The organism is Sulfurovum sp. TSL1, assembly GCF_019972135.1.
Lineage (GTDB): Bacteria > Campylobacterota > Campylobacteria > Campylobacterales > Sulfurovaceae > Sulfurovum.
In genome coordinates this window covers 1-115,343 of record NZ_BPFI01000002.1, presented here as the reverse complement: position 1 = coordinate 115,343, position 115,343 = coordinate 1, and the positions used below count along the sequence as shown (strand labels likewise).

General features: G+C 41.9%; 122 protein-coding genes and 1 pseudogene (1 of these 123 running past the window's edge). 35 read left to right on the top strand and 88 right to left on the bottom strand.

The window, feature by feature from the left end; translation table 11 throughout:
- Together secD and yajC are read right to left on the bottom strand one after the other, a co-directional pair.
- Window positions 1-907, bottom strand: partial view of a protein translocase subunit SecD gene (gene secD, locus LDM98_RS09465; protein WP_223899193.1) — the 5' portion only. 674 nt of this gene lie to the left of the window's left edge; the window shows 907 of its 1,581 coding nt (coding positions 1-907); it begins with the start codon at window positions 905-907; its stop codon lies off the left edge, out of view.
- Window positions 894-1,181 (bottom strand): preprotein translocase subunit YajC, encoded by a 288-nt coding sequence (gene yajC / locus LDM98_RS09460; RefSeq protein WP_223899192.1) that lies wholly within the window; start codon window positions 1,179-1,181, stop codon window positions 894-896. Before yajC ends, secD begins: the two co-directional genes overlap by 14 nt.
- A 10-nt stretch (window positions 1,182-1,191) precedes the next feature.
- Between yajC and LDM98_RS09455 the strand changes: the two genes are divergently transcribed.
- Window positions 1,192-2,460, top strand: coding sequence for an apolipoprotein N-acyltransferase (locus tag LDM98_RS09455; RefSeq protein WP_223899191.1), 1,269 nt, complete (start codon window positions 1,192-1,194; stop codon window positions 2,458-2,460).
- Between the two features lie 139 nt (window positions 2,461-2,599).
- Window positions 2,600-3,463: a hypothetical protein gene (locus LDM98_RS09450; RefSeq protein WP_223899190.1), complete on the top strand. Its 864-nt coding sequence runs from the start codon at window positions 2,600-2,602 to the stop codon at window positions 3,461-3,463.
- A gap of 273 nt (window positions 3,464-3,736) precedes the next feature.
- Here the strand turns inward: LDM98_RS09450 and LDM98_RS09445 are convergent, their stop codons facing one another.
- Window positions 3,737-4,657: an alpha/beta fold hydrolase gene (locus LDM98_RS09445; RefSeq protein WP_223899189.1), complete on the bottom strand. Its 921-nt coding sequence runs from the start codon at window positions 4,655-4,657 to the stop codon at window positions 3,737-3,739.
- Between the two features lie 244 nt (window positions 4,658-4,901).
- Complete coding sequence (locus LDM98_RS09440; RefSeq protein WP_223899188.1) at window positions 4,902-6,269, bottom strand: hypothetical protein; 1,368 nt, start codon at window positions 6,267-6,269, stop codon at window positions 4,902-4,904.
- Window positions 6,270-6,331: 62 nt separating this feature from the next.
- On the opposite strand from LDM98_RS09440, the gene yidD reads away from it, so the two are divergent.
- The 5 genes from yidD (at window position 6,332) to LDM98_RS09415 (ending at window position 9,810) form a co-directional block, all read left to right on the top strand.
- On the top strand, window positions 6,332-6,694 hold the full coding sequence (gene yidD / locus LDM98_RS09435) for a membrane protein insertion efficiency factor YidD (RefSeq protein ID WP_223899187.1): 363 nt from the start codon (window positions 6,332-6,334) through the stop codon (window positions 6,692-6,694).
- Entirely contained in the window at window positions 6,672-7,676 is a 1,005-nt protein-coding gene (pyrC, locus tag LDM98_RS09430; RefSeq protein WP_223899186.1) for a dihydroorotase, read from the top strand. Before yidD ends, pyrC begins: the two co-directional genes overlap by 23 nt.
- A gap of 137 nt (window positions 7,677-7,813) precedes the next feature.
- Window positions 7,814-8,734, top strand: a complete 921-nt coding sequence (gene cysK, locus LDM98_RS09425) for a cysteine synthase A (RefSeq protein WP_223899185.1) — start codon at window positions 7,814-7,816, stop codon at window positions 8,732-8,734.
- Window positions 8,734-9,336: an aminotransferase class IV family protein gene (locus tag LDM98_RS09420; RefSeq protein ID WP_223899184.1), complete on the top strand. Its 603-nt coding sequence runs from the start codon at window positions 8,734-8,736 to the stop codon at window positions 9,334-9,336. The genes cysK and LDM98_RS09420 overlap by 1 nt, the downstream gene beginning before the upstream one ends.
- 12 nt (window positions 9,337-9,348) lie before the next feature.
- Complete coding sequence (locus LDM98_RS09415; protein WP_223899183.1) at window positions 9,349-9,810, top strand: hypothetical protein; 462 nt, start codon at window positions 9,349-9,351, stop codon at window positions 9,808-9,810.
- Between the two features lie 8 nt (window positions 9,811-9,818).
- Here LDM98_RS09415 and LDM98_RS09410 read toward each other — a convergent pair whose 3' ends face one another.
- Entirely contained in the window at window positions 9,819-10,721 is a 903-nt protein-coding gene (locus LDM98_RS09410) for a LysR family transcriptional regulator (protein WP_223899182.1), read from the bottom strand.
- A gap of 200 nt (window positions 10,722-10,921) precedes the next feature.
- Between LDM98_RS09410 and LDM98_RS09405 the strand changes: the two genes are divergently transcribed.
- The 3 genes from LDM98_RS09405 (at window position 10,922) to LDM98_RS09395 (ending at window position 14,991) form a co-directional block, all read left to right on the top strand.
- Window positions 10,922-12,988: an ATP-dependent helicase gene (locus LDM98_RS09405; RefSeq protein WP_223899181.1), complete on the top strand. Its 2,067-nt coding sequence runs from the start codon at window positions 10,922-10,924 to the stop codon at window positions 12,986-12,988.
- Between the two features lie 198 nt (window positions 12,989-13,186).
- A complete protein-coding gene (gene truB / locus LDM98_RS09400) occupies window positions 13,187-14,017 on the top strand; it encodes a tRNA pseudouridine(55) synthase TruB (protein WP_223899180.1) in 831 nt (276 codons plus the stop codon).
- A gap of 74 nt (window positions 14,018-14,091) precedes the next feature.
- Window positions 14,092-14,991 (top strand): 4-(cytidine 5'-diphospho)-2-C-methyl-D-erythritol kinase, encoded by a 900-nt coding sequence (locus tag LDM98_RS09395; protein WP_223899179.1) that lies wholly within the window; start codon window positions 14,092-14,094, stop codon window positions 14,989-14,991.
- Between the two features lie 14 nt (window positions 14,992-15,005).
- Here LDM98_RS09395 and LDM98_RS09390 read toward each other — a convergent pair whose 3' ends face one another.
- The 5 genes from LDM98_RS09390 to truC all read right to left on the bottom strand — a co-directional run bounded on the left by LDM98_RS09390 (window position 15,006) and on the right by truC (window position 19,210).
- On the bottom strand, window positions 15,006-15,242 hold the full coding sequence (locus tag LDM98_RS09390) for a VF530 family DNA-binding protein (protein ID WP_223899178.1): 237 nt from the start codon (window positions 15,240-15,242) through the stop codon (window positions 15,006-15,008).
- Window positions 15,243-15,257: 15 nt separating this feature from the next.
- Complete coding sequence (locus LDM98_RS09385; RefSeq protein WP_223899177.1) at window positions 15,258-16,232, bottom strand: alpha-L-glutamate ligase-like protein; 975 nt, start codon at window positions 16,230-16,232, stop codon at window positions 15,258-15,260.
- 3 nt (window positions 16,233-16,235) lie between these two features.
- The gene (locus tag LDM98_RS09380) at window positions 16,236-17,765 is read right to left on the bottom strand and encodes an inactive transglutaminase family protein (RefSeq protein ID WP_223899176.1); all 1,530 of its coding nucleotides are present in this window, start codon (window positions 17,763-17,765) and stop codon (window positions 16,236-16,238) included.
- 14 nt (window positions 17,766-17,779) lie between these two features.
- Complete coding sequence (locus LDM98_RS09375; protein ID WP_223899175.1) at window positions 17,780-18,343, bottom strand: RimK/LysX family protein; 564 nt, start codon at window positions 18,341-18,343, stop codon at window positions 17,780-17,782.
- A gap of 120 nt (window positions 18,344-18,463) precedes the next feature.
- A complete protein-coding gene (truC, locus tag LDM98_RS09370) occupies window positions 18,464-19,210 on the bottom strand; it encodes a tRNA pseudouridine(65) synthase TruC (RefSeq protein WP_223899174.1) in 747 nt (248 codons plus the stop codon).
- Window positions 19,211-19,271: 61 nt separating this feature from the next.
- Between truC and smpB the strand changes: the two genes are divergently transcribed.
- Together smpB and LDM98_RS09360 are read left to right on the top strand one after the other, a co-directional pair.
- On the top strand, window positions 19,272-19,733 hold the full coding sequence (gene smpB, locus LDM98_RS09365; protein ID WP_223899173.1) for an SsrA-binding protein SmpB: 462 nt from the start codon (window positions 19,272-19,274) through the stop codon (window positions 19,731-19,733).
- 6 nt (window positions 19,734-19,739) lie between these two features.
- Window positions 19,740-20,222, top strand: a complete 483-nt coding sequence (locus tag LDM98_RS09360) for a HugZ family protein (protein ID WP_223899172.1) — start codon at window positions 19,740-19,742, stop codon at window positions 20,220-20,222.
- 30 nt (window positions 20,223-20,252) lie between these two features.
- Here the strand turns inward: LDM98_RS09360 and LDM98_RS09355 are convergent, their stop codons facing one another.
- The 17 genes from LDM98_RS09355 to LDM98_RS09275 form a co-directional block, all read right to left on the bottom strand.
- On the bottom strand, window positions 20,253-20,816 hold the full coding sequence (locus LDM98_RS09355) for a hypothetical protein (RefSeq protein ID WP_223899171.1): 564 nt from the start codon (window positions 20,814-20,816) through the stop codon (window positions 20,253-20,255).
- Between the two features lie 182 nt (window positions 20,817-20,998).
- The gene (gene rplS, locus LDM98_RS09350; protein ID WP_223899170.1) at window positions 20,999-21,358 is read right to left on the bottom strand and encodes a 50S ribosomal protein L19; all 360 of its coding nucleotides are present in this window, start codon (window positions 21,356-21,358) and stop codon (window positions 20,999-21,001) included.
- On the bottom strand, window positions 21,348-22,043 hold the full coding sequence (gene trmD, locus LDM98_RS09345) for a tRNA (guanosine(37)-N1)-methyltransferase TrmD (RefSeq protein ID WP_223899169.1): 696 nt from the start codon (window positions 22,041-22,043) through the stop codon (window positions 21,348-21,350). Before trmD ends, rplS begins: the two co-directional genes overlap by 11 nt.
- Before the next feature lie 4 nt (window positions 22,044-22,047).
- Window positions 22,048-22,575 carry a ribosome maturation factor RimM gene (gene rimM, locus LDM98_RS09340; protein WP_223899168.1) on the bottom strand — a complete coding sequence of 176 codons (528 nt, stop codon included), beginning with the start codon at window positions 22,573-22,575 and terminating at the stop codon, window positions 22,048-22,050.
- 7 nt (window positions 22,576-22,582) lie between these two features.
- Window positions 22,583-22,825, bottom strand: coding sequence for a KH domain-containing protein (locus LDM98_RS09335; RefSeq protein WP_223899167.1), 243 nt, complete (start codon window positions 22,823-22,825; stop codon window positions 22,583-22,585).
- A 5-nt stretch (window positions 22,826-22,830) separates the two neighbouring features.
- Window positions 22,831-23,061 (bottom strand): 30S ribosomal protein S16, encoded by a 231-nt coding sequence (rpsP, locus tag LDM98_RS09330; RefSeq protein ID WP_223892288.1) that lies wholly within the window; start codon window positions 23,059-23,061, stop codon window positions 22,831-22,833.
- Window positions 23,062-23,296: 235 nt separating this feature from the next.
- Entirely contained in the window at window positions 23,297-24,652 is a 1,356-nt protein-coding gene (ffh, locus tag LDM98_RS09325; RefSeq protein ID WP_223899166.1) for a signal recognition particle protein, read from the bottom strand.
- Window positions 24,653-24,709: 57 nt separating this feature from the next.
- Window positions 24,710-25,447 carry an RluA family pseudouridine synthase gene (locus LDM98_RS09320; protein WP_223899165.1) on the bottom strand — a complete coding sequence of 246 codons (738 nt, stop codon included), beginning with the start codon at window positions 25,445-25,447 and terminating at the stop codon, window positions 24,710-24,712.
- Window positions 25,434-25,727 carry a DUF167 domain-containing protein gene (locus LDM98_RS09315; protein WP_223899164.1) on the bottom strand — a complete coding sequence of 98 codons (294 nt, stop codon included), beginning with the start codon at window positions 25,725-25,727 and terminating at the stop codon, window positions 25,434-25,436. Before LDM98_RS09315 ends, LDM98_RS09320 begins: the two co-directional genes overlap by 14 nt.
- Window positions 25,717-26,886: a lipid IV(A) 3-deoxy-D-manno-octulosonic acid transferase gene (waaA, locus tag LDM98_RS09310; protein WP_223899163.1), complete on the bottom strand. Its 1,170-nt coding sequence runs from the start codon at window positions 26,884-26,886 to the stop codon at window positions 25,717-25,719. Before waaA ends, LDM98_RS09315 begins: the two co-directional genes overlap by 11 nt.
- A gap of 10 nt (window positions 26,887-26,896) precedes the next feature.
- The gene (locus LDM98_RS09305) at window positions 26,897-27,616 is read right to left on the bottom strand and encodes a zinc ribbon domain-containing protein (protein ID WP_223899162.1); all 720 of its coding nucleotides are present in this window, start codon (window positions 27,614-27,616) and stop codon (window positions 26,897-26,899) included.
- A gap of 61 nt (window positions 27,617-27,677) precedes the next feature.
- A complete protein-coding gene (locus tag LDM98_RS09300) occupies window positions 27,678-28,406 on the bottom strand; it encodes a Nif3-like dinuclear metal center hexameric protein (RefSeq protein ID WP_223899161.1) in 729 nt (242 codons plus the stop codon).
- 1 nt (window position 28,407) lies between these two features.
- Window positions 28,408-28,908: a 5-(carboxyamino)imidazole ribonucleotide mutase gene (gene purE / locus LDM98_RS09295; protein ID WP_223899160.1), complete on the bottom strand. Its 501-nt coding sequence runs from the start codon at window positions 28,906-28,908 to the stop codon at window positions 28,408-28,410.
- A complete protein-coding gene (locus tag LDM98_RS09290) occupies window positions 28,896-30,056 on the bottom strand; it encodes a 5-(carboxyamino)imidazole ribonucleotide synthase (protein WP_223899159.1) in 1,161 nt (386 codons plus the stop codon). Before LDM98_RS09290 ends, purE (LDM98_RS09295) begins: the two co-directional genes overlap by 13 nt.
- Window positions 30,057-30,086: 30 nt before the next feature.
- Window positions 30,087-30,980: a glycine--tRNA ligase subunit alpha gene (gene glyQ, locus LDM98_RS09285; protein ID WP_223899158.1), complete on the bottom strand. Its 894-nt coding sequence runs from the start codon at window positions 30,978-30,980 to the stop codon at window positions 30,087-30,089.
- A gap of 24 nt (window positions 30,981-31,004) precedes the next feature.
- Window positions 31,005-31,499, bottom strand: coding sequence for a 5-(carboxyamino)imidazole ribonucleotide mutase (gene purE / locus LDM98_RS09280; RefSeq protein ID WP_223899157.1), 495 nt, complete (start codon window positions 31,497-31,499; stop codon window positions 31,005-31,007).
- Window positions 31,496-32,857, bottom strand: coding sequence for a peptidase U32 family protein (locus LDM98_RS09275; RefSeq protein WP_223899156.1), 1,362 nt, complete (start codon window positions 32,855-32,857; stop codon window positions 31,496-31,498). Before LDM98_RS09275 ends, purE (LDM98_RS09280) begins: the two co-directional genes overlap by 4 nt.
- Window positions 32,858-32,936: 79 nt before the next feature.
- Here LDM98_RS09275 and LDM98_RS09270 point away from each other — a divergent pair, with 79 nt between their 5' ends.
- The 5 genes from LDM98_RS09270 (at window position 32,937) to LDM98_RS09250 (ending at window position 36,513) form a co-directional block, all read left to right on the top strand.
- Window positions 32,937-33,716, top strand: a complete 780-nt coding sequence (locus LDM98_RS09270) for a histidinol-phosphatase (RefSeq protein WP_223899155.1) — start codon at window positions 32,937-32,939, stop codon at window positions 33,714-33,716.
- A 70-nt stretch (window positions 33,717-33,786) separates the two neighbouring features.
- Window positions 33,787-35,214: a type I glutamate--ammonia ligase gene (glnA, locus tag LDM98_RS09265; RefSeq protein WP_223899154.1), complete on the top strand. Its 1,428-nt coding sequence runs from the start codon at window positions 33,787-33,789 to the stop codon at window positions 35,212-35,214.
- A gap of 253 nt (window positions 35,215-35,467) precedes the next feature.
- Window positions 35,468-35,905 (top strand): sodium-dependent bicarbonate transport family permease, encoded by a 438-nt coding sequence (locus LDM98_RS09260; protein WP_308443047.1) that lies wholly within the window; start codon window positions 35,468-35,470, stop codon window positions 35,903-35,905.
- Complete coding sequence (locus LDM98_RS09255; protein WP_223899153.1) at window positions 35,812-36,195, top strand: sodium-dependent bicarbonate transport family permease; 384 nt, start codon at window positions 35,812-35,814, stop codon at window positions 36,193-36,195. The genes LDM98_RS09260 and LDM98_RS09255 overlap by 94 nt, the downstream gene beginning before the upstream one ends.
- 3 nt (window positions 36,196-36,198) lie before the next feature.
- Complete coding sequence (locus LDM98_RS09250) at window positions 36,199-36,513, top strand: DUF190 domain-containing protein (protein ID WP_223899152.1); 315 nt, start codon at window positions 36,199-36,201, stop codon at window positions 36,511-36,513.
- A 15-nt stretch (window positions 36,514-36,528) separates the two neighbouring features.
- Here LDM98_RS09250 and LDM98_RS09245 read toward each other — a convergent pair whose 3' ends face one another.
- Window positions 36,529-37,407 (bottom strand): GyrI-like domain-containing protein, encoded by an 879-nt coding sequence (locus LDM98_RS09245; RefSeq protein ID WP_223899151.1) that lies wholly within the window; start codon window positions 37,405-37,407, stop codon window positions 36,529-36,531.
- A gap of 245 nt (window positions 37,408-37,652) precedes the next feature.
- Here LDM98_RS09245 and LDM98_RS09240 point away from each other — a divergent pair, with 245 nt between their 5' ends.
- Both LDM98_RS09240 and LDM98_RS09235 read left to right on the top strand, forming a co-directional pair.
- A complete protein-coding gene (locus tag LDM98_RS09240; RefSeq protein WP_223899150.1) occupies window positions 37,653-39,113 on the top strand; it encodes an NADP-dependent isocitrate dehydrogenase in 1,461 nt (486 codons plus the stop codon).
- 337 nt (window positions 39,114-39,450) lie between these two features.
- Window positions 39,451-40,848, top strand: coding sequence for an OprD family outer membrane porin (locus tag LDM98_RS09235; protein WP_223899149.1), 1,398 nt, complete (start codon window positions 39,451-39,453; stop codon window positions 40,846-40,848).
- A gap of 7 nt (window positions 40,849-40,855) precedes the next feature.
- On the opposite strand, the gene LDM98_RS09230 is transcribed toward LDM98_RS09235, so the two are convergent.
- The 4 genes from LDM98_RS09230 to LDM98_RS09215 form a co-directional block, all read right to left on the bottom strand.
- Window positions 40,856-41,035 carry a hypothetical protein gene (locus LDM98_RS09230; protein ID WP_223899148.1) on the bottom strand — a complete coding sequence of 60 codons (180 nt, stop codon included), beginning with the start codon at window positions 41,033-41,035 and terminating at the stop codon, window positions 40,856-40,858.
- A gap of 97 nt (window positions 41,036-41,132) precedes the next feature.
- Complete coding sequence (gene bioA, locus LDM98_RS09225) at window positions 41,133-42,446, bottom strand: adenosylmethionine--8-amino-7-oxononanoate transaminase (RefSeq protein ID WP_223899147.1); 1,314 nt, start codon at window positions 42,444-42,446, stop codon at window positions 41,133-41,135.
- Window positions 42,424-42,561, bottom strand: a complete 138-nt coding sequence (locus LDM98_RS09220) for a hypothetical protein (protein ID WP_223899146.1) — start codon at window positions 42,559-42,561, stop codon at window positions 42,424-42,426. Before LDM98_RS09220 ends, bioA begins: the two co-directional genes overlap by 23 nt.
- Window positions 42,562-42,668: 107 nt before the next feature.
- Entirely contained in the window at window positions 42,669-44,123 is a 1,455-nt protein-coding gene (locus LDM98_RS09215; protein ID WP_223899145.1) for an acetyl/propionyl/methylcrotonyl-CoA carboxylase subunit alpha, read from the bottom strand.
- A gap of 331 nt (window positions 44,124-44,454) precedes the next feature.
- On the opposite strand from LDM98_RS09215, the gene LDM98_RS11795 reads away from it, so the two are divergent.
- Window positions 44,455-44,586, top strand: coding sequence for a hypothetical protein (locus LDM98_RS11795; RefSeq protein WP_255593443.1), 132 nt, complete (start codon window positions 44,455-44,457; stop codon window positions 44,584-44,586).
- Between the two features lie 182 nt (window positions 44,587-44,768).
- Here the strand turns inward: LDM98_RS11795 and LDM98_RS09210 are convergent, their stop codons facing one another.
- The 10 genes from LDM98_RS09210 to LDM98_RS09165 form a co-directional block, all read right to left on the bottom strand.
- Window positions 44,769-46,076 (bottom strand): sodium:proton antiporter, encoded by a 1,308-nt coding sequence (locus tag LDM98_RS09210; protein WP_223899144.1) that lies wholly within the window; start codon window positions 46,074-46,076, stop codon window positions 44,769-44,771.
- A complete protein-coding gene (locus LDM98_RS09205; protein ID WP_223899143.1) occupies window positions 46,069-46,689 on the bottom strand; it encodes a DsbA family protein in 621 nt (206 codons plus the stop codon). Before LDM98_RS09205 ends, LDM98_RS09210 begins: the two co-directional genes overlap by 8 nt.
- Before the next feature lies 1 nt (window position 46,690).
- Complete coding sequence (locus tag LDM98_RS09200) at window positions 46,691-48,832, bottom strand: transglycosylase domain-containing protein (protein WP_223899142.1); 2,142 nt, start codon at window positions 48,830-48,832, stop codon at window positions 46,691-46,693.
- A 40-nt stretch (window positions 48,833-48,872) separates the two neighbouring features.
- Window positions 48,873-49,967: a pyridoxal phosphate-dependent aminotransferase family protein gene (locus LDM98_RS09195; protein ID WP_223899141.1), complete on the bottom strand. Its 1,095-nt coding sequence runs from the start codon at window positions 49,965-49,967 to the stop codon at window positions 48,873-48,875.
- 1 nt (window position 49,968) lies between these two features.
- Window positions 49,969-50,526 (bottom strand): septum formation inhibitor Maf, encoded by a 558-nt coding sequence (gene maf / locus LDM98_RS09190; RefSeq protein WP_223899140.1) that lies wholly within the window; start codon window positions 50,524-50,526, stop codon window positions 49,969-49,971.
- On the bottom strand, window positions 50,526-51,053 hold the full coding sequence (locus LDM98_RS09185; protein WP_223899139.1) for a hypothetical protein: 528 nt from the start codon (window positions 51,051-51,053) through the stop codon (window positions 50,526-50,528). Before LDM98_RS09185 ends, maf begins: the two co-directional genes overlap by 1 nt.
- A 1-nt stretch (window position 51,054) precedes the next feature.
- A complete protein-coding gene (alaS, locus tag LDM98_RS09180; RefSeq protein ID WP_223899138.1) occupies window positions 51,055-53,613 on the bottom strand; it encodes an alanine--tRNA ligase in 2,559 nt (852 codons plus the stop codon).
- Between the two features lie 153 nt (window positions 53,614-53,766).
- Window positions 53,767-54,210, bottom strand: a complete 444-nt coding sequence (locus tag LDM98_RS09175) for a hypothetical protein (protein WP_223899137.1) — start codon at window positions 54,208-54,210, stop codon at window positions 53,767-53,769.
- A gap of 47 nt (window positions 54,211-54,257) precedes the next feature.
- On the bottom strand, window positions 54,258-55,265 hold the full coding sequence (murG, locus tag LDM98_RS09170; RefSeq protein WP_223899136.1) for an undecaprenyldiphospho-muramoylpentapeptide beta-N-acetylglucosaminyltransferase: 1,008 nt from the start codon (window positions 55,263-55,265) through the stop codon (window positions 54,258-54,260).
- Complete coding sequence (locus LDM98_RS09165) at window positions 55,262-56,443, bottom strand: FtsW/RodA/SpoVE family cell cycle protein (RefSeq protein ID WP_223899135.1); 1,182 nt, start codon at window positions 56,441-56,443, stop codon at window positions 55,262-55,264. Before LDM98_RS09165 ends, murG begins: the two co-directional genes overlap by 4 nt.
- 167 nt (window positions 56,444-56,610) lie before the next feature.
- Here LDM98_RS09165 and LDM98_RS09160 point away from each other — a divergent pair, with 167 nt between their 5' ends.
- Window positions 56,611-58,569, top strand: a complete 1,959-nt coding sequence (locus tag LDM98_RS09160) for a penicillin-binding protein 2 (RefSeq protein WP_223899134.1) — start codon at window positions 56,611-56,613, stop codon at window positions 58,567-58,569.
- Here the strand turns inward: LDM98_RS09160 and panC are convergent.
- A complete protein-coding gene (panC, locus tag LDM98_RS09155) occupies window positions 58,566-59,390 on the bottom strand; it encodes a pantoate--beta-alanine ligase (protein WP_223899348.1) in 825 nt (274 codons plus the stop codon). The genes LDM98_RS09160 and panC overlap by 4 nt on opposite strands.
- Before the next feature lie 63 nt (window positions 59,391-59,453).
- Here panC and prfB point away from each other — a divergent pair, with 63 nt between their 5' ends.
- Window positions 59,454-60,548 carry a peptide chain release factor 2 gene (prfB, locus tag LDM98_RS09150; RefSeq protein WP_223899133.1) on the top strand — a complete coding sequence of 365 codons (1,095 nt, stop codon included), beginning with the start codon at window positions 59,454-59,456 and terminating at the stop codon, window positions 60,546-60,548.
- A gap of 15 nt (window positions 60,549-60,563) precedes the next feature.
- Here the strand turns inward: prfB and LDM98_RS11790 are convergent, their stop codons facing one another.
- From LDM98_RS11790 to bcp, 5 genes and pseudogenes are all read right to left on the bottom strand, one after another.
- A complete protein-coding gene (locus tag LDM98_RS11790) occupies window positions 60,564-60,689 on the bottom strand; it encodes a hypothetical protein (protein ID WP_255593440.1) in 126 nt (41 codons plus the stop codon).
- The gene (locus LDM98_RS09145) at window positions 60,686-61,342 is read right to left on the bottom strand and encodes an ABC transporter ATP-binding protein (RefSeq protein ID WP_223899132.1); all 657 of its coding nucleotides are present in this window, start codon (window positions 61,340-61,342) and stop codon (window positions 60,686-60,688) included. The genes LDM98_RS11790 and LDM98_RS09145 overlap by 4 nt, the downstream gene beginning before the upstream one ends.
- A gap of 157 nt (window positions 61,343-61,499) precedes the next feature.
- Complete coding sequence (gene tsf / locus LDM98_RS09140; RefSeq protein WP_223899131.1) at window positions 61,500-62,561, bottom strand: translation elongation factor Ts; 1,062 nt, start codon at window positions 62,559-62,561, stop codon at window positions 61,500-61,502.
- A 164-nt stretch (window positions 62,562-62,725) separates the two neighbouring features.
- Window positions 62,726-63,511: pseudogene (gene rpsB / locus LDM98_RS09135) on the bottom strand (30S ribosomal protein S2); the annotation flags it as partial.
- A gap of 354 nt (window positions 63,512-63,865) precedes the next feature.
- Window positions 63,866-64,336 (bottom strand): thioredoxin-dependent thiol peroxidase, encoded by a 471-nt coding sequence (bcp, locus tag LDM98_RS09130; RefSeq protein ID WP_223899130.1) that lies wholly within the window; start codon window positions 64,334-64,336, stop codon window positions 63,866-63,868.
- A 167-nt stretch (window positions 64,337-64,503) separates the two neighbouring features.
- On the opposite strand from bcp, the gene LDM98_RS09125 reads away from it, so the two are divergent.
- On the top strand, window positions 64,504-64,713 hold the full coding sequence (locus tag LDM98_RS09125; protein WP_223899129.1) for a hypothetical protein: 210 nt from the start codon (window positions 64,504-64,506) through the stop codon (window positions 64,711-64,713).
- Here the strand turns inward: LDM98_RS09125 and LDM98_RS09120 are convergent, their stop codons facing one another.
- The 4 genes from LDM98_RS09120 to LDM98_RS09105 form a co-directional block, all read right to left on the bottom strand.
- Entirely contained in the window at window positions 64,714-66,162 is a 1,449-nt protein-coding gene (locus LDM98_RS09120; protein ID WP_223899128.1) for a S1C family serine protease, read from the bottom strand. It abuts the gene before it with no gap.
- 33 nt (window positions 66,163-66,195) lie between these two features.
- Entirely contained in the window at window positions 66,196-66,639 is a 444-nt protein-coding gene (locus tag LDM98_RS09115; protein ID WP_223899127.1) for a DUF523 domain-containing protein, read from the bottom strand.
- 2 nt (window positions 66,640-66,641) lie between these two features.
- Window positions 66,642-67,121: a DUF420 domain-containing protein gene (locus LDM98_RS09110; RefSeq protein WP_223899126.1), complete on the bottom strand. Its 480-nt coding sequence runs from the start codon at window positions 67,119-67,121 to the stop codon at window positions 66,642-66,644.
- Between the two features lie 91 nt (window positions 67,122-67,212).
- Window positions 67,213-68,640: an aldehyde dehydrogenase family protein gene (locus tag LDM98_RS09105; protein WP_223899125.1), complete on the bottom strand. Its 1,428-nt coding sequence runs from the start codon at window positions 68,638-68,640 to the stop codon at window positions 67,213-67,215.
- 67 nt (window positions 68,641-68,707) lie between these two features.
- Here LDM98_RS09105 and LDM98_RS09100 point away from each other — a divergent pair, with 67 nt between their 5' ends.
- Window positions 68,708-68,887: a hypothetical protein gene (locus LDM98_RS09100; protein ID WP_223899124.1), complete on the top strand. Its 180-nt coding sequence runs from the start codon at window positions 68,708-68,710 to the stop codon at window positions 68,885-68,887.
- Here the strand turns inward: LDM98_RS09100 and LDM98_RS09095 are convergent.
- Entirely contained in the window at window positions 68,873-69,721 is an 849-nt protein-coding gene (locus LDM98_RS09095; protein WP_223899123.1) for a hypothetical protein, read from the bottom strand. The two genes, LDM98_RS09100 and LDM98_RS09095, sit on opposite strands and share 15 nt — an antisense overlap.
- 272 nt (window positions 69,722-69,993) lie before the next feature.
- Between LDM98_RS09095 and LDM98_RS09090 the strand changes: the two genes are divergently transcribed.
- Together LDM98_RS09090 and LDM98_RS09085 are read left to right on the top strand one after the other, a co-directional pair.
- Complete coding sequence (locus LDM98_RS09090; RefSeq protein ID WP_223899122.1) at window positions 69,994-70,914, top strand: branched-chain amino acid transaminase; 921 nt, start codon at window positions 69,994-69,996, stop codon at window positions 70,912-70,914.
- Window positions 70,915-70,926: 12 nt separating this feature from the next.
- Window positions 70,927-72,024, top strand: coding sequence for a prohibitin family protein (locus LDM98_RS09085; RefSeq protein WP_223899121.1), 1,098 nt, complete (start codon window positions 70,927-70,929; stop codon window positions 72,022-72,024).
- Window positions 72,025-72,102: 78 nt separating this feature from the next.
- Here LDM98_RS09085 and LDM98_RS09080 read toward each other — a convergent pair whose 3' ends face one another.
- Window positions 72,103-72,825: a 2OG-Fe(II) oxygenase gene (locus tag LDM98_RS09080; protein WP_223899120.1), complete on the bottom strand. Its 723-nt coding sequence runs from the start codon at window positions 72,823-72,825 to the stop codon at window positions 72,103-72,105.
- Between the two features lie 222 nt (window positions 72,826-73,047).
- Here LDM98_RS09080 and hisIE point away from each other — a divergent pair, with 222 nt between their 5' ends.
- Window positions 73,048-73,713: a bifunctional phosphoribosyl-AMP cyclohydrolase/phosphoribosyl-ATP diphosphatase HisIE gene (gene hisIE, locus LDM98_RS09075; RefSeq protein ID WP_223899119.1), complete on the top strand. Its 666-nt coding sequence runs from the start codon at window positions 73,048-73,050 to the stop codon at window positions 73,711-73,713.
- 38 nt (window positions 73,714-73,751) lie between these two features.
- Here hisIE and purF read toward each other — a convergent pair whose 3' ends face one another.
- The 7 genes from purF to LDM98_RS09040 all read right to left on the bottom strand — a co-directional run bounded on the left by purF (window position 73,752) and on the right by LDM98_RS09040 (window position 78,837).
- Window positions 73,752-75,122 (bottom strand): amidophosphoribosyltransferase, encoded by a 1,371-nt coding sequence (purF, locus tag LDM98_RS09070; protein WP_223899118.1) that lies wholly within the window; start codon window positions 75,120-75,122, stop codon window positions 73,752-73,754.
- 1 nt (window position 75,123) lies between these two features.
- Window positions 75,124-75,891 (bottom strand): 4-hydroxy-tetrahydrodipicolinate reductase, encoded by a 768-nt coding sequence (dapB, locus tag LDM98_RS09065; protein WP_223899117.1) that lies wholly within the window; start codon window positions 75,889-75,891, stop codon window positions 75,124-75,126.
- Window positions 75,892-76,830, bottom strand: a complete 939-nt coding sequence (trxB, locus tag LDM98_RS09060) for a thioredoxin-disulfide reductase (protein ID WP_223899116.1) — start codon at window positions 76,828-76,830, stop codon at window positions 75,892-75,894.
- 147 nt (window positions 76,831-76,977) lie between these two features.
- Window positions 76,978-77,295, bottom strand: coding sequence for a thioredoxin (gene trxA / locus LDM98_RS09055; RefSeq protein WP_223899115.1), 318 nt, complete (start codon window positions 77,293-77,295; stop codon window positions 76,978-76,980).
- 128 nt (window positions 77,296-77,423) lie between these two features.
- A complete protein-coding gene (locus tag LDM98_RS09050; protein WP_223899114.1) occupies window positions 77,424-78,215 on the bottom strand; it encodes a phytanoyl-CoA dioxygenase family protein in 792 nt (263 codons plus the stop codon).
- A gap of 30 nt (window positions 78,216-78,245) precedes the next feature.
- Window positions 78,246-78,590, bottom strand: coding sequence for a YraN family protein (locus LDM98_RS09045; RefSeq protein WP_223899113.1), 345 nt, complete (start codon window positions 78,588-78,590; stop codon window positions 78,246-78,248).
- A gap of 13 nt (window positions 78,591-78,603) precedes the next feature.
- Window positions 78,604-78,837, bottom strand: coding sequence for an ORF6N domain-containing protein (locus LDM98_RS09040; RefSeq protein WP_223899112.1), 234 nt, complete (start codon window positions 78,835-78,837; stop codon window positions 78,604-78,606).
- Window positions 78,838-79,379: 542 nt separating this feature from the next.
- Here LDM98_RS09040 and metE point away from each other — a divergent pair.
- Window positions 79,380-81,653, top strand: coding sequence for a 5-methyltetrahydropteroyltriglutamate--homocysteine S-methyltransferase (gene metE / locus LDM98_RS09035; protein WP_223899111.1), 2,274 nt, complete (start codon window positions 79,380-79,382; stop codon window positions 81,651-81,653).
- A gap of 156 nt (window positions 81,654-81,809) precedes the next feature.
- Here the strand turns inward: metE and LDM98_RS09030 are convergent, their stop codons facing one another.
- Entirely contained in the window at window positions 81,810-83,903 is a 2,094-nt protein-coding gene (locus tag LDM98_RS09030) for a molybdopterin oxidoreductase family protein (RefSeq protein ID WP_223899110.1), read from the bottom strand.
- A 189-nt stretch (window positions 83,904-84,092) separates the two neighbouring features.
- Between LDM98_RS09030 and LDM98_RS09025 the strand changes: the two genes are divergently transcribed.
- Together LDM98_RS09025 and LDM98_RS09020 are read left to right on the top strand one after the other, a co-directional pair.
- The gene (locus tag LDM98_RS09025) at window positions 84,093-85,343 is read left to right on the top strand and encodes an OFA family MFS transporter (protein WP_223899109.1); all 1,251 of its coding nucleotides are present in this window, start codon (window positions 84,093-84,095) and stop codon (window positions 85,341-85,343) included.
- Window positions 85,344-85,468: 125 nt separating this feature from the next.
- A complete protein-coding gene (locus LDM98_RS09020) occupies window positions 85,469-85,717 on the top strand; it encodes a hypothetical protein (protein WP_223899108.1) in 249 nt (82 codons plus the stop codon).
- A gap of 186 nt (window positions 85,718-85,903) precedes the next feature.
- Here the strand turns inward: LDM98_RS09020 and LDM98_RS09015 are convergent, their stop codons facing one another.
- The 10 genes from LDM98_RS09015 to LDM98_RS08970 all read right to left on the bottom strand — a co-directional run bounded on the left by LDM98_RS09015 (window position 85,904) and on the right by LDM98_RS08970 (window position 93,598).
- On the bottom strand, window positions 85,904-86,401 hold the full coding sequence (locus tag LDM98_RS09015; protein WP_223899107.1) for a YajQ family cyclic di-GMP-binding protein: 498 nt from the start codon (window positions 86,399-86,401) through the stop codon (window positions 85,904-85,906).
- Window positions 86,402-86,411: 10 nt separating this feature from the next.
- A complete protein-coding gene (locus LDM98_RS09010; RefSeq protein ID WP_223899106.1) occupies window positions 86,412-87,674 on the bottom strand; it encodes a homoserine dehydrogenase in 1,263 nt (420 codons plus the stop codon).
- Entirely contained in the window at window positions 87,667-88,899 is a 1,233-nt protein-coding gene (locus tag LDM98_RS09005) for an LL-diaminopimelate aminotransferase (RefSeq protein WP_223899105.1), read from the bottom strand. Before LDM98_RS09005 ends, LDM98_RS09010 begins: the two co-directional genes overlap by 8 nt.
- Before the next feature lie 56 nt (window positions 88,900-88,955).
- The gene (locus LDM98_RS09000; RefSeq protein WP_223899104.1) at window positions 88,956-89,558 is read right to left on the bottom strand and encodes a hypothetical protein; all 603 of its coding nucleotides are present in this window, start codon (window positions 89,556-89,558) and stop codon (window positions 88,956-88,958) included.
- Entirely contained in the window at window positions 89,545-90,231 is a 687-nt protein-coding gene (gene rlmB, locus LDM98_RS08995; protein ID WP_223899103.1) for a 23S rRNA (guanosine(2251)-2'-O)-methyltransferase RlmB, read from the bottom strand. Before rlmB ends, LDM98_RS09000 begins: the two co-directional genes overlap by 14 nt.
- A gap of 67 nt (window positions 90,232-90,298) precedes the next feature.
- Entirely contained in the window at window positions 90,299-91,114 is an 816-nt protein-coding gene (rsmI, locus tag LDM98_RS08990; protein WP_223899102.1) for a 16S rRNA (cytidine(1402)-2'-O)-methyltransferase, read from the bottom strand.
- Window positions 91,115-91,217: 103 nt separating this feature from the next.
- On the bottom strand, window positions 91,218-91,418 hold the full coding sequence (rpmE, locus tag LDM98_RS08985; protein ID WP_008245603.1) for a 50S ribosomal protein L31: 201 nt from the start codon (window positions 91,416-91,418) through the stop codon (window positions 91,218-91,220).
- A 176-nt stretch (window positions 91,419-91,594) separates the two neighbouring features.
- Window positions 91,595-92,338: a DUF4395 domain-containing protein gene (locus tag LDM98_RS08980; RefSeq protein ID WP_223899101.1), complete on the bottom strand. Its 744-nt coding sequence runs from the start codon at window positions 92,336-92,338 to the stop codon at window positions 91,595-91,597.
- Window positions 92,339-92,501: 163 nt separating this feature from the next.
- A complete protein-coding gene (locus LDM98_RS08975) occupies window positions 92,502-93,170 on the bottom strand; it encodes a 16S rRNA (uracil(1498)-N(3))-methyltransferase (protein ID WP_223899100.1) in 669 nt (222 codons plus the stop codon).
- A gap of 2 nt (window positions 93,171-93,172) precedes the next feature.
- Window positions 93,173-93,598 carry a hypothetical protein gene (locus LDM98_RS08970; RefSeq protein WP_223899099.1) on the bottom strand — a complete coding sequence of 142 codons (426 nt, stop codon included), beginning with the start codon at window positions 93,596-93,598 and terminating at the stop codon, window positions 93,173-93,175.
- An 87-nt stretch (window positions 93,599-93,685) separates the two neighbouring features.
- Here LDM98_RS08970 and glp point away from each other — a divergent pair, with 87 nt between their 5' ends.
- Window positions 93,686-94,903: a gephyrin-like molybdotransferase Glp gene (gene glp / locus LDM98_RS08965; RefSeq protein WP_223899098.1), complete on the top strand. Its 1,218-nt coding sequence runs from the start codon at window positions 93,686-93,688 to the stop codon at window positions 94,901-94,903.
- Window positions 94,904-94,933: 30 nt separating this feature from the next.
- On the opposite strand, the gene LDM98_RS08960 is transcribed toward glp, so the two are convergent.
- From LDM98_RS08960 to mnmG, 9 genes are all read right to left on the bottom strand, one after another.
- Window positions 94,934-95,518 (bottom strand): c-type cytochrome, encoded by a 585-nt coding sequence (locus LDM98_RS08960; RefSeq protein ID WP_223899097.1) that lies wholly within the window; start codon window positions 95,516-95,518, stop codon window positions 94,934-94,936.
- Window positions 95,519-95,568: 50 nt separating this feature from the next.
- On the bottom strand, window positions 95,569-96,150 hold the full coding sequence (locus LDM98_RS08955) for a 6-carboxytetrahydropterin synthase (RefSeq protein WP_223899096.1): 582 nt from the start codon (window positions 96,148-96,150) through the stop codon (window positions 95,569-95,571).
- 60 nt (window positions 96,151-96,210) lie between these two features.
- Entirely contained in the window at window positions 96,211-96,969 is a 759-nt protein-coding gene (locus LDM98_RS08950) for a 7-carboxy-7-deazaguanine synthase QueE (RefSeq protein ID WP_223899095.1), read from the bottom strand.
- Window positions 96,969-97,946, bottom strand: a complete 978-nt coding sequence (gene moaA, locus LDM98_RS08945; RefSeq protein WP_223899094.1) for a GTP 3',8-cyclase MoaA — start codon at window positions 97,944-97,946, stop codon at window positions 96,969-96,971. Before moaA ends, LDM98_RS08950 begins: the two co-directional genes overlap by 1 nt.
- 129 nt (window positions 97,947-98,075) lie before the next feature.
- Window positions 98,076-99,062 carry a c-type cytochrome gene (locus LDM98_RS08940; RefSeq protein ID WP_223899093.1) on the bottom strand — a complete coding sequence of 329 codons (987 nt, stop codon included), beginning with the start codon at window positions 99,060-99,062 and terminating at the stop codon, window positions 98,076-98,078.
- Between the two features lies 1 nt (window position 99,063).
- The gene (locus LDM98_RS08935) at window positions 99,064-100,293 is read right to left on the bottom strand and encodes a cytochrome bc complex cytochrome b subunit (protein ID WP_223899092.1); all 1,230 of its coding nucleotides are present in this window, start codon (window positions 100,291-100,293) and stop codon (window positions 99,064-99,066) included.
- A gap of 12 nt (window positions 100,294-100,305) precedes the next feature.
- Entirely contained in the window at window positions 100,306-100,818 is a 513-nt protein-coding gene (locus tag LDM98_RS08930) for a Rieske 2Fe-2S domain-containing protein (protein WP_223899091.1), read from the bottom strand.
- Between the two features lie 315 nt (window positions 100,819-101,133).
- Window positions 101,134-102,018, bottom strand: a complete 885-nt coding sequence (locus LDM98_RS08925) for a sulfurtransferase (RefSeq protein WP_223899090.1) — start codon at window positions 102,016-102,018, stop codon at window positions 101,134-101,136.
- A 107-nt stretch (window positions 102,019-102,125) separates the two neighbouring features.
- Entirely contained in the window at window positions 102,126-104,006 is a 1,881-nt protein-coding gene (gene mnmG / locus LDM98_RS08920; protein ID WP_223899089.1) for a tRNA uridine-5-carboxymethylaminomethyl(34) synthesis enzyme MnmG, read from the bottom strand.
- A 241-nt stretch (window positions 104,007-104,247) separates the two neighbouring features.
- Here mnmG and LDM98_RS08915 point away from each other — a divergent pair, with 241 nt between their 5' ends.
- Both LDM98_RS08915 and LDM98_RS08910 read left to right on the top strand, forming a co-directional pair.
- Window positions 104,248-104,865 (top strand): riboflavin synthase, encoded by a 618-nt coding sequence (locus LDM98_RS08915; protein WP_223899088.1) that lies wholly within the window; start codon window positions 104,248-104,250, stop codon window positions 104,863-104,865.
- Window positions 104,865-105,158: a cupin domain-containing protein gene (locus LDM98_RS08910; protein ID WP_223899087.1), complete on the top strand. Its 294-nt coding sequence runs from the start codon at window positions 104,865-104,867 to the stop codon at window positions 105,156-105,158. Before LDM98_RS08915 ends, LDM98_RS08910 begins: the two co-directional genes overlap by 1 nt.
- Here LDM98_RS08910 and LDM98_RS08905 read toward each other — a convergent pair.
- Genes LDM98_RS08905 through LDM98_RS08875 form a run of 7 tightly spaced genes read right to left on the bottom strand, consistent with a single transcriptional unit; the run spans window position 105,138 to window position 113,247 of the window.
- The gene (locus LDM98_RS08905; protein ID WP_223899086.1) at window positions 105,138-105,920 is read right to left on the bottom strand and encodes a tRNA (5-methylaminomethyl-2-thiouridine)(34)-methyltransferase MnmD; all 783 of its coding nucleotides are present in this window, start codon (window positions 105,918-105,920) and stop codon (window positions 105,138-105,140) included. The genes LDM98_RS08910 and LDM98_RS08905 overlap by 21 nt on opposite strands.
- Window positions 105,921-105,950: 30 nt before the next feature.
- On the bottom strand, window positions 105,951-106,466 hold the full coding sequence (gene luxS / locus LDM98_RS08900) for an S-ribosylhomocysteine lyase (protein WP_223899085.1): 516 nt from the start codon (window positions 106,464-106,466) through the stop codon (window positions 105,951-105,953).
- A gap of 60 nt (window positions 106,467-106,526) precedes the next feature.
- Window positions 106,527-107,159, bottom strand: coding sequence for an HAD family hydrolase (locus LDM98_RS08895; protein WP_223899084.1), 633 nt, complete (start codon window positions 107,157-107,159; stop codon window positions 106,527-106,529).
- Window positions 107,143-108,765, bottom strand: coding sequence for an ABC transporter ATP-binding protein (locus LDM98_RS08890; RefSeq protein ID WP_223899083.1), 1,623 nt, complete (start codon window positions 108,763-108,765; stop codon window positions 107,143-107,145). The genes LDM98_RS08895 and LDM98_RS08890 overlap by 17 nt, the downstream gene beginning before the upstream one ends.
- The gene (locus LDM98_RS08885) at window positions 108,762-110,132 is read right to left on the bottom strand and encodes an ABC transporter permease (protein WP_223899082.1); all 1,371 of its coding nucleotides are present in this window, start codon (window positions 110,130-110,132) and stop codon (window positions 108,762-108,764) included. Before LDM98_RS08885 ends, LDM98_RS08890 begins: the two co-directional genes overlap by 4 nt.
- A complete protein-coding gene (locus LDM98_RS08880) occupies window positions 110,129-111,106 on the bottom strand; it encodes an ABC transporter permease (protein WP_223899081.1) in 978 nt (325 codons plus the stop codon). The genes LDM98_RS08885 and LDM98_RS08880 overlap by 4 nt, the downstream gene beginning before the upstream one ends.
- Window positions 111,100-113,247: an ABC transporter substrate-binding protein gene (locus LDM98_RS08875; protein WP_223899080.1), complete on the bottom strand. Its 2,148-nt coding sequence runs from the start codon at window positions 113,245-113,247 to the stop codon at window positions 111,100-111,102. The genes LDM98_RS08880 and LDM98_RS08875 overlap by 7 nt, the downstream gene beginning before the upstream one ends.
- A gap of 277 nt (window positions 113,248-113,524) precedes the next feature.
- Between LDM98_RS08875 and LDM98_RS08870 the strand changes: the two genes are divergently transcribed.
- Together LDM98_RS08870 and LDM98_RS08865 are read left to right on the top strand one after the other, a co-directional pair.
- On the top strand, window positions 113,525-114,997 hold the full coding sequence (locus tag LDM98_RS08870; protein ID WP_223899079.1) for an NAD(P)/FAD-dependent oxidoreductase: 1,473 nt from the start codon (window positions 113,525-113,527) through the stop codon (window positions 114,995-114,997).
- Window positions 114,998-115,044: 47 nt separating this feature from the next.
- Window positions 115,045-115,203, top strand: a complete 159-nt coding sequence (locus LDM98_RS08865; protein WP_223899078.1) for a hypothetical protein — start codon at window positions 115,045-115,047, stop codon at window positions 115,201-115,203.
- The last annotated feature ends 140 nt before the right edge of the window (window positions 115,204-115,343 follow it).

Below are 115,343 nucleotides of genomic sequence, written 5' to 3'. Positions count from 1 at the left end.
TACGTTCATTGATGACCGGTGCAGAGTAGACCTTATTGTCCAAAACAACCGCCATACGTTTCCCTACACTCACACCTGTAAAATCACCAAAGATCTTGGCACCCTGTCCGTTGAGTGTAAAGTTGATGACAGGCTGGTTGTTCTCATCAAAACCAACTTTTGCATCTGTCAGCATAGAACCGTCAAGTACCGGAATCGCACGAAGCAAATATTTTTCACCTGTATTGACATCGGGGAGTATCACATCGCCGTAACTTTTTGCTTCAGCCATGCTCATCGTGTTGACTCTTATGTTTCTGTCTTCATCCACAGCCATTAGCTGCAAATGTGCTGCACGGGCGATAAGTTCACGTATACGCTGTTCATCTTCCTGTGTTTTGATACCCGGTACCTCTACAAGGATCTTGTCTTCACCCTGTTTAGCCACCGTGGGTTCTGCAAGCCCGAACTCATTGAGCCTGTTCCTGATCGTATCGACTGCCTGTTGAATGGCATTTTGTTTCGTACGCTCTACTTCAGCTTCGGTCATAGCCACTGAGAACTTCAGGCCATTGTTGATCACCACTGTACCTTCAAGCTCTTTTTCAAGCAATGCTTTGGCTTTGGCTACTTCATCCGCATCAAGAAGTTCAAAAGTGATCTGTTCGCCATCGACCATACGAAGTGCATCAAAAATGATCTCTTCATCATCAAAAATATACTTGACCGATGCCGCCATCGACTTGATACGTGATTCAATGGCTATTTCACTTTTGATACCAAGCAGCATATGTAGACCACCCTGAAGGTCAAGACCCAAAGTGATCTTCTTCCCGCTTTCACTCTGTGTCAAAGAGGGGATGGAAAAAACGACACCGAAGATCAGTGCAAAAGCAAAAAGGATGACCCTGAAATTAAGCGTCTTCACCAGACTCAACCTTTTTGGCTACATAGGCTCTATCAAGTTTGACGATCGTGTCGTCATTTAATTTGATTTTGATAAAATCTTCTTCAGTTTTAACGATCACCGCTATAAGACCGCCAGTCGTAATGATGTTGTCACCTTTTGTAAGACTGTCAAGCATTGCTTTATGCGCTTTTTGGTGTTTTTGCTGCGGTCTGATAATTAAAAAATAAAAAATCGCAAATAAAATGATGAGGGGTAAAAATGAACCGATCATACTGCCTTGTTCTGCTCCCATAGGAATCCTTTTGTATAAAATTAGCCAATATTCTAGCACCTTTGAACTAACAAAAGGCTTTTTCATAGCACTTTTAAGTTCGTGCTTTATCTACCTTAATCACTGGGGATTTTCCCATCCTCTGCTGAACACTATTTTGGGTATTTCGACACTCTATCTACTCTTGCAGGAAGAGAAAAAAGTGTGGTTCTTTTCCGGTGCTTTTATCGGACTGTTCTGGTTCTGGTGGATCGCCTTAAGCCTTCAGCATTATGGTATGGTTTGGGCGGTACCTATAGTGATATCCATCATCATGCTAAGCTACGGAGTACTCTTTTGGCTTCTTGCATGGAGCAGCCAGAAGATCCCTTCACTGCTGCAGACCTCCGGTATTTTACTCCCTCTGCTCCTCAAGGCTTCAGCGCTTTTTATTTTAAGCTATATCCACCCTTTCTCTTTTGATTGGTTCAAACCCGAACTGATGTTCGTAGAGAGTTATCTGGGCATTGAAAAATGGCAGTATGCCATCATTTTAGGGGCCATTGTTTTGAGTATCTGGAAACGACAGCTCCTTTACCTTTTACTGATGCTGTTTGCCTATCAGTCAATCCCTTCGGCACCTTTCATATCAGAAGATCATATCAGACTCGTTACGACCCACACTGCTGTTAATGACAAATGGAACGAAACACTTCATGCCGCACAGTTTGAAAATCTATTCAAACAGATAGACCAGGCCATCGAAGAGAATAAAACGCTTGTCATCCTCCCCGAATCTGTCTTTCCCCTTTTTCTCAATCGTTCAAAACTGCTGGATAGATTGAAAGAAAAAGCCAAACATATCTCTATCGTCACCGGTGGACTCTACTGGGATGGAAGAACACCACGGAACTCAACCTATATCTTTACAGATAACAAGGTCTCTGTAGCCAATAAAGTCGTACTGGTTCCCTTTGGAGAGAGCAACCCTCTGCCGGATTTTTTAAGCGACTGGATCAACAAAATATTCTATGATGGTGCCGTGGATTACGTGGCCAGCCCCAATGTCGTAGACTATCAAATAGACGGGAAGATCTATAGAAATGCCATCTGTTTTGAAGCGACCAGTGAAAGGCTCTACGAGGGTGAGCCAAAAAATATGATCGTACTGAGCAACAACGGGTGGTTCATCCCCTCCATAGAACCTACCTTACAAAAACTTCTCTTGCAGTACTACAGCAAGAAGTATGGAACGACCATCTATCACTCGGTAAATATGTCGGAGTCTTATGTGGTGAAAAACGGAGAAATTGACCAATAGAAGACCTTATAGAAATATATATTTTATAAGGTTTTTAAATGAGATATAGATCTCCTCTGAAATTTTATATTTCCAATAGTGTTAGTTAATTAAAACTTATGTTGGTACAATGGTAGATATTGTTTTGGGGAGGCAATCAATGGATTTGAATGAAGAGACGATAGAAGATACGTTTAATATTAACACCGTGTTGGAAACGCTATTTTCTTCTCTAAAAAGTTTTGCGGCTGAAAAGCGTATTGAACTTATCTATGAAATGGATTCGACCATACCAAGAAGGTTACGGGGAGATTCTGATACCCTGTTACTCGTACTTAGCAAAGTACTCACCTTTGTTTTTCAAAAAAGTGATAGAAGCGAAATTGTATTATCTCTTTCTTCGGTGGAAGACTTTTTGTATGAAGAGTTTATCTCTTTTAGGATCCAAAATACCAACATAGAGAAAGAAAAACTCCTATCATTTTTAAAAATCCATATGAACACAGAAATAGAACTGCTTGGTGGTCACATTGTTGATGATCTTGAAAATATTTCAGACCTGCACTTAAGCATACCTTTTAAAAATTTTGAATTAGGTTTCAGACGTCATTATAGACTTCCGGATAAAAACATAGTCGGCAAAAAGATATTACTGCTCTGTTCCAATGATAAAATTGCACAGAGTCTTAAAACGATGTTCCGATATTTTCATTATGATGTTCATATAGGTATGGATGAATTCAAGAAGCATGGAAATGATCTGGCTCTCTATGATATCTTGATCGTCAGTGAAAAAATGGTGACTGAAAAAACCATAGAAACGATTGACAAAGTCCAAGGACGTGCACCGCTTAAATATGTACAGCTTAGAGATCCCGATGATTTAGATGATGCCATTAAAACAGACTCTGAAAATTTTGTGAAACCTATTACACAAGAAAAGATCTTTGACCTGATCATTTCACTTTATGATACGCAAGCCAGTACAGGCAAGAGTGATACAACCCTGATGGAAAATGCATGATCTGAAAATAACACCTTTTTAAAATCCCTGAAAAGCTTATTGTATGCTCTCTTTAATGTTATATATTGAGCCACTTGCAGATTCAACATCACAAAGTGGCTCTTAGATATAATCTTTTCAATATCTATTCTATCAAATCTTTATGTGAGTGCCTAAAATCTTGCCTTTTTGATAATTAAATGAATTAAAATATATGAAAATAATTATACTAGAAAACGTATTGTCCAGATAATGTTTATTTCCATCCCAAAGGACATCTCTCTATTAAATATATCATTTGCTTATATCATTTAGGAATGTTTTTATCTCCTCAACCACATGTTTATGTCGTTCATGTAAAATCCAGTGGGATGTATCTTCAAAATATACTTTTTTAAATATTCCAGAGAAAAATTCTTCCATATTTTTCGTCAACTCAATATCAAGAGGAAGATCATTTTTCCCCCATAATAATAGTGAGGGTACAGAAATTTTTTCAAATATTTTTTTACCCATGGATGCTTTGATAACACCCAGACCAAAATCACCAAATGTATTGGCTCTATAATAGTTGATTGCTGAAGTTAATGCATATGGCTCACGCAATGCTTTTTTATATACTTCAATCTCTTCATTAGAAAAAGCATCTTTTGTTCTCGCCCATGAACAGAAATTATGTTTAAGCCATTTGAAATCACAACATTTCATTGCAAACTCAGGGAGAAAGGGGAGTTGAAAAAGGTAGATATACCAAGAACGGAAAGTTTGTCTTAGATTCAAAAGTGGATTTCTTCTAATATTGGCAGCATAAGCTCCTCGATGGGGAGAATTAAGAACAATTGCGGCACTTACAAAATCTGCATAATGTTCTGCTAATTCCCATACAACCGAACCACCCCAGTCATGCCCTACGATAACAGCTTTATCGTATCCACAATGTTTTATCAATTCTAAAACATCATTCATTATATTTTTTATTTCATAGGCTGATTTTTCTTTTGGTTTGCTTGACTTATTGTATCCACGTAAGTCTGGTGCAACCACATGATAACCCATTTGAGTAAATTCTGTTAAATAAGAAGACCACACATACGAATTTTGAGGAAATCCGTGTATTAAAACCATAAGTCTATCTGAATCATTTGGTTTTTCTTCAATATAATGAATATGAATTTTACTATTATTATATTTTATGTCTACAAATGACTCTTGCATAGTACATCTCCCAGTTTATAATGAATCTCATTAGATGTTATACTAAGACTCTACATAATTGATCTCATAATCCAATAGATATTGTAAATTTTATCACAGATTAAGCCAATCGTCTAATCCACTTTCGAAAAATATATTTATATTTACAGTCTCACTTCAATAATTATAACCTTATAAAATGTTCCATATAAGAGATTTTATAAGATAAAGCATATTTTGGTACTTCATCAGTGATCGCGTACGATCACACATAAAACTTGGAAGATCTTAACAGCTTCAATGCATGCTCAATTTTATCTTTCAAAACCTTTTCATGCTCGCATAGAAGAGGATTGATATCTAATGTTTTGGTTTCAGACTTCTCTTTAATCGTGTTCAGTATAGCTTCACGCTCTTTACAGTTTCTGTACTCACGCAGAGGCTTGAACAGAATGTTAAATTCCTCAACGAGCATTCGACACTTTTTTTCTCCGATGATATGGAAAAAATCTTCTATGAGAGTCTGAAGTGCGTCCATAAAGATATAGAGTGCTTCAAGCATCTCATCATCATACCCCTCTTTTGTTTCTCCTAAAAGCATCTCAAATCTCTCTAAACGCTCTTTAAGCACCTGTGTCACCGCTTGCTCTAAAGAGATATATTTTTGGTTTTCCTGAACCCCTATCTCTCTTGTAAGTATCGTTAACATTTGTCTAAAAGGCTTGGAGACGAGCATGTGTGTCACCGCTTCTTCTTCCCGGGTGATGAGACTTTTTAACTCACTGTAGAGCGTTAACTTCACATTTTCACGTGTGGCACTCAATTCATTTAAAAAGTACAGGTACCGCAACAGCGTTGTCTCTTCATAGTAACGTTGAAACAACTCAATAGAAAAATGCTGTACATTGGGGCTGAACAGGTCCGGGAAGATCTCCATCAGAGTAGCTGTCCGACGCAAAAGCACACGTAAACGGTGCAGTGTTGCACTGAAATGTTTCTTCTGGAAATTCATTTTATAGTAGTTTATCAGGCGAATGTTCCGGTACAGTACCAAAGAGACACCGTCACGTACATACACACGCTGCGGCACTTGCCAGAAAAAAAGATTGGGAGATTCAAACGCATCGATCTTTTCGAAAAACTTTTGTACATTGTACTCCATAGGTTTTTCATACAGAGCCAGGGAACGATCACTGTATTTCTCATCCAGGTCGATCTCTTTAAGCACAAAAGGTTGCAGTTGCTGGATGGTCTCCGAGTTTCTCAGTACTTTTTCATCTTGAAAATAAGCGGTCACGATATAGATCCCGTCAAGCTTTTTTAAGTACCTTTCAACAACAAACCTACCCTCATCAAACGTGACCTTGTAGGATTGTTTAACGATGATCCTGCCCAAGTGGTTTTTACGCTGAGATGCATACTCTTCTGCGCTGACAGAGGAGAAAGTTTCATTTCCATCCCTATCGACGGTTACTTTTGTATAGGTATCTGGATACGCTTTACGATAGTAACATGCCTCCTGAGCATTTGAAACCGTGTAGAACTGTTCTGTTTTCTCAGTTTTTGGCAGTTGTGTTTTAAGCCAACGCCGAATGTCTGCTGATACTAAAAACTTGCGTTGTATATGATTCATGTCAGGGATTATAGCACAAAAACAAAAATTGACTCACTACGCCGTTTTAACTATAATACGCCATGAAAAACTTCTTTTTGGCACCGATCAAAGGCTATCAATACATCTCCAAAATGTTACCTGCCTCTTGCCGCTATTATCCTTCCTGTTCCGAATATGCCAAATGGCAGTTTGAGTTCAATGCCCCCCATAAAGCATTCACCGCAAGCTCTTTACGTATTTTGCGCTGTAATCAACTGTTTAAGGGTGGTATTGACTACCCTTTGGTGCACTTCAAACCTCCAAAGCCTGCAGCTTTACTCAAACTTAATGCATTTTGTGGCAAAATTGATGTCATCTATTGGTTGGTACCCAGAAGTACGGCCCCAGACAATACACACTACTATGTGATAAAGGATTTTGATGCAATTAACCGCACCACTTGACATGCATTTACATCTCAGAGACGGAGAGATGTTAGAAAAGATCGCTAAAAGCTCAGCGAGCACTTTTTCAGGTGCGATCATCATGCCTAACCTCGTACCCCCGGTAAGCAGTAAAGAGGAAGTGATCGCCTACAAACAGCGTATCATGGATGCCGTAGGTGATGAAAAATTTACACCTTATATGACACTTTTTTTCAAACCCTCTTATGACAAAGCCTTTTTAGAATCGGTCAAAGAAGTGATCACAGCGATCAAACTCTACCCTGCGGGTATCACCACGAACTCCGAAGGCGGCGTCAGCGGGTTTGATGTAGAGGAATTGCGTCCTGCACTTGAAGCGATGAGTGAACTGAATATCCCGCTGTGTGTGCATGGAGAGACCAATGGTTTTGTGATGGACAGAGAGGCAGAGTTCGTCAGTATCTATGAAAAGCTGGCCGCTGCCTTTCCGAAACTCAAGATCATTATGGAGCATATCACCACCAAAGAGAGTGTCGAAGCATTAGATAAATTTGACAATCTGTATGCGACCATTACCCTGCACCATCTGATCATCACTCTCGATGATGTCGCCGGAGGTATGCTTAAACCCCACCTCTTCTGTAAACCCATAGCCAAACGTCCGGAAGACAGAAACGCTCTCCTCAAAGTTGCATTGGAAGCACACCCTAAAGTGATGTTCGGTTCAGACTCTGCGCCACATCCAAAACATGCCAAGGAGTCTTGTGGCTGTGCAGCAGGTGTCTTTACTGCTCCTATTGCCCTACAGGTCCTGGCTGAACTTTTTGAAAAGGAAAATGCACCACTGGAAAATCTCCAGGCTTTTATTTCTGGGAATGCCCAGAAGATCTACGGTGTGACACCTGTACATAAGACTGTTATCCTTGAGAAAAAAGCGTTTACCGTACCTTCGGATTACAATGGTGTGGTCCCTATGTATGCAGATGAAACTTTGGCCTACAGCATCAAAGAAGTAAGATAGATGGCATAACTCTTGCCTCATGAATGCTATGAGATACGAAATGGTTACATAGGTCCCTATAACGATAAAAATGATGCGTTTAAAGGACGTACTCAAAAATAACCTGCTAACATAAAACAAATGAACAAGGATGGTAAATGATTGCAAACAATATTGAAGAACTGATAGGGAATACGCCTTTGGTCAAAATCAATACACTTTCAGAAGAGACCGGCACGACTATCTTAGGTAAATGTGAATTTATGAATCCTACCTCTTCTGTAAAAGACAGGATTGCCTTTAACATGATCAATGCAGCGTTCAAATCAGGTGAGATCGATCAGAACACTACCATCATTGAACCGACAAGCGGGAACACAGGTATCGGTCTTGCTGCCATTTGTGCATCCAAGGGCCTTAAACTCATTTTGACCATGCCTGAATCTATGAGTATAGAACGCCGTAAACTTCTTATGCACTTGGGTGCAGAGCTTGTGCTTACACCGGCCTCAGAAGGTATGAGCGGGGCTATTGCAAAAGCCTCTGCATTGGAAAAGGAATTGGACAATGCAAAAGTGCTTCAACAATTTAACAATCCGAACAATCCGGATATTCACCGAAAAACCACTGCCTTTGAGATCCTGAATGACACGGCAGGCGATCTGGATATCTTTGTGGCTGCTGTAGGTACGGGCGGAACACTTACCGGTACAGGAGAGATACTCAGAACAAAGATACCTTCACTTGAGATCATCGCAGTGGAACCTTCGGATTCTCCGGTCCTGGAAGGGGGACAGCCCGGACCGCATAAAATCCAGGGTATCGGTGCAGGGTTCGTACCGGAGATCCTCAATACGGAGATTTATGATGACATCATTGCCGTGAGCAATGAAGCCGCTTTTGCCATGGCACAAAAAATTGCCAGAAAAGAGGGACTGCTTATCGGTATCTCTGCAGGAGCAAACCTGCATGCGGCCTACATCATGGCAAGCAGACCGGAAAACAAAGGAAAAACCATCGTCACAATACTATGTGATACGGCTGAACGTTACCTCTCTACAGAACTCTTTGACACTTAATGTCACAAGAACGATCACATACACCCCTTCTACTTGAGACGATCAAGATAGAAGATGGAGTCATCCATAACCTTAGCTACCATCAGCTTCGATGTAACAAAAGCCGTCAAATACTTTTTGACTCTCATGATGTACTCGATCTCTCTTCCTGTATAGAGGCACCCAAAACGGGCTTATACCGTTGTCGTATCCTCTACGCAGAACACTTACATACTATAGAGTATATACCCTACACGCCAAAAGAGATACAGCGGCTGAAGATCGTCTCCTCCGATATTGAATACAGTTTAAAATATGCCGACAGAGATGCATTAAATGCCTTGCTGGAATCCCACAAAGATGTGGATGAAGTGATCATAGAAAAAAAGGGCTATCTGACCGATACTACCATATCCAATATCGCCTTTTATGATGGGAAACAGTGGGTGACACCGGCAGAACCTCTGCTTGAAGGCACGATGAGGGCCAAACTGATCGATGAGGGATTTCTCCATCCCAAAGAGATCAAAAAAGAAAGGCTCCAAAACTACTCACATGTAGCTTTAATGAATGCTATGATAGGATTTAAAATTCTAAATATCAAACCACACAAACTATTATAAGGGGGTGCAATCATGACCATTAACCTTTTACAAACGCCTGAATATCGTGCACTCATGCAGTCTCATATCTATGAAACCATTCAATACTTATTTAACAAAAATCAGGAATTTGCATTGGCGTGTGAAGTGAAATATATTACATTTACACCCGAACTCCCTGCGGATATCAAAGAGTCGTTTGACGACACTGTGCTCTTTATATTGAGTGGCTTTACGTTTGAAAGTGCCCAGTTAAACGAAGGGTATTTCTCTTTTGAAGCAGGATTTGGAAGTGATAATTTCGGTTCAACGGTCTCCTTGCCTCTACTGGCCATTAAACAACTCTTTGTAGGGGACAATCCTATCGTCATCAATTTTGCACAGCCGGTGATAGAGAGTGAAAAGAAAAAAGAAGAAAGTGCCTCCAAAAAATCTTCAATGGAAGCGCTTTTAAAGAATCCTGAGAATAAAAAGCTTCTCAAGAATAAAAAATAGATCTGATCTTAGCAGCGGCCTGCTAAGATATAATTCACTACATTGTCCACATAGGCATTGTGTTTATTCTCTTTCGAATACACAATAAAGAATTTACGTGTCATGGTATAACCTCTGAGTCTTGCTTCAAAAAGCTCTCCATTCGCCACTTCATCCATAATTGCATATTTCGATATGATAGAGACCACTGGTTTATCTGGGTTTTTGTCACTTTTCTTGATCGTTTGAAGTACGGTAGCACTATTATTTACTTCGCTTAGTACGTTAAAACTTTTACATGAAACACCCAACTCTTCAAACACTTCAGAAACAACACGTCTTGTATGTGAACCCTCATCACGACAGATCCAATCAAACTCATAGAGCTCTTCCGTTTTCAATGTTTTGTTGATAGGCACATTGCTCACTACGACAAGTTCATCTTCCAGCCACTCTCTGTAGATAAGATCGTTATCCATAATAGGCGATTCGATCAGACCCACATCTAATTTTCTGTCTTTGAGTTTTTCGATGATGTTATCACTTTGGTCTATATCTAAACTTACACTGTTGTTGATCGCTTCACCGATCGTGTTAAGACATTGACCAGGGATGATATATGCCCCTATCGTATAGGACGCACCCAGTCTGAAAGTGATCTCTTTGTTGATGATCTTCAGTACATCCTGTTCTGCAGAGAGTATCTCTTTTTCAAGTCTTGTGGCTATCTTGTAGAGCTCTTCACCCTCATGGGTGAGTTTGATACCGTTCTTTTTACGTTCGATCACTTTACAGCCAAGATATTTTTCAATAAATTTGATCTGCTGTGTCACAGCCGGCTGTGAAATCCCTAACTTAGCAGAAGCCTTAGAAAAACTTCTTTCACGCGATACAGTTAAAAATGTTTCTAACTTTACAAAATCTTTTAACATTCAGTTATTTCCTTCATTCTAAATTAAATTTTTAAATAAATATATTAATAAAGTTATTATATCTTATTATACTTAATTACACATAAGTTGTTCTTATTAGAATGATTTTATTTTGTATCAAAAGTCTAAACCTCTCCTTTATGGCACTTCTAATCAATTAAAAGGTATAATTAATACTATATAGGAGCATAATAATTTTCATGGAAACAATTTTAAATGCATTAAACCCATCACAGCGTGAGGCCGTGGAGCATATTGACGGTCCCATGCTTATCCTTGCAGGTGCAGGCAGCGGGAAGACCAAAACACTGACGACCAGACTTGCTTACCTTGTAGGTGAAGTGGGGATTGACCCTGCAAACACTTTAACCCTTACATTCACCAATAAAGCCGCTGCGGAAATGCGTGAGCGTGCCCTTAAATTGATGCCGGAAAAAGTCTCTTACCCTCCGCTTTTATGTACCTTTCACAAATTCGGTTTGCTCTTTTTAAAATTCCATATCGAAAAACTGGGGAGAAGCAATGCCTTCGTGATCATAGACAGTGACGATAAAAAACGGCTTTTGCGCTCCATAGCCAAAGAGTTGAAGGTAGATCTCAATATCTCATTTATCGCTTCTGAGATCTCAAAATATAAAAACTCGCTTCTCTCCCCTGAACTGGTCCTGGAAAAGGCCGAGCTTCCTGACTACAAAAAAATCGCCAATATCTATGTCAAATACCAGGCGAACATCGAAGAGAACAACCTTGTGGACTTTGATGACCTCCTCATGCTCACCTATAAGATACTCAGGGAAAATGATACGCTCAGGAAAGAGACAAGCCAGCGATACCAGTACATCATGGTGGATGAGTACCAGGATACCAATGAACTGCAGTTCCAACTTCTTGAACTGCTCTCTTCTGAGCATACCAATCTCTGTGTGGTGGGAGATGATGATCAGAGTATTTACGGATGGAGAGGTGCGAACATCCGTAATATCCTGGAATTCGCCAATAATTTTGAGACATGCAAAACGGTCAAACTTGAAACGAATTACCGTTCCACCGAACCTATCCTCAATGCTGCCAATACCCTTATAGAACACAACTCCACGCGTTTGGGTAAAAAACTCACTTCCCATAAAGGAACAGGTCAAGAGGTCAAACTCCTTCACTCACTGGATGAATCGATGGAAGCCAAAGCCATCGCACACGAAGTACAGAAACTTCTCGATGAAGGTGTGGATCCGAACGAAATAGCCGTACTCTACCGTATCAATGCACTCTCCCGTTCACTCGAAGAGGGGTTTACAAAAGCCGGTTTAGGTTTCAAACTCATCGGAGGTATGCGTTTTTATGAACGTGCAGAGATCAAAGACCTCATCTCCTACTTAAGGGTGCTTTCCAATCCGCATGATGATTTTTCTCTCATACGTATTATCAATAAACCTAAAAGAGGTATCGGTAAAGCCTCCATCGAAAAGTTACAGAAAGCTGCATTTGATGCCAAAATGTCACTTTTTGAATATATGAAAAAATCTGTACACGGAGAACTCCCTGCTGTTGTCAGTAAAAAGATCACCACAGCGTTGGAGAAACTTGTCGAAGATATCACGCTCTTGCAGGAAGCTTTGGAAAATGAACTGGGTAACTTCATTACTCTCTTTGAAGAGCGTATCAAGCTTAAAGACCATTATGCCGGTATGGTGGATGGTTTTGACCGCATCTTGAACATCGATGAGTTTTACGGATACTTCAGGGATGCTGTAATGAAAAACCCTGACCTTACACTGGATGAGTTCCTCAACGACATTTCACTGCAGAGTGACCAGGACCAGGTTGAAGAGGACACCATTACCATTATGAGTATCCATGCAGCCAAGGGACTGGAGTTTGAACATCTTTTTGTCATAGGACTGGAAGAGGAGTTCTTCCCTCTACTTGGGGAAGGTTCCAACATGGAAGAGGAGCGTCGTCTGGGCTATGTGGCGATCACCAGAGCAAAGTCGGATCTTACTCTGTGCTATGTTGACAGCCGTTTTTACAAAGGCCGGCGTAAAATGATAGACAAAAGCCGTTTCCTGGGTGAAGCGGGACTGATCCAGGAAACCAGCCTCAAGATCACTAAAAGTTCCGCTTTCAAAAAAGGGGACCTGGTCAAACATAAGATCTTTGGGATCGGGCGTGTACAGGCTGCGAACAAATCCGGTAAAGAGTACAAACTGCTTATCAACTTTGGCGGGAACAAAAAAGAAATACTCAGTTCATTTGTTCAATCGATATAAAGTGTTTAACTCTAGTATGCAACAAAAATTTACTCATATTTTAAGTTTTTCTATCTACTTTTTTACAAAAGTAGGCAAAAATCGTCACGGCTCTCGAATCGCTAGATTTTCTGGCACTAAATGCCGATACCTCCCGTCGCTAAAGCGAAAGTGGGGTGCAAGGGCGTTCGCCGTGACATTATTTAATGAGAAGTTGACATGAATCGATTATTTGTTGTCAATAAACCTATTTTTCGTTCTTCGAATGGATATATGGGGTATGTCAAACGTAAATACGGGACAAAGAAAGTGGGGTTTTCGGGTACGCTTGACCCCTTTGCGACAGGGTGTCTCATCGTCGCTACAGGACAATACACCAAACTCTTCCAATACCTCAACAAAACACCTAAAAGCTACAAAGCTACACTGTGGCTAGGAGCAAACTCTCCAAGTCTTGATATAGAGAAGATAGACAGCATTAAAGAGGTATCTCCTTGTACCCGACAGCAAATAGAAGATGCTTTACTTTCACTCAAAGGCGAACTCACCTACTACCCTCCAAAGTTCTGTGCCAAAAAGATCAACGGGAAACGTGCCTATGAACTTGCACGTGAAGGTGAGGAAGTCGCACTGAAGACCATCACCTCCACGATCTACGACATCAAACTGCTGAACTACAACCATCCTTTTGTACACTTCGAAGCCACAGTCAGTGAAGGGACCTACATTCGCAGTCTCGGTGCCCTTGTGGCAGATAAACTCGGGGTAGACGGTACCCTCTCAAGTCTGCATCGTATCCATGAAGGCGCATTCTACTTTGAGGATGAAAAAGCCCTGAACCCGTTTACGCATTTGTCCATTCCTTCCAATACCTATACGGGTGACGAAACGTACCTTGAACTGGGCAAAAAACTCTCTTTGGACTATTTTGAAACCAAAGAGAATGGGGTCTATCTTATCGAGACTTCACACTTTTTTTCCATTATCGAGATCAAAGGTGAAGAGATCAAGTATAGATTCAACCGTATACCGAAATTCGAAGCGTGCTGATCAGTGAGCTTTTACTACCAATCTTTTTTATAGTATAATGCCCCCTCCAATTTCTATAAAAAGGGTTTCGTGCTATGGGTGGTTTTGAAGGTGGTGATGAAGGTGGATACTGGGATATCGATACGCTTCCCGCATCGACGGATAACGGAAATGAGCCTAAGAACCCCACTAAAAGACAATCGACGATAGAAAAAACGGATGCAGGATACAGTATCAGGGCCCATGCCAAAGTCAATATCTTTTTAAAGATCACTGGCCACAAAGAGGGCTACCATACCCTGCTCTCCCGTTTCATGTATGTAGAAGATCTCTATGACACCATTAGCTTTGAACCCTGCGAATGTGACACCTTTACCATAGAAGGGTGTGAGGGTATACCACTTGAATCCAATACCATCTACAAAGCCTACAAAGCACTCAATGACCACACCGGTGACCTTGAGATACTTGATTTCTTCTACAAACATAAGGTCGTTGTCACCAAACGCATTCCAAGTCAGGCGGGCTTAGGCGGAGGCAGTTCGGACGCAGCTGCATTTATGCGTTTGGTCAAAGAGGTGTGTAATCTTCTGATCAGTACTGAGGAGTTGGCGAAGCTGGGAAGTACCATAGGTGCAGACCTCCCCTTTTTCATCTATAACTATACTTCGGCAAACGTCAGCGGTTTTGGTGAGATCGTTGAACCCTTTGAAGAAGAACCGCTCTCTTTGGAACTCTATACTCCACAGATAGGCTGCGATACAGCACTGGTCTATAAAACCTTTAAAGCACAGCTTCTCGATGGCATTTCACTGGCTTCTTTCATAGGATGGGAAAAACTTGACTCAAAAACATTGCTCGAACGCATTGCAGACCCGATCCTACTGAATGATCTTTACAAAGCTGCACTCATTGCCTATCCTGAACTCAAAAAAGAAGCGAAAGAAGGATGGTTCTTTTCAGGAAGCGGAAGTACATTTTTCCGTCTGCGTTGAAACTATAGAAGTTTCTAATTTTCTTTTGCTTTCTTCTTTCGCATAAGCAGATACAACGCTTCGACTTTGTCTCTTGCCCAGGGTGTTTTTCTCAAGAATTTCAAAGAGGAGTTGATGCTGGGATCATACTTGAAACATCGAATGTTCACAAACTCTCCCAGCAGTTCCCACCCGTACTCTTCTTGCAACTCTTCTATGATCTGCTTGAGTTTGATACCGTGCAAAGGATTGTTTTTATCTGCATCACTCATACTTCTTTTTATCCTTTACTTTTCTCTCATGATGATTTGATCTTCACCTTCTTGCATATTAAAATGCTCCATGGAGAATTTGACTCTCTGCGTCACATCCAGATTGGCTTGTTGTGTATCGATCACGTCATAGCGTTTGACTGCCCCTGTTCTGTTGGCAATTTGTATGGCCAGTCCGGGACGGGCATTGAGTTCCAGGATCAAAGGACCTAAGTGCTTGTCCAGCACGATATCTACACCCAGGTATCCCAAATGGGTCACCTCATAGCATGATGCGGCCAAGGAGAGTATCTTCTCCCAATGCGGTATTTCAAGCTCAGAGAAATCATAGCCTGTATCAGGATGGTGTGTCACGGGTCTACCATGCTGTACAGCAAAGAGTGCCTTGCCTGTTGCGATGTCCAGTCCTACACCCACCGCACCCTGATGTAAATTTGCCTTGCCGTCACTCTCCCGTGTGGAACATCGCAACATTGCCATGGCAGGGTATCCTCTATAGGTGATCACCCTGATATCCGGAACCCCTTCATAACTGTAACGGTCAAAAATAGGGTCAAATTCCACCAGTGTCTCAAGCATGGCAACATCGGGTTTTCCCCCAAGTGAATAGAGACCGCTGAGAATATTTGAGATATCCCGTTGGATATCCCTCAATGCAAGTCTCTGCCCGTTGGCTTTAATGAACTCATCACCTTCACGTTTGACGATGACCAAAATACCCTTTCCTCCGCTTCCCTGGGAAGGCTTAAGTACAAATCCGTCGATCCCCTCCAGCATCTCTTTTAAATGTCGAAGCTGGGACTGACGTTCGATGGTTTTGATCAGCTTAGGCACTGCAATACCGGCATTCTGTGCAACGATCTTGGTTTTCAGCTTATTATCCACCAAAGGATAATATTTACGATCGTTATGTGCTCCGATATAATGTATATTTCGTTTGTTCATGCCCAATATACCCAACTTTTTAAGCTTAAAAGGATTGGCAAACATCGATCACTCCACCATGGATCTGAAACGCATGAGTTCACTCAAACGATATCCACTGTAACGTCCGATCATAATGATTACGGCCAATACCACCAAAAGCAGTTCCGGGAAATTAAAAGCTATATGTGAAACAAAGGGATCACTCATGACAAAGTAAGCGAACACAGCAACGATGAGTGAACCTCCACCTTGAATGAAGACCTCTCTTGCCCCCTCTTCTTCCCATAATATGGACATTCTTTCAATCGTCCAGGCCAAAATGATCATAGGGAAGAATGTGACAGTAAGCACTTCTTTGATCCCCAGTTTAAAACTTAAAATACTCATAAAGGACATAATAAGGATCACGACGATCATCACTGCGGAGATCCTTGCGACCAGTAACAGGTTCAGACTGCTTAAATACGAACGAATGATCAGACCCATTCCTACGATCATGATAAACATGATCAGCCCGGCAGAAAGTGTCGTCTCCATAAAGGCCAATGCTATCAACACGGGCATAAAGGTTCCAGACGTTCTCAATCCCACCATGATCCTTAACAATACCACCACCAATGCGCCAAAGGGTACCAGCAAGATATGCCTATAGGTATTCTGCTCGGATATAGGCAAGGTAAAGAGTGAAAAGTCCAATATCGCTGCCTTTTTGACAAGCTCTTTTTTGTCAAGAAGATATTGTACGGGAACCTGACGTTCATTCAATGAAAAACTGATGTTGGATTTTTTTGCTCCGGTGACCTCTATCAAAGCATTATCGCCCTGCTGCCAAACAAAAAAGTTCTTATCACGGACCACTTTACCTTTGTTCAGATCATACAGTTGCCAATCTTTTCCGTCATAGACATCCAGCATAGGTGTCAATGCGATATTACGCCGTGCACTTTCCAGATAAAGCCCATGGATCTTGCGTACTGTTATCTTTCTGTATCTTAGCAGACGGTAGAGCAGATCAATTTTGCTTTCTCCTGACTGTGCAAGCAGTATTTTCACTGCCTGCGAAGGCTCTTTGGCACTAAAATCCTTGATCAGCTGTGCTGTAAATGAATGTGTATCTGCCGATCTGGAACGTATATCATGTAAAAGATTTTTTGCAGTATCCTGCAGCATATTTGGAAGATCACTAAGCGTCTCAGTTTCTTGTTCAGACGGGACAATAGGCGGTTTAGGCTTATGCTCTCCCGGTTCTATCAAGACTTCAAGAGAGTAGTAAAGCATCTGCGGCCCTACCACATTACGCTTACTCCATTCAGCCCTTTTTCCGTTTACAGTTTCTCCCTCGGCATAGCCAAAACCGGATGATGCAACATCTTCAGAGAGTATCTGTATCCCCTCCTGAGGTTCTGGCAGTGCCATAGAGACCAATACCGATTTCTTCTGCCCTACAAATGAGATCTCCGCTCCAACCGTATAGACAGAACGCTTTTCATGGGGTAAAAAAGGTATGCCAAGTACACCGACCTTATACCAGACGATAAAAAATCCTGTAAATGCCAAAGCGAACGTGATCAATCGTACTTGAAATCTTCTAGACATGCATTTTTCCCTTCTTATTTAGGTAAAGACATAGGTTTGAATTGATATTTTTTTGCCACATCAACCATAAAAAAATCGCGTAAGAAATTACGTCCTATAAGGACAGGGTATTTGTATTCATCCCTATCATTCAGGTTCACAGAGATAAGCTGGGATACATTACCGAGAATGATACGCATCTCTACCACATAACGGTCCTGTGACTCTGTTCCATGACGCTTGATCTGTACTGTTCTGACCACTTTTCGCTCGATCGTATACTCTTTTTCTCCGGACACACAGACAAACCGCACCCACTGTTTACCGTCACGTTCAAAAGGAGTGATATCACGTGCATCGATGGATGTCGTTTTTGCACCTGTGTCAATACGCGCTTTGAGTACCACATTAGGAGGTACAAGTCGAACATACTCCAGCGCTCCGATAATGATCTTAGAGTCTGGTTTTTCTGTATTTAGATTCACATAAGTATTTTTTTGTTCCGTTGCGAGTGCTGTATCTTCTTGTGCTTCAACAAAAGATGCACTGAACAAAAACAAAAATATTAAGGGGTAATACCACCCTCTTGATAAAGTCATTCTATAGCTCCACATAATTAATATTCCTATAATTATACCATAGAAGAGGATACAATAGAGATATTTTACTATATGTGAACGTGCGTATAATTATCTTCTTAATTGTAGGTATAGCTGAACCTAGTAAATAAACTGTTCCCATCCAAATTCTTTGAAGATTCTCTGCCATGTATCATCCAGTGCGGCATCTATCACTAATGTTTCTCGACGGATGGGATGCATAAAAGAGATCCTGTTTGAATGTAACAGAAGCCTATGGCATGCATATTTTTCACGGAACAGTGTATTATGCTCACCTCTTCCGTGTTTTGTATCTCCTATGATGGGATGAAAGATATGCTTCATATGACGTCTAAGCTGATGTTTTCTTCCCGTTCTTGGAAAAAGTTTTACCAAAGAGTAACGCGCGACAGGGTAACGGCTTACAGGGTAAGGTAGTTCTACAGTAGCCAAACGCTGATACTGTGTTTGTGCCTCTTGGGTCTCTTTAGTGATTCCCTTTTGCTTCTGCTCTTTGGTATCTAACATCTGCTTAAGCGGATAGTCTATCAGTGACGCATCTTCAGTAAACCCGCGTACGACAGCCATGTACTCTTTATGGACCTGTGATCCACGAAACATAAGGGACATCCTCTGGGCCGTTTGGGCATCCAATGCAAAAAGCAATACCCCTGAGGTCGGTTTATCTAAACGATGGATGGGATAGACATACTGTCCTATCTGATCACGTACCATTTGCAGTGCGAACTCTGTTTCATGTTTATCGATAGGAGACTTATGTACAAGCAGACCTGATGGTTTATTGATCGCCACAAGGTATGCATCCTGATAAAGAATTTCCAAGGGGTTTGTTTCCGTTTTATCCATGGTGAATTATATGATATAATTCTACAAAATATAGACAGAAGACTCTACATAAAGGACCAATTTGGCGATCAATATCGTAGCGCAGAATAAAAAAGCCAGACATGATTATGAGATCATTGAAAAATTTGAAGCGGGGATTGTATTGACGGGTGCAGAAGTTAAAGCACTTCGTGCCAAACGTGCCAACCTCGCTGATGCTTTTTGCCGTTTTATCAAGGGTGAGCTACATATTATGAATGCACATATCTCTCATCTAGAGACAACAAATAAATACTTTGTCCCCGATACAAGAGCACCTAGAAAACTGCTCTTACATAAAAAAGAGTTGGCAAAACTCTATGTGAAAGTACACAAAGAGGGGCTGACTATCGTGCCTCTTATGATCTATTTTAATGAACGTAACATTGCCAAAGTGAGCATTGCACTGGCCAAAGGTAAAAAACTGCATGACAAACGTGCCGACATGAAAGAAAAAACACTCAAACGTGAAGCCCAGCAGGCGATGAAGAACAAGAGTGTCTAACATCGCATGCCTACACTGACAGAACTATTGGCCGAATATCAGAGTGTTGTTCTGGGGACACAGGGCAGTAATGGCTATCCTTTCTCCTCTTATGCACCTTTTTACTATGATGGGGAACAGGTCTATATCTTTATATCAGACATGGCTACACATGCACAGAATATACAAACCACACCCCGGGCTTCCGCATTTTTTATTGAAGATGAGAGCAGGAGTGAAAATATCTTTGCAAGAAAACGTATCTCACTACAGTGCGATGTCACATCACTCTCCAGGGAGAGTGAGAGATTTGACACGGTGATGAAACATTTTCAGTATAAGTTTGATGCCACTATGGTCACGATGCTCATGGGCATGAAGGACTTTAACCTGTATGCACTCAAGCCTATTTACGGTGAAGCAACATTTGGCTTTGGGAAAGCCTATCACATCGGTGGAGAAAAAATGAATGCACTTGTCGCAAGAACCGGAGAGAGTGGCCACAAATAAATCGTTTTCCCTCAATCAATCTATCATAGATTATTTTCTCAATGATACTTTCACTCTCTTGTAAAGCTGTTTCATTCTCCCAATAAATGGACTTTCCCCTGCAAAGTATTTTTCTTTCCATGCTTTGATGTCTCTCTTCATCTCTACCAAACGTTCCATCGTTTTGCGATGTATCTCAGTAGCCTTGATCCAGGCGATCGCTCGCATGATCCACTCATACAACCATTTAAACCATCCAAACTGCATCAACTTCTCTTCTGTCACTCTAAAAAGCCAAAAAGTAAATGCCGCGATTGGGATCTTGGCGATATAGAGCACCAGCCCCAAGATCATCTGTCCGCTGACAAACAACATTCCCGCATAAAGACCGAATGCTTCCACTATGACAAATAAGAGTATAAAAATAACAAGAATCATAGAGGGATTCAAGTTCTCCAACTTTGCTTCTAAACGCTGAAGTATTTTAAGTGCATGGATCGCTTCATAGATAGGTTTTGCAATTCCTTCCCAGATCAACTCTTCAAAGAGGATATAGGTCATAACAAGTAGGAGTTGTACAAGTGTGATAAGTTTATGTTTTATGGCTGATAACATAATGGGAGATCCCTCAATAGATTTTGAACTATTATAGCGATTAAAAATAATTTTTGTATTTATATAAGAAAGTTGAGATTTCTTTTTGATTAATTGTAGATTTGTAGGTTGTGGTGAGGGAGCTTACGTCAGTAAGTGACTGAACCAGCTCCTGTAAAGATGCGATGAAGCAGAAAGAAAGATTACTTTCTTCTGAGTTCTTTGATTCTTGCTGCTTTACCTTTAAGCTCTCTAAGATAGAACAATTTAGCTCTTCTTACTCTACCTCTTCTAAGTACTTCGATACTCTCGATAGAGTCTGAGTAAATTGGGAAGATTCTCTCAACACCCACAGAGTTGGCACCCATTTTTCTTACGTTGAATGTTCTACCAGTTCCCTGACCTCTGATCGCGATACAAAGACCTTCATAGTTCTGAACTCTTGTCTTTTCACCTTCCTTAATTCTAACAGCTACTCTTACTGTATCACCTGCTCTGAACTCTGGAATATTTCTGTTTTCTACTTGTGCTTGCTCGAAGCTTTCAATGTATTTATTTCTCATGTGTTATACCTTTTTTGTATAAGTCTGGCCTAAAATACTTTGTTTTACACAAAGCAAGCCCTCTTTTTAAGTCCGTGATTTTACTATGATTACCCTTTAGGAATTCTGAAACTACTTCATTGTTTTCATAATTCTTGGGTTTCGTAAAAGAAGGCGCTTCCAAAAGTGATGCTTCAAAGCTCTCTATACTTAAAGAGTCACTGTTGCCTAATACCCCTTCGACATTACGACTGATCGCATCACAAACCACCATACTTGCCAACTCTCCGCCGGTCAAGATAAAATCTCCTATGGAAAAAAGTTCATCTGCCTGCGCTTCGATGACCCTTTCATCTATGCCTTCATAACGTCCGCTCACAAGCACCACATGCTCTTTTTTCGCTAAACGCCTTGCATCGTTTTGCGTGAATGGTTTTGCCACAGGGGAAACAAACACCACATGAGCCTTTGGAGAAGTCTCTCTTACTTTACGAAGCGTATCCATCAAAGGCTGCGGTGTCATGAGCATACCTGCCCCTCCGCCTATCATCGGTGCATCCACGCGGTTGTGTTTATCTGTGGTAAAATCACGTGGATTGTAAAAATCGATAGAGATTTTTTCATCTTCAATCGCACGTTTCAAGATACTCTCGGAAAAATACCCTTTGATAAGCTCCGGAAACAGTGTAACAAAAGAGAAATACATAGCTTTAGCTAGCCTCTAAAATGTCTTTAGCATCTTTCGTATGGACTATTTTTTCATCTGTATCGATTTTGATGATGTAACGTTCTATGTAAGGGAGTAGGAATTGTTTAGACAAACCTGCTGCAACTAAACTGGCATCTGTTTTCACGGCAAGGTAGTCTGTATCTGCCATACGTTGTATATCCTCTACCACACCTAAAACTTCATCATCCTGTTTGACTACACAACCGATCACATCAAACCAAAAATGTTGCCCTTCGCCCAGTTCGCAATTCTCTTTTGTTTGTGCTTCATTGGCATAAAGTTTTGCATTGGTCAGTTTTTTTGCAGCATCAATACTTTCATACCCTCTGAAACGAATGATTCCGCGTGTAAAATTGATATCTGATATAGTCAGGTCACCACGGTTGCTTTTATAGGTCTGGCCTACTTTAAACTGTTCTGGGAAATCTGTATGGAGATGAAATTTGAGGTCACCCCAAAGTCCAATGGTCCGCCCTATTTGAGCGATAAAAAAGTTGTCTTTTGACATAAGAGTGTTACTTTGAAGCTTTTACATTAACGCGGTAGTTTTTACCGCCTTTTGCTTTACAGCCGGAGATGACTGTTTTGATAGAATTGATCATTTTTCCTTCTTTACCGATAAGTTTACCTATGTCTTCACTGTTTGCGAAGATGGTGATCTCATCGAAACTCTCATCAACCTCTGTGATCTCTATAGAGATATCTTCAGGGTTGTGTACCAAAAGTTTGGTATAGGAGAGCAGGAAATCTTTAACCATTCAGACTATTTTTTACCTGCTAGTCTTTTTACTGTCGGGCTCATTTGTGCACCAACACTTAACCAGTAGTTCAATCTCTCTTCATCAAGCGTAAGATCTTTGTTTACACTTACCGGGTTATAGTGACCGATTGCTTCGATCCAACCACCGTCTCTTCTTTTTCTGCTGTCTGTTACTACGATTCTGTAAAATGGTTTTTTCTTTCTACCCATTCTTGTCATTCTGATCATTGTCATATTGTGTCCTTTGTTCTTTTCATTTTTTTTAATGCCTATCTCGAGGAAAAGTTATGTATTCTCGTAACAAGTACTGACAACTGTTTTTTAATGACTAAAACACTCATCAACACTTCGTAAATTCTTTTTGGAACGCGATTCTACCATAAAAATTATAAAGATTTTATTAAATGCCATGGTCTTTTCGCGTGCAAGGGTAGGAGCTGTAGTTGCTTCATACGGAAGCCGTCAGTTCTTAGCGAGGTCCGCCCGGGAAACCGCCGCCCTGCATTTTTGCCATCATATCCTGCATCTGTTTCATACCGCCTTTCCCTGATAGCTTTTTCGCCATCTTGGCAGCGTTCTTGAACTGCTTAAGTACACGGTTCACCTGTACCTGATCCAGTCCGGCGCCTGCTGCCAAACGTCTCTTACGCGTGTTGCTAAGAAGATCCGGGTCTTCTCTCTCTTTGGGTGTCATGGAAGAGACCATCGCCTTGATCATTTTGATCTCATCGGAATTCTCCAGGTCCAGATCACCTAGCTGTTTTGCCATGTTCCCCATACCAGGTATCATACCCATGATGGACTTCATGCTTCCGAGTTTCTTCATCTGTTCCATCTGTGCCAGGAAATCATTGAAATTGAACTGACCTTTTTTGATCTTCTGTGTCATTTTTTTTGCTTCTTTAGGGTCTATCGCCGCTGCAGCTTTTTCTGCCAATGACTCAACATCCCCTGCACCCATCAAACGGCTTACGATCCTGTCTGAAATGAACTGCTCAAGATCCGGCATCTTTTCACCTGCACCGATGAAACGAAGCGGTACCCCTACCTGCTCTGTAAGCCCAAGTGCCACACCGCCTTTGGAGTCACCATCAAATTTGGAAAGTACCACACCGGTGATACCTATCTTCTCTTTAAAGGTTTGTGCTGTTCTGACGGCATCCTGACCTGTCATGGCATCTGCCACATAGAAAAGTTCATCAGGTTCTGCTACCTTCTTCACCTCTGCAAGCTCATTCATCAGCTCTTCATCTATGGCCAAACGTCCCGCGGTATCTATAAGTACGACATCATAAAGCTCTTTCTCTGCCCTTGCAAGCCCCTGCTTGACGATCTCTACAGGTGTGGCATTCTCGTCAGCGACAAGCTCCACTTCAATCTGTGAAGTGATCTGTCTGAGCTGTTCTACCGCTGCGAGTCTCTGAAGGTCGGCTGCGATCACCATGACCTTTTTCTTTTTTTGTTCTTTGAGGAAATAGGCCAATTTACCCGTGGTGGTCGTTTTACCCGACCCCTGTAGTCCTATCATCAGAACAACCGTTGGTGGTTTGGATGCGAAAGTGAAACCTTTAGGCGCACCTTCTATCGTTAAAATATCCGTAAGTTTCGTTTGCAGTGCTTTGAGGAAGTTCTCTTTACCTACACCGTTTTGCTTGGTCTCGATCTCTACGCTCGAAATGAGCTCTTTCACTACTTTGTGGTGTACATCTGCTTTTAACAGTGATTTTTTCAGTTCAGCAGTTGCTTTTTTGAGTGCCTTTTCATCATCATGAAAGCGGATTTTGCCTATGGCATTTTTAAAACTGTCGGTTAAAGTATCAAACATTTCTTACCTTATTTCTTCTCTTTTTTCTCTATATAATGTTGCGATTTTATCGAAGATTTACTTATATCTCGCGATGTCTTTGGGCTCTGCCGCATTGAACTCGTAGTCCAGTAATTTCATTTTGGCAGAGTGCAAAAGGATACGTTTTGACTGCGTACGGCTTCCATACTGTTCATCCCCTACGATAGGATGCCCTATATGTGCAAGATGTACACGGATCTGGTGCGTTCTTCCCGTCGTGATCTCTATATGGACTTTGGATTTTTTACCCTGTATCTCTTCGGGTTTGACCACGGTATGTGCTTTTTTACCGCGTACCGGGTCTATCATAGAGAAGGCTTTACCTTTTTTCACTGTAAAGATCGGTTCGTCTATCTCCACTTTTTCATATAAAACACCCTCTATCCATGCCACATAATGTTTTTCTACTTTACGGTTCTTGAACTCTTTGATGGCACGCTCTATAAATTCCCTGTTCTTTCCTAACAACAGTACACCGGAGGTATCTCTGTCAAGTCTGTGAAGAAGTTCCGCACCTGCTATGGAATCCTGGATCTCATAGCTGTCCACCTGGGCAGGTTTGTTCACGGCAATGATATCTTCATCTTCATAGAGTATCTCTATATCTTCAGGATACTCTATACGGAAGACCGTATCTGTGCGTATCTCCGCTCTGGCGATCTTTACTTTTTTATCTTCCACATAGACCAGTCCTCTGTCTATCAGTTCTTTTGCTTTGTTGTTTGAAATGCCCTTTGCCATTGCAAGGACTTTATATGCTTTATCTGTAGCCATTTTCTTCTATCCAATCTTTAAATTTATCATTCAGTGGGAACACCACTATTTTGATCTTGCTATGTTGCCCTGTTTTAAACAGTATATCACTTTTTGAAACTTTAAAACTTTTTGCAAGAAACTTTACCAACTCTTTGTTTGCCGCACCTTCGACTGCCGGTGCTTTGATACGTATCTTGATGGCATCATTATCATATACTTCACAAAATTCGTTTTTACTGGCATTGGGTTGTGCCTTGATCCGTAAACTGACAGTGTCATCTTCTATGTTATAAAACACGCTCTAAGCTCTCAGTGATACGTGTGATGTCACTCTTGTTTTTTATCCTGGTGGGTTTAAGCAATCCATGCTGCAGCAATCTTCTTGTAAGATTGGATGCCTCTACGACTGCGATACCCTCAATGGCATCAAAAATATCTTTTTGGTTGAAGTAGTGTTCTCCTGAGATGATCTTGCATCCGAACTGTGCTGCCTCTGCCGCGTTATGCCCGCCTATAGGTTCAAATGCCCCGCCAAGTATCACAATGTCACTGACGGCATATAGATTGACCAGTTCACCCAGGACATCGACTAAGATCATATCAGAGCCCAGCACTTCATTTTGGGAATAACGCTGTGCCGTGAACTGATATCTGTCAGCATACGCCTCCATCATTTTTGCCACTTTTTCAAAACGTTCAGGATGACGCGGTACCAAAAGCAGAACGGCTTCGGGATGTTCCTTTTTCAATGCGACAAAGGCATCCAGGATCAGTGCCTCTTCCCCCTCATGTGTACTCGCTCCACAGACAACCAGACGGGAAGGTTTTTGGATCTCTTTGGTGACAGCAGGCAAATGTGCCAGCTTGATATTACCCGTAACCACAACATTTTTAGCACCCAGAGACTCCAAACGCTCTTTGTCTTTGGCTGTTTGTGCGTACACTTCATCGATGTGCTTAAAGATCTCTCTGTAGAGCCATCCTATCTTTTTGTACCTGGGGAAAGATCTGTCGCTCATACGTGCATTGATCAGTAGGGTTTTAGCCCCTCTGCTCTGTGCCAATGTAAAAAGAAGATACCAAAACTCAGCTTCCATCACCACCAGTGCCTTTTGCGGTTTCAGCCAGCCGAACAGCAAAGGTTCAAAAGGCAGATATCTGCTCTCTTGCGTGTACTCTTCTATCACTTTAAAACCTGTGTGCGTGGTGGTACTCATACGCAGACTCCCTTGCGGCAGTCTATCCACTAAAGATCTGATGGCTTTTGCTTCTCCGAAACTGCAAGAGTGAAACCAGATACCATCAGGTTTTAAAGGCTTGTTGTTCCATAAGAAAAATCTTGCGGGCAGCGAATCTTTATACTTGGTTTTAAAAGAGAATAATGCTAAAAGAGGAAGGGCCAGTAGATAAAGGAAAAAAGAGAGAACACTATAGAGAAAAAAGAAAAGTTTCTCCATAGTACATCACTTATGCTTCTTCCGTAACACTCTCAATATAGAGAATTCTACCACAGTGTGGACAATTACAGATCTCATCTGCTTTGATCACTTCAGAATACGTTTTGTCATTGAGCTTCATATAACATCCGTAACATGCTTGTTTCTTCACGGGGACCACTGCTGTATTGCCTGCCCAAATACGGATCTTCTCATAAAATGCAAGTACTTTTTGTTCAAGATCTCTACTGAGTTTTTCTCTTTCAACAAAAAGTTCACCCTTGTTTTTTTCGATCTCTGCTTTTTCTGCAGATACCACTTCATTGACCGATTCTGCTTCTGCAGCCAATGCTTCTACTTTTGCCTTCGCTTCTTCTACAAGCAATGTAGTCGTTTCATTGATCTTCTGAAGTCTTTCGATCTCTTCATTGGCAAATGTCATCTTTTCTTTAGCGATATCTTCTTCCAAAGAGAGTGCTTTCATCTCTTTTTCAGTAGTGATATCTTTAGACTTTTTAGCATTTGAAGCCAATTGCTCATTCAGCATTGTAAGCTGCTCTTCAAATGTCTTTACTTTTGCATCATTTTCAACGATACTTGCATTTAATGTATCAAGTTCTTCCTGTGCAGCATTGATCTTCTTTTCTACTTTTGCAACTTTTTTATTTGCTGCTTCAAGCTGCGGAGTATAACTGTCTATAGCCTTGTCAATTTTTGAAAGCTCGATGAGCTCTTTTAGATGTTTGTTCAATCTCTGTCCTTTTGGCGTTTAAGGGTTCTCAATGGTTATTTTGAGAGGTTTGTCCCATACTTTATATTGTTTCAATATGAAATGGGTTTTTTGAATTTGAAATTATAGCTAAAAGAGGTAAAACTTTCAACTCATCCAAAATGATCTCTGCAAAAAACTTTTCACTCTCATAGTGTCCGATGTCTACCATCATCAAATCTTCGCTCATTGCTTTCATCGCATCATGATATTTTATATCTCCGGTCAGAAAACAGTCAGCCTCAACTTCATCCATCAGTGATGCCCCTGCACCTGTGGTTAAAGCGATAGATCTGATCTTCTCTTTTTTGCCTATGACCTTGAGTGTCGGCAAGTTCAGCCTCTCTTTTAAAAGGGTCAAAAGCTCTTTATAGTGCCACTCTCCTTTGGCCGTACATATAAAAGGATCTTGTGACACAGTTTGGAACCCTAAGATCTTTTCAAACACATACCTGTTCAAATGTGTCTGGTCAAAATTGGTATGCAAAGCGATAAGAGAGTGCTTTTTCAATATCATCTTTTCGATAAGGTTCGCAGGGTACTTGGCAAAATCGAGTTGCGTCATGTTTCCAAAGATAAGGGGATGGTGTACAACAAACAGTGTATCTATCTCTGCAGCCTCTATCATCTCTTCATCAATGTCCAGTGCCACTACGACCTGTGATACTTCTCTGGACAACTCACCTACGATCAGTCCGGAGTTGTCCCACTTTTCCTGAAGTTCAAAGGGGCTTATTTGATCTAAATGATCATATATCTCTTGCAGCTTCATACTAAACTCTCTGAGATCTCACTCTTTTTGACTTCTCCATCACTTGGTCCGCAAGACCCTGTTTATAGGCGATGATCTCATCTCTGGTCTCTTCACAGGCAGTGGAGACGATCTGCGCTGCAAGTATACCGGCATTCTTGGCACCGTTGAGCGCCACTGTAGCCACCGGTACACCTCCAGGCATCTGCAGTATGGAGAGCACCGAATCCCACCCGTCAATAGAGTTGCTTGATTTCACTGGCACACCTATGACCGGCAACGGGGACAGGGAAGCGATCATGCCCGGAAGATGCGCAGCACCCCCTGCTCCTGCGATGATGACTTGAATGCCGCGCTTATGCGCATTGGCGGAAAACTCAAAAAGTTTTTCCGGTGTTCTATGTGCCGAGACGATATCCAGCTCATATCCGACATTGAACTGCTCCAACATCTTGGCAGCCTCCTGCATTACAGGAAGATCAGAATCTGATCCCATCACAATACTCACCACTACATTTTCCATGATTTCACCTTTAGTATATTTTTCACTTTGTCTGCTTTTTTGAATGCATTTTCAACCGTATCTGCCAAGACTGTGACATGTCCCATCTTTCTTGAAGGTCTTGTGCTTTTTTTACCATAAAGATGGACCTTGACCCCCTCTATGGCAAGAGACTCACTAAACCCCTCATAATAGACCGGCCCTTCATACCCCGGTTCCCCCAATAGGTTCAGCATCACTGAAGCACTGGTCAGCTTCGTACTTCCCAAAGGCAGGTCCAGTATTGCTCGGAGCAACTGTTCCAATTGGGAGGTCACAACACTGTCTATGGTATGGTGCCCGCTGTTATGCGGTCGTGGAGCCACTTCATTGATAAGTATCTGGCCTTGTTTGTCTATAAAGAACTCGATAGCCAAAAGTCCGACCATATCCAACTTTTCAATGATATCTATCGCCAATGCTTCTGCTGTTTGTACCTGTTCCTGTGTAATATCCGCAGGACAGAAGATCTCTTCTACCAGGTTTGTCTCATCATTGAAGGTCATCTCCACCGCAGGGAAACAACGTACTTCCCCTGCACTGTTTCTTGCAGCGATCACAGCGATCTCTTTATCGATATCCACTTTTTCCTCTAGAACAGAAGTACCCTCTAAAAGTGTTTTGTCACTGTTATGGATCAGTGATACACCACGTCCGTCATATCCGCCTTTTCGCAACTTTTGCACAAAGGGGTAGGCAAGTTTTCCTGTTTGAAGGGCTTCTCTGATCTCTTCTTCCTTTTCACAGCATATAAACGAAGAAGTCGGCAGTGCGTGCTTTGCATAGAACTCTTTTTGGAGCCCTTTGTCCTGAATGAGTGCCAATATATCAGGGTCCGGAACGATCCTGAGTCCCTCGGATTTCAGCTTTTGCAAGGCTTCGATATTGACATTTTCAAGTTCAAAGGTCAAAATATCCACACGCTTTCCGAATTCATAGACCGTATCGAAGTCGTTAAAATCCCCTATCACATGCACAGAAGCCACATTGTGTGCAGAACATCCTTCATCCGGGTCAAGTATGTAGGTGGAAATATCCCATTTACTAGCCTCTTGAATCAGCATCTTGCCAAGCTGACCGCCGGCAATGACCCCCATTTTTAAACTTGAAGTTACCAGTTTTTCGATCATGAGTCTACCCTTTCTATGCAGAAACTAACGCTATCCTCTAACACGTTCATTACGCTCTTGCTCTTGCGCTTTATAAAGTTTTGCACACCCTATAGAGAGTTCTCTTACTTTTAAAATATAGTTCTGTCTCTGTGCCTGGGAGATCGCTTTTCTTGCATCGAGTACATTAAAAGCATGTGAGGCGATCATACACTGGTCATAGGCCGGTAAAGGCAGACCTGCCTCCAGACAGACTTCACATTCTCTGGAGGCATCTTCGAAATGCTGGAACAGGTTCTCTACATTGGCGACTTCAAAATGATACTTGGAGAACTCATACTCTGTCTCTTTATGTACATCTCCATACGTTGTTATAGTGTCACCCATACGGTTCCAAACCAGATCGTACACGGAATCTACCCCTTGCAGATACATCGCAAGTCTCTCTGTACCATACGTGATCTCCACCGCTACAGGGTCACAGGCGATACCGCCGACCTGCTGAAAGTAGGTAAACTGTGTCACTTCCATACCATCAAGCCATACTTCCCAGCCAAGCCCCCAGGCACCCAAGGTAGGAGACTCCCAGTTGTCTTCTACAAAACGGATGTCATGCTCTTGCAGGTTTAACCCCAGGTACTCCAAAGACTTCAAATAAAGCTCTTGAATGTTGTCAGGACTGGGCTTGATCAGTGCTTGAAACTGATAGTAGGCACCAAGACGGTTAGGGTTTTCCCCATAACGTCCATCTGTCGGACGGCGAGAAGGGGCCACATACGCAGCTGACCATGGCTGAGAGTCCAGGCTTCTCAGCAATGTAGCAGGGTGGAATGTCCCTGCACCCGAAGGGATATCATAGGGTTGCACGATATTGCACCCATGTTCTGCCCAAAATTGTTGTAATTTGAGGAGTAGTTCACTAAATGTGATGGCGTTTTTGTTCATCTATATTTCTACCTAGTGTTAATTTTACAGTATCGTTTCAATCTCTGAAGAATCAAGTTCTACTTTTTTTGCTTTGCTTATGCGGTCTTCTTGGAGTTTGACTTTAAGTTCATCATCCTGCAGTGCCATGATCTGTATAGCCAAATACGCAGCATTGACCGCACCTGATTTGCCAATGGCAAGTGTACCTACGGGCATACCTGCTGTCATCATGACGGTAGATAGCAGCGCATCTTCACCTTTCAGTGCCCCACTCTCCATAGGTACACCGAGTACGGGTTTACTCGTAGCTGCTGCCAAAGCGCCTGCAAGGTGTGCCGCCATACCCGAAGCAGCAATGTAGACCTGTGCCCCTTTGGCTTCAGACTCCTTGACGTACTGCATCGTTCTCTCAAGGCTTCTGTGTGCTGAAGAGATGACAAGCTCAAACGGTACACCGAATTTTTTCAGTGTTTCTGAACACTCGGACATCACACTGTAGTCACTTTTACTTTCCATTACGATCGATACAAACTTCATTTCATATCCTTACTTGTTGGTTTACTTTCTGGCTCTTGCTTCATCGGCGTTGAACTCTCTGTCAATCCCTTATTCTCCAATGCTTCTGCGATCTCACGTCTTAATATAGTATACCCCGGAAGTTTCGCAGGTAAAAGTATATTGTTCAGGTCACCCGAGTGAATACACTCAAACTCCTTGCCTGATTCGGAAAGCATTTTTTTAAATGTCAGCCAATACTTCCCGTCTAACTCTTCTATCTTACCTATATCATTGTCTACCAGTTCAACCGTTGCATCTAAGGGCAGAACGATCTCTACACTGTCCCCCACACACGTCTTGTCCTTACATTTCCATGTCAGACCGTCTTCCAGGACAAGTCCGGCCACCTGATGGGTACCGTACTGTATCGAGAAATCGTTCGATTCTGTCTCACTTCTATCAAAAGGCCGCGAGAGCAGATAGGCATCTGTAAAGCCGCGGTTCTGCGTGGTGTTGAGTTCTGCCTGATAGCGTGCAGCATCAAAATCATTGGCATAGAAATCATCGATCGCATGGCGATAGGCTTTGGTCACCACAGCCGCGTAGTAAGGTGACTTGGTACGTCCCTCTATCTTCAGAGAGTCTATGACACCTGATTTGAGTATCTCGTCGATATGTGATGCCATATTCATATCTTTGGCATTCATGATATAGGTACCGATCCCCTCTTCTTCATCCAGCCGGAATGTGGTTCCTGACTCCGGGTTATGTGCGTAGACCTCATACGGGAAACGGCAGTCATTGGCACAGGATCCACGGTTAGGTACACGCCCCGTTTGCAGTGAAGAGATGAGACAGCGTCCCGAGTAGGCAAAACACATCGAGCCATGCACAAATATCTCCAGTTCAAGGTCAGGCAGATGATGTTTGATGGCTTCACAGTCTTTCAAACTTATTTCACGCGCAACGATAATACGCTTGACCCCGAGGTCATAATAGACCTCTGCATCCATGGCATTCATGACGTTGGCCTGCGTAGAGAGGTGGATAGGAATGTCCGGTGCAATACGATTGGCTATCTTTACCACACCCGGGCTCGAGACGATCAGCGCATCGGGTTTAAGCTCGGCTATCTTGGCAATGTGGTTTTCATAGAGTTTCATTTGTGAATTAAATGGAAATGAATTCACGGTAGAGTAAACTTTCTTTCCCCGTGCATGGGCATACGCTATTCCCTCGGCATAAGATTCCATATCGAACTCTTTACCTGAACGAATACGTAGTGAAAAGGTACTTGTACCCCCATAGACGGCATCTGCCCCATAGTTCAGAGCGATTTTCATCTTCTCCAGGTTACCTGCCGGTGCTAAAAGTTCTACTTTATTTTGATCTGTCATCTTTTGCCTAATAGAATTTATTTGGTTCTTATTTTATCCTATTAGTGGTAAAAAACAGTTTTTATGCTAAAATCAGCCTATGAGAATAGATATACATAATCACACAACACGTTGTAACCATGCTGAAGGTACGGTGGATGAATACATCCAAAAAGCCATAGAACTGGGTATCGATATTTATGGGTTTTCCGAACATGCACCCATGGATTTTGATCCGCACTACCGTCTTGCATTTGAAGAGATGCAGGCCTATACCGATGATATTTTGGGTGCCAAAGAACGGTACAAAAACGATATCAAGATACTGTTCGGTTATGAAGTGGATTACCTTCCGGGACACATGGACGATCGCGTTTTAGATGCAGAAGTAGACTACCTGATAGGCTCCGTACACTTCATAGACAAGTGGAGTTTTGACAACCCTGAATTCATCGCCGGATGGAAGAACAAAGATATAGATGAGATCTGGCAAGCCTATTTTGAAGCCACTGAGGCGATGGCAAGATCCGGGAAGTTCGACATCGTTGGACACCTTGACTTGATCAAAGTATTTAAATTCATGCCCAAAAAAGATGTAAGACTCCTGGCAAAAGATGCACTTCATGCCATCAAGAGATCAAACATGGTCTTAGAAGTCAATACAGCCGGTCTTCGCAAGCCTGTTGGTGAACTCTACCCTTCAAGAGAATTACTGGAAGAAGCGTATGCGCTTGATATCCCTATTACTTTCTCTTCAGATGCACATGCTGTCGAGCAGGTAGGATTCGGATATGACGTTGCAACCGCACTTGTAAAAGATGTCGGATATACAAAAGCTGCTACTTTCGAAGGGCGAGATCGACAATTGGTTATTTTTTAAGCACAAATACTGATATAACTAATTGATTTATGGATACAATATGGAAAATTTTTAATTTAGGAGTAATTACATGGGTAAATTTGTTAACAACATAGATGAGTTTTACAAATATTGCAAAGAAAATGAAGTAGAGTTTGTAGACTTTAGGTTTACGGACATTAAAGGTGCATGGCACCATATCAGTTACAGAATGAGTGCTGTAACACCTGAGATGCTGGATGCAGGTCTACCATTTGATGGCTCTTCTATCGATGCATGGCAGCCGATCAACCAATCAGACATGATCCTTAAACCGGATGTTCCTACTGCATTCCTTGATCCTTTCACCGCGGACAGTACTATTATCGTGATCTGTGACGTATATGACATTTACAAAGGTCAAATGTATGAAAAATGTCCAAGATCGATCGCTAAAAAATCACTTGAATATCTTGAAGAGATGAATATCGGTGATGTTGCATATTTTGGTCCTGAAAATGAATTTTTCATCTTCGATGATGTGAAGTTCAGAGATGATGTGAACAGTGCATACTTTAGAGTAGATACGGAAGAAGGTCAATGGAGCAGTGATACTGCCTATGAAAATGGAAACATGGGACACAGACCTGGTACAAAAGGCGGATACTTCCCTGTAATGCCTACAGACTCAATGGTTGACCTTAGAGCTGAAATGATGCTCATCATGGAGGAAGTTGGTCTTGAAGTAATGCTTGGTCACCATGAGGTAGCTCAGGGACAAGGCGAGATCGGTATCAAGTTCGGTACGATGATCGAAGCTGCAGATAATGTGCAAAAGTACAAATATGTAGTGAAAATGGTAGCACATCTCAACGGTAAAACCGCAACATTCATGCCAAAACCTCTTCTTGGAGACAATGGTAATGGAATGCATGTACACCAATCTATCTGGAAAGACGGCAAGAACCTTTTCTATAAACAAGGCGAATACGCAAACCTTAGTGATATGGCCATCCACTATCTTGGCGGTATTTTCAAGCATGCCAAAGCTGTAGCGGCTATCACAAACCCAAGTACAAACTCTTACAAAAGACTTGTCCCGGGATTTGAAGCACCATCTATCCTAACTTACTCCAGTCAAAACAGATCAGCTGCCTGCCGTATTCCTTACGGTGCAGGTGAAATGGCTACCAGAATTGAGACTCGTTTCCCTGATTCAACTGCATGTCCTTACCTTGCATTTGCCGCATTGATGATGGCTGGACTTGATGGTATCAGAAACAAATATGTTCCGGTAGGTCCAATGAATGAAGACCTTTTTGAACTTAGCCTTGATGAGATCAGAGAGAAGAATATCCCTCAAATGCCTCATACACTCAGAGAAGCGATGGAAGGTTTGATCGCGGATAATGAGTTCTTGAGACCTGTATTTTCACAAGATTTTATCGACACATACCAACACTATATGTTTGAGAGACAGATCTGGCCTGATGAAGCTAGACCAACCGCATTCGAATTTATGTCAACTTACTCTTGCTAATTTTTCCTTTCGGGCTTCTGCCCGAAAGTACTTCTTTTTTCTTCAAAATCTATCTATTTAACATGAAATGTATATTGTTGATACAGTTAATTCAAATAGGATAAATTTTATCTTAATTGTCAAATCTTATTTTTAAAAATCACGTTACTCTTATTCACTTATTTAAACATGCAATCATTGACGCTATCTAAGTAAAGCTATCGAGTATTGCACCATATCGGTGCAGTACCCGGCACCAAAATGATTTTAGGAGATTCATTATGAATGTCGATTTAATACTTCAAAATATTTTAAATCCACCGATACTATTCTTTTTGCTCGGCATGTTAGCTGTTTTTTCAAATCAAAATTGTCGATTCCGCAGCCTTTACCCAAACTTTTTTCATTGTATCTGTTGATAGCCATTGGGCTTCATGGAGGATATGAACTTTCTCATAGTGGTTTAAATACCTACATCTTTACTGCACTTTCCTTGGCAATCCTCATGGCGATCATTGTACCGATCTATAGCTATTTTATTTTACGTATGAAATTGGATAACTATAATGCTATCGCTATCGCTGCGACCTATGGATCGATCAGTAAGGTTGGAATTCTATGGAGCCGTTGTTTGGAACGCTGTTTAAAGGAATGCTTGCATTTTTCCTTCTTGATATGGGATTGGTTGCAGCAAAAAGAATTTATGAGTTAAAAAAAGTCGGACTGTTTTTAATTATGTTTGCAATCGCTATGCCTATCTTTAATGCATCCGTTGCTATTCTATTAGGGTACTTCTTTGAACTATCACAAGGAGATACCTTATTGCTGTCATTACTTGCGGGAAGTGCTTCTTATATTGCAGTGCCTGCGGCTATGAGGTTGTCTGTACCTGAAGCCAATCCTGGGCTTTATCTGCCATTAAGTCTAGCGGTCACTTTCCCTTTTAACATCTCTTTAGGGATACCGCTATACTACTACTTTATTACTATTTTATGGGGGTGAATTATGGAAAAAATGAAAAAAGTCGAAGTGATCATTGAGTCTATTTATACAAATAGAGTATTAGAGATATTTAAAGAAGCTGATGTAACAGGGTATACGATTATCAGAGATATTGAGGGGTATGGAAGTCATGGACTAAAAACTGCCGATGAAGCGAATGACCTTCTTAGCAATAATTATATCTTTACCGTATGCCGAGAGGAAAAATTTGAAAGAATGATAGAGAAGATTAGAGCGTTCATAGATAGATATGGCGGGAAATGCATTATTAGTGACTCCCTTGTTTTATTGCATTCAAAAGATTCACAACAAGTATGAGTCACTCTTTGTAAATTAAAATTTTATTGATAAATAAAAACTGATCGCAAATTCCTCATCTTGATTAAGATAATGGTTTTTGTGATAGACCGCATAAGGCGGTTTTGTTGTGGTCTGATACTCACTTTTTGGCAACCATTCATGATAGACCCAGTGGATCAACTTCAATAGATCTCCTCTTTTCCCTTCAAAATCAAACTTGGCATAAACACCCCCAGAGATATTAAAACTTGGAAGACGTTGATCTTTCAACTCCTTTTCATCATTCGGAACCACACATGCCACATAATGACACTCATCTAAGGGGGTGATGGTCGGATTGTCATGAAAAAGGGATATCTCTGTATAGTCTTTTAATTCATTCTGGTAGATCCAAGTTTGAATTTTTTGCCATGTGAGTTTTGATTTTTCGTATCCATAGCCTCTGTGGCGAATATAATATGCACTTTGCTGGGGCATTTTCACGATTTGAGGCTCTATTTGTTCAAAACTTGCTGTAGAAGCTTGTGCTTTTGGTGACTGTAAGAGAATTTTATGCGAATAGTCTTTATATCCACCCTTTCTCCACTTGTTGGGTGTCATGGAAAAACGTTCTTTAAATGCACGAATGAATGAGGTTTGAGAGCTGTAGCCACACTCATTGGCTACCTCTGAAATAGTCGAATATTTATTGGTTAACAAAAGATTAGAAGCTTTTTGAAGACGAATATATTTAATACTTTCATAGATATTTCGCCCGAACACTTCTTTAAAGATCTTATGCATATAAAATTTATTGATCTTGAAATGATCTGCAAGCTCATCAATGTTGATATCTGTCTCTATATGCGTATAGAAGTAAAACATTAAGTCATTTGAGATTTTTATTTTTTTATCTAAAGTTTCTTGTTTCATAAGAAAATAATACCAATTTTGGATAAAAATAATATTAAATATAGATAGCTTATAAAGTAAAAAAAGATAATAAAAGAGACAATACTGGTGAAGAAATCAGTCCATAAAATTAATTATAATGCTTGAAATTTTTCTGATGGGAAAAATTGGTTCAAGATAATCTAGAAAAATGAGATTGAGGTGGAAGCTACTCAATGATGTAGTTTCTAAGAGAATTTATTTTAATTAATTATAAAAGGAAAAAAATGGCAAAGCAAACAATTACAGTTGCAAGAGGTGACGGAATCGGTCCTGAGATCATGGATGCAAGTATTAGAGTACTTGATGCAGCGGGTGCTGATGTAGAATGGGAGCATATTGATGTGGGTGAACAAGTTTATCTTTCTGGTAATACATCTGGTATCGGTCAAGAAGCTTGGGACTCTATCAAGAAAAACAAAGTACTTTTTAAGGCACCTATCACAACACCTCAAGGTGGTGGATACAAAAGTTTGAACGTTACTATCCGTAAGACTTTAGGTCTTTACGCAAACGTTCGTCCTGCTATCGCTTATGACCCGTTTGTACCTTCAAAATTCCCAGGTATGAATGTTGTTACGATTCGTGAAAATGAGGAAGATCTCTATGCAGGAATCGAGCATCAGCAAACTCCGGAAGTAACGCAGTGTCTGAAAATCATTACAAGACCTGGTTGTGAAAAAATATGTCAATATGCATTTGAGTATGCAAAAGCATATGGTAGAAAAAGAATCACTTGTATGATCAAAGACAACATCATGAAGATCACAGATGGTCTTTTTGTAAAAGTATTCTACGAAACAGCAAAAAAATACCCTGAAATTCAAGCGGATGATTGGATCATCGATATCGGTATGGCCAAACTCGTAGATGCTCCTGAAGAGTTCGATATGGTTCTTATGCCTAACCTTTATGGTGATGTTGCAACGGATGTTCTTGGACTTATGACCGGTTCAGTAGGTATTGCACCGGGTGCTAACGTTGGTGATGATATTGCCATGTATGAAGCGATCCACGGTTCTGCTCCAAGACATGCCGGTCAAAACAAAGCGAACCCGTCAGGACTTCTTCTTTCAGGTGTCATGATGATGGTTCAAGTGGGTCAACCGGAAGTGGCAGAAAAAGTGCACAATGCTTGGCTTAAAACGATTGAAGACGGTATCGTAACCTATGACCTTGCCAGAAAACTTAAAGCAGCAGGTAGAGACTATACAGAAGTGGGGACTCAAGAGTTTGCTGATGCAGTCATCGAAAGACTTGGTCAAAAGCCATCCACACTGGAAGCGGTTAAATATGACAAAGCGATCAAGATCAAAAAACCTGAACTTACAAATGTAAGAGACACAAAAATGAATCTTATCGGTTGTGATATCTTTACCAGAGATGATTGTGATGCAAATACAATCGGTGATAAGCTGGTTGAGCTTACTGAAGGAACTAACATAGCACTTAAAATGATCTCTAACCGTGGTCAAAAAGTCTATCCAAGTGGTCACCCGGAAACTTTCCTTACAGATCACTGGAGATGTCGTTTCTACGCGAAAAACCAAGGTGACGTGATCACAAATGGTGACATCACAGATATGATGAACAGAATTGATGGTGCAGGTATTGAAGTGATTAAAACTGAAAACCTTTATGCATTCGAAGATGGTGAGCGTGCTTACTCTCTAGGACAGGGTGAGTAACCAAAAGCCTAAAATGGATTTAAGTTGAAACCCTCTACTTGCTTGAAGGCGAAAGAGCGAACAGCTTAGGTCAAGGTCAATAGCCGATATCTCCTCTCTAGTAAAAGAGGGGGGGGTATCTCTATACTTTTTTGTTTGCCCCCTCAAAACATGTCAAAAGGGGGCAAACAAAAAAGTATGTATGGCAGAAAATGTATAAAGATAATAATACAACCACAACTTAGGTCAAGATCAAAAGCAATATTTTCTTATTGAGTTAGTGGAATGACACTTGCACATCAGACTAGGTTGTAATTATTTTTATTACAAAATGAAAACGTCAAACAAAGGAGATACAATGAGAAAATATGTAGCATTATCTGTCATAGCATCAACACTGCTTATGGCGGGAGGAGATATTGCACCCGTTGAACCGGCTGTAGCTGTGGAAGCAGCAGAAGTAGATTACGGTGAGCTGTTTGGACAATTCAGAACATTTTATGTTGACAGAACATATTCTGGTTCAACCAATAACAATCGTAATGCCCTTGCAACGGGTGGTTACATAGGATATAAAACACCAGATTTCAATGGTTTGACAGCTGCTGTCGCAGTTTATGGTACTTATGGATTTGAAATTCATGATCTGTCAATTGAAGATGACTTGGCAAATAATTGGGCTTCTTATGATCCTACACATACAGGTCGTGACGGTGAAAATTATGCATTTTTGGGTCAATCATATCTTAACTATGCAGCTGGAAATACCAATATTCAAGTAGGTCGCCAAAGACTTGATACCCCGCTCATTGGAGCTGATGATGCAAGAATGCTTCCGAACCTTTTTGAAGCAGCGGTACTGACAAACACTGATATAGAAGATACTACTTTGATCTTAGCACATGTCACTAGAGAGACTACAGGTACATTCAGTAATATTTATGACGATAGTTATAGCTTAGGTTTCGCAAGCGGTTACGGTGCGGGTACAACACTTGCGCAGAGTGGTGATTTTGTAAATATGGGGACTGTGGCATTAGGGACTATAGATTTCAGAGATCCTACTACTCCTGACGCTGTTGACAATAGTACAGACGGTGTAACTGCAGCAGCTGCTATCCATAAAGGGTTTGATGGTCTTACTTTGCAGGCATGGGATTATTATGCACATGATATTTTTAATGCAATCTATCTTCAAGGTGATTATGGATGGCCATGTCGTTTCAATGAAAAGGTGACGATGAATGCTTCAGCACAATATATTGGTCAAAGTGATGTAGGAGGTTCACTGGCAGGTAATGTTGACAGTGATTACTGGGGTGTAAAACTAGGTGCAAGTTCAGGTGCATTCAGTACCTATGTAGCATATTCTCAAACGGGTGAGAGTGATGGTACAACATCTGGTGGAATTATTACGCCTTGGGGTGGTATGCCGGCATTTACACAGGGTATGGTAACAAGACACCAGTTCTTCTCTGATACCGATGCGTGGAAAGTAGCCGGAACCTATAGTTTGAATGAACTGCTCGGTGCGGATGTAAAAGCTTCTGTCTTTTATACAGAATTTGATATCGGTGCAACCAACAGCTACGATTACGGTACAGCATGGACAGCCTCAGAATCTGGTTGGGATATTCAATATAATGTGACTTCGGTTGAGGGACTTAACCTAAGAGCAAGAGCAAATTACCCAAGAGATTTCAAAAATGGCTTAGACTGGGATGAATATAGACTGATTGTAAATTATAGTTTTTAATTTGAATTTAATCGATAGAGCGTGCGTAGTTTTCTACTTGCAGTTTAAAATATGGAGGAGTTACAATGATAGGTGAAACTGTACCGATCCAAACACCCAGCCACAGCAGAGCATCGGAGTCGACTCCTGATGCCGGATTCGAGATGAGGAGACCATAACGTGGTGGCTGATGGACACATGATTCCACGTGTTTCTGCCTTGAGGACATTCCTAAAAATGAAAGTTCTGCTATTGTTCGAGAAATGTAAAAATGCAAAAAGGATATGGCAAAAAGCTAGAGACCCCTAGACTTTTTTCTCATTTGCTTTGTAACATTCATACGCTTTGACGACAGTAAAAATGGCTGAAGTCAAGTGAGTCAACTCCTCTTTAGTTATCACAAACGGAGGCATAATATAGACGAGATTCAAAAAGGGCCTTACCCAGACCCCTTCTTTAATAAATGCCGGAGTCATAAAATCCAAGTCAACTTCTTCGTGTAACTCTACAACACCAATCGCCCCTAGAGTACGGACCGCTTTTACTATTGTAAGCGCTTCACATTTTGTCAACTCTTCATTTAACTGTGTTTGAATGTTTTGTATTTTTTCTTTCCATGGAGAATTGAGCAGTAGCTCCAAAGAAGCATTTGCAACTGCACAAGCTAAAGGGTTTGCCATAAAAGTTGGTCCATGCATAAGTACATTTCCATTTGCTTCAACACCCTGCATCACTTTTTTACTTGTGAGTGTAGCTGCAAGAGACATGTATCCGCCCGTTAGCGCTTTACCGACACATAAAATATCTGGGGAAATATTGGCATACTCATACGCAAATAATTTTCCTGTTCTACCAAACCCTGTAGCTATTTCATCAAGGATCAACAAAACATCATACTTATTGCATAAAGCCCTTACGGATTTTAAGAATGAGGGTGAGTAGATGTTCATACCACCTGCACCTTGAACTATAGGCTCAATAATGACTGCAGCTATCTCCTTGTGGTTTTGCTCCAACTTCGATGCAAAATCGGAAATGTATTTCTCATCCCACTTTGCACCGTAAGGACATCCCGGAGAGTCTGCAAATATATTTTTATGCAGAATACCTTCAAATGCTGAGTGCATTCCGGTAATAGGATCACACACACTCATGGCACCAAACGTATCACCATGATACCCTTTGGAGAATGCAAGGATCTTATTTTTTTGGCTGTTTCCCTGTGAATTCCAGTATTGAAATGCCATTTTCAAAGCAACTTCAACAGCCACCGAACCAGAATCACTAAAAAAAACCCTCTCTAAATGCTTATCTGTGATCTCAATAAGTTTTTGTGCCAGCTTTATAGCCGGTTCATGCGTAATGCCTCCAAACATAACATGAGACATTTTTGTAAGCTGCTCTACAGCAGCAGTATTTAACGACTCTACATTATAACCATGAATGACTGACCACCATGATGACATTGCATCTATTATCTTCTGTCCATTTTCCAGCTCAAGATATACTCCCTTAGCTGATTTTACAAATGTCATATTTGATGGTGGATTTGAGGGTGCATAAGGATGAAGAATATGCTCTCTATCGTACTCTAACCTATAAAGTTCTGGACTGACCAAAAATTTCTCCCCCCTCTTTCTTTGCTTCTGACGCTACTGGATCAACTGGTACGATATCTCCGCCAGACATGATCATCGTTGATATTATAAAGGATGGTAACATTGCTTTTTTCATTTTTTCCTTCATCATATAATGGGTGGCTTAGAGATGCTTTTCTGAAGATTTTTAACAGTCATCTGTATAAATCTTCACTTCTGTTATTGAACCTAAACTCACACGCATTAATGTCTCACCGGTATATTATGCTTTTTAATGGATTCGATTAGATCACTCAATACTTTTATCTTCTCTTCTTCTTTCTGGCGGGCATTGATCACTTCCAAATTGAAACCTGAAAGATTTTTATCGAAATAGCCTGTATCGAATTTTGCATTTTTAAAGTCAAGGTCTTTTGCTATCTGTTGATGCAGCGTAATGTTTGTGGGAACACCTTCAATGATGTATTCAGACAAAGCTCTTTGTGCTTTTTTAACCACACCTTCCCAACTTTTCGCATATACAATGAGTTTACCCACCATAGAATCGTAACAATTTGGAATGGTATACCCTTTGTATGCAATGGTATCCAAACGTACCCCCGGACCACCGGGTGAAAGATATTCTGTTATGGTTCCCGGATGTGGGGCAAAGTCTCTTGAAGCATCTTCTGCATTAATTCTGAATTCTATGGAATAGCCATGAAAAAGAATATCTTCCTGTTTGTAATGAAGTCTGTCTCCATCTGCAATCTCTATCATCCTTTGAACAAGGTCAAACCCTGTGATCATCTCTGTTACAGGGTGTTCCACCTGTAATCTGGTATTCATCTCCATAAAAAAGAAGTTATCTTCTCTGTCCACAAGATACTCAACCGTTCCTACACTTTCATAACCCAGTTTTTTCATGGCTTCTATGGAAACTTGAAACAACTTTTGTCTTGTTTTCTCTTTGAGGTTTGGTGCAGGCGCTATTTCAACTACTTTTTGATTCCGTCTTTGTATTGAACAGTCCCTTTCACCCAAATGCACTACATTTCCAAAAGAATCAGCAATGATCTGCACTTCAATATGCCGTGGATTTTCCAGATAACGTTCAATAAACACTTCATCTCTGCCAAAGAACTTGCGTGATTCACTTTGCGCATCATTAAAAGACTTTTCAAAATCTTTTTCTTTATACACAATGCGCATACCACGGCCACCACCACCAAAAGCAGCTTTTATAATGACAGGGTACCCTATGTTTTTGGCAGCACGCTCACCCTCTTCAAAACTGCTAAGGGGTCTGTCGGTACCGGGAAGCACAGGAACACCCACCTCTTCCATAGCATTTTTAGAGGCAATTTTATCTCCAAAGAGTGCAATATGCTCAGGACTTGGACCTATAAATATGATGCCTTCTTCTTGACATGCACGTGCAAAGTCAGCATTTTCAGACAAAAATCCATATCCTGGATGCACTGCATCACAACCAGATTTTTTGGCCAAAGAGATAATACGTTCATAATTAAGATATGCCTCGATCGGATTACCCATAATGGGATATGCTTCATCTGCTTTTCTAAGCCAAGACCCGTTCACATCTACTTCAGAGAAGATACATACACTGACTATATCCAACTCTTTACATGCTCTTATGATACGTAGTGCAATTTCACCACGATTGGCTATTAAAATTTTTGATATTTTTTGACTCACAGGAGTTCCTTCTATTTTTTATATATATTATAAAGATTTTTAAACTTTATTTCTACACTATTATTGTTCTATAAATTATCTATTTTAAATATTATTATTATCAAAAATTGGTATTAGAAGAGATACATCAGAAGATATATTAAAAAGATGGGAAGCAGAATGTCGATCTAGATTACCAGAAGTTTCAGAGAATAAAGTTGTTTTTTCGTTTGGTGTCAATGATGCAGTGATTGAAAATGGACAAAAAAGAGTTTCATTGGCAAATAGCATTGAAAACGCTAAAACTATATGAGTGAGTGCCTTAAAAAAATATGATCTCATAATGATAGGCATGCCTCCAATTGATGACGAAAAACAAAATAAGACGATTAGAGAGTTAGATATTCAATATCAAGCTTTATGTAATGCATTAGAAATCCCATACCTTTCAATATTTGAAAAATTAGCCAATGATCAAATATAGAAAAATGAAGTTTTATCCAATGATGGGGCACACCCTAAAGATAAAGGTTATGAGATATTGGCAAACCATATCAAAAACTGGAGTGGATGGTGGTTTAAAACATAGCAAATGAATCAATCCCTTATTGCATATAACTTTATAAGGGTTTCCACATTGTTCTTTATCTAGAAAAGTATATAGAACTAGTGCGTAAACAGCTTCTTCTCTTCCTTTTTCCTAAAAAAAGTAAAATATGCCCAAAGTGTCGTACCGTAGACAAAGATAGAGAGCATCACCACTCCTGTAGTCACCACTTCAAAAAGTTCTTTGTATTCAAATGATGCAGGGATCATATGTACAAGGATGATGGAAAGTGCCCCTTTCATTCCTGAGAAGGTCAGTATGAACCACCCTTCAAAGCCAACCGGCTTGATCTGTTCCAGCTTACTGCCCCAAAAAGCGAATTTTGCCATAGAAACTGCACGGATCAATGTAGTAATGATGAACATGGCAAATATCTCTACTTTATACTCCCAGAACTTCTCCAGACTTACCATCTCTGCGAGAACAAAGAAGATCATGACTGCTGCGATATACCCAAACTCTTTGGCCATATCATAGATATACTCCATCCGCTCAGAGGTTGTTGAATCAATCCCATCCAGACGAAGCTTCTCTAAAAATGTTTTGCTCTTTTTGGCTTCCTCGTCATCTAACCTCTTCATATCCATATCGATCAAAGCCTTGGTGGCGATGATCGCCGTGATCAAGGTCAGGATACCACTGACATGAAAATGCTCAGCCACCACATAGGCAAGATAGGCTTCAATGATAAAAACAAAAAGCTCTCCTCGCTTATCCTCGATCAGTTTCATCATCATATAGAAGAGATATCCAAACCCGATCCCGATCCCTATGCTCACTGCAAACACACGGAGTGCATCCATGGTCGCTTCTCCTGCATCTATCGTACCGCTCATCATCCATGGTAATCCTATGAAGAAAAAGGCGATGACCGCAGTGGCATCATTCCCCAGAGATTCACCCTCGATCAAGACTTTTATATCATGCCCGATCCCTTTAAAACGGGAAAGTACCGACTGTACACTCACTGCATCGGTAGCCATATTGATCGCAAAGAGTGAAACATACGCACCAAGCGTAAGCCCTTCAAAAACCCCGAAGTAGTACATACTCGCACCTGTAGCGATAGAGAGAGCCACCGCGACCACTGCGAGATAGAAAATACTCCAGCTGTGTTTTTTGATATCAGAAAAATGCAGATGTAATGCATCACCCATAAAGATCAGAGGGATACAGAACAGAATGATCGTATCAAAATAGTGTGGAAGGTCTATCGGTACGGCCACAGGCATATAGGTGTAGATCGTATAGGAACCAATCAGCAGTAAAAATACTGAGGGTATTTTCAATCTGTTAGCCAGTGCATCTGACAAGACGACCAGTCCCAGTATAGTGATGAGTATGATCCCCGGTGCGAAACTATGCATATGAATCCTCCAATAACTTTTTCATCTCTTGTAAATTTCTATAGCCTTTTTGGCATACCATATGTCCCTCCTCATCAATTAAAACGACCGAAGGAAAGGCATTGGCACCCATAGAACGTGCTTTTGCAAAATCATGTTCCATCAGAAGTTGCGCTCTGTCACTTTCAAAGAATGTCCTAAATGCGTTTTTATCTGGCCCTGGTCTCTCTAGTAAACTGATTAAAATGTCCGGGTTTGTAATGTCTTCATTTCTGGTATAAAATGCCTCTTGTATCGTATGCAGATAGTCAAAAGCACTTTCCATCCCGAAAAGTTCTCTGACCGTTATCACTGCTTTGCATGCAGGATAGGTATCGTAGTCAAAAAAAGATTTTTCAAATAAACGCTCTGAAAACGTTTGTCCTGTTCTCTGGGCGACCTGTTCCCAATGCCCTTTTAGATACGCTTTTGAACTCTCATCCCAAGGCATTTCACCTTTGGTACGTAAACCGCCCAAAACCAGTGAGAACGCATACTTGTCATGTAAAACAGTACGCAGCTCTTCGATCACAGGTGCAAACCCCCAACACCATGAACACATGGGGTCAAGTACAAAGATCAACTCTTTTTGCATGCTAGAACAAGGTACCACTGTCGTTGGAAACAGGGGTCAAAGGCACTTTTCGTTTAGGGTGCAAAGGATCCTCTTCTTCAACCATTTCTTCTTGAGAAACCGGGTCTTCATCGATATTGATCATAGGTGCAAGACCTATCTCTCCCTCATCGGGATTCAGATCTTCTTTGATTTCTATCTCTTCTTCCAACAATTGATCATATCCATCATAATTCTGTACCCTTCTTTTATGACTATCAGGCAGTGGAGAATTTTGTGTGTAAAGTTCTGGCTTGCCCTGATACTCACCTCTGTATACACCCTGCGGGATATCAAAGGTTCGTTTCGTCTCCGGATACAACTCTAATAATTTTTTATAGTAAAAAGCAAATGCAGGCGCCGCCAGTGCCCCTCCTGTCGCTCCGCGTCCTATGCGTGAATTGTCATCTCTACCGAACCAGACAATGGCTTCAATGGTTGGCGAGTATCCGCAGAACCACGCATCGATATTGTCGTTGGTTGTTCCCGTTTTCCCTGCAAGTTCTATGCCGTCTACTCTTGCATTTCTACCTGTACCTCTCTTCACCACATCCATCAGGACATCTGTCATCAGGTAAGCCTGTTCAGGCGTGGTAAAATCTTCTATCTCTTTAGGGCGTGTTTCATAGATCACGGCACCCTCTTTGGAGATGATCTTGCTGACAAGTCTAGGCTCGATCATATGGCCTTCATTGGCAAAGACTGAAAAGATCTGCGCCATTTTCAGTGGACTTAAGCCAAGGTTTCCCAGAGCTATGGACATATCTCTAGGAATATGCGGTACATCTAAAAATGCCAATCTTTTACGGATCGTACTCACCCCCAGGTCCGCCACCAGGTTAATGGTCGCAAGGTTACGTGAGTGTACCAGGGCTTCTCTAAAAGGGATAAACCCTTTAAAGTCATGTTCATAGTTTTTAGGTGCCCAGATCTTGGGTTTTCCCTGATAGTAGTACTGAAAGGTTCTTGCCAGGTCTGTCAATGGACTTGCAGGATTGTACCCCATATCCAAGGCTGTTTGGTAGATAAACGGTTTAAATGCTGAACCGGGCTGGCGCTTTGACTGTGTCACACGGTTGTAGGCGGACTTTTCATAGTCTGCCCCGCCTACCATCGCTAAAATATCACCTGTTTTACTCTCTACCGCTACGAATGCCGTATTCAGTGTAGAAGTTTCTGCTTTTTCATTATATTTTTTGAGTGCTTTCTTATAGGCAAAATCTACCGCCTCTTTGGCGATGGCCTGCTGCTTCATATCTATGGTCGTATAGATCTCATACCCGCCGGTACGTATATCACCCAGCCTCCCTTTGAAGCGTCTCAGTACTTCATCTACGATACCCGGTGCGATATTTTGGGTTAAAGAGGTCTTGTAGACTTTAGGAGACTCTTTCACTGCTTTAAGATAATCACTTTTCGTGATCCACCCTATGCTTTTCATACGATAGAGTACATTATTGGCACGGTCCAGAGCACGTTTGTAATGTTTGAGCGGATTATAAAAACTCGGTGCATTCGGCAACCCTACCAGGATGGCCGCCTCTTTGAGTGTCAACTCATGAAGCTCTTTATGGAAGTACCCGTTTGCAGCGGTTTTGACCCCAAAGTAGTTATTTCCATAGGATATCTCATTGAGGTATCGTTCAATGATATCTTCTTTGCTTAACTCATGTTCGATCTTCAGTGCCAAAATCGCCTCTTTGATCTTACGGGCAAGTTTCTTTTCATTTGAGAGTATTTTATTCTTGATGAGCTGTTGGGTCAGCGTACTTCCACCCTCAACAAAAGCACCTGCCTGTATATCTTTGACTATCGCTCTGAGGATCGCATCCGGGTTCACCCCATTGTGTTCAAAGAACTGCGTATCCTCCATTGCCACAAGTCCTTCGACAAGCATCCCCGGGATTTCGTCATAATTCGCATAAAGACGGTGCTGGTCTTTAAAAACATAGGCAAGTTTCTCACCGTTTCTGTCATAAATGATAGAAGAGGTTTCCGGCTTATAATTGATGAGTTTATCCGCATCCAGAGAGATCTCTTCATAGGCATAAATAAACGCTGCAGTCAATGCCACACCAAATAGCATGGCTAAGATAATAGAACCTTTAACTAAACTGTTGAACACACAGACCCTTTATAATATATACATTTTTTATTTTGAATGCTTATTGTACCGTGTTATGACTAATGAGTGCTAACGCATGTCTGATCTTCTGCACAGGGACACCCAGGTTCAATATCACTCTGATGATAGGTTTTTCCACTGTAGGCTGACGGATTGCACCTACCAGATACCCTTGGGCCATCAACCCTTTCTGCACGAACAATGCATGTTCATTACTCGGCATCTCTATTGGCACAATGAGACTCTGACACTCGATACCCAGCTGTTTTCTTACCGCTATCTGTCGTGCGAGTATCTTCGTTGTATATTTTTCTGCTTTTTTACGTATAAGTTCGACATTGACCAATGCCAATGCCGTATCGAACACAGAGGGTGCTGTAGAGTAGATGATAGGCTTTGCTCTGTTCTCCAGGAAACTGATCACGTTTTTGGAAGCCAGGATATAGGCACCATAAGACCCATAGGCTTTACCCAGTGTCCCCATCTTGATATGCCTCTCGTTGATCGTAATACCGTAATACTCAAAAATACCCAAGAGATTGGCTCCAAGTACACCTGCACTGTGTGCTTCATCGACAATAAGCAATGCTTTGGCTTCATCGGCAAGGTCAAAGATCTCCTTTTTACAGAGATCACCACCCATAGAGTAGATACCTTCCACTGCAATGATCTGTCTTTTAGCCGGATGTGCCGCTAACTTTTCTCTCAGATCCTCCACATCATTATGCTCAAATGTGACCACCCTGTCTCCCAAAAGCTGAGAAGCCATCACACCAGAGGCATGGTACTCTTCATCCATGAAAAGCATATCTCCTTTGCGAACCAACGCTTCTATGAGTGCCATGTTCGCCAGAAAACCCGAACCTACCACAAGTCCCTCTTCAAAACCGTTATACTCTGCCATGGTCATTTCAAAGAGCCTGTGTATAGGATGATAGCCGTTCACCAGCATGCTGGCCTTGGAACTGACGGTTTCATATTCATTGACCAGCTTCACTGCTTTTTTAAACTGTTTTTTATTGAGTGACAGACCCAGATAATCATTGGAAGCCAGATCATCCAGTCTGTCATCATACAATTTACGCTCTCTAAATCGTCCCGCTTTTTTGAGGGCTTTTAATTCATTTTCATACATCTTAATTTTTCACCTTTATCCATGGCAAGAGTGTTTCCACCTGTAAACCCATCGCCGTGCTTTCATAGCCATCTACAGACTGAATGTATTTTTTACAAAAACCTTCGACCATGCATCCTCCTGCTTTACCCTGCCACAATCCGCTCTCAAGATAGCTTTCCAGATCTGCTTCTTCAAACTTTGAAAAATGATAATGTGTTGCAGAGATATCTGAAAAAGCCAGGCGTTTTGACCTGTAGTGGGCAGAGGAGATGATAGAGATGGTCGAACCGCTTTGTATGTTCAAAATGCGTCTTGCATCTTCTTTGTTTTTGGGTTTTCGCAAGATCGTTCCGTCAGCGGCCGCAATGACCGTATCTGCACAGAGCAGTGGTACCCCCAACCCAAACTGACGCATGGCTGCATCAAGTTTGCCTTTACTTGCAGTATAGACAAAATCTTTTGCAATAGGTGTGGTGATCTGCTCTTCATCATACGCTACTGACTTTTGCATAAAGTCGATGCCAAAGTTTTGCAGAAGCAACGCCCTGCTTTCAGAAGAGGAACACAAATAGATCATTACAGCCCTCTAAGAGAGACACCTAACCCTAATGCTACGATCCCTAACACAATATTGATCGGTAGAAGTAAATTGGGAATGAGACTCATCTGTGCTTTAGCCAGTGCAACATCACCCTGTGAAAACAGCTTCCATGCCTTGGCACGTTTGAGATACATATAGGTGTAATTGACTGCCATGATCGTCCAAATGATCTCTTTGGAAAGAAAAAGCGATTTGAGATCACCATGGTGTCCGCCTGTTGCTATCGCCATGATCAGACCTGTGACAAACAAGAGCACGATAAAAAGCATGACCAGATTAAAGAGTCTGCCTGTGATCTGAAGGGTGATGCCCAATCTCTGTTTGGGGACCAGCATAGAAGCCTTGACATCATTTTGCAGCATCTCTGCTGCAGTCACGCCGCCACGCTGAATGACAGGATGTACCGCTACACGGATCGCGATCATACCCCCTACCCAGATAAAAGCAGAAAGCACATGTAAAAAAACGATCAAATACCCATAGTTGTTAAATAATTCCGTCATCTTAGTTTCCGCCTTCCAACACTTCGCTCAAATAGACTTTTGCCTCTTCCAAGGCTGTAGTGATCTTACTCGGATCTTTTCCGCCTGCCTGTGCAAAGTCAGGACGTCCACCGCCACCGCCGCCAACGATCGGTGCGATCGACTTGATCCAGTCACCCGCTTTGATCGGTGTATTTTTAGAACCCGCAGCAAGCATCACTTTGTCACCTTTTTTCATAAAGAGCATCACCGCAATGTTCTCATATTTGTTTTTGAGCTCATCGATCATCGTTTTAATGTCACCGTTTTCCACTTCTTCTACGATGACATTCACGCCATTGACCTCAACTGCACTCAACTCTTTTTGAGAGCTGCTCATCGCTGAAGCCAATTCGCCTTTGAGTGTTTTCACCTGCTCTTTGAGTTTGGCGATACCTGCTAGCGGATTTTGGTTCTTGAGCTCTGATTTGATCTCATTGAGTTCATCTCTGAGTCCATTGACCACTTCTCTGGCAGCATTTCCACATACAGCTTCTATACGTCTTACACCGGCACTTACACCGCTCTCTTTCGTGATCATGAAAAGACCTATCTGCGCAGCATTCGCTACGTGTGTACCACCGCATAACTCTATGGAGTCTCCGGCAAAACTGACGACACGTACTTCATCACCGTACTTTTCACCAAAGAGTGCCATAGCGCCTGAATCCTTCGCTTCATCGATGCTCATCACTTCGGTTCTACCCGGGATGGCTCTGGAGATTTTGTCGTTCACCCATGCTTCCACTTTGGCTATCTCTTCTGCCGTCATCGCTTGTGGATGGGAGAAGTCAAAACGCAGTCTTTTGTCGTCATTGAGTGAACCCGCCTGAGCGATGTGATCTCCCAAAATTGCTCTAAGCGCTGCATGAAGCAAGTGTGTTGCAGAGTGGTGTTTCTCTATCTCGGCACGGCTGTTATCTACCGCCGCCTCAACCTCATCACCCACACGTAACTTACCTTTGATCTCAGAAAGGTTCATCTCCAAAAACTTTCTCGTATCCAGTACTTTGACATCGTTATTGAGTGTTCCAGTGTCACCTGTCTGTCCGCCCGATTCTGCATAGAAAGGTGTTTTGTCAAGAAGCACCCAGCCTTTACCGTCAATACTCTCTACCTGATTAAAGTCTTCATCCAGCAGGGCCAATACTTTTGCGCTTGCAGTCGTACTCTCATAGCCTACGAACTCGTTGACATCAAATGCTTCTTTCAGTGCCTTGAAGTCACCTGTCTCTGCTGCATCACCTGTACCTTTCCAGTTGGCTTTTGATTGTGCTTTCTGCGCTTCCATCTTTGCATCAAATGCCTCAATATCAAGCTTGATATTTTTTTCACGAAGCATGTCTTCCGTAAGATCCAGCGGGAAACCATAGGTATCATAGAGTTTAAATGCGACTTCCCCGTTAAAGATATCCGAAGTGTTTTTCAACTCTTCATTGAAGAGTTTGATCCCTGCTTCGATGGTATCAAAGAAACGCTCTTCTTCCATCTTCATGGATGTTTTGATCGCTTCCGCTCTAACCGGAAGATAATCATACTGTTCACCCATCTTATCGACCAGTGTATCTACCAGTTTATACATGAACGGTTCACGCAACCCAAGCAGGTACCCGTGGCGGATGGCACGACGCATGATACGTCGAAGTACATACCCGCGTCCCTCTTTGTCAAAATTTACTCCCTGAGCAAGCAGGAATGAACATGAACGTAAGTGGTCTGCGATCACACGATAAGAAGCAGAGTTAGCTGCTTCGAACTCATAAGGTGCCCCTACAAGTTCACCGATCTTTTCAAGGAAAGGCATAAAGAGTGAAGAGTGGTAGTTATTGAATTTACCCTCTTTAATGGCAACCACTCTCTCCAGTCCCATACCTGTATCGATACTAGGTTTAGGAAGCGGGGTCAGTGTACCGGTTTCATCACGGTAATACTGCATGAATACCAGGTTCCAGATCTCTAAGAATCTATCACCCTCTCCACCCATTTTGTCTTCCGGACCATTAAAGTTCTCTTCCCCCTGGTCATAGAAGATCTCAGAAGAAGGACCGCAAGGACCGGTATCACCCATCTGCCAGAAGTTATCGGCATCACCAAAACGCAAGATACGGTCTGCTGCTATATGTTCCTTCCACAGCTCTTCCGCTTCATCATCACTATCATGCACGGTCACCCAAATCTTTTCTACAGGAAGGTTCAAATACTTCTCGTTTGTAACGAACTCCCAGGCATAAGCAATGGCTTCTTTTTTGAAATAATCCGCAAAGGAGAAGTTCCCCAGCATTTCAAAAAGTGTATGGTGACGTGCCGTGTAACCGACATTGTCAAGGTCATTGTGTTTTCCACCCGCTCTTAAACAGGTTTGTGAAGAGGTTGCACGAGGTATCTCAGGGATAGGTGCTTCACCCGTAAAGATGTTCTTGAACTGTACCATACCCGCATTGGTGAACATAAGTGTCGCGTCGTCCGGTACGAGTGGTGAAGATGGTATGAGCTGATGCCCTTTACTTTGAAAAAAGTCTAGAAATTCTTTTCTGATATCCATGATAAAATGATCCTAAAATTGTGTTGTGTAAATTGAGGGTATTTTATCTAAAATGTGGTTATTGGTAGGTAAAGAGGATATTTTGTTTTATTTTATTATTCTTCTACGTTTATAGACGTGGAAGAATAATACTATCTATCGGTAGTTATCATCTTAATAGATATCAAACAGTGTACAACCATCATGTTGGCTTCCATCTGTAATGAAACCATTAAAATCCAATAGCGGATCATAACTTGTAGTACCTGATTCAGTAAGGATACCATTTTCAACGCATTCATAATAAATACCATTTATACCTGCATCCGTAAATGGGTCATTATCATATTCAATAAACAGATCATCTACAATACCGTTGGTGACTAAATCAAAATTACAATTATCTCCAACAATGTCAAAGGTAAATGCACCTTCAAAATTAGTGACACCACTGAAACCACTGTCACAATGATAAATGATATCACTTACACCATTACCAAAACCATCTGTAATAAAATATGTTTCGGGTACCGGTCCATCATCACCTCCACCACCGCCACAGCCACTCAATGCCATAACGGACACTGCAGAGAGTATCAACACCATAAACTTTTTCATCATGGGTCCTTTTCTTTTAATGTAACCCATCATACCTTATAATCGTGTTAAATTTGTGTCAATAATGCAGCGATCTTCTCACTGCCGTTTTTTTCAACGATCTCCATAAGCCCCCTGCTTTTTTCAGCCAGGTTTTCATCCAGCAGTGCCAGGACCTTATCCGTATCGATCTCATCTTCTCTCATGATCCATGCAAGATCTTTTTCGACCAGGAACTGTGCATTATGAAACTGGTGGTCACTCGCAGCATGCGGGTAGGGAATGTAGAGTGTAGGAAGAGCCGTGGCAGAGAGCTCCCAGAGTGTGGAAGCACCCGAGCGTGCTATGGCAAGATCCGCCTCCTTCATATACTCTGCCAGTTTGGTCGTAAAACCGAACACTTCAGCCTCGATCCCCAGCTCATCATAGGCTTTTTGTACCTCATCGATATTATTCTGGCCGGCCTGATGGATGATCCTGATCCCTCTTGCTTTCAGCTCCGGTGCTATCCCTAAAGCCAGTCTGTTGATCGCCTTTGCCCCTTGGGACCCGCCGAGAAAGATGATCGTCCCGACTTTGTCCCGTATGCGGGCATTCTCAAAAAAAATCTGTTTGATCGGGTATGCTTTGATGGGACTCTCTTCGAGATACGAAGAGATGAATGCTTCGGCATGGGATTTGAGCAGTTTGTTGAGCGAACCCAGGGCAGCATTCTGTTCATGGATGACCAGTGGTATACGCAGGATCCTGGCTGCAAATGCCGTGGCCGCTGCTGAGAAACCACCTACTGAAAAGACCACTTTGGCCTTGTGCTCTCTTAAAAGTCTGATGGCTTGCATCGTTGCTTTGAACATCATAAAGAGGGATTTGACCTTGCCTAAAGCACCCTGGTTCACCACTCCGCGTGTTTCAAAAAAGTATTTGTATGCAAAGTCGTCATCCTCTTCGAACCACTGCCTGTCTTGTCCTTTGGTTGAACCGATATAGATCAGTTCTTCCTCTTTAAGATACTCTTTAACCGCCTTAATGATGGCCAAATGTCCGCCTGTGCCACCGCCTGTCATCACAATACTCATCGCATTTTTCCTTGAGCGTCTCTTGGTACTTTTTTAGAAACCATCAAAACCATACCTATGGCTATACACGAAGCCCATATATGCGACCCGCCATAACTTAAGAACGGTACGGCGATCCCTTTGATAGGTGTGATCCCGGAGATACCATAAGAGTTAAGGATAAATGCCAATGCGATCAGCAAACCTACCCCTATGGAAAAAAGATAATACATAGGATTTTTCACTTTTGAAGCGATCTTGAAAATACGGAATACAATGAACAAGATGGTTACTGTCACCAAAAAAAGTCCTAAAAATCCTAATTCTTCCGTGATACCTGCCAAAATAAAGTCTGTATGCACTTCACTTAGATACCCCAGTTTAAACTGACCATTACCCAGGCCTTGCCCCCCAAAGCCGCCATTATATATGGCATTAAGAGAATTCGATATCTGATAAGGTTCTTTTCCTGCTTCAATACGAAGGTTTTGCACCGATTCAAAAGGAAAAAGAGAGAGTATGCTGTCTTGTACCGTTCCCCACCAGCTTTTGATCCGTGCCATACGGTGAGGTGCAAGGAAAATGAGTCCTACAAAGGCCAACAAACCAACAGAAAGCAGACTTAGAAAGAACTTCCAGGAGCTCCCGATGAACAAAAACAAGACCATCAGTGTCCCTCCCAATACTACCACTTGACCAAGATCTTTCTGAAATACAGCGATGATCACAACTGCTACCATGAACACAAAAAGATACGGTGTAAACGTACGTACCTCTTCCCAAAACTGCATTTTTGTTTTGTTCAGAAGTTTACGGGAAAAACTCCATGCCAAAAAGAAAACGAATCCTACTTTAAAGAATTCAACAGGCGCAATGGACATGGGACCTACATGTATCCATCGTTTGGCCCCTCCTACCGCCGTGACAAGTGAAGAAGGCAAAAACTGCATGGCTATCATCAAAATAAAAAAGAGGATAAAAAGTGACAACCCTATGCGCGAGAACCATTTGTCCGGGTCCATTCTGCTTAGAAGCACCATCGTTCCGAACCCTATGAAAACAGCCATGCTTTGCCGTATAAAAAAATGGAGATCTGCATAATTAAAATGCAGTACGGTATAGGTAGAAAGAGAATAGCTCATCACCAATGAAAGTGTCAAAAGTGTCATAACTGCTGCAAGAAGGGGTTTATCTATCATAGCGTATTCTCTTTTATTATATTAATTAGTATTTTATCAGATTTAACAGATAACTTTGATAAAATGACACTCTATAAGAGGGAAATATGAATAAAGACATACAAAACAAAGCAATACATCAAAGAAAAACCAAAATTTCTTTCCTTTTTTTACTCTTATTGTTTGCAATGGGGATGTTCTTATTTTCTGTGCTGAAAACCATCTCTTCAGACAGACGTATTCCCAGCAATACTACTACGATCTATGACCGTGCATTTCGCGGATCCATCATCTCTGAAGATGGTTATACGCTTAGCAGTTCAGAAAAAACCTATCAGGCAGTGGTACGAGGCGCCAGTATAGATCCTGACAAAAAAGCATTGTTTGTCAAACTTTTCAGTATCTATAGCGGTATCCCTGAAAAAGAGATCCTTAAAAGGTTTAAAAATCGTAAAGGTAAAGAGATCAAAGGCAATATCATCCTCTCTAAAACCATTAATGCACGTTCAGCGATGCAGCTTAAATCCCTTGCATACAAATTACGAAAACTGGATGTCTTTCAGTCTATCAAGATCCACAATGGCATAGAAGTGCTCTATGGTCTGGATATCATAGAAAACGGTGAGAGCAGACGTTTCCCTCTTGGTGATGTTTTAAGCCCGATATTAGGCTATGTAGGCGATGAAAGTGATGGACGTTACACACGTCCTTCAGGGAGAAAAGGTCTTGAACGTGCCTATGAAAAACACATCACCTCCAAGAAAAATGGGTATTTCCAGGGTAAACGTGATGTGGTCGGTGCTGCCATCCATGACAAGAACAGCATTAAGATGCAGCGTGTGGACGGGCTGGATCTGCATCTCAACATTCCTCTTGCACTGCAAAGACGTGTCGAACTGATGATAGACCAAATGAAACTCAGCATCGATGCCGATGAGATCCTGGTCGGTGTGATGGAGAGTGAGACAGGTAAAATACTGAGCATGGCAAGTTCTGAACGCTACGATCCGGCACATATCACGCAGAAAGACATCCCTGCATTGGTGCCGAAATTTACAGAGTACCCTTATGAAGCAGGTTCAGTACTGAAACCGATCACGATCGCAATGGCACTTGATACAAAGAGGATCACCCCTGACACATGGTTCAAAACAGGCTATAAAAGATTTGACATTACCGGGGGACAGCATGTGAGTGATGATGATTATTTTGAGTCTCTCCCTGTAACAGATATCGTGGTACACTCTTCCAACATCGGTACTTCTCAAATCTCTTGGCTCCTGACGGGTAAAGAGTTCAGAGAAGGTCTGCTCAAGTTTGGTCTCGCCCAAAAAACAGGGATAGACCTCTCACGTGATCTGCCGGGTTCACTCAAATCGCTTAGATTACTCGACCATAAAATGCACAGGGCGAACTCTTCATTTGGCTATGGTATGATGGTGACGTTCACCCAGTTGCTCAAAGCCTACTCTGCTTTTAACAATGATGGGTTAGCCGTTACTCCCCGTTTAGTCGATTATCTACAGGATGCAAAAGGCCAGCACTATACCCTTCCTCCTGAAGTGGGCAATATGCAAGCCGTCAGTAAAAAAGCTGCCAACCAGATCCATGATATCCTTATAGAAGTGGTCAAACGCGGTACCGGTGTCAAAGCACAGTACCCAGGCCTGGAAGTGGGAGGGAAAACAGGCACAGCGCATATCGCTAAACATGGTCGCTATGTGAGAGAGTACCACAGCAGCTTTTATGGTTTTGCCAACGACAAAGAGGGACATAAATATACGATCGGCGCATTGGTGATACGTGCCAAAAAACCCTATAAATATTTTGCATCACAATCTGCGGTACCTGCCTTTAGAAGAACCTTGGACATACTTGTAGAGCTGGATTATCTGAAACCTGAAGGCGGGTTGGAAGTGACCAGTCCGGAGATCAAAGTAGAACCAAAAACACCGCCTGAAGTCATACAGGAACCTTCAGTACCGCAAAAAGAAAAAAAGAAAAAAGTGACTGCAGAGCCGGAGGTCAAACCCAAACCATCCGTCAAAGCACTTTTTAAACTTGAACCAAAGCCTGAACCTAAACCGGTCAGCATAAAGCCAGCAAAAGAGAAATCGACCAAAGAACTTTTTGAAGATCTGTTTTAGATCCACATATTATCGATCAGTCTGGGTTTGCCCACCCATGCAGCAACGAGAATGATCGTATTCCCTATCTCTATGGTGTCAAGTGCATTAAATGCTCTGTCGACGATCGCAACATATTCCACCTTGTCCGTCTCTTCGAGTACGATCAACATCTCTTTTTTGATCACTTCAGCATTGAGTTCGCCTGCCATGATCATCTTTGTTGCACGTTTGAGTGAACGGGCAAGCGACAGTGCACGTGTTCTTTCTTCCCCCTGCAGGTAGACATTACGACTGCTTAAAGCCAATCCGTTCTCATCTCGTACGATATTGCAAGGAATGATGTTGACGTCCATAAAATAATTTTTGACCATCTGCATAATAAGGGCTAACTGCTGTGCATCTTTTTTCCCAAAGTAGGCATTCGTTGCACCGCTGAGATTAAGCAGCTTCATGACCACTTGAAGCATACCGTCAAAATGACCCGGACGCTTTTCTCCTTCCAAAATGTATCCACGGATCGCGGGTGCACCGATACTCAGTTCATCCTTTTCATACATCGCATCGATCGTTGGCATAAACAATATATCTACACCTGCGAGTTTGCATATCTTTATGTCCGCTTCCTCTTTACGGGGATACGCATCCAGGTCTTCCCCTTCCAAAAACTGTGTCGGATTGACAAAAATAGAAACGATGAGATGATCATTCTCCTGTTTTGCCTGCTGTATGAGGGAAAGATGTCCTTTGTGCAGTGCTCCCATGGTAGGAACAAAACCTATAGAACCCGCTAATGTCTTTTTTGCTTCCTGCAAAGCCTCTATTGTTTGAACGATAACCATTTCTAACCTCATATTTCACTATATTTTGATAAAATCATATCAAAATTACACTAGGTTTTTACTATGGATGCATACGAATACAGCGAATTACTCAAATCACTTACCATTAAAATGGACAACATTAAAAATATTGTCAAACCCGATCTCTTGAAAGAGAGACTTAAAGAGATAGAAGAGATGCAGCAAGATCCAAATTTTTGGAACGATGCGGCCAATGCAGGAAAGATCTCCCAGGAAAAAACCAAAACTGAGCGTATATTGGCTACCTACAACAATGCCTATGATGCAGTCCATGATGCCAGTGAATATTTTGAACTTTCTAAAGCAGAGAATGATGAAGAGACCCTGGAGATGCTCTATGAAGATGCGGAAAGTTTACAGGAGAGTACCAATGCACTGGAAGTGCAGATGATGCTGAGTGGTGAACATGACGGTGCCAATGCCATCATCTCCATACATCCTGGTGCCGGTGGAACAGAATCACAGGACTGGGCAAGTATACTCTACCGTATGTATCTGCGTTGGGCAGAGAGACATGATTTCAAAATAGAGGTCCTTGACTATCAGGCTGGAGAAGAAGCAGGTATCAAAGATGTCTCTTTTATCATCAAGGGTGAAAATGCCTATGGTTACCTCAAAGTAGAGAACGGAATCCACAGGCTTGTACGTATCTCTCCGTTTGATTCCAATGCCAAACGCCACACCTCATTCTCTTCTGTGATGGTTTCCCCCGAAATAGATGATGATATAGACATTACCATTGAAGACAAAGACTTGCGTGTAGACACCTATCGTGCCTCAGGGGCAGGTGGACAACATGTCAACAAAACAGAATCAGCCATCCGTCTTACACATATACCGACAAATATCATTGTCCAGTGTCAAAATGACAGAAGCCAGCATAAGAACAAAGCGGCAGCCATGAAAATGCTCAAATCCCGTCTTTATGAGTATGAGATGGCTAAAAAACAGGCGGCTCTGGACGGTGTGGAAAAATCAGATATAGGGTGGGGACATCAGATACGCTCTTATGTGATGCAACCCTATCAGCAGGTCAAAGACACCAGGTCCAATCAGGCCTTTACCAATGTAGATGCCATACTTGATGGAGATATAGACAAAATGTTGGAAGGTGTACTTATCACACAGGCAAGATAGATAGACAACTTCTTGCTATTTTTTCTCCCTATCCTTTTTTTGCGTATATTTAGAGATCGTCTTGGTGATCACCAAGGCTGCAACAAAAGCCAAAAGCACCATAGAGGTGCTATAGAGGACATGCATTAAATCTATTTTCATACTTTCTCCTTCTCCTTGAGTATTTTGTCTTCGATCTTATACGCCACGTCACAACGCGCTTCCATACTGTCATCATGGGTGACCAGTAAAAGCGCCGCACCTGTCTCTTTAATGTAATCCAACAATACATCCATCACAAGTTCGGCGGTCTCTTTATCCAGATTCCCTGTTGGTTCATCGGCAAAAATGATACGAGGCTTTTTGCTCAATACCCTTGCAACAGAGACACGCTGCTGCTGTCCTCCTGAGAGTTCACCGATCTTTTGTTTCATCAATTCTTTGATCTCCAGTTTTTCAAGAATGGTCTCATCGATATTCTCAGCACTTAACATGCTGGCAACTTCGATGTTTTCCAGTGCACTCATCCCTTTAAAGAGGTAATGGAACTGAAAGATGATCCCTATATCATAGCGACGCAATGCTTCGATCGCCTTATCATCAAGCGTGTAAAGATCTTTCCCTAACAGTGCTACACTGCCTTTATCCGGTTTGATAAATGTTGAGAAGATATGTAGAAGTGTAGACTTTCCACAACCGCTTCGGCCAATGATCGCCGCGCTTTGTGATGGCTTTAAAGAAAAATTTACATCGTGAAATAAAAGGGTATCGAAACCGTGAGAAATATTTTTTGCTTCCAATAAAAATTGGGACATCTGCTGCCTTTAAACTGTTTTGAACGTGTGGATCTCGTTCCACTTCATGGCATATTCTAACATAAAAATGTGATGGGTTGATTGAGAGAAAAAGGAAAATAGATAAGATACTGTCCAAGCGATCAGCCTGAACAGAAAAAAGGGTAAGGGGAGACCCTTATCCCATTTGTGCAGCAACTTCAGCAGCAAAATCTTCTTCTGCTACTTCGATTCCTTCACCCACTTCTAGTCTTACAAAATGTACGATATCAGCAGAACCACCAGCTGCTTTTGCTTTGTCTTGAACATACTCAAGCACTGTTTTGCTGTCATCCATTACAAATTTCTGATCAAGAAGACATAGTTCTTGGTCAAGTGTTGTGTTGTCTGAGATAAATCTTTCGATCTTACCTGGAAGAATTCTGTCCCAGATCTTTTCAGGTTTACCTTCTGCTTTAAGCTCTTCTTTGAGAAGTGCTTCAGCTGCAGCCATCACTTCATCAGTCAATTGGCTCATAGAGATATACTGAGGAATGTTCTTCAATGTCTTACCAAGTCTAGCAAGTTCCTCATTCTCTTTTTCAATCGCAATGATTCTACCTTGAGTCTCTTCTGCTACGAATGTAGGATCGAAATCTTTAAAAGAAAGTGTTTTCGGTGACATTGCTGCTGCGTGCATTGCTACTTCTTTAAGTACCGGAGTCATTGCTTCCGCTGTCTTAGCAGAGTCACATTTTGCTTCGATGATTACACCGTTTTGACCGTTAGAGTGAACATAACCGTTTACCGCAGTTGTTTCATCTCCCTCGATAAGTGCTGCTCTTCTTACATCAAGCTTTTCACCGATCACAGCAATTTGCTGAGAAAGATAATCAGTGAACGGTTCACCGTTGATCGTAGAAGCGTTGATAGCCTCTGCATCTTTAAGATTATTATCAAATGCATGATTGATAACGGTATTCATAAGTGCTTTAAATTTATCATTCTGTGCCACAAAGTCAGTTTGAGAGTTGATCTCAACGATCACTGCTTTTTTACCTTCGACTTTCACACCGATCGCACCTTCAGCAGCAACTTTACCTGCTTTTTTAGCAGCAGCACCCATACCTTGATCTCTAAGCCATGCAACTGCTTTGTCCATATCTCCATCAGCTTCAGTCAATGCTTTTTTACAGTCCATCATTCCTGCATCAGTCATCTCTCTGAGTTTTTTGATATCTTTAGGTCCAAAGTTTGCCATGATTACGCTCCCGCCAATTCTTTTGCTTCAGCGATCGCTTCAGCTTTCACTTTAAAATCAGCAGCTTCTTCTTCACTTAGGTTAGCAATTTGTGCATAAGTAGTGATACCTGCTTCGATCAACTTTTCATTACCCACTTTACCGATACCTGTAAGTTTTGTGAAATCATCTGCTTCAGATACTTCAACTTCCTCAGATGCTGCCTCAGCCATCACTTCTGCTACTTCTTCACTTGTTGCTACTTCTTCAACCGCTTGGCCAGTCGCTTCAGCATATGCCGCTTTACCTTCGATGATCGCTTCAGCCATCTCTTGACAGAAAAGGTTGATAGAACGGATAGCATCATCATTTCCAGGAATTGGATAATCAACCATATCCGGATCACAGTTCGTATCAAGTGGTGCAACAACTTTCATACCAAGTCTTCTTGCTTCTTTCACAGCAATGTGTTCTTTCACAGAATCGATAACGAACATCATGTCCGGAAGTTTTTTCATGTGTCTGAAACCTTCGAGGTAAGAGCTTAACTTCTCTTTTTTTCTCTTAAGCATCAATGCTTCTTTTTTAGTCAAAAGATTGATCTGTCCAGTCTCTTCCATTTGCTCGATGATCTCAAGTTTTCTGATCGATTTTTTCATTGTTGGGTAGTTTGTCAACATTCCACCTAACCATCTAGTTGAAACGTAAGGCATACCACATCTTTCAGCATGCTCTTTGATCGCTTGTCTAGCTTGTTTTTTAGTACCTACGAAAAGTACTGTTTGTCCTTCAGCTGCTGCATCTCTTACAATGTTGTAAGTATATTTGAAGTATCTAAGTGTTTTTTGAAGGTCGATGATGTAGATGTTCTTTCTTGCACCGAAAATGAATTTCTTCATTTTTGGATTCCATCTTCTTGTTTGGTGCCCGAAGTGTACACCACATTCGAGTAAGTCTTTCATTGTTACCATAAGTTTCTCCTTGGTATATAATCATAATAGAACTTTTTTATCATAAGACGCTTTTTGAGCAAAGCTCGAAAAACTACGTTGTCACTAAGACTACTTCAGCAGTAGGCTCATACGACTGATCGTATTTATATGTAAAAGCTCAGTTAAAAGCATATGCTTCATCACTAGGTTTGATCCGCTGTAGTCCTCAATGTCAATTCTAAATTCAGAATCACACAACCGTGCAAGGAATAACTACATGTGTATTTCCATTATCCTCTCGAATAAGGAACGCGATTATACCGAAATGATCTTTAAGATTTTCTAAAAAGGAGAGGAAAGATAAGAACAAGGTCTACCCTTGTTCAAGCAGTGTTATACGTTTTGAAGCTCTTGGAGTTTAGCCTTTACCGCATCCACATGTTCTTTGACTTTTACTTTTGTCCAAGTTGCCGCTACTTTTCCGTCAGGGTCTATTATGAAAGTGGAACGTACCACACCCATATACTCTTTGCCCATGAACTTTTTCAACTGCCAGACACCAAAAAGATTACAGAGTTCTTTCTCTTCATCTGCCAAGAGTGTGATCTTTAAGTCTTTCTTTTCTATGAAGTTTCTGTGTTTTTTGGGAGAATCAGGACTTACCCCTAAAACAATAGCATCCAAATCCGTAAAATCCGGAAGTGCCGCTGTGAAATCACAGGCTTCTGTTGTACATCCGGGTGTGTTGTCCTTTGGATAAAAATAAAGTACGATCCACTTTCCTTTAATGTCTCTCAAACAGATCTCTTCTTCATCCTGGTTGGGTAAACAAAAATCCGGTACTTGTGCTCCTACTTCTAACATATTCTATCCTTTATTATTTCTTTTTGGGTAGTATAACAAATAAATGTAAAAAACTCTTGCCAAAGGCAAAGCTTCTACGAGAAATCATTTAGTGATTTCCTGCATAAGTCTTTAGCCAAAAGTGAGAGGAATTTTGAAGTAGCTTTGCTTCTTCAAAAGGAGAAATTATGGTAGATAAACACACCAAAGAAGAATTACTGGCAGATATCGAAACACTGATCGCATATGGCAGAGAAGAGACAACCATCAACCCTGCCCTTTTAGCTTATCTTGAGATAGACGATCTTATTGCTACCAAGAAAAAACTTCTCGAAAGAGTCGGAACACTCAGTGAAGAAGACAAAGAGTGGCTGCAGCAGTTTAAAAAGTATGAATAACTACTCTCTTAGATCTATCGACCTGTCGAACTCTATATTATATTTATTCAGTATGGTATCCTGTTTCACCTGGGCTTCTTTTCGGTCAATGATCACTTTAACCCCGTCTGTATCTTCCAACACAATATAGTCACTTTTTGCAGTTTTCATCTTTTCATAAAACTCTTTAAAGTCTTTAAAGCTCTCTCCATTCACCTTATCTATGGGCCACATTGCAAAATCATTGTCTCCCCTGCTCATATCTGAAGCCAATACTTTCAGCAGGACCACCACTTCGCTTTTATCTTCTTCCTGCCATTTCCCTGCCAAATAGCTCAGTGTTAAACGGTTTCGGTTTGTCGATACAATGAGGTTTCTGGTCAACGGAGAAAAGACATATCCGCCGTACACAAAATACCTTGGCATCGTATCATAACGTGTCGTCTTGACAAGATACATATCATCTGCAACGTACTTTAAAGGTGCCTCAACCTGTATATGTTTCTTATCACGGATGATATCAAATTTCACTTTCTCACCCATTTGATACGCATCTACAAAATGCTGATAGTGGGTAAATTCATGTTTTCTGAACTCTACCGTACCGTCATTTTCAACATTATGCCCGTCTACTGCCGTTAAGATATCACCCTCTTTCAGTAATCCCGCAAGTGGTGAATGATAGACCACTTTTGCGATCAGTATGCCGCTGATATGATCATCAAGCCCATAATAGCGTCTTATGGCAGGATTTTCCAGTTTTTGTGTACCCAAGCCCAGGTCTGCAAAACCGTCATATTTTCCGTCTTTCATGTCTTTTATGAAGTGTTTCACGATATTCACAGGGACCAGGTAGCCGATATTCTGAGACTTGCTGATCATTTGCATCACGACACCGACGATCTTTCTGTTAGAGAGTGCCGGACCGCCGGAATTCCCGGGATTCACGGCAGCATCGACCTGCACGGCTAAAAAAGACTCCCCGCTGTGCGCATAGGTATGATGTTCTACCCGTGAAACCACTCCGATCGTCGCAGAAAGCGTACTTCCTCCCATAGGATATCCATACACAACAATTTTCTGTTCCACTTTTGGAAGCGAACCGAACGTCAGTGGTTTGACCCCTTCAAAAAATGCTTCTTCCTCTACTTTCAAGAGTGCTAGGTCAGCCTGATGGGACACCGCATGTACTTTGGCAATATAGCGTTTTCGCTGTCCGTAACGCTGTACCTCTATAAAAGCCTGGTTGGCTACGACATGCGCATTCGTCAGAATGTACCCACCCTCTATGATGGCACCGGAACCTGTACTGCTGCGCATTGAACTGCTCCATGGCTCTTGGTAGTTAGGTACTTTTGCCGCAGTGTAGATCTTAACGATGGCTTCTTTGGTGCCATTCCCCTGTTGTGTATTTGCCGCTAAAAAAAGTGTACTGAACAGTACTATCCATAATATTCTACGATTCGGCATTTAGTGCCTCACTGCAGTGAATTTTAATTCTTCTCATACTAATCCCCTAAAATCTTCAGCATCGATACAGCGTATCTTTCGTTTGATGGCTTCTTTTGCCATAAGACCTGATGCCTTTGCGGTGAGCAAGTTTTTCTCTTCATCATACACTCTTGCAGAACATACACCACAGCTTGGGCTTCTGTCCTTCCCTATAAAGAGATCCAAATCTCGATGACTCTCAAAAAACGCTGTAGCATACTCAACGACAGGCGCAGAAAGGTCCTCTCCATTTACATTGGAGAATGCTCTGTCACCCTCTTCTGTTCTGATAAGGTCCATGGTAGGACGAGGTGTCCCAAAAGCAGCATCTTCAGGACAAAAAGGGATAAGCTGCATGCCCTGAAGCTTTTTTAAAAGAGCTTCATCTTTATTGTCCGTAGCATCATATCGACATTTTTCACCTAAAAGACAAGCAGAAATTGCGACCTTTTTCATCATTAAAATACAAAAAGCAATGCATACACCCATCCACCTGTCAACATGGTGAGTATAATCCCTACAAAGGTCCGTTGTCCATCTTGTTTGTGTGCTTTTGAGTAAAGTCCCGGAAGTGTAGCTTGTTTTTTATAACGATTTCCGCGATAGAGCGTGATGATCCATAAAATCAATGTTACGACTGAGATAATGATATGAAAAATAAGCACATACAGAAGATAATCATGTGATACAGAACTGCCTTCCATCAGGTTTTTATACCCACCCTCCATACGGACACCATACTCAAAAAACCCTACTACGAGTACAGAAACGATAAAAAGAAGTTTCTGTACCTTTTCATGTGCAGTGTAATTCTTTTTCTTTGCGAGCATGATCGCGCCATATATGAGGAAAGGCAACAATGCCACAATGACGGATACGATATCCATAAACAGTGGTGCTCTCGTGCCTAAAAAACCTGGTTGAAACATAACATCCATAGAGATCCTTTTTAACTATTCTTCTTCTTTAAATTGTACATAACGATATCACAATCGAGCTAAATTTCTTCAGGTAAAAATAGGGTGATACCTAACAAATAACAACGGATTTGATTTCTGTAAACTCTTCAAGTGCCCACTTCGGACCTTCTCTTCCTACACCCGAAAGTTTAGCACCCCCATAAGGCTGTACATCAAAACGAAGCGTTGGGATGTCATTGACCACTACACCGCCGCACTCTGCATCTTCTATAAATCGCTGTGTGATTTTGAGATCATTGGTGAAAATAGAGAACTGCAGGCCGTACGGTGAATCATTCATTTTCTCCACGGCTGTTTCATAGTCAGGTACGGCTACCAAACTGACGATAGGAGCAAAAACCTCCTCACAGATGATCTTCATCTCATCTGTGACATCCGCCATGACCGTTGGAGGGAAGATACCATCGATCTCTTCACCCCCCGCAATCACTTTTGCACCTTCCTCTTTCGCTGATGCGACCCATGACTTCGCCCTCTCTCGGGACTCATCATCTATCAGTGGTCCCATAAAGGTATCTTCCTCGTAAGGCGAGCCCACTTTCAGTTTTTTTGTCTCTTTCGCGAGCAGCTCTGCAAACGCATCATACACCTCTTCATTCACATAGATACGCTGCAGAGAAATACAGACTTGTCCGGAGTTGTAAAAAGCACCAAACGCACAACGTGCTGCAGCAAGCGCCAGATCAGCACTTTTATCGACGTAGGTTGCAGCATTGCCACCCAGTTCGAGGCTTACCTTCTTAATCCCCGCCTGTTTGGTAATGATGTTTCCTACAGGTACTGAACCTGTAAAACTGATCACTCTTGGAATATCACTTTGGACCAGTGCCGAACCTACCTCAGCATCACCATAGACCACGCTCAGCGCATCTTGAATCGCATAGGGGGAATCGACAAAAAGCCTTGCGAACATATAGGCTGTCATAGGTGCTTCAGGTGTAGGTTTCAATACTACTGCATTGCCTGCTCCCAATGCCGGTGCTATCTTATGTGCCACAAGATTCAGAGGAAAATTAAACGGTGTGATGCATGCAACGACCCCTACAGGTTCCCGTTTAAAATAGGCCAATGTTTTCTTGCCGCTGGGCATAATGTCCGTAGGCAGTGTTTCCCCTGAAAGATTTGCAAGTTCCATGGCTGTGATCTTGATCGTTTCCACACACCGTTCTACCTCAATACGTGAAAATGCGATGGGTTTGGCTACCTCTTTAGCCAGCATCAAAGCAAAAGCTTCTTTCTCTTCCATAAGCCTTTTAGCCACATCCTCCAACCATAAGATACGCTGGGACAATGGCGATCTTGCTGCTGCTTTACTTGCAGCTTTGGCGATCTTAAGTGCCTTAAACGTATCTTCTGCATCACAAACCGGTGCAGCACTGACAACCGTACCATCAAAAGGACTCTTACGTTCCTGTTGTACTTCTTTGTTCTCTTCGGCGGAACCAAAAAAGATTTTTGCTTGAGCTATGTTAGACATGAGATCTACCTTCTTTCTGAAATTGTTTGATTATAGCAAATTGGGGATAAAAGGTAATGGAGTTTTGATGTATTTTATCTTGTGTCATGGAGAGAAAAGCATCACAGTAACGTTTGATGCATACTATGAAGGAAGCCCCGTATATGACCTTTCTTCATACGGTTCCTCCTGTTTTGAATTCGGCTGGATCACAAAACGCTATGTTAAAGTTTCAGATCTCTCACCATCCAGTTTATTTTTTGGATAAAAAACTATAGACCCCCAGAGATATAATGATCAGAGCAATACCCAGTATAAGATAAAGGGCATGCACCATCTGTGAATAATCGTGTAATGCAATCTTAAAGACTACCATCAATGCTTCAATGGAAAGTGCAATAATGATGGCGATAGAAAACTTTGTCAGGACATTTGCATCTTCAGCTACTTTGCTGTAATTTTTGAAAAAGACCTCTCTTTCCAATATGGTCTTGGCCAGGTCAAAGATGGCAAGCCCCAAAGTGAGTGCAACGATAGGTTTAAAGAGTGAATCAAGCGAGAAGTTTCCTTCCAGAAAGATACTTGAGGCATAGCCTATCAATGCATACATAATGGCAAAAAAAGCAAAGGCCATGAGTGAAAAACCCACGGCTTTATAAAAGAACTGTGTAAAACTGTTGAACGCCGGATTGAGTTCTACCAGACCGAGTCGTCCAAGTAGTCCTGAGAGTGTAAAATCAATAAAAATATACTGATCCTCTTCTTTTTTCATCACAGTAATACACGTATGCCCCGTTGCAGAACTGATGTAGGGAGTACTGATGGAAAACTCTTCATCTCTTTGCATCACTTTTGTACTCATATAGGCTCTGTTCTTGCCCGCTTCCGATACATCTGTTTTATATCTGGAAATATTTGGAGAAGTTTGATTGAAGTCCTTATCCGTGATATAGAGTAGTTCCATTGATGGAAATGTTTGAAACGTCTTTTTATAATTCTTTGATTTCTCTGCTAGGATCGATCCGTTGTTTTTTAACGTTGTCATGATAAACTTTTCAATATCTTCCTTATTTTCTTGATATACTTCAATAAATTCTTTCATTCATCCTTACCTTTATGTTTAGTGTACATTCATGCTACAAGTATAGCATGCAAGTCATCATATGAGATAGAGCTTCTGTATAGTTTTTGCTCAATCTTATCTATAACGACTTGTGACTTCAGAAAAAAATCATACCTCTCTATAGACTAAATATGCATGATGCACAACCATCGCAAATACCTAAGGAACAGATAACCCACTATTAACAACAATTTGGTTAAAATAATTCATTAATTTTGACTACCCTAAAGTAGTTCTTGGAGCAAATAACAATGAACAAATCAAAATACATCTGGATGGATGGCAAATTCGTACCTTGGGATGATGCCAAGGTTCACGTACTTACACATACACTGCATTACGGAAATGGTGCTATAGAGGGAACTAAAGCCTACAAAACAGTCGATGGAAGATGTGCAATCTTTAAACTCAAAGAACACACCAAAAGACTTCTTAACTCATCAAAAATGACACTGATGAATGTACCATATACAGCAGAGGAACTCAACGCTGCACAAGTAGAACTTTTACAGAAAAATGAACTCTTTAACGGTGCCTATATCAGACCACTGGTTTATCTTGGATATGGTGTCATGGGGCTTTACCATAAGGACTGTCCTGTCAATGTATCTATCTCTGCATGGGAATGGGGTGCCTATCTTGGAGAAGAGGGGCTCAAAAAAGGTGTGCGTATCAAGATCACTTCTGTTACAAGAACACCGAATACCTCGGGAATGGGTAAAGCCAAAGCAGTAGCAAACTACCTTAACTCCCAAATGGCGAAATTTGAAGCGGTTGAAGCAGGATACGATGAAGCATTGCTGAGAGATGACCATGGGTATATCGCTGAAGCATCGGGTGCAGCTTTCTTCATGGTAAGAGATGGTGTACTTATCTCTCCTCCTAGTGACAACTCACTGGAGTCCATTACGCAGCAAACGATCATAGACTTGGCACATGACATGGGTATCAGAGTGGAAAGACGCCGCATTACGCGTGAAGAGGTCTACATCGCGGATGAAGCATTTTTAACAGGAACGGCTGCAGAGGTCACACCGATCCGTGAAGTAGATGCCCGTATCATCGGTATAGGTTCAAGAGGGCCTATCACTGAAAAATTACAAACAGCCTACTTTGATGTAGTGGCAGGTAAGAACCCTGACTATATTAAATATTTGACCTATATCAACTAAATAAGGATAAACATGCCAGCAGATATGAACGACTATTTTAAAAAGAAAAGACCGAGTAACAGCTCAACGAACGATGACAATAACCGTGGCGGGGGAAGCAATTTCAATAACCCGTTCAACAATATCGGGAAAGGTGCACCTTGGATGTTCATTATCATTGCTATCGGATTTGCACTTTTTGTACTTAAACCATTTACGATCATCAACTCCGGTGAAGTGGGTATTAAGATCAATACGGGTAAATTTGAAGAAAAACCTCTTGAGGCAGGACTGCACTTTTTTATCCCTGTGCTTCAAAAGATCATTCCGGTCAACACACGTATCCGAATGATCACATACTCTGATGTAAGAACAGGTGAGCTGGGTGATGCCTACAGAAACCTTGAAGGAGGGCTCAAAAGAAACCCGGCGATCACCGTACTTGACAAAAGGGGACTGACGGTCAATATAGATATTGCGGTACAGTACAGACTTAAAGCAGAAAGTGCACCGGCAACGATTGAAAAATGGGGTACGAGCTGGGAAGAGAAGATCATCAACTCTAAAGTGCGTGAAGTGGTACGTGACGTAGTCGGACGCTATACTGCTGAACAACTTCCTGAAATGCGTAATGAAATAGCAAAAGCTATTGAAACAAAAGTCAAAGAGAGTGTGGATTCGCTTGAAAACAAACCGGTTATACTCTCTTCTGTTGAACTTAGAACGATCAACCTTCCTCCAAAGATCAAAGATCAAATAGAAAGAGTACAGATCGCGAAACAAGATGTGACCATTGCAGAACAAGAGAAAGAAAAAGCAAAACAACAAGCACAAAGAGCTGCAGAAGTAGCGCGAGGTGAAGCAGAAAGAAACCGTATCGAAGCGCAAGGTGAGGCGGATAAGATACGTATTGAAGCAGAGGAGCAGGCCAAAGCCAATAAATTGATCTCCAACTCATTGACAGCTGAGCTTCTGCAACTAGAGCAGATCAAAACGCAAAGTAAATTCAATGAAGCGCTGAAGGTCAATAGAGATGCACAGATCTTCCTGACACCTGGCGGTGCTGTACCGAATATCTGGGTAGATGCAAAAGGTAAAGACCAGCAACGCCTGATGGGACAACAGCAATAATCTCTAACGTATGGTGGAGCTTTCCGCCATACATCCCCTTACTTCATTCCCTCTTCATTTTAGATCACAGCGATCATCCTACATCGCATCATGCCACTGCACTAAAGTCAGTCTATACCCCTCTTCAACAGGCAATACTTCATGCGAAAAATAGGGATTGCTTGGAAAAATGATCATGTCTCCCGCCTCTGGTTGGATCTTGACAGGTTCTCCGCCTTTATCATAGAGATAATTGAACATCAATTCCCCGCCAGAAAAACTTAGACCCTTTTCATCCGCCTTACTTGCGTGGCTTGTGGCGAACAGTACGGTTGAGAGTTTTCGCTGCGGTGCTACCACTTTAAATCCTACGGTCTGTTCATCTTTATCAATGATCTCACTGGAATCATCCGCATGCTTCACATAGAAAAATCCTTTTTTGTATTCGAGTACCTGTACATCGGTTGAGAGCGTCAAGGCAATAGTAAAATACGCTTCTATCATGGGTTTATATTTACTGAATTGCGCATCATAGTACTTCTGGTAAAAAGGATCCAATTTATAAATATTGGTCTTTCTGTACGCTTCTACAATATCCGCTTGGACAATACCGGTGATCACCTCTTTTTTTACTTTTGCTTTTCTCTTGGTCTCCTCATCCTCCTGTACCAAAGAAGCCAGTTCCTCACAAGCCTCTTGTGAAAAAAAGTTTTTAATGATGAGATAGGGATACGCTTTATATTGACTGGGTAAAAGTCTATTTTCTATTTCTATATTCTCGAATAAAGGATCACAATAGATATGGGTACTGATCTGTATCATCGTGTGTACACAGTAAGGTGAAATGGGTTAAAACAATGGTACATAAAAAGCTCCTTGGCCCTTCAAATCTAGCGTGACATTATAATTCAAAAATCAGACATTTATCCTAAAAGATTTCTTAATTTGATGGTCTCTGTCTGTTGGCCCAACAGATAAAAAAGCTCTCCCAATGTATACTATAGTTATAATACGAACAAATATTTTCCTGATGGAGATTCTCTTATGCAAATAGATTGGAATAAAAACCCCCTCATCCCTGCGATCGCTCAAGATCATGAGAACAATGAAGTGCTCATGCTCGCATACATGAATGAAGAAGCGTACAACCTTACACTCTCTACAGGATATGCCCACTACTTCAGCCGAAGCAAACAACGTATATGGAAAAAAGGTGAAAGTTCCAACCATACCCAAGAGGTCAAAGATGTGCTTCTTGACTGCGATGCAGATACTGTGATACTCAAGATAAAACAAAACGGCGTCGCCTGTCATACGGGACGTAAAAGCTGTTTCTTCACTTCTGTGATGCAAGACAAAGTGGTCTTGGAGCAAGAGGTAGATACGGACGCTATCTATGGTGTGGTCGATACACTCTACCACACCATATTAGAACGTAAACATGCCCCTGCGGAAGCAAAGTCATGGACGAAAAAACTTTTAGATGATAAAGCACTCATGCTCTCCAAGATCCGTGAAGAGGCAGATGAAGTATGTGTTGCGATCAATGAAGAGAGTGATGAACAGGTCATCTACGAATCTGCCGACCTTCTCTATCATACACTCGTAGGGCTGGGATATAGAGATATCTCTCCGGACAGGGTCAAACAGGAACTTGCAAGACGATTTGGATTAAGTGGCATAGAAGAGAAAGAGGGACGAAAAAAGTAGAGTGCAAATCATTCATTTACACTCTTTCTAAAATAGATCTAGCAGCCTCCGGCACACCCTGGACTATCTGCATTACCGCCGGCAAAATAGTTTCCGTCAAAGCTCACCAAAGAGTAGTTTCTTTCCGTTCCAAGTGACTCTTTCAGCCCTTCAATAGAAAGGAAACCTAGTGAATCCGCGTCAATTTTTTCTGCGATCTCTTCCGGTGTGAACTTTGTAGAGATCAACTCCATTTTGGTTGGTGTATCAATACCATAACGGCATGGATATTTGATCTCAGGCGCAGCAATACGCATATGTACCTCTTTGGCACCTGCTTCTTTAAGCATACGTACGATCTGTTTAGAGGTCGTACCGCGTACCAATGAGTCATCAATGATAGCTACTCTTTTTCCTTCTATCAAGTGTTTGACAGGAGAGAGTTTCAGTTTGACCTTAAGGTCACGTATCTCCTGCGTCGGCTCGATAAATGTACGTCCCACATAGTGATTACGTACAATACCCATCTCAAATGGGATACCCAGACCATCCGCGTAACCTTTGGCAGCAGCCACACCGGAATCTGGTACAGGAAGTACAAGATCCACATCCGCAGGTACCTCTCTGGCAAGTCTTTTCCCCATCTCTAAACGCATTTCATAGACATTTTTTCCGTCGATAATAGAATCCGGTCTGGCAAAGTAGATATATTCAAAAGCACAAGGGTGGAAATCCGCTTCGAAGACTTGTTCCGAAACAGGTTCTTTCCCCTCTTCAAAGATAAGCATCTCTCCAGGTTCTACATCACGTATGAACTCCGCACCTACCAGATCAAATGCACAGGTTTCAGAAGCGACAATATATCCACCGTCGCTTAGTTTACCCAGACTGAGAGGGCGAATACCAAAACGATCACGGATCACAAACATTTTAGAGCGGCTTTGGATCGCCAAACAGTATGCCCCTTCTATCTTTGTCAGCATGTCCTTGATACGATCCACCAAAGAATCTTTTTGAGATTTTGCTATGAGGTGAATAATGTTTTCCGTATCCATATCTGTCTGAAAAATGGCACCTCTGTCTATCAGTTCATTTCTTACTTCATGTTTATTGATAAGATTGCCATTGTGTACGACCGATATCTCTCCAAGTTTGTACTTGGCAAATACAGGCTGTGCGTCTCCGGCAGATTCACTTCCTGCTGTAGAGTAACGATTGTGCCCTACAGCACATCCACCATCTAACTTATCAAGTGTTGCTTGTGAAAAAACATCTGATACCATACCGCGTTTTTTATACAACATGATACGTTGACCGTTGGCTGCAGAAATACCTGTAGCTTCCTGTCCACGATGTTGCATTGAGAAGAGCGAATAATACGCTACTGTAGAAGCTTTTTTTGCACCGAATACACCGACTATTGCACACATATTAAATTCCTAAACAATCATTTATTGAGTAAAGACCACTCTTTTGATCTACAAGCCATGCTGCCGCACGGATCGCACCTTTTGAAAAAGTCTCTCTACTGGTAGCTGTATGGTTGAGTTCCAGGAACTCCCCATCATTATAAAAACCAACCGTATGTCGACCTACAATATCACCGCCACGAAGCGCCATCACGGCGATCTCGTCTTTGGATCTTGCTCCGATCTGGCCATCTCTTCCGGAAATACGTACATCATCAAGATCCAGACCTCTGCCTTTTGCTGCGAATTCACCCAACGTTAAGGCCGTACCGCTTGGCGCATCCACTTTATGTCTATGGTGCTGTTCCACGATCTCGATATCAAAATCTACCAGTGTAGCTGCCACCTGCTCTACCAACTGTTTTAAAAGTGCGATACCTGCTGACATATTTGATGCATAAAGTACCGGCATTTCTTTTGAAGCTTCTGTAAGAAGATTTTGCTGATGTTGCGTAAATCCTGTGGTTGCGATCACCAGTGGTGTAGGGTTCTTTAATGCTTCTTCGCAAAGTTCCTGTGTGGCTGCAGGTGCTGAAAAATCTATCACGACATCACAGTTTTCAAGCACTGTTTTCATACTGTTGGTCACCAATACATCAGAAGGCACATCCGTTTTTAATTCACCAAATACATGTAAAACACTCAGTTCCAATACCTCATGCTCCAGAACATTCTTGATCAGGTGTGCACCCATTCTACCTGTACTACCTACTATACCGACTTTTGCCATCTACTGTTGCTCCTGTATATATGAAATTACCTGAAGTGCGGCTACTGAACCGTCACCTGCCGCTGAAACCACTTGTTTGGGTGCTTCTATGCGTATATCTCCTGCCGCAAAAAGACCTTCCAGTGATGTTCTCATCCTTAGATCCACGATCACCTGTCCACAGTCATTCATCTCACAGATGAAATCACCGTTCTCATCTTTCAGTACCGCGTTGTTGACATTATGTCCCACAAAAACGAACAATCCTGTATTGTCCATATGTGTCATGGTCCCGTCATTATGCTTGATGTTGACCCCTGTGACACCCGTAGCATCTCCAAGCACTTCGTCGATGACAGCATTGGTGATCAGATGTATATTCTCTTTTCTTTTCACTCTGTCTAAAGTCGAAGGTGCTGTTCTAAATTCATCTCTCCGGTGTACCACGTAGACATCTGAGCAGATATTGGAGAGATAAAATGCCTCTTCAAGTGCGGTATCACCTCCGCCAAGTACGGTCACAGGCTTGTCTTTGTAAAAAAAGCCGTCACAGGTGGCACAGGTGCTCACACCTTTTCCAAAGTATTTATCTTCGCCTTTGACACCGGCCTTTTTAGGTGTGGAACCTGTACAAACGATGACGGTCATCGCTTCAACCTTTTCATCGCCTTCCAGTGTAACGGTAAAGTACTCACCTGTTTTTGCCACACGTTCTACTTTTTTCATCTCATGTTTAAGACCGAAGTGAAAACACTGCTTTTGCCACGTGTCCATAAAATCCATACCTGTTTTATCATGTTCAAAGAATCCGGGGTAGTTCTCTATCTCAGAACTCTGTGTGATCTGCCCGCCAGGCATACCCGTCTCAAACAGTGTAACATTTTTAAGCCCGCCTCTTGTGGTGTAGAGTCCGGCTGTAAGTCCGGCCGGTCCTCCACCGATGATTGCACAGTCTAACATTCTGAATCCTTGAACTAAGTAAAATACTTAAGCAAATACTATCTATTATACAATGAAAATACTTGGTTAAAAATTTTAGGAGATTTTATCTAAATATAGATATGAAAGAAGTTTTAAAAGAGGGAAACCCTCTCTTAAATGTATCACTTACAGTTGTGCGTTGATCTTTTCAGCAAATGCATCTTTCGAAGCTGCACCTACCATTTGGTCTACCAACTCACCGTCTTTAAAGAAAAGGATCGCTGGAATAGATCTGATGCCATATTTTACTGCGATATCTTGCTGCTCATCAGTATTGACTTTACAGATAGTCGCTTTCCCATCAAAATCTTCTGCAAGCTCTTCGATCACTGGTGCGATCATTCTACAAGGTCCACACCATGGAGCCCAAAAGTCTACCATTGTTACACCTTCAGCGATAGTCGCATCAAAATTTTCAGCTGTTAAATCTACATATTTTGCCATATTTATTTCCTTTAAATTTTATATAAATAGTATAACCTAATTTCTTATAAAAACTATTGTTATAGCTTATATTTTTTAAAATTATCTATCTTTTGTCCTAATTATATACAAAGAGGATAAAAATCCTCTTATTCTATTTCTTCCAGTCGGATCTCTGGATATTGAGAAGAGCGTGTCCCTTCTATAGCCATCGTCCTTTCTCCCTTTACCGTATAGACAAAGGATATTTTGGCTTTATCGGTACTGTTCTTGTTTGCCCTATGCAGCAGTAAAGAGTGGAAGATGATCACATCGCCTTTTTTAAGTGGCGTGGAGACCTTTTGTGCTATCAGCGCGACATTCTCTTTCGTGTCTTCTCTAAAATACTCTTTTGCATCAAACTGCTCAGGCTTGAATTGCATCACATGGCTTCCAGGTATGAATTCAAGCACACCGTTCTCACTGTACTCATCATCCAAAGCCAACCATACACTCACCAGATTATTGTCTGAATAGCGCCAATATCTTCTGTCCTGATGCCAGGCCGTTGCCCTGCTGTAATGAGGCATTTTTGTCATAATAGAGTTATGATGGGCGGTTGTTATCACCACTTTGTCATCCAGTATCTGCTGCAGAACAGGACGGATATCGGCATTTTCCATCCACTCTTTGAAAAGGACATCTCTCTCATACACCTGCCGTAACCTGCGGACGATCATATGCGCTTCATTGGATCCACTGCTATAATCCACGACATTGGTACGATACTCTTTGGATCTCTCATCATACCCTATCTCTGTTTCAATCGGTTCAATTTTATGTTCTAAATGTGCTTTGGCGACATCCAATATCGCGTCACATTTTTCCTGGGGTAAAAAATTTCTTAAGACGATAAAACCATTTTGATGAAATTGTTGCAGCTGCTCATCGGAGAGTCTCATATAGGTGCCTTTAAAGTATCATTAAGCAGATTATAGCGTAACATTCTCTATAAATTCTACTTCTCTATAGCGAATGATCAGTGCATCGATCGAAAATGGCATATCTAATTTTTTTGTTTTCAGGTAATAGTGTGCAGAGTTGATCACTTTTCGCAGTTTGGAAGGTGTCACATTATAGACTGGATCAAAGTCTGTTTTCCCGCTTTTCACTTCGATAAAATGCAGGACATCATCTCTTTTAGCGATAATATCTATCTCGCCAAGTTTACGTGCAAAGTAATTACGCTCCAAGATCACGAAACCTTCCTGTTCTAAAAAACGTGTGGCCAAGGTCTCGCTCTCATTACCGAATTTTTTAGGATCTTCTCTTGTCATTTTATCAACCTTATCACTTTCTCATCTGTCTTGCTTCAAAACTTGATGTCACAAATTGTGATTTCAAGTTTTCAAACTCCTCTACCTTCAATTGAAACATAAAGTCTTGTGGAAACCTTTCAATATTTCGTTTAACTGCTTGGTTTAATACTCTTGTTTCAATCTGATAAAGCTCTGCTAGATCAAAGTCCGGCATAATCTGCTTACCACGTAAAGTATATATTTTATGATGGATGGCTGTTATCATTTAATACATAGTTACTCCTAATGATTAGGAGTATAGAATAAAAAATAGGAGGGGGTACAAAAGCATGTCATATTGACATATTTCTCATCAAAACCTTCCACAAATTTTTAAAATAGGAAACCTTATAAATTTACATCAACTCAAGCTTTCTAAATTAATAAACAACTTCAGATTTAATAAATATTGTGTCTGATATAATCTCATCAAATATTTATAAAGGAGGATCCATGCCAGCTATTTTTTCTTCATTATTCGTTGCTGGGGTTTATTCTCCTTTAGCTCCCATTAAAGCATGCCATTGCAACTGTTTTTTTAAACTCAAAACAAGAATGACATTGCTTTTAAACCATTACATCCCTAGATGTCCTTTTTACTGTACATACTTTGCCTTTAGACGTACGGGCGTACATCCTCCATTTACAATCCTTTCAAAATAACTAACCAATAACACACTCTATAAACACATTTAATTTAAATGCTACACTAGAATTCTTTCTATTTTTTAGTGCAACATTTGGATTGTTATATTCAAAGGAACAATTATGTCAAAAAATTATGTAGTAGGATTCCCACGTATTGGGGAAGAAAGAGAATTAAAAAAAGTATTAGAACTTTTTTGGGCTGGTAAAACAGACTTTAACGAAGTAGAAAAAGTCGCACTAGAGTTAAAAATAAGACACTGGAACTATCAAAAGAATTCGGGTATTGATTTCATTTCATCAAATGACTTTTCTCTTTATGACAATGTACTGGACACTGCTATCATGCTAGGAGCGATACCACAAAGGTTTAAAGATTTAGAAAATGAAGAACTCTACTTTTCTATGGCTCGTGGAAATAAAGATGCTGTCGCTATGGAGATGACAAAGTGGTTTAATACCAACTATCACTATATCGTACCAGAGCTTTCTCCCACAGATAACTATGTACTCAATGCTACAAAAGTGTTAAATGAATATAAAGAAGCCAAGGCACTTGGCATCAAAACCAAGATCAACCTCATAGGACCCATCACTTTTTTAGGACTCTCAAAAAGAGTTGACAGAGGTGATACATATGAACTTTTTGGGAAAATCCTTCCAATTTACGAAGCACTATTGGCTGAAATTGCAAAGCTAGATGATACTGTAACCGTACAGATTGACGAACCTATCTTTGTAAAAGGTGTAGAGCCAAAAGTACTTAGTCTTATTAAGCCATGTTATGATGCTCTTTGTTCAGTCGCAAATAACATTAACATCATTGTAACAACCTACTTTGAACACTCAAATGAAGCAACAAGAGTACTGGTACATACACCTGTTTGGGGACTTGGCCTTGACTTTAACCATGGTGAAAAAAATACTGAAAGTTTAGACCTTGTAGCAAACAGCGGTAAAAAACTTATAGCAGGTGTTGTTGACGGAAGAAACATTTGGAAAAACAATATTACACAGACAACTGAACTTTTGGAAACTATTTCAAAATATGTGGCTAAAGATAACATAATTGTTTCAACCTCATGTTCACTGTTACATACACCATTTACGCTCAAATATGAAGAGAAAATGGATACTGAAATAAAAAGCTGGCTCTCTTACGCAGTTGAAAAACTGGAGGAAATCTCACTCGTCTCAAAAGTCTTTTTTAAAAGTATAGCGCTATTAAATACAGAAGAAACAGTAGCATATAAGGCGAACATAGAAGCGAACAAAACAAGAAAAAACTCTGCCCGTATTCACAATAAAGCGATACAAAGAAAAGTTGCTAACTTTACAAAACTCGAACGTGAAGGCACATATGAAGAGCGTATTAGAATCCAAAAAGAGATTTTAGGATACAAAGATTTAGCTACCACTACCATAGGTTCATTTCCTCAAACATCTGAGATAAGAAAAGCAAGAGCAGACTTTAAAAAATCTGCTATTTCAAAAGAAACATATGAAGCAAAGATGAAAGATTATATTGATACGTGTATCAGCTTTCAAGAGGAGTGTGGATTAGAAGTGTTAGTGCATGGTGAGCCAGAACGAAACGATATGGTCGAGTACTTTGGAGAGCAGTTAGACGGGTATGGCTTTAGTCAGAATGGATGGGTACAAAGCTACGGAAGCCGTTGTGTAAAGCCTCCATTTATTTATGGTGACATCAGCCGTCCAAAACCTATGACAATTGAGTGGATGACCTACGCACAAAGCAAAACAGATCATATCATGAAGGGAATGCTCACTGGCCCTGTCACGATACTCAACTGGTCATTTGTCAGAGATGACATGCCAAGAGGTGAAGTATCTAAACAGATAGCCATCGTATTAAGTGATGAAGTAGATGATTTACAAAAAGCAGGTATAAAGATGATTCAAGTAGATGAAGCGGCATTTAAAGAAGGTTACCCCCTACGATTAGAAAATATTCAAGCCTATGAAGAGTGGGCAGTGAGAGACTTTAAAATCTCTGTCAGCACAGCAAATAAAGAGACACAAATACACACGCATATGTGTTACTCAGAGTTTAATGACATCATACGTACGATAGAAGCAATGGATGCAGATGTAATATCTATAGAGACTGCACGTTCTGGGAATGAACTACTCAAGATTTTTAAAGAGGTAGGATACAAACAAGAGGTAGGACCAGGTGTATATGATATTCACTCGCCACGAATTCCATCAGTAGAAGAAATCGTAGAACAAATCAAACTTCTACTAGAAGTCTTACCAAAAGAACAACTATGGATTAATCCTGATTGTGGACTTAAGACACGTAAATGGGAAGAGGTAAAACCTAGTTTGGAAAATATGGTGAAGGCTGTAAAGATTGTAAGAGAAAAGTTATAAAAAGTGACTATTTCCTACTCTCAGTAAGTTTACATGTTGCTTTGTGGCTATTAGTTATAAAGCAACAATTTTTTCTAAAAAATGTAATAGAGTCAAAGAAGAACAGGAGAGTCTCTAAGGTCGCAAATCGCGACCTCAAAATTAACCTAATGTGATCTACGCACTTACAGGAATAATATCGACCTGAATCGATTTGAATGCCGCTGTCATGATCAGTTCATCACTTTTGTCACCAAAAATGTTATTGAGTTTTGAATCCACATGGTGAAACGTGGTATAGAGCGTTTTCGGACGCACTTTATCTGTGAATTTTACCTTTAATGGATTGGTCTGACCATACTCGGTTTTGAGGATCACCCTTTCTGTTGGAAAATCTTCGCTGTCGCTTTCATGTACTAAAAGAACATCCTCTTTATGTTTTTTCATGAGGTTCTCTGTATATTTTGTTTGCGCAGAGTTATTGTAATGGGCCATGATTCTTCCTGTCGTTAAATGGTAGCCCTTCAGTGCTTTATTTAGTATCTCTTCGATCATCCCTGAGAGTTTGTACCCATGGTATCTGAATGCCCCGATACCATCTTTTGTTCTAAAGTCTTCTCTGTGCAGTACCGGTGTACCACCCTCTTCGGTGATCGGCCACGAAATACCCTGCTTTTCATTGGCTCTAAGCATTTCATAAGAGGCACCGCTAAATCTGTTTGTTGCCGTTTTTCTTACATCGTTCCAGATATCTTCAGAGGTTTCAAAATCAAATCCCCCTCCCATTTTCTCATCAAGAAGTTTGATCACTTCCCAATCATCCGGAAGATCAGACTTGACGAGTGGCGTTGAAAGGTGGACCTTTCTCATTGCATTGATGTAGATACCTGTTTTTTCATAGGCTGACTTTACCCCCACTACAATGTCTGCACGTTCAGCGATGTCTGTCATGAACAACTCTTGTACGAAGATAAGGTCCAGGTTTTCAAATGCTTTTGTGATCTTATTGATATTTGGATGGATATGCGTGAGATCTTCACCGATATTCAACACACCCTTGATCGTTCCGTCAAGCATGCCATCGACCAACTGAGGTGTCATAAGTCCCACCTCTTTTGGCGCCGTATAATCGGGTGCATAGTAGGGGAGCATACCCATATCACAGGCACCTTGCACGTTGGTCTGACCGCGCAGCGGCATCACACCCGCACCATCTTTACCGATATTCCCGGTCATCAGTGCCAAGTGAACGATGGCCATAACAGCGTAAGAGCCATCTACATGTTCAGTGATCCCAAGTCCCCATAAAATAAGAGATTTCTTTGTGGCATACTCACGCGCGATCTCCGGGAGCATATCTGCCAAATACTCATACCCTTCCACTTCTCTGAAAAATTCAGGATTCGCATAGGGATCATTTAAAATGCTCTCTTTAAAGTGTTCAAAGTTCTTTGTTCTGTTTTTGATAAAATCTTTATGATACAACTCTTCGGTAATGATCGTGTATGCCATCATATTGAGCACAAGCAGATTCGCTTCATGCGGAGTGACTGCTTTATATTTTGAGAATTTATGCAGTTTGATCTCGCGCACATCAAAACATGCGATAGGTGTACCCTTTTGTGCCGCTTTGATCATACGGTTACCGACGATCGGGTGTGCCTCGGTCGTGTTCGAACCCATCACGATCATAAATTCTGTTTTGTAGATATCATCAAACGGGTTACTTGCCGCCCCCTCACCGATGGTAAGTCTCATCCCCTTGAGTGAAGGAGAGTGACAGACTCTGGCACAATTGTCTACGTGTGGAGAGTTCAAGGTATAGCGTGTGAACTTTTGAAAATAATACGCTGACTCACATGAAGTTCTGGCTCCTCCGAGTGAACAGACAGATTTTTCACCATATTGGGATTGGATCCCTTTGAGCTTCATGGCCCCTGCAGTGGTAGCAGCATCCAGATCAGTCTCATACCACGTGTCATCCAGATCGGTGAGCGAACCTGCGATCGCTGTTTTGATCTCAGGGTTCTTCTCTAAAAAGCTTTTACGGATACGGGGTGTTCTTAGTCTCTCTTTTGCATCCACAAAATCGTATCCTTGTGTTCCTTTGATACAAAGTTTTCCTTCAGATGTCGCACCATCCGGATGTGCAAAGATCTTCTTGATTTTATTCTCTTTTGTATCGACCTCAGCGGCAATATCACAACCCACACCACAATATGCACAAACACTGTCTATTATTTCATAGTCATTATCAGCTTTTTTTGTCATTATGTACCCTTTTGTACTTAAATAGGACTAATTTTATCCTATTTATAATTAAAATCATGTTTTTTTAAGTAAGCGTTGTTACTATCTGTCGAATTATATCTAAAAGGTCACTAATGTATCCATTAGTGTCGAGTACCTATATTGACAGCCCGGATATAATCCCTACAATTCAAATCTAAGGAATATTCAATGGTGAAAAAAGTTAAAAACCGCTGGTTCATGGCCCTGGCTGCGATGGCCATTCATATCTCTATAGGCTCTGTGTATGCATGGAGCGTCTACGTCAAACCTATACAGTCCACCATGAACTGGACACTTACCGATGTAACGATCACCTTTTCTATTGCGATCTTCTTTCTGGGTCTCTCTGCCGCGCTGATGGGTAAATTTGTAGAGCGTAAAGGACCCAGAGTGGCTGCGACACTTGCCGCTGTTTTATTCGGGCTGGGGACTGTGGGTTCGGGTCTGGCTATCTACCTGGGATCAAAACTGCTTCTCTATTTCACTTACGGTGTTCTAGGAGGAGCCGGTCTTGGTATAGGATATATTTCTCCTGTCTCCATGCTGGTGAAATGGTTCCCGGACAGACGGGGTATGGCAACAGGACTTGCCATCATGGGCTTTGGTTTTGCCTCTGCTATCTCAGGACCTGCCATCAAGGTACTGATCGATGCCGTAGGTATCTCTTCAACGTTTTATATCCTGGGTTCTATCTACTTCCTTGTGATGTTTACCGCAGCACAATATCTCGCTAATCCTCCAGAAGGGTATATGCCGGCACATTTCACTGCTGCCATCAATGCGGGTAAAAAGAAGCTCAAAGAAGATCTGGTAAACATTACACGTGATGAAGCCGTCAAAACTGCCAGATTTTATGGGCTTTGGATCATGCTTTTTATCAATGTAACCTGCGGTATTGCCATTATCTCTGTAGCTTCCCCGCTCCTGCAGGAAGTGATCGGTATCTCTGCTTTGGCTGCAGCCTCAGCCGTAGGACTTATGGGTATCTTCAACGGTGCAGGTAGAATTGCATGGGCAAGTATCTCAGATTACCTTACAAGACCTGTCGTCTTTGTACTTTTCTTTATCACACAGATCGTTGCATTCTATATGCTGACAACCGTGACAAGTATACTGCTCTTCCAGGTACTCCTTTATTATATCATGACATGTTACGGCGGTGCATTCGCTTCCGTTCCTGCATACATCGGCGATATATTCGGTACCAAAGAACTTGGTGCTATTCACGGGTATATCCTCACTGCCTGGGCTTTGGCAGGTCTTGTAGGGCCTATCATTATCGCTTATGTCAAAGATACAACAGGGAGTTATACGGGTACGCTTTATGTCTTTGTCGGTCTTTTCGTTGTTGCCCTTATGACCTCTCTACTCATGCTTGCAAACATCAAAAAAATTAAAAAAAATCAAGCAATAGCTTAGTTTTAGTATTCTTTACTGACTCTCTTTGAATAAATAAGAGTAAAATTCTCTTATTTATTCAATAATAAAGCTATTATTAATATAACTCTGTTACTATCTGAAAAATTATAAACTAAGGATTTACAATGTCAACTATAAATATAGCTCAAGAATGCGGATGCTTCAAAAGAAGTGAACTAGAAAACAATGTTACGTTTGATAACAAAGATGATGCGATGATGAAAGCACAAGGTATGGTAAGCCATATGAATGAAAAATTCTGTGGTAAACATGGATTTGAACTTAGTGAAAGTGGTGATAACTTTAGCATCGCTATGAAAGCACCTCAAGCAGCTGCTTCAGGCGGATGCTGTGGTGGCGGACACTGTTCATAAGAACACTGTACATTCTTTCATAAATCACGCAAAGCGTGCCTTGTCGTGGCGAACGCCCTCGTAAGCGAAGCGATTCGAGAGCCACGACGATTTTTTGCTTCGTTTTGTCTAAAAAAATGAAGAGAGAAACAAAGTCTCAACTAGCATACAAGTAAGTATGCAAAAGAAATCAAACTCATTCAATAATTATTTAAAATTCCCAAACACCAACGGTGCCTTCAGATCCAACTTCTTCACTTCAGCCATCACCGCTTGGAGATCATCTATCTTTTTACCCGATACACGTACTTCATCACCCTGTATAGATGGTGTGACCTTTATCTTCAACTCTTTGATCGCTTTAACGATCTTTTTCGCTTCATCTTTATCGATCGTGTCAACGATACGGTAGATCACTTTTACGTTACCTCCCGATATACCCTCAGTTTTCACCTCTTCAAGTGACTTTCCTGCGATACCTCTTTTGATCAGTTTAGAGATAAGTATATCTTTGAGTGCATCAATCTTTGAATCCGTAGAAGAACTGAGGCTCAAAGTCTTAGCAGCCTCATTGAGCTTGAACTCAGCTACCAAACCCTTAAAATCAAACCGCGTAGCAACCTCTTTCTCAGCCATCACAAGCGCATTTTTAAGCTCCATCATATCCAGTTTAGCTGATATGTCGAAATAGTGATCTTTTGCCATCCGTGCTCCTTTACTTCTCTATCCTTATCATAGCGATCTTACCATGTACCACATCCAGTTTTTCTAAAGCGATGATGGCATCTTGCATTTTACTCTCTTTACAGGTATGTGTCGTAAAGAGCAGTTTGGCTATCTCGTCATTTTTCGTAGGTTTTTGCAGCATCGCTTCTATAGAGATATCAAATTTCCCAAGGGTTGAAGTGATCGCGGCCAGTACACCGCTTTTATCATCCACTTCCAGTCTTAGGTAGTACTGGGTCACGATATCCTCTTTAGGCAGAAGCTTCAACCCGCTCTCTAAACCTTTTTTATACCCGAGCATAGGCCCCTGGTTCCCACGAACAATGTCCACAATGTCCGCTATCACGGCTGAAGCAGTCGCATCACCGCCTGCACCTGGTCCGTAGTACATCGTTTCACCTACGCGGTCACCTACCACCGTAACGGCATTCATCACACCGTCCACTTTGGCGATCATGGACTCTTGCGGTATCATGGTAGCATGGACTCTGAGCTCTACCCCCTGACCCACTTTTTTGGCTATACCGAGCAATTTGATCTCATAACCGAACTCTTTTGCAAAAGAGACATCCGTTTGCGTGATATTCTCTATACCTTCAATGAGGATATCTTCAGGTTTTGCATCCAACCCATAGGCGATACTTGCCAAAATAAGCAATTTGTGCGAAGCATCAAACCCACCCACATCAAACGAAGGGTCAGCCTCTGCATACCCTAGCTCCTGAGACTCTTTAAGGATCTCATCATACTGTGCACCCTCATTGATCATCTTGGTAAGCATATAGTTACATGTACCGTTCATGATCCCCTGGATAGACTCTATGTGGTTCGCAGAAAGCCCGTTACGCAATGCACCGATGATAGGTATACCGCCAGCCGTACTTGCTTCATACATCAAAGGGATGTCACCGGCTATCTCCTGAAGCTCATAACGATGGTATGCAAGCAGTGCCTTGTTCGCAGTGACCACCGCTTTACCGTTTTCAAGTGCTTTTTTGACAAGTGCATAAGGCTCTTCCACACCACCCATCAATTCTATAACGATGTCGATCTCAGGATCATCGATCACATCGTAGGGATCATCGCTCAGCGTAATGCTTACCCCTCTCTCTTTGGAAAGATTTTTTACCACACCAGATTTTACAACGATCTTTTCTCCGGCTCTCGCTTCGATAATGTCACCGTTCTCTTCAAGTATCTTTGCAACACTTGCACCGACTGTACCTACACCTAGAATCCCTACTTTAACCATTCTTTTTCGCCTCTTCCAGCTCTTTTAGGAACTTCTTGATATTTCGTGCAGCTTGACGGATACGGTTCTCATTTTCTATCAGTGCGATACGTACATACTCATCCCCGTATTTACCAAATCCTATACCGGGACTTACAGCAACCCCTGCATGAAGAAGAAGCTGTTTTGAGAATTCCAAAGAACCCATATCTCTTGCTATCTCAGGTATTTTGCCCCAGATGAACATAGAAGCACTTGGTGTTGCCAATGGCCATCCTGCATTGGTAAATGCTTCGATCATCACGTCACGTCTTTTTTCATAACGAGGAATGATCTGCTCATCGGGTATATACCCATGTTCATCGAGCGCTACGGTCGCAGCCACCTGGATCGGGGTGAACATCCCATAATCCAACCATGACTTGATACTCTGTAGCGCACCGATAAGTTTTTTATTTCCTACGATGAAACCTACTCTCCAGCCTGCCATGTTATAAGACTTTGAAAGGGTATACGACTCAACAGCCACATCTTTTGCACCTTCCACGCTCATGATAGATGGTGTCGTGTATCCGTCAAATGTGATATCCGCATATGCGATATCAGAGATAATATAAAAACGTTTTCTTTTAGCCAGAGCTACCAGTCTCTCATAAAACTGTGGTGTCACTGTCGCTGTGGTCGGGTTGTGTGGAAAGTTTACCACTAAAAATTTTGCCTGAGGGACAGAATTGTCCAGCGACTCTTCTACATCAGCCAGAAATCTGTCTTCATCAACCTCAAATGTCTCTTCATCAAAAATAAGCTGCATCTTCTCAACATTGGCTCCAGCCAAAATAAATGCCTGAGAGTGAATAGGATAGGTAGGGTCCGGAACGATTGCAACATCACCGGGATTGGAAATCGCCTGAACAAGGTGCACATACCCCTCTTTACTCCCCATGGTCGCAACGATCTCCGTGTCCGGATCGAGATCTGCATTATACTTGCGCTTATACCACTTACTCATTGCCAAACGAAGTTTATAGATCCCTTTACTTGCACTGTACCCGTGTGTTTTGGGTTTTTGTGCAGTTTCACATAGTTTATCGATGATAGGTTGCGGTGTAGAAGCGTCAGGATTCCCCATAGAAAAATCTATGATATCCACCCCTTTTCTTCTCAAATCCATTTTAATCTCATTGATCTCTGCAAAAAGATACTTTGGCAACCGGTTTATTTTCTCAAATTGAATTTCATCAAACATGCTTTACTCACTTTACATTTTTTTTCATTTTTATCATTGGTCCCATCCAGACAGGACTAAAATTGGCTTACAGGTTCAGCAGAAACATTTATCTCTTTCACCACTGCTTTACTACTCTCTATACTCTCTTGAGGCACAGCTTCTTCTACTACTACTTTTTCCTCTACTGCACTATTTGTATTTGTATCGGTGACAACTACATTTGCAATACTCAGCTCTTCTATGCTGATCTCTTGTTTGTGCCCTTCATTCTCTGTGACGGCATTTTCCATCTTTTGCTCATCGATAAAAGAGATCAGTCCGCTCAAATGTTTTTTATCGAACTGAGTAAAAAAATACCAGGAAGCATACGCCAAAAGAGCCAGAACAAGCAATAAAAACAACTTTGACTTTCCTCTTTTCTCTTCCTCCATAGGCTGAACTACCGTAAAGCCATGGTCCTCTTTCCCCTGTGAATAATACGCCAATGCCTCTTCTTTTAATTGACTGAGGTCTGCATCATACTCTCGCTCCAGAATAGAGATAAAACCCAAAGCTTTGATCTTTTTGATCGCATCAAAATTTGCGGCCAAAAGATTTTCAAGATTATCTTCAGATATCTTTGTCTTTTGACTGATACCTTTTATCGTGTTTTCTTCAAGTATCTCATTTAATTGCATAACCCATCCTATGTATTAAAATCGCTGCAGCTGCGCTCACATTCAATGAGTCAAATGCATGCTTCATCTCTATCGATACCCTGTGGTCCAGTTTGGCGATGACCTTTTTGGAAAGTCCCCTGCCTTCACTTCCCAACACAAGCACACGTTTGGTATCAAAGGTCGACTCCTGCACATTTTCTCCATCCATCGAGGCACCATAGAAGGTAAAGCCAAGTTGCTGAAGTTCATTAAATGTATCCAAGATGTTCGCTGCGATCATAAAAGGCATATCCAGCATGGCCCCGGAACTTGTACGTGCTATGGCAGCAAAATTAAGCTGCTTGACCCCTGCCGCGATCACAGCATCCGCACCGAGTGCATAGGCCGATCGTACGATGGCCCCTATGTTCCCCACATCGGTTAAACCGTCCAGTACGACAATGAAATCATTTTTTTTGATCTCGGTCAGAGCACTTTGTTCAAACTCGGCCATCTCCACAAGTATGCCCTGGTGATTTCCGCCCTTGCTCATAGATTGGGCCCATTTCTCTTCTAAGAACTTGATCTTATCATGGTATTGATGGAACAGCTCTTTGGGGAGTATCCCTTTCTTAGCAACATAGACAGTTTTTATTTTCTCTGAATGCTGCTCCAGGGCATGCATACAGACTTGTTTTCCATATATAATCATAAAGATGATAACCTTTTTGTCATAGTCACTAATTGAGTGATTTTACCTTTTTTTTGCTTTTACAGTGTTAAGTAGCATGTGTGAGTTCACTATACCACTCTTTGACACTTTTATCACTAAGCTGCGCCAAAAGTTTCGCTTTAGGTTTAGGCGGGAGGTCCAAACTCAGCACCTCGGTAAAGCTAAGGCTTTTTTCTGTACTTTTTTGGGCTTTGATGATCACTACCCATTCGCCGCGTATGGTCAGCTCTTTGAATTCTTCATTGAGCGATCGGGCGGTACCCCGATAGTATCTTTGATACTTTTTACTGATCTCTTTTGCCAGAAAAAGTTCTCTATCCTCATCCAGTGTCACGATCTCATTTAAAAGCTTTTCCAGACGATGAGGCGCTTCATAGAGTACGGTGTTGTAGCCATTGCTCATGGCTTCGCTTAAAGCGGCACTTCTCTCTTTGCCTTTGTGTGGCAAAAATGCATAAAATAGAAATTTCCCTTCTTCAAAACCGCTTGCTGCATAGGCGGTGGTCACTGCAGATGCCCCCGGAAGCACATCGTAGGGTATGTGGTGTTCCTGTGCATAGGCGACAAGGATCTGTCCGGGATCAGAGATGATCGGCATGCCCGCATCACTGACATACACCACTTCTTTTTCCCCTAATATGCTGCCAAACTCCTCAAGTCTCGCTTTGCCATTGTGCTCATTAAAAGAATAGAACGATGCATCAGGGTACACCATATCAAACCGCTCTTCGAGTAAACGCAAAAGCCGTTTGGTCTGACGTGTATCTTCACATAAAAAGAGTTCTGCTTTTTCAAAAAGCTTCATCGCTCTTATCGTAATATCTTGTGGATTTCCAATGGGTGTGGGGATAAATGTTAACATAGTAAATACTTTAATGTGTGAAGAGAATAAGTGCCTGCTTAAAGAGAAAGCGGACGCAGCATGACTGCAAGCATAGAGAGCAAGACTCTCTATGTCATCAAGATTAACTTAATTTATATTTGTTCTTGAACTTCTCTACTCTACCTGCAGCATCAAGAATCTTTTCAGAACCTGTGAAGAACGGGTGACATTCATTACAAATATCAATACTTAACGCTTCTTTATTTGTTTTAGTCTGAAACGTGTTACCACACGCACATGTCACTTTACACTCAACGTAATCTGGGTGAATTTCTTTTCTCATTTTCTAACCTTTTAGTTTTTTTTGTGTGTCAGGCAACTAACCTGCTCTAGCCAATGACTCTTCCTTTTTTTATGAAAAGGGGCATTGCAACGCTCTAAGGCGAGACAATATAGGGCGTGATTATATCCAAATAGTTTTAAAAAATTATAAAATAGTAATAGGTGTGAGCCAACCCCCTACCACTCTTCATCATCCCCAAACTCTTTTTCCATCTCTCTTTGAAACTCAGCATCTTTCTCTTTTTGAAGTTGCGAATCTGTTAAAACCGCTTCATGGAGAAATTCACCGAAGAATGTGGTAGGTTTTGTATACGCCAAAAAGAAATAGGTTCCCACAACCAGTCCGATCACGGTTAAAGCAGTGATCACTTTTTGTATCGGACTGAACATTTGTATAGGCTCTTTTTTACGTATTTCACAGACACCTCCGGGACAGTGTGCCGGATCTATTTTGGTCATGATCTTGTATAGCTTACACCCTACACAGATTCCAAACGCACTTTCCAGAAATGTAAGCAGCAGGCAAAGCACACAGATCAACACTTTGTAAAAATTGATATCCCAGTGTATCACGAACCACCACATCATAGGAAGGGATATCAGCCAGCCCAGTGTCCATGCAAAGCGTTTTTGCAATCCGCCTACATACTCCGGTTTTTGGTTTTGTACCACCAGTTTTCCCAAAAGTAACGAGGGAGAGTAGTTGGGGCTTATGATCCTCGCCGTGAAATCAACAAATAAGAATGCCAGATAGACCCTTGCTACCATAGTGTGGTTAAATCCTATACCGACAAATATAACGATCATCCCCAGCGTTCCAAGGATCCCTGCTGCAGCCCTTGCCTCTCTTTCATTGATGACTCGAACATCATATCCGGGGACTTTTGCCCCATATTCCCATAAAAAACTTTGTAGGTTCAATAAATTTCCTTTTGTCTCTGTAGATGTTCAAGCATGCCTTGAAACTCTTGTTAAGGTTCAGTAAAGCACTTCGCTTGAAACTGTAAATATTATCTGGATTTTACTATGCATTGTTTATGTTTACCTTAGTCTCACAACAAAATGAAGCATACCACTGCTGTATTTAGAGGAGTATTTTTGCAGCGACCGCACACACAGCACTCTCACTTTTGAGTACCAAAGGCGTATCAAACCCGATCATTCTCTCCGGTGCAAAAAGCGCTACTTCATCCTCCGTCACTCCCCCTTCGCATCCGACCACGATCGTATCGATACTGAGTTCTGATGAGAGTGTATTTTCTGAAAAGTTCAGAAGATAACTTTGGGGATTTTCAGCGATAAACGCTTCAAGGCTTTCGGCTGCATGCAACTGCATCATCACACTGCGTCCGGACTGCTGAGAAGAGTTTAAAAGGATCTTTTCCCATCGTTTGAAATCCGGTTTGAAACTTTTTTGTGAACGGGCACAGTAGATAAACGTGATCTTCTCTACACCCATTTCATTCAAAGAGGGAAGGACCTTTTCTATATTTTTAGGGTCGATCACACACCAACCAATATGCAACGGTACTTGTGCTTTGATCTCAAGTGTTTGACTCTCTTGCAGTTCAAGGTTGACGGAGTGTTTATCCATGTAGGTGATCAGATAGCGATGAAGGAGTCCATCTTCAAGGTTACGAAGATACAAAGTATCCTCTACCTTATGTCTGCGTACTTTGAAAATGTAACGATGCTCGTCTCCAAGCAGGGTAAGCTGAGGCTGCCCTGCCTCTTTCTGATAAAGATACAACATGCTTACAGTGCTATGATACCTTTGGCTTTAAGGACCATCAGTACGATCATCACAGCCACCAGCAGGATCTGCACGAAAGATATTTTCAAAAATGCACCTTTGAGCAACTTGTGCGCCTCCACATTGTCTAGATTGGCTATTTTGATCAGCTTATACTTCTTGATCTCGATATACATCAATACCGCCCAGACCACGACCATGATGATCGTCGTTACCGACCAGCCCAGATCACCTGTAAACACAGCTACGATACCCGAAAATGCGATCATAGTAGCCAGTGCCTGAAAGATCATCGTATAGATGAAACTTGCTTTTTTAAATCCCAATGGGTTTTTTGCTGTCACTATCGGGATCAATAACCCTCCAACCAAAAAGCCCAAAAAGACTTTCACTAAAATACTGTGTGCGGCTAACATCTCTTCTACCATACGAATTTCCTGTAATTTTGATTTGTTTAAAAGTGGATTATACCCTATTTAGTTATAATCAACCTAACTTAATTTTAAAGGTCCAGCATGCCGGTTTCCATCACCCAAGCACTTGATATTATTGATAAAAATACCCCTGTGGTAAACTCTGAGGTCATACCTATAGAGATGGCATTGGGACGTGTAATGAGTGAAGACTCCATCGCTGCATTCGATCTCCCGCGTTTTGACAACTCTGCCATGGATGGCTATGCCGTGAAATGTGCCGATGCGAACAGTACCGTGGAGTGTACAGATGTGATCTATGCCGGAGATGATCCTCAAATGACGCTTCAGGCTGCAAAGGCCATCAAGATCATGACCGGTGCACCGATTCCAAAGGGGTGTGAAGCCATCATTCCCGTTGAGCATACCACGGTCAACGGCACACAGGTCACCCTACCCGAAGAGATCAAAAAAGACGCGCATATCAGACGTGCGGGTGAAGATATCAAGAGCGGAACCGTCTACCTGCACAAAGGAGAGAAGGTCACGGCATACAGCATCGCACTGCTTGCCAGCCAGGGAGTGACCCATCTGCGGGTGACACGCAAGATCAAAGTGGCTGTGTTCGGTACCGGGGATGAACTGCGTCCGCACTACGAAAAAATAGCCCCGCACCAGCTCTACAACTCGAATACCCCTATGTTCCTGGCACGCGCCGAAGAACTGGGATGTGAAGTACAATACATAGGAAGTTCCGGTGATACTTTGGAGTCTTTGACCGCTGCTATCAGATCTGCGTTGAACGCGGATATCATCATCACATCCGGCGGTATCAGTATGGGAGACAGAGACTTCACCAAAGAGGCTTTTACAAACCTGGGTATGACACTGCACTTTGACAAAGTAGATATCAAACCGGGCAAACCAACTGCGTTTGGGACCATAGGAGAGACCGTTGTGATCAACCTGCCCGGGAACCCGCTTGCATCGATGGTGAACTATGAGATGTTTGTACGTGCTGCCATACGTAAAATGTCCGGTATGAAGGCCCATTATCACCATACGATATCCACACAGATAAAAGAGGATTTCACACTAAGATCAGGGAAACATACCGTACGTTTAGGTATCTTTGACGGAGAGACATTTATGCCGTTCTCAAAACAGCTTCCCGGAATGATCTCACCTTTGGAGCAGGCCAATGCCATGCTCATCACCACACCGGAGATCTCGCTGCTTGAAAAAGGCAGAATAGTGAAGATACTACCGATCAATTGGGAATTGACCGCTTCGCAAAAGGAAGATCTCTTTACGCGTTAATAGCAAAAGAGGGGCCTTACCCTCTATAAGCTATTTGATTTGTGAAAGATACTCCGCTACTGCTTCGATCTCTTCATCAGACATCGTTGCTACCTGCCCCTTCATCAGTGAACCCATACCCGCTACATTTTTTGTACCGGCTTTGTACTCTTTGAGTGAAGTGATCAGTGTTTCTTTGTCTTGACCGGCTATGATCGCTGATTTACCCAGTGCTTTGGTCTTACCGTTCGCACCATGACACCCTGTACATTTTGCATAGGCTGCCGGGGCTTCTGGTGTTTCCGATGTCATGGCCGTTGCTTCAGATTCCGTCAACTCTGCTGTTTTTTCCTTCACGGCTTCCACTGCCTCAGCTGCTTTGGATGCCGCTGCTGCTTTTGCTGCTGCCGCTTTTTCCGCTGCTGCATCCGCCATCTCTTCGGCTTCGACTTTTGCTGCTTCTGCCGTCTCGGTTATTTTGCTCTTCGCTGCCTCTGCAGCATTGAGAGTATCTTTTTGAACGGCTTCAGCTACTTTGGTCGTATTCACTTCGGCTGCGACTTTTTGTGTCTCTTCTCCACATGCTGTAAACAACACCGCTGCTGCTACAAGAGAAAGTAATGTACTGTTTTTCATATTTCTTTCCTTCTTTCGTTTATGCTACTATTATATCCAAAAAAAGGGATCTATACTTTTTTTGGGTTTTTAATGTGAATATGATTCAGCAGTTTTTCCCAAAGTGCACTGTCGCTCCATTCACTTTGTACTTGAGGAGAGAATACAATATCTTCAAGCTTGATCGTTCCCATCAGTTCACTATGGGCATCTTCTTTGAACCCTTGTGCATATCCCGTCTCGGTCTCATGTACAATGATACTGTGAAGCTTGACCTCTCTCTCCCCATTTTGCATATCTGTACATGCCAAAACACGTTCCACCATCAGGTAGATCACACGGGAGAACTGTTCGGCCGAAGGAGAAACAGGCAGTTCCACCCATCTGTTGCTATAGGTTTTCATCGCTTCTACATACTTTGTATCATCTTTGGACCAAAGTGTGATCGCATGATCAAACGAGTCTATCAGCTCTTTGATAACCCGTTTGGTCAGTCCAAAATCATACACCATTTGTCCATCATCCAGATAGTTTGACTCTAAAAGTACTTCAATTTTATAAGAGTGTCCATGGATATTTTCGCTGCAGCGCTGTGTCGTACAATCTCGTACAATATGCGCATTTTCAAATTTAAAAAGTTTTCTGATCAACATCTTTCTTCCTCAAATAGGAGTATATTAATCTGATTTTAACCAAGCTAGCTAAAATTTAGGTTATACACCCTGTGTAGTATCAAAAACGCGTATATGCAGTCTGTCACTGTACCTGAAATTATGTTTCATACAGAATTCAAACACTGCTTTGTCATTTTTCCAAATCGTATTCCTGCTTTCACCCACAGGCATACAATAGACCGGAAGCTCAGGCAGGATCTGCCGGATAGACGCTATCTCATCCTCTGCAGAAGTGTTTACCAGATCCGCATCAATGGTAAATTTCAAAAAAGACTCTTTGGCATGATCGCGTATGGACCGAAGTGCTTCAGGGATGATACGCTTCCCTTCCGGTTCACCTGAATTGGCCAATTTTAATGAGAGTGCAAAGATGCAGGATCTGTAGGCAGGATACGTTTCAAAATCGATCATGATCGTACCGTTGGTTTCAAAAGTGACCTCGATCCCCTCCGCAACCAGCCACTCAATGACAGCATAAAATACTTTATCACTATGATACATCAGGGGCTCACCCCCTGTAATGACCATATGCGGTTTATAGCCTATATGGCTGAATTCATTTTGAAGGCTCTCGATCAGTGTTCTGCTGTCATCTACTTTTATCCAGGATTTGGCATACGCACTGTCTACCGCAAAATAGGTATCACAGCCATAACGTACTTCACCGTCGACTTCATAACTTGCACCAAAACCGGGACAACTCAAATTACATCCGCCTGTACGTAAAAAATACGAAGGTACCCCGGCGTATTTGCCTTCACCCTGGATCGAGAAAAACTGTTCAGTAAGGTAAAACATCAGCCACCAGTTTCATAAAAAGCACGTGAAGAGATCTCTTTTTCTTCATTAGGGTTCTCTTCACTCCAGCGGTTCTCTTTGGGTTTGTCTTTGAGTACCTGTGCCAAAACATCTGCTGCACCCTGGATATCACCCTTTTTCACTGATTCTGCAATGCTCATCGCTTCATCAAAATAGAGACAGGGGATAAGATTCCCTTCGGCAGTCAAACGTATACGGTTGCAGCTTTCACAGAAATCATGTTTATGAGGGTCTATCAACCCAAACTCTGTACCATCTTCCAGTGCATAGTTAAACGAGGGACTGGCTCCTTCCCTTCCTAAGGCATGGATCGTATACTTCTCTTTGACCCTCTCAAGTATCTCTCTGCCGTGCATACCCTTGAGCGCCTGATCCGCATGTCTGTTTTCCATATACTCTATGAAACGCACTTTGATGTTACGTGCTTTACAGTACTCCATGATATCAAGGATCTCACCATCATTGATACCTTTAAGAGGTACCATATTGATCTTCACTTTAAGTCCCACTTCTAAAGCTTTATCGATACCTTTCAGGACTTGAGGAAGTACATCTTTCCCTGCGATCTTCGCTGCCACATCTGCACGCAGGGAATCGAGTGAAATGTTCAGCCTTTTAAGCCCTGCATCCTTAAGTCGTTGTGCCGCTTCCGGTAGGAGATAGGCATTGGTGGTCAAGGCGAGGTCGATATCAGGCTTATAATCAGATATCATCTTGATAAATGTATCCAGGTCTTCTCTCAGTAACGGTTCCCCGCCTGTCAGACGAATTTTCGTTACCCCTTCATCAACGGCAACTTTGACAAATAAAAAAAGTTCTTCAAAAGTAAGCAGGTTCTCTTTAGGTACCCATGAAAAAGGTTTTTCCGGCATACAGTATTGACATCTGAAGTTACAACGTTCTGTCACTGAGATACGTAAGTAGTTGACTGTACGGCCATGTCCATCTATAAGCATATAAAATCCAATGTATAATTTTTTAAAATTTCTTAAAATTTTTTCTTAGGGTACCTAAATGTAGATAAAAAAAGGATAATGGATATGAAGAAAGTAAGGACAAGGAGACCCTTGTCCTAAATCGCTAGATTAGTGTAGATCTCTCCATTGCGACTTCTTCCACAGCAGTGCAAGAAGTGAGAAGAGGATAAAGAAACCGATCACGATCGGTCCGATCGCTTCTCTTTGTGCTTTACTTGGATCACACACCTCAGTAAGGTAGGCTTTGACCTTCTCAAATCCTTCATGGCTTAATCCGACTCTAGGCATCGATGTTCCAGCCAATTGACTTTGCGGATTTTCGATAAATGTCTCCATGAAATGTTCACTTCTTGCTCTAATGATCATAGAAAGATCAGGAGGCAGTTTACCCATATAGGCTTTTACCGCATCCTGCTCATCGATCACTTTTATCTTATACGCAAGTGCCTCTTTTTCCTGTTTGAATGCCGGTGTTTCACCCAACTGTGTCAGTTTTCCATAACGAAGGGCATGACATCTCATACATGCTTCCATATAGGCTTCTTTAGGGCTTACTTCACCTGATTTATTCTCAATTATATACGCTACCACATCGGCAATTTGCTGGTTGTCTGTCATCATAGATTTGATCGAACCCATCGGGTGCATCATGGTATCCGCATACTTATGATCCACGTTGGATGCCATGGCAGGATCTTTGATCAGTGCGATAAGATAATTTTTATCATAAAGTGCACCTGCATGATCAAGATTTGGCGGTATCACGCCACCCATGTTCATGTTTGCTCCATTGTGACACCCCATACATAGGCCAAAGCCAGCTTCACCTGCTGCAGCATTTCCTTCAAGTTTGGCCACAGCTGCGACATCAGCCCAGAATGCTTCTTTTGCAACCAGTTTCGAAGCGTCACCCGCACGTTCTGCCTCAATAATATCATCTTTGCCATCATAGAAAAAATCATGGCTTTCTATCTTGATCTCATTCCCCTGAGCGTCCACTTTCTTATGCATTTCATGGTGTGCATAAGGCTCTACCAGATAATAGGTCAATAGCGAAAAGAAGACAACAACTGCTAATATTTTCAACTCTCTCATGTTATGCTCCTTTCTCTATTTTTTTCTCAAACATGGTAATGATGAACAAGATCGGTCCCAGTGCCAAGAATGTCCATGCTGATACCAAACCTATGAATGCAAATGTAGGGTCTGTCGGCGGTAGTTTACCCATCGCAGTCAGAGCGATCATATCGATAATCAATACCCAGAACCACACTTGGAAAAGCCCTCTTTTATGTGCCGGAGCCACATTCGGACTTCTGTCTATAAACGGTAGGAAGAACAGTGCTAACTGTGCAATAGCAAATGCGATCAGACCGGCATCTTTGCCGAACGGACGCAAGATCTCGTAAGACCACAGGAAGTACCACTCAGGATAGATGTGTGCCGGTGTTTTAAGACCGTCTGCCGGGTCAAAGTTCACCGGGTCCATTGCAAAGTTAAAGTTATAGAATACCAAGTAAAAGAAGAGTATAAAATAGACACCCATCACAAAGATATCTTTACTTAAGAATACCGGAGAGAAAGGGATCACTTTAGACTCTTTTTTCTTACCTGCTTTCCAAAGATCCGCTGCCTCTTTAAAGTCGATCTCTGCACCTTCCTGGTTGTTGACATGTGGTATTCTCAGCGTACCAAAATGCAGTACGATAAGCCCGATGATCACCAATGGGAGCAACAATACATGTAACATGAAGAATCTTGTCAGGAACGCATCGCCCGGGACATAATCACCACGTATCCACTCAACCAAGCCATTTAACTCTAGTGAACCTCCAGAGAACAGGTTGGTAATAACCATACCCGCCCAGTAACTCATCTGCCCCCAAGGCAGCATATATCCAGAGAAAGCCTCTGCCGAGAATGCAACAAACAGTCCCATACCAGATAGCCAGATAAGCTCTCTACCTTTTTTATAGGAACCATAATAGATACCTGTGAACATATGAATATAGATGATAAGGAATACGATGGACGCACCTACACCGTGAATATGTCTCCAGAACCAGCCATACCCTACTTCGCTCATGATCGTATAGTTCACTGAATCAAATGCAAGGTTTGTATCCGGTTTATAATACATAAGTAAGAAGATACCGGAGAGTACGAGCATCCCGAATGTTGCCGCCAGGACCATCCCCATTGCCCAGAGGAAGTTAATATCTTTCGGGATCCAGTATTCTGTATTGAGTACTCTTTTGAGCGTATTGATGGCTAAACGCTGATCCAACCACTCATTAAGATTTTTTGCCTTTTCAAAATGTGCCATAATCCCCCCTCCTTATGCCGTTATACCGGCATCTAACATTTTTTGATATTCCGGACCTGACTCGCCAAGAACAAGCTTTGTTCCATCTATTTTAAACGGAGGGATGACAAGAGGACTTGGGGGAGGACCGAAAATTTGGTGTCCGCTTGCATCAAATTCACCACCATGACACGCACATTTGAACTTATGCTGGTCTTTCTCATAGGCAGGGATACATCCTAAGTGTGTACAAAGACCTATAGAAACGTGAAATCTATCTGACCCGATCACGATATCTCTCTCATCTGCTTTCATATCTGCTGATTTTTTCAAAACGAAGATCGGTTTTCCTCTCCATTTTTCAATATTCAGTACATTTTCCTGTGCACCGCTGAGATCGATCGTAGTAAATCCGGCTGCCTTGACACTCGGCAATGGGTCCCAAGTACGTTTTGCAGCATAAAGTGCACCTACACCCCCTACTGCAGCACATGCACCCAGTGCCATGCCCATAAAGTCCCGACGATCTTTTTCATTTTCTTTCATCTTTAATCCTCCATAAATCAAAACTATGTTTATATTGTATTGTACTTATGATTAAAGAAGAAGTGTAAAAGAACCATAAATTAAAAATATTATCAATTTAATTTATATTTATAATAATTTATTATTTTAATACTTTTGTATCATATTCTGGCTTTTTTCTCTATATCTATCATCATACATCCTATATCCCAAGGTGGAATTCGTAGCTAAAATTACCATAGGATCAGAGTCTATTTCTATCGTGTTAGATCACGATATTTTTATGGTGTATTGAAATAGGTTACAGTTACAAGAGGAGGCGTGCGTAAAAGCAGCCTATTTTTTAAATACCTCGTACGTGTATTGGACCATTGGCGTATCTCTACGGTTTCCCCACTCCTTCATTGAAGCATCATAGAGTCTTACATGTTTGTACCCAAGCACACCGCTTAAAACAAAATAGTTAAATGAAGTTTCAAGACCACCTGTACAATAGACAATGACCTCACTCTCTTTATCAAGTTTGTATCCCTCTTTAAAGAGTGTTTCCAGCTTTTTACTCTCTTTTAGCGTGTAGTCACTCTCTACCGAATAGTTCCAGGAATAGCTCATCGCTCCCTTAATGTGTCCGTCCCTTGCTACCGTCGCTGTAGGTGCGATACCAAGATATTTATCACTCGGCCTTGCATCAAGCATCGGAAGTTTTCCTATATGCTCTTCTACATACGTTCTGTCTGCGATCAGTGCCGGTTGGATCTTTACCTTATAACTGCTCGCCGCTATTGCCGGTATAGTACTCTCAAGTGCTGCGCCTTCTTCTATCCATGCCTGTTTGCCACCATCTAAAAACGCTACATTTGTGATCCCGTGGTAATTCAGAGCCCAGAAAATGTAACTTGCTTTGAGAAAATCTTTTGGCGTTTGGATATCTGCATAGAGTACGACCTCTGTAGATGCATCAATGCCTAGTCTTCGGATCTCTTTTTGGATCTCTTGTGCGCTTCTGATAGTGATAAACGTACCATGATTGACCCTCCATTTATCTATAGTCGTATGCAGTGCATCTTTGATGTGCCCTGATGTATAACTTTTCGGGGTCGAAACCTCTACAATTCGGAGTTTTTTGTCACCGATATGATGCTGAAGCCATGTGGTGTCGACCAATGGTTCGATGGCAAATGCGGCAACCGAAAGGAGAAGAGAGAAGAGAAACGTTTTCATACTGAACCTTTATAAATAATTTATTTATTCTAAGGTAGTCTAACTTAAAGATAGATATTATTAGATAATAATTTTTTTCTTTAAGATTTATCGCCTCTCTTCTACTCTCACTTATCTTTTTGTCTGTTCTTTTGAGCCATTTTGATATGCACGTGAATGATCTCCAGTGCCGCAGGTGTCACACCTGATATCTGTGACGCTGCAAACAGCGTAGGAGGCGTAGCCAGTTCGAGTTTCTCCACGATCTCATTGCTCAATCCTGCGATATTTCTATAGGCAAAACCTTCCGGTATTTTGATCTTCAGCATATCATCCATCTGCAGGATCTGCTGCTGCTGTTTCTCTATATAACGGCTGTATTTTGCTTCGATCAGAATCTGTTCTATAACCTCATCATCATACTTGTCAAACTCCGGCAGAAGCGTAATCAACTTTTCTCTGTTGAACTCACCGCGACCTATGACATCCATCATATAGGTTTTGTCATTGATCTTCATTGCCCCTATAGACTCAAGTTTGGCCAAAAACTCTTTGGTAGGCGTGGCATGATGGACTCTCAAGTAATCCAGTGCCTCTTCAATATTGGCTTTTTTCTTTTCAAATCGTTGAATATACGCATCATCCAAAAGTCCCAGCTCTTTTCCGTAATGCGAAAGTCTCATGTCTGCATTGTCTTCACGCAGAAGCAGTCTGTACTCTGCACGGCTGGTGAACATACGGTATGGCTCTTTGGTGCCTTTGGTCACCAGATCATCTATCAGTACTCCGATATAGGCTTCATCACGTCTGAGAATGAAAGGCTCTTTCCCTTGTATGCTCAATGCAGCATTGATCCCTGCCATGAGTCCTTGTGCTGCTGCTTCTTCATATCCGGTCGTACCATTTATCTGACCCGCTGTATAGAGCCCTTTGATCTTCTTCGTTTCAAGCGTATGTTTCAACTCTGTCGGCTGGATGTAGTCATACTCTATGGCATACCCGTAACGGACTATTTTTGCATTTTCCATCCCTGCCACAGAGCGTACCATCTCAAGCTGTACATCTGTGGGTAAAGAGGTACTCATACCGTTGATATAATACTCGGTTTCATCGATCGTCTGAGGCTCTACGAATATCTGGTGTCTGGGTCTGTCCCTGAATCGGTTGATCTTATCTTCGATGCTTGGACAGTAACGCGGTCCGACCCCTTCGATCTGACCTGAGAACATCGGTGCCCTGTAGAAGTTACTCTCAATGATCTCATGGGTGTCTTCATTGGTGTAGGTGACATAACAAGGCAGTTGCTTAGGATTAAATGTCTTTTTATCGGTTCTGAACGAAAAAGGCGGCGGCGGTGTGTCTCCGGGTTGTATCTCCATACCCGATGTGTCTACACTCTTCGCATCGATACGTGCACAGGTACCTGTTTTAAGACGCCCGATATTCAATCCCAGCCCACGCAGATACTCTGCCAACTCCACAGAGGCAAATTCACCCTGCCGTCCTGCTGTTTGTTTTTTCTCACCTATGTGGATGAGGCCGTTAAGGAACGTTCCTGCCGTGATGATGACCTTGGATGCGGTATAGGTATTGCCCAGCTGTGTCGTGACACCTTTGACCTCGCCCTCTTCTATGATTAAACCTTCTGCTATCTCCTGTTTGACATCAAGATTTTCCGTGTTGAGTACCACATTGCGCATATAGATACGATACTCATCCATATCTATCTGTGCACGGCTTCCTCTTACTGCCGGACCTTTGGAGGCATTGAGCGTACGGAACTGTATACCCGTTTTATCTGTACACAGACCCATCTCACCGCCAAGTGCATCGACTTCACGTACCAGGTGGCCCTTGGCCAGTCCGCCTATGGCCGGGTTACAGGAAGAAGCCCCTATCTGTTCTGCTAAAATTGTGATCATCAGTGTTTTACTGCCCATACGTGCAGAAGCCAAAGAAGCCTCTATCCCCGAATGTCCGCCACCGATGACTATGACATCATAATTCATAAAAAAACCTTACCTCTTATTCACAAGCCGAAGCCGGGAACAAGAAAAAATATATATTTTGCTATAATAATCGAATTATATCCAAAAAAAATATTATTAAAATACGGCTAGTCGTATGAGCCAACTGCTGAAGTTGACTTAGCGTCAGCAATATATTTTTGATAATTTGCCTAGATGGCAAGTTAATCATAAATATACAATTTTGGACTTTGTTCAAAATATGTTCTAATCAAGGAAGTCTATGTTTACAGGTTTAATTCGTGAAATTGCTACTGTTAAAAGCTACCAAAATAACATCTTGACCATCAAGTCTAAACATAAAGCAAAAATGGGAGACTCTATAGCGATCAACGGTGTCTGTTTAACGGTTATCAAGCTGCACAGTGACGGTTTTGACCTTGAACTGGCAGATGAAACACGTTCCATCATCGATGAGAGCAAGCTCTCCGGTGCTGTGCATATGGAACCTGCCATGATGATGCATGACCGCTTTGAAGGGCACATCGTGCAGGGGCATATCGATTGTGTCGGTACGGTCTCACAGATTACCCCCAGAGAGAATGCCACAGACTTCATCATCACGGTGGATCCCAAATACATCGCCCATATCATACCCAAAGGCTCTATCACCATAGACGGTATCTCTTTGACCGTCAATGATGTAGGCACAGATCATTTCAGACTCACCATCATCCCGCATACACTTGAAGTGACACTGATGAAAAACTACAAAGTAGGAACCAAACTCAATATAGAGACCGATATGTTTGCCCGATACATCGACCATATACTTGCACACCGAAATACTAAAAAAGGTATGAGCTGGGAAGAAATCGACAGCTTGCAGATGACATACTAGTGAATATTTACGACACTGTCACACCCAAAAGCGGTGAAACCTTCACCCCGCTTCTTGCACATAAAAATATCAAAATAAACCGTATCGTCAGCTCAGATCATTTGGACGGGACAGAATATATCCAGGAAGAGGATGAATGGCTGGTTCTGCTCGAAGGTGAAGCGACGCTGCTGCTGGATCAGGCAGAACAGACACTCACAAAAGGTGATACACTCTTCATCCCTGCAAAAACGCCCCATCGTGTCCTGCATACGAAAAACGGTACGCTTTGGCTAACGGTCCATATCTTTTAAATACGCTTCATCTTTCATACTGCGTGCCTGGGGATTACGCACTTTTTTCAGTTCCATATCTATATATTCCAATCCCTCAAGCCGTTGCAGGCTGGCCACGGTCGAGTAACGCATCATTTCAGCTCGGTGCACAAAAATGAAAAAACCATTTTCATACAGTCCTAAACGTACGGCTGCAGCTGTTGAGTAGGTCGTAAGCAGTGCATCCTCTGTGCAAAGTGCCCTGATATCTGCAAAGTGTTCGTTGGTCCAAAGCAGCGGATTGTGCGCGGGGCTAAAAGCATCCTGATAAATGATGTCTATCTTCTCTTTTATCTTTGGGATACTTTTTCGTGCATCCCCCAGAAGTATCTCTATCCTGAACTGTTCATCTTCATAGTAAAGATCGGTACTGATCGCTTTGATAATGTGTCTGATACTCTCAAACTCCGGCGGGAAAGCAAAGGTATCCAGAGAGCGTACCAGCCCTTCATCAAACTCCGGAGAGAGTATGTGTACTTTTGTCTTTAAACCCTCTTTTTTGATGTAATAGAGTGTGGCAAAAGTATTATATCCCAGGCCGAAACAGATGTCCAGGATCGTCAGTTCGCTCTTTTCCTGACTCAAAGAGAGTGCGGGTTTGACATGTTTCTCTAAAGACTCATGCAGTGCCCCGTCTTTGGTAGAGTGGTAAGGTTCGTCAAACTCAACAGAAAAGAGTGTATGGGTACCATCTTCACACAGTACCAGCTTTTTCTCTTCTCTTAACGATTCGTCATACATCAAGTATATCTGCAGGCATCAGGGTATACACTACTTGTTTGCCTCTTTGAGTTGTTTTTTTGTCATTTTGAGTTTTTTGTTGTTCATAATACCGATACCTCTGTCCAAAACAGTATGTGCGATAAGATGTGCCTCGCCCAATGAATGCATCTTATAGGTTCCGCACTGATACTTATTCAGTTCTGGAATATCTTTTTTGCTTTCAACGTCAAGGACATCTTTCATCGACTTCTTCCATGCTTTGGCCACCTCTTTGGCTTTGGGTGACCCCAGGAGTGACATATAAAAACCTGTACGGCACCCCATAGGAGAAATATCGATGATCTCCACATCTTTACCGTTGAGATGGTCTCTCATAAAACCGGCAAATAGATGTTCCAGTGTATGGATACCTTTTTCCGGCAGTGCTTCCGCGTTGGGTACACAAAAACGCAGATCGAACACAGTGATGTCATCTCCACATGGACTACTCATCTTTTTAGCCACACGTACCGCAGGTGCGATCATCTTCGTATGGTCTACTGTAAAACTGTCTAATAATGGCATAGGATTTCCTTCAAACTATTTTTTTGATTATAGCGAGATTTACTAATTTTTCAATCTTGGTTATTGCAGCGTAATGAATTTCACAGCCTCAAGAGCCGTTTTAGAGACATTATCAGTATGTTTTAGCAGCAATGATTCATCTGCATATCCGCATGTCACACCCACACTGTTGATATTTGCTGCTTTGGCTGCCAAAATATCCATCGGCGTATCGCCGATCATCCAATAGATATTTTTTTCACTCTTCAATTTTGACAATGCTTTGAAAATAGGTTCGGGATGCGGTTTTGGATTTTCCACATCCTCTCTACCTACCAATACATCAAAATAGGACATCAGCCCCATATGTTCCAAAAGCTCTATGGAATATTTGGCTGTTTTGGTCGTTACGACTCCCAGAACGGCATGTTGGCTGGCAAGTTCTACTGCTTCTCTCGCCTCCGGAAGCAACGCGGTCTTGGCACATGAGATCTTTTGATAATGCATTTTATATGCTTTTACATGCGCATCTACATAAGTCTCCTCCACACCCAGTGAAGCGAACATCACATCTAAAGGATGTCCGATCTCTGCTTTAATGCGTTCCTCATCCGGTATTGCTGTGCCAAATGTTTTAAAGGCGACATCAAAACTCTCCAGTATCGCCTCCGTAGAGTCAATCAGTGTTCCGTCTAAATCAAATAGTATTATCATTTTCTCTTTCTTTATGCATTAATTTTGGTGCTGACGCAAGTAATTTTTGCGTGTAAGGATGCTGAGGATTTTCCATCACCTCTGCTACCAAACCCTGTTCAACTATTTTACCCTCTTTCATCACAGCCACCTCATCTGCTATCACAGGGATAATAGAGAGATCATGGGTAATAAACAGATACGAGACCCCTGATTCTTTTTGCAGTCTGGTAAGAAGAGCTAAAACCTGTGTCCGTACAGTGACATCAAGTGCTGAAGTAGGTTCATCACAAATGATCAGTTCAGGCTCTACAGCCAATGCTCTTGCGATACCTATTCGTTGACGTTGTCCTCCTGAAAACTCATGCGGATAACGGTGCATATGGACAGCTTCCAGATCCACCTTTAAAAGAAGTGCCTCAATATACGCATCTTGTGCTCTTCTGCTTTTGGGTCCCACATCCAAACTTATCATACCTTCTCTAATGATATTGGCTATGGTCATTCGGGGATTCAGTGCAGAGAAAGGATCTTGAAACACCACTTGTATCTTACGTCTGTAAGGGCTTAAAGCTTTTTTATCGAGCCCGACCAGGTTTTGTTTCTCAAAGTACACTTGTCCCTCTGTCTCATCCAGCAGTGAGAGTATGGCTTTACCGATGGTACTTTTACCGCTTCCTGATTCTCCGACCAGTGCCAGAGTCTTTCCCTTTGCAATAGAAAATGTGACATCATCTACCGCCTTGACATACCCTGTTGTTCTTTGAAAAAAACCTTTTTTGATGGGGAAATGTACCTTTAGCCCTTCTACCTCAATTAAAGGTTCATATCCTGCTTCTGCTCTGTTGTATGCTTTTGTAGCCCTGGCATCTGCCAGCAAACGTTTCGTATACGCATGTTTCGGATGCGTAAAAAAATCTTTACACGCTGCTTGCTCAACTATCTTTCCTTTTTTCATCACAGCAACCCTGTCAGCCATCTCTGAAACGACAGCCATATCATGCGTGATAAACAAAATAGAGAGATCTCTTTGTTTGCATATCTTTTTTAATAACCCCAGTACTTGCGCCTGTATCGTGACATCCAGCGCCGTGGTAGGCTCATCCGCTATAAGCAGGTCAGGTTCACAGGCAAGTGCAATGGCTATCATCACCCTTTGTTTTTGCCCCCCGGAGAGTTGGTGCGGATACCAATGGTAACGTTCTTCAGGATCTTTCAGTGCAACTTCCCTAAACAGTGAGAGTACCTTCTCTCTGATCTGCTCTTTTTTGAGCCCCAAATGCAGTTTTATCACTTCTGCAACCTGCGAACCCACTGTCATCACCGGGTTCAACGCGGACATCGGTTCCTGAAAGATCATCGCTATAGATCTGCCCCGCACTTTTTGCATCTGTGATTCCGGAAGCGTAAACAATGCGCTCTCTTTTAAATGGATCTCTCCTGAACGCACCGCTATGGCTTCAGGCAGGAGTCGCATGATGGCCAATGAGGTTAAAGACTTACCGGACCCGGACTCGCCCACCAGAGCAAAGATCTCTCCATGCTGAATGTCAAAACTGACATGATCCAAAACTATTTCGCTTCCCACACTCAACGAAAGATCTTTAATGGTTAGGATACTGCTCATACTTTATTCCTAGGGTCCAGTACCGTTTGAATACGGTCAGAAAATAAATTGGCGGCCAACACCAAAATAAACATGAATACAAATGCTGAAAAGAGCGACCACCACACCATGGGTTCTCTCGCCATCTCCAGTCGCGCCTGATTGATCATATTTCCCCATGAGTGCATCGTTGGGTCGACCCCTACGCCTACATAGGAGAGTACCGCTTCTGCAAGTACCAGGCCAGAAAAGTCCAACACCACAGAAATAAGAATGATATGCATCAGATTTGGCACAATGTGACGGCGGATAATAGTCAACTTGCTCACACCGAATGCTTTTGCAGCGGTGACAAACTCCATTTGAGAGAGCTTAAGCGTCTCCGCTCTCAACAGTCTGCATAAACCTGTCCATGAAGTGATCCCAAGGATCAAAATAAGAAATAACAAACGCAGATCAGAACGTTCCAGGGTGGTCTCGAACCATGTGGGATGGTTACCCATCATCACCTGCATAGAGAGTACTCCCGCTGCGATCAGTAGTACACCCGGGATCGAAGAGAGCGTGGTATAGAGGTACTGGATCACATCATCTACCCAGCCGCCGAACAACCCCGCACTGACACCCAGGATTACCGCTACAGGCAACATGATCAGTGTGGTGAGTATCCCTATGAGGACCCCGGTACGAATGCTCTTGAAACTTTGATACAGTACATCCCCGCCCACTTTATCTGTGCCCAATACATGATACGAGTCGCTAAGCATATAAAGCCAGGTAAATGCCATCACCAAACCCATGAATGTCACATAAGCCGAACGCCATGGCAATGCACTTTCTCCCCGCCACGTCTCTTTGCATGCAAGCATAAACCTTGATCGTTCTCTCCACCAGATATGCAACAGCACCAGTGACAGACTTACTATCAGCCCTACACCCAATGCGATCACGGATTCTTTCACAAAATTATCTTCCGTAGACACATGTTTTAAAGGCAGGTGAACCTGTTTGGTCACTCCATTTTCATCTACCAGAATGGAACTGGTATACTCCACCGTTGCAAAAGGCGCAGAGTAGGTACGCTCTGTATGTTGAATCGTATGTTCAAAGAGTAGATCGAGAAGGGAGACCATTTCAGACTCATACACTACCTCCTGACTCTTTTGTAGTTCAAGAGGAAGTGCCAAACGCAAATGGATAGAGTCCAGCAAAGTAAACAATAGATAAAACAAAAGTACCGTTGAAGAAGCCATCGCAATACTTGATCTAAAGATCGTATGCCATTGTTTCTTTATTTGAGGAGAACGCGAGATCACCCATGACCACAACAAAAGTACTATGACCAATGACCATACCAGCATATCTGTCCAAAGTAATACCAGTTTCATGAGAGCTGCACCCGCGGATCAAAAAGTGTATAAGAGATATCTGTCAAGATCAATCCCAGGATATAAAGGACCGAACCTAAAAAGACCATCGCTTTGACGATAGCAAAATCTTGCGAATTGATCGCATCTATCGTGTAGGAACCAAGTCCGGGAATACCAAAAAAGGATTCCATAATAAGACTTCCCATAAACAGTGAAGGAATGATGACCACCACTCCTGTCAAAATAGGAAGCATTCCGTTACGCAATACATGTCCAAACAATACTTTAATTTCAGAGAGTCCTTTGGCCCTTGCGGTACGCACATAATCCTGGTTGACCTGTTCCAAAAAGATACTTCTGTACCAACGTACGCCTGACCCTATACCCGAGAACACCCCTATCATCACAGGCAAGAGAATGAACTTGATGCCGTCCCATCCGCTCTCATAGCCCGATATAGGTACCCAGTGCCAGATCTTGGAAAAAAGGACCTGCCCTGCAATGATATAAAAGAGCCCGGAGACCGACATGATCATCACTGCGATGATCATCATGCCTGTATCCAACATGGAACCTCTAAAAAGTACCAAAAGCAATGCCAGACTAATGTTAGTGATCAGTGCGATCACAAAGGTAGGCAAAGCAATAGAGAGACTGGGGATCATACGCTCTTTGATATCGGATCCTATATCACGTTTGCTGTCTGAAAAGCCAAAATCAAAGGTGAAAAGTTTGAGTGACTCTTGTACAAAAAGGGTATCTGATACCTGAGCAAACCCTTGGGCTTTGGTATTGACAAACAGAGGTTTGTCATAGCCTCTCGCCTCTTTCCATGACCGTATGAGTTCAGGCGTGACCTGCTTCGCACCCAACTGTGCTCTTGCCATATCGTCTGGGCTGTTGACCATAAAGAACAGCATAAAGGTAATCAGGTTGACCCCTATCAGTATAGGTATCGCATACAGTATACGTCTAATGATATAGGCTAACATAGACCCTCCTCTTGAAAGATCACCCTGTTTTGTCTATTTCTATAAATACGACGAAGTGAAAATACCATGATCAACAGAAACAAGGCCAAGATGATCAATGGCATGACGACAGGCTGATTCCACTTTTTTTGTTTTTCTACCCGCAAAGCAGCATCAATACGTTTATACTTCAGTGTATTGTTTGCCATGGCATTGGGGACCACATTACGGTACCATGCATGCGACAAGGCCAAAGATTTAGGGTGAATACCCCATACCCAAGGTGCATCCTCTCTGGATATTTTTACCATTTTCCGTATGATCTCCATTCTCTCGGGCGTATTCTTCATCGTTTTCATTTTTTCAAAGAGTTTGTCAAACACAGGATTTTTATAATTTGAAGAGTTGATCCCCACACCATTGGTATCGATAGAGGCATTTCCCCCATAAAGCAAAAAGAGGAAATTTTCCGGATCCGGATAATCTGCATTCCAACCCCATGAAAAAAGTTGTGTCTTCCCTTTACGTACTTTATCCTGGAAGCGGTTATAGTCAGTCGCACGTATCACAAGCTGTATACCCAGAGCATCAAACTGTTTACGATACCAATCCATCAAAGCTCTGTCATCAGGACCCGTGGCAGTGGCATCATAGTGAAGTTTTAAAGGCTTTCCTGTTTTGTTTGAAACACCGTTTGGGTATCCCGCTTCTGCCAAAAGTTGCTTGGCAAACGCCAATGACTTGCGTACTCTCTTGCCGTCAACCCAGTCATAGACCACACTATTGGTACCTTCTTCTCCCTCTTCATATCCAAAAATACCAGGAGGTATCACACTTTGTGCTGCGATACCTCTTTCATTCATAAAGATGGAGATATACTCTTCCTGATCGATAGCAATACTGATCGCCTGCCTTAATTTTCTGGCTGACTCTGTATATCCGCCGACAACGGGGTCTACCATATTAAATGCCATGTAGTAAATGGAAGGTTCTACAGATCCGATCAGCGATATACCTTTTTTCTGCATCTCTTCACTGAGCCCCATCGTACCCGATGAAGATATCTGTACCGCTTGGTCAAAGGCTTCCGAGCTGATGCCTGATGCATCATAATAGCCCTGTAAAAACTTGTTCCATAAAGGGATGCTCTCTTTTTCCAGGGCATAAATGATTTCATCTATAAACGGTAATTTCTTCCCTGCATCCTCATGGTCTGATCCGGGATACACCTCATCATGAAAATTCGGGTTTTTCACCAGACGCATCTGTTTATTTGGATTGTTCTCTGCCAAATAATAGGCGCCTGTCCCCACAGGATACCAATTGAGCGTCAGATTTTTAGCCACTAGTCCCTGCTGCTGGTAAAAGAGATCTGCCTCCCAGGGAATCGGTGCAAAAAAATTCATCGTAAGCCAATAGAGAAACTGCGGGTATTTTCCTTCTATCTCTATGACCAAGGTATACTCATCTAAAACCTTTACACCGGGAAGATCATACGCACGCAGATCAAGTACTTCTCCCTTTGCCTTCTTTTCTCTTGCTATCTTTGTAATGGCATGCGAATAGGATTTTAACCCCACAATATAGGTTTGCATCGTGTCCAAAATAGGGGAATGGTTCTGCCTTACCCCCATACGTTTTATGGCATAGGCATAATCTTCTGCCAGCAGACGACGTGTATCCTGCTTTGGAAAATCATCCAGTGTCTCTATCTTTTCAAGTTCTTCTTTGCTCAATGCCGCGTAGAGGAGATGTCCTTTTTCATCTTTGGCAAAAGCAGGATGGTTTTGATACATGATATCTTTTCTAAGATCCAGACGGTATTCGCTGAACACGACACGCTTATCATTTTCATCTACCTCTTGTCTCTCTTTATTCAAATAACGTATCGTTGGCATTTGAATAAGTGTCAGTGGCTCAAGTGTATAGGGTCTTTGAAGATAATTGTATTGCAACGGAGGTTCATAAATCTGACCAATGAATGCCCACTCATTCGCATTGTATGAAACAACCGGGTCCAGTCTTTTTGGGGAGATCGAGAAAGAGGTAAAAAGCGTATTGGAAGCACTCTTTTCCTTGCTATGAGGGTTATTCCAAACATCTGCATGAAGAGATGATACGATCATCATCCATAAAAAGATCTTTATTATCACTATCTGCATCTATTTTGATCTTTCCTTGTCATGAACTTCTTCTAAAATTATATCAGAGCTAAAATAGTAGCATACTTTAGTAATTTTAGGCTAATTCGGACCTATAGAGACCCAATAAGATAAATAAGATTGATTGACAGCGCATCTATTTTTGGTGCATAAACTGTAGGTATTAACCGTCAAAAGATAATTTTTAATGATATTTATCATTCATTTTATTGATTTTAATTCCTTTTTAAAAATGTATCCTCTAAAATGAGTCTATACCATTTATAAAAGGACGAAGATGGCACGATTAGTAGTAATGGGCGGTGGCGTATCAGGCCACACCGCTGCAACATTTGCAAAAAAATGGCTGGGCAAAGCGCATGAAGTGGTGGTAGTGACACCTAATTCTCAATGGAACTGGATCCCGTCTAATATCTGGGTGGGTGTAGGTGAGATGACAAAAGAAGATGTTGTCTTTCCTCTCGCACCGGTCTATAAAAAAGCAGGGATCGACTACAGGCAGGCCCTGGCAGTTTCGATCCATCCAAATGGAAAAGCGGACAGTGATACGCCATATATCATCATAGAATCTACAAAAGAAGAGACTAAAGGCCACACCGAAGAGTTGACCTATGATTATCTCATCAATGCCACTGGACCTAAACTGAACTTTGATGCAACACCTGGTTTAGGGAATGGTAAAGGTGGTTTGGGAGAACATACGGTTTCTGTCTGTACGGCGGACCATGCGGTACATGCGAATGAAGCGTTGGAAAAAGTGTTTGAAAAAGCAAAAGCAGGTGAGAGGCAAAAACTGCTGATAGGTACAGGTCATGGTACCTGCACCTGTCAGGGGGCAGCCTTTGAATACATCTTTAACATTGAACATGAAGCCAGAAAAGCGGGTATCCGTGATATGCTGGATATCAAATGGATCTCCAATGAATCATTCCTGGGTGACTTTGGTATGGGTGGTCTTCACATGAAAGTGGGAGGTTATACTGTCAGTTCTAAACTTTTTGCTGAATCCCTTTATGCTGAAAGAAATGTGCCATGGATCATTGGAGCCCATGTCAACAAAGTTGAAGCAGGCAAACTCCATTATGAACTTCTGGATGGATCTATGGGAGAAGAAGCGTTCGACTTCTCTATGCTGATCCCGCCATTTTCCGGTGTAGGGCTTAAAGCCTATGACAAAGACGGTTCAGATATGACGGAAACACTCTTTGCACCAAACGGGTTTATGAAAGTGGATGCAAAATATGATGCAGGTGCTTATGAGAACTGGAAAGCCTCTGACTGGCCAAGAACCTACCAAAACCCGTTATTCAATAATATCTTTGCCTGTGGTATCGCATTTGCGCCACCGCATCTTATCTCTAAGCCTATGAGTTCCCCTAACGGCACACCGATCAACCCTACACCCCCAAGAACAGGTATGCCTGCGGGTATCATCGGTAAGGCGGTTGCCCGCTCTGTATGCGATATGATCAAGCATGGAGAAAATGCACATCTTCATGAGGCTTCTATGGCAGAAATGGGTGCAGCGTGTGTTGCAAGTGCCGGTAAAGGTCTCTTTGACGGTCAGGCTGCATCCATGACCGTCTACCCTGTGGTACCCGATTTTGAAAAGTATCCTGGCACAGGTCGTGATACAGACTATACCTTTGGGGAGATCGGTCTTGCAGGCCACTGGATCAAACATGTCCTGCACCATATGTTCATCTACAAGGCAAAACTCAGACCGGGATGGACGTTGATACCTGAATAAATAACCCGAAACGACACATTTAAAAATACTGTAAAAAAGGAGGCAATATGAAAGAAGAAGAAGTAAATTTTCAAAATGAACAATTTAACTTAACCATGATCCCGGGGAAATTTGCAAGAGCAATGCGAACCTGTAAAATTTGGCAATTCATTCGATTTATTGTGATCAACATTAAAATGCTCATCGTAGTAAGCAAAAGCCACTAAGACCTTATGTACTTTAGCAAGTCTAAAGTACTCTACTATAAAAACCTTATAAATTTATATATTGAGCCACTTGCAAATTACCAAAAAAAGAGGGATATTAAGGGTTAACACGAAGAAAAAAAGCTGATTCTGATTTCAAA

Coding starts and splice junctions, on each gene's coding strand:
- yajC (WP_223899192.1), bottom strand. CDS start 1,181: ATGGGAGCAGAACAAGGCAGTATGATCGGTTCATTTTTACCCCTCATC.
- LDM98_RS09450 (WP_223899190.1), top strand. CDS start 2,600: ATGGATTTGAATGAAGAGACGATAGAAGATACGTTTAATATTAACACC.
- LDM98_RS09445 (WP_223899189.1), bottom strand. CDS start 4,657: ATGCAAGAGTCATTTGTAGACATAAAATATAATAATAGTAAAATTCAT.
- LDM98_RS09440 (WP_223899188.1), bottom strand. CDS start 6,269: ATGAATCATATACAACGCAAGTTTTTAGTATCAGCAGACATTCGGCGT.
- yidD (WP_223899187.1), top strand. CDS start 6,332: ATGAAAAACTTCTTTTTGGCACCGATCAAAGGCTATCAATACATCTCC.
- pyrC (WP_223899186.1), top strand. CDS start 6,672: ATGCAATTAACCGCACCACTTGACATGCATTTACATCTCAGAGACGGA.
- cysK (WP_223899185.1), top strand. CDS start 7,814: ATGATTGCAAACAATATTGAAGAACTGATAGGGAATACGCCTTTGGTC.
- LDM98_RS09420 (WP_223899184.1), top strand. CDS start 8,734: ATGTCACAAGAACGATCACATACACCCCTTCTACTTGAGACGATCAAG.
- LDM98_RS09415 (WP_223899183.1), top strand. CDS start 9,349: ATGACCATTAACCTTTTACAAACGCCTGAATATCGTGCACTCATGCAG.
- LDM98_RS09410 (WP_223899182.1), bottom strand. CDS start 10,721: ATGTTAAAAGATTTTGTAAAGTTAGAAACATTTTTAACTGTATCGCGT.
- LDM98_RS09405 (WP_223899181.1), top strand. CDS start 10,922: ATGGAAACAATTTTAAATGCATTAAACCCATCACAGCGTGAGGCCGTG.
- truB (WP_223899180.1), top strand. CDS start 13,187: ATGAATCGATTATTTGTTGTCAATAAACCTATTTTTCGTTCTTCGAAT.
- LDM98_RS09395 (WP_223899179.1), top strand. CDS start 14,092: ATGGGTGGTTTTGAAGGTGGTGATGAAGGTGGATACTGGGATATCGAT.
- LDM98_RS09390 (WP_223899178.1), bottom strand. CDS start 15,242: ATGAGTGATGCAGATAAAAACAATCCTTTGCACGGTATCAAACTCAAG.
- LDM98_RS09385 (WP_223899177.1), bottom strand. CDS start 16,232: ATGTTTGCCAATCCTTTTAAGCTTAAAAAGTTGGGTATATTGGGCATG.
- LDM98_RS09380 (WP_223899176.1), bottom strand. CDS start 17,765: ATGTCTAGAAGATTTCAAGTACGATTGATCACGTTCGCTTTGGCATTT.
- LDM98_RS09375 (WP_223899175.1), bottom strand. CDS start 18,343: ATGACTTTATCAAGAGGGTGGTATTACCCCTTAATATTTTTGTTTTTG.
- truC (WP_223899174.1), bottom strand. CDS start 19,210: ATGGATAAAACGGAAACAAACCCCTTGGAAATTCTTTATCAGGATGCA.
- LDM98_RS09360 (WP_223899172.1), top strand. CDS start 19,740: ATGCCTACACTGACAGAACTATTGGCCGAATATCAGAGTGTTGTTCTG.
- LDM98_RS09355 (WP_223899171.1), bottom strand. CDS start 20,816: ATGTTATCAGCCATAAAACATAAACTTATCACACTTGTACAACTCCTA.
- rplS (WP_223899170.1), bottom strand. CDS start 21,358: ATGAGAAATAAATACATTGAAAGCTTCGAGCAAGCACAAGTAGAAAAC.
- trmD (WP_223899169.1), bottom strand. CDS start 22,043: ATGTATTTCTCTTTTGTTACACTGTTTCCGGAGCTTATCAAAGGGTAT.
- rimM (WP_223899168.1), bottom strand. CDS start 22,575: ATGTCAAAAGACAACTTTTTTATCGCTCAAATAGGGCGGACCATTGGA.
- LDM98_RS09335 (WP_223899167.1), bottom strand. CDS start 22,825: ATGGTTAAAGATTTCCTGCTCTCCTATACCAAACTTTTGGTACACAAC.
- rpsP (WP_223892288.1), bottom strand. CDS start 23,061: ATGACAATGATCAGAATGACAAGAATGGGTAGAAAGAAAAAACCATTT.
- ffh (WP_223899166.1), bottom strand. CDS start 24,652: ATGTTTGATACTTTAACCGACAGTTTTAAAAATGCCATAGGCAAAATC.
- LDM98_RS09320 (WP_223899165.1), bottom strand. CDS start 25,447: ATGGCTACAGATAAAGCATATAAAGTCCTTGCAATGGCAAAGGGCATT.
- waaA (WP_223899163.1), bottom strand. CDS start 26,886: ATGGAGAAACTTTTCTTTTTTCTCTATAGTGTTCTCTCTTTTTTCCTT.
- LDM98_RS09300 (WP_223899161.1), bottom strand. CDS start 28,406: ATGAAGCTGCAAGAGATATATGATCATTTAGATCAAATAAGCCCCTTT.
- purE (WP_223899160.1), bottom strand. CDS start 28,908: ATGGAAAATGTAGTGGTGAGTATTGTGATGGGATCAGATTCTGATCTT.
- LDM98_RS09290 (WP_223899159.1), bottom strand. CDS start 30,056: ATGATCGAAAAACTGGTAACTTCAAGTTTAAAAATGGGGGTCATTGCC.
- glyQ (WP_223899158.1), bottom strand. CDS start 30,980: ATGAACAAAAACGCCATCACATTTAGTGAACTACTCCTCAAATTACAA.
- purE (WP_223899157.1), bottom strand. CDS start 31,499: ATGAAGTTTGTATCGATCGTAATGGAAAGTAAAAGTGACTACAGTGTG.
- LDM98_RS09275 (WP_223899156.1), bottom strand. CDS start 32,857: ATGACAGATCAAAATAAAGTAGAACTTTTAGCACCGGCAGGTAACCTG.
- LDM98_RS09270 (WP_223899155.1), top strand. CDS start 32,937: ATGAGAATAGATATACATAATCACACAACACGTTGTAACCATGCTGAA.
- glnA (WP_223899154.1), top strand. CDS start 33,787: ATGGGTAAATTTGTTAACAACATAGATGAGTTTTACAAATATTGCAAA.
- LDM98_RS09255 (WP_223899153.1), top strand. CDS start 35,812: ATGGAGCCGTTGTTTGGAACGCTGTTTAAAGGAATGCTTGCATTTTTC.
- LDM98_RS09250 (WP_223899152.1), top strand. CDS start 36,199: ATGGAAAAAATGAAAAAAGTCGAAGTGATCATTGAGTCTATTTATACA.
- LDM98_RS09245 (WP_223899151.1), bottom strand. CDS start 37,407: ATGAAACAAGAAACTTTAGATAAAAAAATAAAAATCTCAAATGACTTA.
- LDM98_RS09240 (WP_223899150.1), top strand. CDS start 37,653: ATGGCAAAGCAAACAATTACAGTTGCAAGAGGTGACGGAATCGGTCCT.
- LDM98_RS09235 (WP_223899149.1), top strand. CDS start 39,451: ATGAGAAAATATGTAGCATTATCTGTCATAGCATCAACACTGCTTATG.
- LDM98_RS09220 (WP_223899146.1), bottom strand. CDS start 42,561: ATGAAAAAAGCAATGTTACCATCCTTTATAATATCAACGATGATCATG.
- LDM98_RS11795 (WP_255593443.1), top strand. CDS start 44,455: ATGCCTCCAATTGATGACGAAAAACAAAATAAGACGATTAGAGAGTTA.
- LDM98_RS09210 (WP_223899144.1), bottom strand. CDS start 46,076: ATGCATAGTTTCGCACCGGGGATCATACTCATCACTATACTGGGACTG.
- LDM98_RS09205 (WP_223899143.1), bottom strand. CDS start 46,689: ATGCAAAAAGAGTTGATCTTTGTACTTGACCCCATGTGTTCATGGTGT.
- LDM98_RS09195 (WP_223899141.1), bottom strand. CDS start 49,967: ATGTATGAAAATGAATTAAAAGCCCTCAAAAAAGCGGGACGATTTAGA.
- maf (WP_223899140.1), bottom strand. CDS start 50,526: ATGATCTATTTGTGTTCCTCTTCTGAAAGCAGGGCGTTGCTTCTGCAA.
- LDM98_RS09185 (WP_223899139.1), bottom strand. CDS start 51,053: ATGACGGAATTATTTAACAACTATGGGTATTTGATCGTTTTTTTACAT.
- alaS (WP_223899138.1), bottom strand. CDS start 53,613: ATGGATATCAGAAAAGAATTTCTAGACTTTTTTCAAAGTAAAGGGCAT.
- LDM98_RS09175 (WP_223899137.1), bottom strand. CDS start 54,210: ATGAAAAAGTTTATGGTGTTGATACTCTCTGCAGTGTCCGTTATGGCA.
- murG (WP_223899136.1), bottom strand. CDS start 55,265: ATGAGTATTGTGATGACAGGCGGTGGCACAGGCGGACATTTGGCCATC.
- LDM98_RS09165 (WP_223899135.1), bottom strand. CDS start 56,443: ATGATAGATAAACCCCTTCTTGCAGCAGTTATGACACTTTTGACACTT.
- LDM98_RS09160 (WP_223899134.1), top strand. CDS start 56,611: ATGGGGATGTTCTTATTTTCTGTGCTGAAAACCATCTCTTCAGACAGA.
- panC (WP_223899348.1), bottom strand. CDS start 59,390: ATGGTTATCGTTCAAACAATAGAGGCTTTGCAGGAAGCAAAAAAGACA.
- prfB (WP_223899133.1), top strand. CDS start 59,454: ATGGATGCATACGAATACAGCGAATTACTCAAATCACTTACCATTAAA.
- LDM98_RS11790 (WP_255593440.1), bottom strand. CDS start 60,689: ATGAAAATAGATTTAATGCATGTCCTCTATAGCACCTCTATGGTGCTT.
- LDM98_RS09145 (WP_223899132.1), bottom strand. CDS start 61,342: ATGTCCCAATTTTTATTGGAAGCAAAAAATATTTCTCACGGTTTCGAT.
- tsf (WP_223899131.1), bottom strand. CDS start 62,561: ATGGCAAACTTTGGACCTAAAGATATCAAAAAACTCAGAGAGATGACT.
- bcp (WP_223899130.1), bottom strand. CDS start 64,336: ATGTTAGAAGTAGGAGCACAAGTACCGGATTTTTGTTTACCCAACCAG.
- LDM98_RS09125 (WP_223899129.1), top strand. CDS start 64,504: ATGGTAGATAAACACACCAAAGAAGAATTACTGGCAGATATCGAAACA.
- LDM98_RS09120 (WP_223899128.1), bottom strand. CDS start 66,162: ATGCCGAATCGTAGAATATTATGGATAGTACTGTTCAGTACACTTTTT.
- LDM98_RS09115 (WP_223899127.1), bottom strand. CDS start 66,639: ATGAAAAAGGTCGCAATTTCTGCTTGTCTTTTAGGTGAAAAATGTCGA.
- LDM98_RS09110 (WP_223899126.1), bottom strand. CDS start 67,121: ATGGATGTTATGTTTCAACCAGGTTTTTTAGGCACGAGAGCACCACTG.
- LDM98_RS09105 (WP_223899125.1), bottom strand. CDS start 68,640: ATGTCTAACATAGCTCAAGCAAAAATCTTTTTTGGTTCCGCCGAAGAG.
- LDM98_RS09100 (WP_223899124.1), top strand. CDS start 68,708: ATGTATTTTATCTTGTGTCATGGAGAGAAAAGCATCACAGTAACGTTT.
- LDM98_RS09095 (WP_223899123.1), bottom strand. CDS start 69,721: ATGAAAGAATTTATTGAAGTATATCAAGAAAATAAGGAAGATATTGAA.
- LDM98_RS09090 (WP_223899122.1), top strand. CDS start 69,994: ATGAACAAATCAAAATACATCTGGATGGATGGCAAATTCGTACCTTGG.
- LDM98_RS09085 (WP_223899121.1), top strand. CDS start 70,927: ATGCCAGCAGATATGAACGACTATTTTAAAAAGAAAAGACCGAGTAAC.
- LDM98_RS09080 (WP_223899120.1), bottom strand. CDS start 72,825: ATGATACAGATCAGTACCCATATCTATTGTGATCCTTTATTCGAGAAT.
- hisIE (WP_223899119.1), top strand. CDS start 73,048: ATGCAAATAGATTGGAATAAAAACCCCCTCATCCCTGCGATCGCTCAA.
- purF (WP_223899118.1), bottom strand. CDS start 75,122: ATGTGTGCAATAGTCGGTGTATTCGGTGCAAAAAAAGCTTCTACAGTA.
- dapB (WP_223899117.1), bottom strand. CDS start 75,891: ATGGCAAAAGTCGGTATAGTAGGTAGTACAGGTAGAATGGGTGCACAC.
- trxB (WP_223899116.1), bottom strand. CDS start 76,830: ATGTTAGACTGTGCAATCATCGGTGGAGGACCGGCCGGACTTACAGCC.
- trxA (WP_223899115.1), bottom strand. CDS start 77,295: ATGGCAAAATATGTAGATTTAACAGCTGAAAATTTTGATGCGACTATC.
- LDM98_RS09050 (WP_223899114.1), bottom strand. CDS start 78,215: ATGAGACTCTCCGATGAGCAGCTGCAACAATTTCATCAAAATGGTTTT.
- LDM98_RS09045 (WP_223899113.1), bottom strand. CDS start 78,590: ATGACAAGAGAAGATCCTAAAAAATTCGGTAATGAGAGCGAGACCTTG.
- LDM98_RS09040 (WP_223899112.1), bottom strand. CDS start 78,837: ATGATAACAGCCATCCATCATAAAATATATACTTTACGTGGTAAGCAG.
- metE (WP_223899111.1), top strand. CDS start 79,380: ATGTCAAAAAATTATGTAGTAGGATTCCCACGTATTGGGGAAGAAAGA.
- LDM98_RS09030 (WP_223899110.1), bottom strand. CDS start 83,903: ATGACAAAAAAAGCTGATAATGACTATGAAATAATAGACAGTGTTTGT.
- LDM98_RS09025 (WP_223899109.1), top strand. CDS start 84,093: ATGGTGAAAAAAGTTAAAAACCGCTGGTTCATGGCCCTGGCTGCGATG.
- LDM98_RS09020 (WP_223899108.1), top strand. CDS start 85,469: ATGTCAACTATAAATATAGCTCAAGAATGCGGATGCTTCAAAAGAAGT.
- LDM98_RS09015 (WP_223899107.1), bottom strand. CDS start 86,401: ATGGCAAAAGATCACTATTTCGACATATCAGCTAAACTGGATATGATG.
- LDM98_RS09010 (WP_223899106.1), bottom strand. CDS start 87,674: ATGGTTAAAGTAGGGATTCTAGGTGTAGGTACAGTCGGTGCAAGTGTT.
- LDM98_RS09005 (WP_223899105.1), bottom strand. CDS start 88,899: ATGTTTGATGAAATTCAATTTGAGAAAATAAACCGGTTGCCAAAGTAT.
- LDM98_RS09000 (WP_223899104.1), bottom strand. CDS start 89,558: ATGCAATTAAATGAGATACTTGAAGAAAACACGATAAAAGGTATCAGT.
- rlmB (WP_223899103.1), bottom strand. CDS start 90,231: ATGATTATATATGGAAAACAAGTCTGTATGCATGCCCTGGAGCAGCAT.
- rsmI (WP_223899102.1), bottom strand. CDS start 91,114: ATGTTAACATTTATCCCCACACCCATTGGAAATCCACAAGATATTACG.
- rpmE (WP_008245603.1), bottom strand. CDS start 91,418: ATGAGAAAAGAAATTCACCCAGATTACGTTGAGTGTAAAGTGACATGT.
- LDM98_RS08975 (WP_223899100.1), bottom strand. CDS start 93,170: ATGTTGTATCTTTATCAGAAAGAGGCAGGGCAGCCTCAGCTTACCCTG.
- LDM98_RS08970 (WP_223899099.1), bottom strand. CDS start 93,598: ATGGTAGAAGAGATGTTAGCCGCACACAGTATTTTAGTGAAAGTCTTT.
- glp (WP_223899098.1), top strand. CDS start 93,686: ATGCCGGTTTCCATCACCCAAGCACTTGATATTATTGATAAAAATACC.
- LDM98_RS08960 (WP_223899097.1), bottom strand. CDS start 95,518: ATGAAAAACAGTACATTACTTTCTCTTGTAGCAGCAGCGGTGTTGTTT.
- LDM98_RS08955 (WP_223899096.1), bottom strand. CDS start 96,150: ATGTTGATCAGAAAACTTTTTAAATTTGAAAATGCGCATATTGTACGA.
- LDM98_RS08950 (WP_223899095.1), bottom strand. CDS start 96,969: ATGTTTTACCTTACTGAACAGTTTTTCTCGATCCAGGGTGAAGGCAAA.
- moaA (WP_223899094.1), bottom strand. CDS start 97,946: ATGCTTATAGATGGACATGGCCGTACAGTCAACTACTTACGTATCTCA.
- LDM98_RS08940 (WP_223899093.1), bottom strand. CDS start 99,062: ATGAGAGAGTTGAAAATATTAGCAGTTGTTGTCTTCTTTTCGCTATTG.
- LDM98_RS08935 (WP_223899092.1), bottom strand. CDS start 100,293: ATGGCACATTTTGAAAAGGCAAAAAATCTTAATGAGTGGTTGGATCAG.
- LDM98_RS08930 (WP_223899091.1), bottom strand. CDS start 100,818: ATGAAAGAAAATGAAAAAGATCGTCGGGACTTTATGGGCATGGCACTG.
- LDM98_RS08925 (WP_223899090.1), bottom strand. CDS start 102,018: ATGAAAACGTTTCTCTTCTCTCTTCTCCTTTCGGTTGCCGCATTTGCC.
- mnmG (WP_223899089.1), bottom strand. CDS start 104,006: ATGAATTATGATGTCATAGTCATCGGTGGCGGACATTCGGGGATAGAG.
- LDM98_RS08915 (WP_223899088.1), top strand. CDS start 104,248: ATGTTTACAGGTTTAATTCGTGAAATTGCTACTGTTAAAAGCTACCAA.
- LDM98_RS08905 (WP_223899086.1), bottom strand. CDS start 105,920: ATGTATGACGAATCGTTAAGAGAAGAGAAAAAGCTGGTACTGTGTGAA.
- luxS (WP_223899085.1), bottom strand. CDS start 106,466: ATGCCATTATTAGACAGTTTTACAGTAGACCATACGAAGATGATCGCA.
- LDM98_RS08895 (WP_223899084.1), bottom strand. CDS start 107,159: ATGATAATACTATTTGATTTAGACGGAACACTGATTGACTCTACGGAG.
- LDM98_RS08890 (WP_223899083.1), bottom strand. CDS start 108,765: ATGAGCAGTATCCTAACCATTAAAGATCTTTCGTTGAGTGTGGGAAGC.
- LDM98_RS08885 (WP_223899082.1), bottom strand. CDS start 110,132: ATGAAACTGGTATTACTTTGGACAGATATGCTGGTATGGTCATTGGTC.
- LDM98_RS08880 (WP_223899081.1), bottom strand. CDS start 111,106: ATGTTAGCCTATATCATTAGACGTATACTGTATGCGATACCTATACTG.
- LDM98_RS08875 (WP_223899080.1), bottom strand. CDS start 113,247: ATGCAGATAGTGATAATAAAGATCTTTTTATGGATGATGATCGTATCA.
- LDM98_RS08870 (WP_223899079.1), top strand. CDS start 113,525: ATGGCACGATTAGTAGTAATGGGCGGTGGCGTATCAGGCCACACCGCT.
- LDM98_RS08865 (WP_223899078.1), top strand. CDS start 115,045: ATGAAAGAAGAAGAAGTAAATTTTCAAAATGAACAATTTAACTTAACC.